This is a genomic window from Pseudomonas sp. NFX98 (assembly GCF_047784845.1).
In the GTDB taxonomy this organism is placed as follows: Bacteria; Pseudomonadota; Gammaproteobacteria; order Pseudomonadales; family Pseudomonadaceae; genus Aquipseudomonas.
In genome coordinates this window covers 1-113,229 of sequence record NZ_JBLNNF010000019.1, presented here as the reverse complement: position 1 = coordinate 113,229, position 113,229 = coordinate 1, and the positions used below count along the sequence as shown (strand labels likewise).

The following is a 113,229-nucleotide window of genomic DNA, read 5'->3' as shown; positions in this document are numbered from 1 at the left end:
TCATGGCAGGCTACGGCGAGAAGACAGGCGTGTACTTATGCCAGTCTCTGTGATATCGATCCAATGCATTAAAAGTATCCGCTGAATGCAGGAGACGCATGATGGACTTACGACAGCTTCGCCACCTCGTCGCACTGGCTGATTACCGCAGTTTTGGCCGTGCCGCCGAAGCGATCAACCTCAGCCAACCGGCCTTCAGTCGCAGCATCCAGACTCTGGAGCGGGACCTCGATTGCGCGCTGGTGGAGCGCAGCAGCCGCGAGTTCCGCCTGACCGGCCAAGGCGAATTGGTGCTGCAACACGCCCGGCGTCTGCTGGCCGGCAGTCAGGCGTTGCACAACGAACTGACCCAGTACAACGGCCTGACCGGCGGTGAATTGCAGTTCGGCAGCGGCCCGTATCCAGCGCAGCTGTTGGTGCCCGAAGCCCTGGCGCAATTCATCCAGGCGCACCCGGCGATCCGCACCTGTTTCCACCTCGGTGACTGGGAGCAACTGGCGCTGTGGTTGCGCGAGCAGCAGATCGAATTTCTGGTCGCCGATTCACGGTACTTCACCGGTGATCCGCAATACCACGTGCAACTGCTGCGACCACGGCGCGGACGGTTCTTTTGCCGCGTCGATCATCCCTTGGCCAACCGTGAAAACCTGTCGCTACGCGCCCTGCTCGACTATGCCGTGGTCGGCACGCGCATCCCGCCGATGATCCGCAAGATCCTCGCCGATGTGCAGGGCGAGCCGGACTTCAATCCCAGCGTCGAATGCGCACAATTCGATGCCATCTGCCGCGTGGTCAGACGCTCCGACGCGGTGGGCATCGCCACCATGGAAGCCCTCGCCGAACAGGTCGCTCAGGGGCTGATACAACTGCTGGATTTTGTCGACGTGCCCAGCGACGACCCCGGTTTGCTCCTGCATTACGGCATCGTCAGTCGCGTCGGTTACTCCCTGACACCGGCGGCGCTGGCGATGGTGGAAGCGATTGTGCAAGTCGATGAGCGATTGCTCACTGGGATCACTCGTTCCATGTAGGAGCTGCCGCAGGCTGCGATCTTTTGATTTTGCCCTTAAAAAACAAGATCAAGAGATCGCAGCCTGCGGCAGCTCCTACAAGAACCGTGCTTACGCGCGGCGAGCCAGCGCCTGCATCGCCCGAGGCTCACCCAATGCCCGCAACAGGCAATGCATCGCCTCTTCACGGCTACGTTCGAAGCGATAACGCGCCTCGATGTACAGCGCCAGTTTCAGCTCCACCGGCTCCTCCAGCGGCAACGGCACGTGTTGCAAGCCCAATGCGCTGGCGACCCGACTCGGCAGACTCATGCCGAACGGCTGCCGATCAGCCATCAATTTCGCCGCCAGGGTGCTTTGGGTACTCACCGCCAAAGTACGGCGCAAGCCTTTGAGGCCCAGGTGCAAGTCCACCGGGCTGAGCCCGTCGCGGCGGCTGGAAATCTGGATTTGCGGTTGTTGCAGGTATGCCTCCAGCGTGCGCGGCGGCTCCTTCAGCGCAGCGCCATAGGCGAATACGTAATGATCGGCAGGCAGCACTTGTTTATGCAATCCGGCCAACCCGGCGAGGGGTTGATCGAGGTCGATCAGGATGTCCAGTTTGCCGCTCGCCAGCTCCTGTAGAGCGTCGCGACGACGCGGCTGGAAGTAGCGCACCTGCCAGTCGGCATGGGGCGATTCGAGCAGCGCGTCGAGCAGCACCGGTTGCAGACAGTCCAGGCAACTGATGCGCAACAACGGGTTGTTCTGCCGTGCGGCGGGAATCATCCGCAAGCCGTCGCGCAACGACTCCAGGGCCGCGCGCACATAGTCGGCCAGACGATGCGCGACCAGCGTCGGCGTCACGCCCAAACGGCTTTTGATGAACAGCGGGTCGCCGCACAACTCGCGCAGGCGACGCAGGGCGTTGCTCATGGCCGGCTGCGACAGGCACATCACCTCGGCGGCACGGGTGACACTGCGCTGCTGGTAAATCGCATCGAAGGCGAGCAGCAGGTTCAGGTCGAGCTGGCGTAAATCAAGCATGGTCTTGCTCCGGCAAATCGCTTAACGTCGGGCAGCCTAACCAGTGTTCCGAAACAAGCGGTGAGCCCTACATGACAAAAAGCGATCAGCCACTGCACCATCCACCTTCCGCCAATGCGTTCTACGCGCCGACTTTGCTACCGGCCATCGAAGAGCTGCTGGCGCGCGGCGTTGACCGGGACAACATCGAAGCGCTGTTCCGGCGCAGCCTGTTCGAATTGCGCGCGCCATTCATGCGCGTGCCGCTGTTTCTGTCGCGGCGTTTCTGGGCGCTTGCCCTGGAGCAGACCGGCGACCCGTTGATCGGTCTGGCGGCCGGTCGACGCTTCGTCTCCACTGCCACCAATGGCCTGACCTACCTCTTCGATGTCGCCGCGTCGCTGGAAAGCGCCTGCGAGTATTTCGTGCGTTTCTTCCCGTTTTTCAACGGGCACTTCCAGGCCAGGATCGTGCGCCGCGAGAACACTGTCGAACTGCGTCTGCTCGACGGCGGCAGCGTCAAGGCGGTTGCACCGACCGCCGATTACATCCTCGTCAGTCTGTGCAGCATGCTGCGGCGAAAATTTCTCGCCAGTGGCCTGGTGCGCGATCCGATCCTGGGCGTGGATATGGCCGGTGTCTGCATGGCCAATCCGCAGGACTATGAACAAGCGTTCCGCGCCCCGGTGCAGTGGCGGCAGGCGCAGCACTCGATCCACCTCGACCCGCAACTGTTCGTCACCGCGCTGACACCCGGCAACCAAGGCCTGGAACAGACCTTGGTCGAGTTGCTGGAACAGACCCGGCGCAACAGCGAACCGACCCTGCTGGAGCAAGTCAGCGACCACCTGATCGCTGATCTCGCCGGTGCCAACTGGCAACAGTTCTGTGCCTCGCAGCACCTGATCGAACGCACCGCGGCGCGGCGCTTGAAAGCACTGGGCTGGAGTTTTTCCGAATTGCTGGATGAGTATCGGCGGTGTCGGGCCGAGGATTTGTTGCAGGCCGCGGAGCTTGAGCTGGTGGAGATTTCCGACCGGTTGGGGTACAGCGATGTGCAGAGTTTCAACCGCGCGTGTTTGCGGTGGTTGGGGTGTGCGCCGGGGGTTTATCGGGCCAGATGTGGGCATACTCAAAATGTGTAGTGGCTGAGCCGGCCTCATCGCGGGCAAGCCTTGCTCCTACAGAGTTCGCAATTATCTGTAGGAGCAAGGCTTGCCCGCGATGAGGCCAGACCAGACTACCAAAACCTCACTGCCCCACCGCCACACTGGCAGGCACCTCGGATGGCGTCACAATGCTGCCCAAATCAATATGCTTCCACTCCGGCTTCGCCCCCAACCGCGCATTGAATCGGTAGTTGAACGTGAACTCGTCCGCCGTCGGCACGCTCAACGGTTTTCCATACACCGCTTCCACACCCGCCAGGTCATACCCCATCAACTGCAACAAGGTCGGGAAGATGTTGTAGTGGCTGGAGCGATCCTTGTTGCCGGCCAGTTGCGCCTGCCAGTCGAGGGTCTTCAAGTCGCTGCCCTGGATCACCACCAACGGCACCAACCCTTCCTCCTCCACCGGGTCGCCACCGCAATGGGTGTTCAAGCCGGGGTTGCCCCGTTCGTGCAGATCCTGGCCGTGATCCGAGGTGTAGATCAGCAAGGCGTTGTTCAAATTGGCCTGGGCAAACACCCGTGAAAAAAACTCGCCGACGTTCCACAGCAAGGTGTTCTTGTAGGCGTTGCGGTACAGCAGCCAATCGTCCGGCTGACCATTGAAACCATTACGCTCACCGGTGTCTGCCACTTCGACAAACTGCCCGCGAGGCAGCGTCGGACGATAGGCCATGAAGCCGTCCGGATACTTGTCATGTACCGGAAAATGCGCGCCGACCTTGTTGATCACCACCAGTTGCGGCTGGTCGTCGTTGAGCAGCTCGATCAACTTCGCCGCTGCGGCCATGTCGCGGTCGCGCACGCTGGTCTGGTCGAATTGCACGAACTCGTCGATGTCCTTTTTCTCGGTCTCGGTCATCAGGTTCTGCAAGTTGCCGCCGGTGCGCTGGCCATCGATGTAGACCGTGTGCAGGCCGGCCTTTTTCGCGTACTGCCAGATCGACGGCAGCGTGCTGTTGATTCGCACGTAGTCGGTACGAGTGCCGCCATAGCGCAGGGTGACGTTGGTATCGACGCTGCAATTGGCGATCGACGCGGCGTAGCCGTAGTTGAAGATATCCACGTCGGGATGCGGTTCCTTTAGATTGCTGTGCACACCGAACGGCGCGTTGATGTCCAGGTAGTTGCCGGAAATGCTCTCGTCGATGATCAGCACGATATCGAGGTTCACCGGTTGTGCGATGCGCGCCAGGCTCACCGGCTCGCGTGGGCCGACGGTGTTGTGCAGGGACTCGTAGGCGAAAAGGTTGAGGTAGGCCAACGGCGTGTACATCTGCGGTAACCCGCGCGCGCCCTCGCCCGCCCGTACGAACAGCACCGCACTGAGCAACAACACCCCCAACACCGGCGCCGCCACCAACAACGCTCCCGGCACCGGCGTTTGTCGACGCGGCTTGAGGCCGATGCCCAACAACAACGGCAAACCACCGAGCACGCCACTGATGATCGCATCGCGGTACTGGTACAGCGCTTCTTCGATGAAACCGCCGGAATACACCAAAGAGACGAAACTGCTGTAGGTCAGGTAGTCAGCGGTGACCCGCGAATAAACATCAAAGAACACCGTCGAGCCAAACATTGCCAAGGCAAAAAAATGCCGAACAACTGTCTGGCGAATGTTAGCTGTCATGAATAAAGCAATACTCAGTACAACAAACATTCCGACAAATAATAACAACGGGAAGCCAATTCCGATCGCGCTGATACGCCCAAAGTAATAGTCGTAATGGGTAATTAAATAGACAGCAATTAATATTTCTTTGAGATATCGAATCATTAGCTTTCCGGCACTCATGCTCGCGAGCGGCCAATAGTTTGTCGGCCATTTTTTGACACTAGCACCGGGCCATCAAAGCGCAAGAAATGGCGTAAATAAGAAGAAAGCGTCAAAAAACAAACGTCTCAAATCTGACACACTCAAGTGCCTACAGCCCTTGTATTTAAAGCCTTACGACCGTTTATCGCTTTCTCGAAGATCTTCGCGACGTCTCAAAAATCGGTCAAAGCGAGCAGGGACAAGCGCTTGATGGCAATTGGCCCCCCAAAACCGGGTGTGTCTTACTCTTTTAACATGTCATTTTGCTGACACGGTTTGCCAAGGCTGGGCTATACCCCTTTTGACAGTCCCATTTCTGATCTTTCCAGCGAACTTACGAGGCACGCCAATATGGACGTGAGCGTATTTGGTACGGGCTATGTTGGCCTGATACAAGCAGCGGCACTGGCCGATGTCGGACATCGTGTCTTATGTGTCGACATTGATCCGAACAAGATCAAGCAGTTGCAACAAGCTGTTCCACCAATTAGTGAACCGGGCCTGTCCGGAACGCTGGAAGAGAACATCAAGGCCGGTCGATTGCTCTTCTCCACCCAGGCCAGCGACGCCGTCGAACACGCCGAGCTGATCTTCATCGCCGTCGGCACACCCGCCGATGAGGACGGTTCCGCTGACTTGACCCATGTGCTGAATGTGGCCCGGCAGATCGCCAGTTACATGGAGGCCGATCGCACCCTGATCATCAAGTCCACCGTGCCGGTCGGTACCGCCGACCAGGTCGCCGCCACCGCCATCAAGGAACTGCAGCGCCGGGACAAAAACGCGCTGAGGGTGCGGGTGGTGTCCAACCCCGAGTTTCTAAAGGAAGGCAGCGCCTTGGCCGACTGCATGCGGCCAGACCGGATCATTGTCGGCACCGATGATGACGAAGCCCGCAACCAGATGAGCGAGCTGTACGCGCCCTTCTGCCGCAATCATGAAAAGCTGATGTTCATGGACAACCGCAGCGCCGAGCTGACCAAGTACGCAGCGAACGCGATGCTCGCCACGCGCATCAGTTTCATGAACGAACTGGCCAACCTCACCGAGCTGCTCGGCGCCGACATCGAAGCCGTTCGCAAAGGCATCGGCTCGGACCCGCGCATTGGCTACCACTTCATCTATCCCGGTTGCGGTTTCGGCGGTTCGTGCTTCCCCAAGGATCTGCGTGCCCTGCTGCACACCGCCGAACACAACGGCATGCCGTTGCGTCTGTTGCGCAGCGTCACCGACGTCAACGACAGCCAGCGCCACATTCTATTCAGCAAGCTCAAGGCGCAATTCCCCCAAGGGCTGGCCGGCAAGTCCATCGCGATCTGGGGCCTGGCGTTCAAGCCCAACACCGATGACATGCGCGAAGCGCCGAGCCGCTACCTGATGGATGCGCTGTGGGCCGAAGGCGCCAGCGTGCAGGCCTACGACCCGGAAGCGATGTCCGAATGCCGGCGCCTCTACGGCTACCGCAATGACCTGCACCTGTGCGCCACCCGCGACGACACCCTGGAAGATGCCGATGCGCTGGTGATCTGTACCGAATGGAAGAATTTCCGCGTGGTCGACTTCGACCTGCTGGCGAGCAAATTGCGTTCACGGGTGATCATCGACGGGCGCAACCTGTACAACCCCGAACACGTGGCGGCGGCCGGCCTGCACTACAGCGGCATCGGCTTGCGTCACGTCGTACCCGAGGCGCCGCGCCCATGAAGATTCTCGTGACCGGAGCCGCCGGATTCATTGGTGCCCATTGTGTGTTGCGGCTGTTGCGCGACGGGCATCAGGTGGTCGGCCTGGATAATTTCAACGACTACTACGACCCGCAACTCAAGCACGATCGCGTGCGTTGGGTGCAGGAGCAGGTCGGCCATTTCCAGCTCGCAACGGTTGACCTGGCCGATGCCCCGGCCATTGAAAACCTGTTTGCCCGTGAACAACCCGAAGTAGTGATCAACCTCGCGGCCCAGGCCGGGGTGCGTTACTCGCTGGACAATCCCCGGGCCTACCTCGACAGCAATTTGAGTGGTTTTCTCAACATCCTCGAAAGCTGCCGTCATCGTCCGGTCAAGCATCTGATCTACGCCTCGTCCAGTTCGGTGTACGGCGCCAACCAGCACACGCCCTACTCCGTGCAGGACGGCGTTGATCACCCGCTGTCGCTGTACGCCGCGACCAAGAAAGCCAATGAGCTGATGGCCCACAGTTACAGCCATCTGTTCGGCATTCCCTGCACCGGCCTGCGTTTTTTCACGGTGTACGGTCCCTGGGGCCGGCCCGACATGTCGCCGATCCAGTTCGCCCGGGCGATTGCCGAGGGGCGGCCGCTGAAGTTGTTCAACTACGGCGAGCATCAACGGGACTTCACCTACATCGACGACATCATCGAAAGCATCGCCCGCCTGATCGACCGCGCACCGCAAGCCAACCCTGAATGGGACCGTGAACAACCGGCCCCGGCCAGCAGCATGGCGCCCTGGCAGATCTTCAACATCGGCGGCCAGCACCCGGTGGAACTCAAGGCCTACCTGGCGTTGCTGGAAAAACACCTGGGGCAAAAAGCCCTGGTCGAGTTGCTGCCACTGCAACCCGGCGATGTGCTCAACACCTGCGCCGATGCCAGCGACCTGGCCCGCGCCACCGGTTTCCAGCCACGTATCGAGCTGGATGAAGGACTCGGGCGGTTCATTGCCTGGTTCCGCGATTACTACCCACTGCCTATCGCCCATGCGCCGCTCGCGGCTGAATTACAGCGGAGGACTGCCCAATGACAGGACATGAAAAAGGTGTACCGATCCAACAGCTGCGGCGTGACAAACGCATGGACCCCGAACACCGAATGCGCCTCGACGCGGCGATTCATATGCAGGGGCGCGGCTGGGTGACGGGCCGGGACGGCGGCCGGCCATGGACGTTGTCGCGAACCAATCGCGTGCTCGCCTGCGTCGGCGCACTGATGATTCTGTTGCTGATTTCTCCGGTCCTGCTGGGCCTGGCACTGGCCATCAAACTCACCAGCCCGGGTCCGGTGATGTTCGTGCAAAAGCGCACCGGTTACCGCGGTCGCATGTTCGGCATGTACAAGTTCCGCACCATGGTCGCCAACGCCGAAGAGCTCAAGGAGTCCCTGCGGCATCTGAACAAACACGGAAAGGACGCCATCGATTTCAAGATCGACAAGGACCCGCGCATCACCGGTATCGGCGGTTTCCTGCGGCGCACCAGCCTCGACGAACTGCCGAACCTGATCAATGTGGTGACCGGCGATATGCGCCTGGTAGGGCCGCGGCCCACCTCGTTCAACGCCTATCGCTACAAGGACAATCACCTCGCGCGCCTGAGCATCTACCCCGGCATGACCGGCCTCTGGCAGATCTCCGGGCGCAGCAACATCGACTTCGACCAGCGCGTTGAGTTGGACCTCAGCTATATCGCCGAGCAGAGCCTGCTGCTTGATCTGAAGATCCTGTTGAAAACCCCCTTCAAAGTATTCAGCGGCCACGGAGCAAGCTAATGGACGGTTCAACTGCAAAGAGTCTCAGCATCGCCAACCCGAGCGAGTCCAACCTCGCCTCGACCGTGCTCGATCAGGATGTGCGCATCCTGTTCATGACCGCCGCCAACCCCGGCGCAGGCACGACCACCAGCGCCCTGGCACTGGCCAGCCAACTGGCACAAATGAGCAGCGGCCAGGTGCTGCTGGTGGACAGCAGCCAGTCCTCGACCAACCTCACCCATCAGCTCGGGCTGACCAAGGAGCGCGGTTTTCGCGACCTGCTGTTCAACACCCAGAGCCCGCCGCTGTTGCAGGACTGCGTGGTGGACGTGTCCAGCCTGCCCTTTCACGTGTTGCCGTATGGGCGTTTTTCCCGCGGCAGCGAACACCTGACCCCGGAGCGCCTGAGCCCGTTGCTCGACCAGCTCGGCAGCCGTTATCGCTTCGTGGTGATTGACGGCGACGCGGTGTATTCGGCCGCCGACACCCTGGTCATCAGTACTCAGGTGGACGGCGTGATCATGGTCGTGCGCTCCGAAGACACCCGCTGGGAAGTGGCGCAGGCCGCGGTCCAGCGCCTGACCCAGGCCGGCGCGAAACTGGTCGGCAGCGTGTTCAACCGGCGTAAGTACTACATGCCCAAGTGGCTCTACAAAAACCTGTAAGCAAACGCAAAAAGGATGACGCCATGAACGCCAAGATGCTTGTCCTGCTGTTGCTGCCGCTTGCAGGTTGCACCAGCACTTCCGAAACCCAGAACATGCCGGTGAATATCCTCACGGCCTCACCGGCCAACGCCCAGGCCACCGACATGCCCAAGGTCGAACAGACCCTGCGCCCTCAAGATGTGCTGGACGTGATCTTCCACATCAGCACCAGTGGCTCGGATGCCTATCGCATCCAGTCCGGTGACCAGGTCGGCCTGAACTTCACCGCCGCCAGCCAGCTCAACGGCAATCAACTGGTGCTGCCGGACGGCAGCATCGAACTGCCGGGCGCCAACACCTCGGTGAAAATCGCCGGGCTGACCAGCGACGAGGCACGTACCGAAATTCAGCGCGCCTACAACCGCAAAGCCTTGTTCCAGCCCAACCGCAATCAGCTGAGCGTGCAGATCATCAGTCCGCTGACCAACGAGCAAAACATGAAAAGCGCGTTGAATCACCCGGCCACCGGCATGAGCCGCGAGATCACCGTGGGCACCGACGGCTACGCGAGTTTCCCGGAAATCGGCGCCGTGCCGCTGCAAGGCATGACCGTCAATCAACTGGAAGCCTTCCTCAATAAAAAGTACGCGCAACTGCCGGGACGGATGACCGTCGACGTGCTGCTCAAATCCACCGCGGGCAACGAAATCTACGTGCTTGGCGAGGTCGGCCAACCGGGTTCCTACCCGATCCGCCGTCCGGTCTCGGTGCTCGAAGCCCTGACCCTGGCCCGTGGTTCCAACGTCAAGGCGCGCCTGGATTCAGTGGTGATCATGCGGCGCAACGGCAATCAGGTTGAAGCCCGTCGCTACGACGTGGAAAAAGCCCTGGCCGGAGATGCCTCGCAGATCGCCTACCTGCAACCGGACGACATGCTCTACGTGCCCAAGACCAAACTGGCCAGCGCCGGTGAACTCGCACGGCAACTGGCGGATGTGGTGCTGTTCCAGGGTGTGGGCTTCAGCTTCGGCTACCGCGTCGACAACAAAGACAGTGACAGCAACTAACTCTCAGGTGATCTGACATGAATCCAAAGGAAAACTACCTGCACGAGTTCTTCAGGATCTTCTTCGCCAACAAGCAGTTGGTGAAGCGCATATTCCTGATCTTTGCAGTGATCGCTCTGGTGCTGCCACTGGTGCTTAAACAAAGCTTCGACATCACCGCCCAGGTGATCGTGCAGTCGAAAAAACTCTCACAGGGCGACGCCACCACGTCGCTGAATCAGGAAAACGCGCAGTTCATTCCGCCGTCGCTGGCCGACATGGAAACCGAGAGCAATATCCTGCGCTCACCGGCGCTGATTCGGCAGACCATCAGCGAGCAGCGGGACAAGGGCGAATACAGCCCGCCTCCCGGCATGCTCAACAAACTGCTGGCGCAACCGTTCAAGAAGTACGTCAGCACACCGCTGCGTGAGAACGTGATCAACCCGATGAAATCGGCGCTGGGCATGGAAACCGATCCAGTGCGCGACACCACGCTAGATGGCTTGACCCAACAAGCCATCGACAGCCTGAAGATCGAAACGCTGCCGGGTTCCAACGTGATCTCGATCATCTACAGCTTCCCCGATCCGGCCCAGGGCACCAAGTTCGTCGCCGCGCTGCTGCAAAACTACCTGGTCAGCCGTCAGGCGCTGCAATCGATCGACTTGCCGCAGAGCTTCTACGAAACCAAGAAGATGCAGTACCAGGTGCGTCTCGATGGCCTGGAAGGCAATCGGCAGGATCTGCTGGGCGCTATCGGAGCGTCCGATCCCAAGGAAGAGATTACCTTCCGCCTGAATGCGATCAACACCGAGGAGCAAGCGCTCAACCTGTACCGTGATCGCTTGCTGCAAAGCCAACGCTGGCTCGACTACCTGAAAACCAGCCTGGCCGCCGCCAGCAATTCCAAGCTCAATGACTACACCTTCCCCTACACCTTCACCACCACCGTGGACAACGTTGCCTTCGAAGACCGCGAGATCAAACAGATGGGTGAAGCGCTGACCACACAAGTCAGCCGCTACATGAACGACCTCGCCATCTTCCAGCCAAGCAGTGAACCGATGCTGCTGACCCGCGAGCAAATCGCCCGCACCCGCCAGCAGTTCTTGAAAGTGGTGAGCAACCGGATTCAGGAGCGCACCAACGACCTGGCGATTGTCAGTTCGGTGATCGACCAGAAGACCGCGCGCATTGCCGAGTTCAAGAACCGCATCCACCAGTTGCAGGAAACCCAGAGCAAGCTGCGCCAGGTGGACACCGAGATCGACGCCTTGCACGCGGCCTTCTCCACCTACGCCCAGCGTTTTGCCGAGAGCAGCACAGCCCGTTCGCTGGACAATGACCTGTCCAACGCCCGGGTCCTGAGCCCGCCGTTCGAGCCGACCGAAGCGGCGTTTCCCAAACCGCTGCTGATCATTCCGTTCGGCTTGTTCACCGGTTTGTTGCTGGCGATTGCCTTCGTCTACGTGCGTGAGTTCTTCGATCATCGCTTCAAGCATCCTGCGCAAATCACCCACGAACTGGGCCTGCCGGTGCTGCTGGTGATCAACGATCAGAACGTGGAGCCGAGCAATCCGCACCGGAACTGGAGCGTGCCGAGCTTCGTCCATTGGGTGCGCAATTGAACGCGTCCCTGCACAGCAAGCCGTCCCTGCCGATCATTCATTTGCTCAGCAGTGGTGGCTTCTATGGGGCCGAGCGCATGTTGCTCGACCACTGCCTGGCGACGCCGGGGCAACACCAGGTGCTGTTTCTCGATGCACCGTACGAGTTGCTCGCGCGGTTTCGCGAGGCCGGGGTCGACTGTCGCGGTTGCACGGGGCTGGGGTCGTTGCTGGCGCATTTGCGCCAGCGGCGGGCCGAGCGGCCGCTGATCAACACGCACAATTTCAAGGGCCTGTTGTTCGGCTGGGTCGGCGCAACCTTGTTGCGCCTGCCGCTGGTGATCACCCAGCACGGTTTCACGCCGCGCAGTCGCAAGCAAAAGTTCTACACCTGGCTGAGCCTGCAACTGTGCCGCACCGCATCGGTCAATCGCGTGGTGTGCGTCGCCGAAAGCATTGCCGTGCTGCACCGTCAGGCCTGTGTGCGGGCGGAGAAGCTGCAAGTGATCCCCAACGGCCTGCCGGCGACCCGCGACCAGCAGCCGCAAACCGCGCAACGCCAGCGCTGGCTGGCCGGATACGTCGGGCGCCTGAGCAGTGAAAAAGGCCCCGACCTGTTTCTCGATGCGCTGATTCCGCTGTGTCAGCAATACCCGCAACTGGACGCCGTGATGCTCGGCGACGGCCCGGAACGGGACAGCCTGCTGACGCGCATCGCTGAAGCCGGTTTGCAGGAGCGCATTACCCTGCCCGGTTACCAGACCGACATGCGCCTGTGGTGGCGGCAACTCGATGCGCTGGTGATCAGCTCGCGCACCGAAGGTACGCCGATGATTCTGCTCGAAGCCATGCAGGCCGGCGTGCCGGTGGTGGCGTTTGGTGTCGGCGGGATTCCCGATGTGCTGGAAGACCGGCACAACGGCCTGCTGGCGTCACCCGCCGACAGCGCCGCCCTCGCGAGGCAGATCGGCACTCTGCTGCGTGATCCGACGCTGGCACAAGAGTTGAGCGACAACGCAAGACGTACGCAACTGGATCGTTACGACCTCAAGGCCCTGGCCGAAAGCTGGTCGCAGCTTTATATCCGTACCGCACGGGAGGCACGCGCGTGATTTTTCCGCTCTCGATCGTCAGTTTGTTTGGTGTGGTCTGCCTCGTGTTGCTGGCCAGCCCTTATCCGTTTCTGGCGCCGGGAGCGGTGCTGGGCCTGGTCGGTTTCGCCGTGCTGTATCGCAAACCGGCCTGGGGCCTGTTGGGTATTGCCGCGCTGATACCGCTGGAAGGTTTCTTCAAGGACAGCGCGTTGTCGGGCACCAAGCTGATCGGTGCTTCACTGGCGCTGATCCTGATGCTGCAACTGGCGATGCACCAGATTCCGTCCGAACGCCTGCGCAGCAATATCTGGCGCTACCTGATCGGCTTCATGGCCCTTTACCTGCTGAGCCTGCTCAACACGGATGACATGGGCATGTCGCTGGGGCATCTGCGGGAACTGAGCGTCGGCCTGATCCTGTTTGTGATCACGCTGCTGATCGGCCGTGAAATGAACCTGGATCTGTTCGCCAAACTGGTCACCCTCAGCGTCACCCTGACCTGTGCGCTTGCGATGTTTTCCAGCAAGTATCAGGACCAGGGCCGCGCCGCCGGCCTGCTGGAAGACCCGAACGCCTTTGCCATGCTGATCGCCTTCGCCGTGCCGCTGGCGTTGCTGCTGGTGATCCGCAGCCCGAACCTTCTGCATCGCCTGTTCTGGCTGGGTTGCTTTATTTTGCTGCTGGGCGGCATGACCAAGACTGAATCGCGTTCGGGGCTGGTGGTGTTGTTCCTCAGCCTGATGATCGGCGCCTGGCACTACCGCGCGCATTTGCCGCGCATTCGCCCGCGCCACTTGGGCTTTGCCATGCTCGGCTTCGCGATCATCGTGCCGCTGGCGATTTATGCGATGCCGCCCGGTTACGTCGCGCGCATCCAGTCGTTGAGCATTTTGAGTTCCGGTGCCAAGGCCCAGGACGAATCCCTCGGCCGCCGCGCTTCGTACATCGTGGTCGGCAGCCAGATGATCCAGCAGAACCCGCTGCTGGGCACCGGCCCCGGCACCTTCCCGCTGCACTACGCCACCACCGGTTACGCCAAGGCGTTTTCCGCCAACCGCAAAATCGGTGACCTGTATCGCCGCGCCCACAACACCTACCTGGAAATCTTCAGTGAACTGGGGATTCCCGCCGGGCTGTTGTTCGTCGGCATGCTTGGCCTGGGCTTGTACAACCTGATTCGCGCCCGACGGGCCTGGATACAGCGCCGCAACTGGCAACAAGCCGACCTGTTGACGCACCTGGGCATGAGCTTCCTGTCGTTGACGATGTTCCTGATGTTCCTCAGTGCACCGAACCAAAAGTACGTGTGGATCATGCTCGCCATGACCAGCGTGCTGCGTCTGAAAGCCGAAGAAAGTCCAATCCCGGAGGCCAAGGCATGAGCCGCGTCAGTATCGTCATCCCGATGTACAACGAAGCCCGGCACATCGCCCGCACCCTGCTGGCTGCACAACGGGCCGCCAATGTTGCCGGCCTGGAATGTGAGTTGATCGTGGTCGATAACGGCTCACAGGATCAGGGGCCGGAGATTGCCCGGCAATTTGGCGCGCAGGTGCTGGTCATACCCGGGGTGCTGATCGGCGCCCTGCGCAACCGGGGCACCGAGGTCGCCACCGGTGAATGGCTGGCGTTCATCGACGCCGACATCGAAATGCCTGAAGACTGGCTCACCCATCTGCTGAAGCTGGAGGATGCCGGCGTTGCCGACGTGTTCAGTCTGGACTTGCACACCCCGGCCCAGGCGCCGTGGTACGCCACCGCCTGGCAACGACGGACCCTGCGCCCTTCCCGGCATACCGTGCAAATGGTCGACTGGCTGCCCAGCGCCAACCTGCTGATGCGCCGCGCATGGTTCGACAAGGTCGGCGGTTTCAACGAAACCCTGCGCACCGGTGAGGACAAGGACTTCACCCTGCGCCAGAGCGCCAGCGGTGCGCGGCTGATGTCGATCAACGAAAACATCGCCCTGCACTGGGGTTACGAAATGAATTGGCGCGAGTGGATGGGCAAGGAAATGTGGCGCCAGGGCAGCCATCTGCAACTGTTGCGCACCCATGGCATGAGCCTGCGCCTGCTGCGCTTTCCACTGTTGTCGCTGTGTGCCTGGCTGCTCGATCTGATGGCGATTTCTGCGCTGTTCAACGGCTTTCCTCACCATGCGCTGCTCATGGTGCTGCTGACCACTGTCCCGGCGCTGGTGTTGAGCGTGCGCCAGACCGCCAAGCACCGGAATCCGTGCCTGACCGTTCAACTCTGGGGCCTGCATTGGGTGCGCCTGCACCTGGCCGGCGCCGCGTTCATCCTCAGTCTCTGTCATTGGAATGCCAGGAGGCCCGCCCGTGGCTGAATTCATTTTCTGGTTGTGCCTGTTGTTGCCTGTCTACGCCTACCTCGGCTACCCGTTGTTGCTGACCCTGCTGGCCCCGTTCTTCGCCGCGCGGCGTCACGGTCCTGCGGCACCGATGGACGTGAGCATCGTGATTGCCGCGCACAACGAGGCGCGGCACATCGAGGAGAAACTGCGCACCGTGCTGGCCCAGGATTATCAGGCGCGCACGCTGCAGATCATTCTGGCCAGCGATGGCTCAACCGATGACACCGTGGCTTGCGCGCGCAAGGTTGTCGACCCGCGCATCACCGTGCTCGACTTGCCCCGGCAGGGCAAGGCGGCGACATTGAATGCCGGTGCCGCGCTGAGTACCGGTGAAATTCTGGTGTTCACCGACGCCGACAACCAATGGTCCCATGACACCCTGGGCCATTTGCTCGCACCACTGGCTGATCCGCAAGTGGGCGCCTGCGCCGGGCACATGCTGATCCCGGTGACCGGCAAGGGCTTGAGCATCGGCGACAGCCTGTATCGGCATTACGAAGGCTGGCTGCGCTACGTGGAAAACCGCACCGGCTGCATGGTTTCCGCCGACGGCGCGCTGCTCGCCTTACGCCGCGAGTTGTTCCAGAACGTGCCGGCCGAGGTCAACGATGACTTCTTTATCAGCACCTGCGCGCCGGTGGCGTTCAAGCGGATCATCTACGTGCCTGAAGCCCGGGTGATCGACACCGGCGTGGATGAAGCCGACAAGCAATTCCGCCGTCGCCAGCGCGTGACTGTTGGGGGTCTGCAAAGCCTGGCCCAGCGTAGCGAACTGCTCAATCCGCTGAAACATGGCCTGTATGCGATTGCGCTGATCAGCCACAAGTTGATCCGACGCCTGGCACCCATCCTGTTGCTGCCGCTGCTGCTGAGCAACTTCTGGCTGTGGGACGACCACGCTTTTTATCGCCTGAGCCTGATCGCGCAACTGCTGGGTTATTCGGCGGCCATCGCCGGCCTGCTGGATTCGCAACACCGCTTGCCCAAACCCTTTCGCCTCGCCGCGTTCCTTTTGGTGACCCTCGCCGGAATGAGCATCGGTCTGTGGCAGTTCCTGCGCGGCCAGCGTTATGCGCAATGGAACCCCGAGCAAAATCGTTGAGAGGCACGTGCCATGGCGATCAAACAATTACTAAAACGCACCAGCGGCTGGCTGTACCTCAATTCCCCTGTGGGGCGCCAGCAACTGCACGGCGCCGGGGTGATCCTGATGTTGCATCGGGTGCTGCCCCACGACCACGCCGCCGAGCTGCCCCATCGCAATGAACTGTGCGTCGGACCCAAGGCTTTTGAACACCTGCTGGTCTGGCTGAAAAAGCACTTCGATTGCGTGCCGCTGATGGAGATCCTGCATCCGGGCAGCCTCAGGTCCGAGCGGCCCAGAGTGGCGTTGACCTTCGATGACGGCTGGCGCGACAACGCGGTGAACGCCTTCCCGCTGCTGCAAAAATATCAGGTGCCAGCGAGCATTTTCCTCTCCACCGATTTCATCGGCAGCCGCCAGCGTTTCTGGTGGGAAAGCATCGGCGAAACTCTGTGGAACAGCCATGGCGAAAAGGCCCGTATGCACTTGATCGAATGCTTGCAGCAACTGGGTCGACCGTTGCCGGTGCTGTGCGATGACCCGGATGTGCAACGCCGCAGTCTGGCGCTGCTGCACTTTTTGCAGAACCTGAAAACCTTGTCTGCGCACGATCTCAATCGCCTGACCGACGAGTGCCCGCAAGAGTCGTTGCCGCAAGCACTGGACTGGCATCAGGTGCGTTCGCTGGAAGCCAGCGGGTTGATCCGTTTCGGTCCCCACGGCGCCAGTCACGCGATCCTCACCGGGCTCGACGATCAAACCCTGGATGAAGAATTGAGCCGCAGTCGCCAGGCCTTGCTTAATGGCTGCAATCGCCCACTGCCGGTCTACTGCTACCCTAACGGCGACAACGACGAACGAGTGCGGCAACACGTGGCCGAGCACCATTTTCCGTTTGCCCTGGGCACCGGTACCGGCATCTATCGTGGCGCCGAAGACCCGCTGGCCCTGCCCCGCTTCGGCGTCAGCCAGCGCACCGCGCGCAATCCGGAGTTGTTGTCCTGGCGCATTTATCGCGGGGCGCGTCCATGAGTCGTAGCAACTACCTCAAGCATCTGGCCCTGAGCATGGGCACCAAACTGGCAATGATCGGCCTGCGCTTGCTGCGCAACGTGTTGCTGGCGCGGATTCTCGGGCCGAGCGAACGCGGCCTGTTTGCCTTGCTCAGCACCCTGCCCGACCTGATCAGCGCCGCCACCAGCGGCGGGCTGAATTCGGCGGTGGGTTACCAGGCGGCCAAGCAACGACCGATGGGCCTGTTGCTCAGTCAGGTGTTGGTCTTTGGTTGTCTGTTGGCGGGTTTGCTGACCTTGCTGGTGGTGGCACTGACCCGTGAGTTCGGCAGCGAACTGGACATCACCACCCAACTTGGCTTGCTCGCCTGGCTGTTGCTGCTGGCGGTGCCGTTGACCGTGCTCAAGAGCGGACTGCTGACCCTGCACAACGCTTCGGGCGGCGTTGTGGCCTTCAACGCCTTGCGCCTGATCGAATCCCTGGCACCGCTGCTGCTGTTTCTCGCCTTGTTCTGGATGTGGAAAAGCGCCGCGCTGGAAGCGGCGCTGATCAGCTGGCTGGCAGGCATCAGTCTGGTGGTGTTGGTAGGTTGGCTGTGGCTCAAGCGCAATCAACCGCTGACCCTGCAATGGGACCGCGCCAGCCAGAACGAACTGCTGCGCTTCAGTGCCCGTAGCCATCCCGATTTACTCTTCCAGCAAGTGATACTGCGCTCCGACTATTTGTTCATCGGCGCCCTGCTCGGCAGCACCGCGCTCGGTCATTACGCCATGGCCAGCGCCGCCGCCGAGTTGCTGCTGATCGTGCCGGAAGCGGTGACCACGCCGCTGATGAAACGCCTGCTGCAACAGGAAGAAGGCATTGAAAAAGTCACGCCACTGGCCCTGCGCCTGACCGCGACAGTGATGCTCGGCGCGTGCCTGACCATGGCGGTGATCGGCGAATGGCTGATCGTCACCCTGTTCGGTGTCGCCTATCAGCCGGCTTATCCGGCCTTGCTGGCGCTGCTGCCGGGGCTGCTCGGCCTGTGCTACGCGAGCATACTGCGCCTGGATTTGCTGGGCAAAGATCGCCCCGGTTCGATTTCCCTGTTGATGGGCCTCGGCGCCCTGCTCAACCTGGCGCTGAACCTGTTGCTGATCCCCGCCTACGGCATCGTCGGCGCAGCGGCGGCTTCGTCCATCGCTTATCTGGCGGTGACCATCGCGTTGTTGGTGATGTATTGCCGCTTGAGCCACGTACCGCTGTGGCAAACCCTGATCATCCTGCCCCGCGATGTGATGCCGATGCTGTACATCCTGCAACGGAAGTCGGCATGAAACATTTCGCGCTGGCAGTGAGCCTGGGTCTGTCGCTCGACGCTTATGCCGGGCCGATGCGCTGGGCCGATATCCGTGATGGCAGTCTTTACCTGCAAGCGGATCGCCCCGATACGGTGACCGTGCGTTGGGTGCCGGCGTGGCAAGCGGACGCCAACGAAGAACACCTGTACTTGCTCGACGGCCAGGGCAAATTGGCCGGCGACCGGCCGATTGCCGCCAGTGAAACCCGTGGCAGCCAGAGTTGGCCGTTGACGCCGGGCGCCAGCAGTTATCGACTGGAGATTCCCGGCTACAGTTTCCGCCGCTACAAGGTCGAGCACGACGAGCGCACGGTGGCGTTGTTCGCTCCGGCCAAGGTGCACTTCAGCGCGGAAACCCGCGACGGCGACGAACTGTTTTTCAAGGTGGCGGCTGGCGAACACGCGGTGCTGGCGGGCAAGTTCCACGGGGGCGTCGGCGCCCTGCAAGCACAACGGGTCGGCGACGGAAAACAGGTGGCGCTGGCGCTGAAACCCTACCGTGCCTATTGGCAGTTCGATCAGGTCGCCTTGCCCGTGGCCACAGCGGATCAAGTCTGGCGCATACGCCTGCAAGGCAGCGGCAAAGCGGCATTCTGGCTTGACGGCACAGCCAACCTGTTCGCGCAAAATCCGCAGCAGCTCAAACCGCTACGTGAAGACGACGGCCAGACCCGCCTGACCTTGCACGACAAAGTTCTCGGCAACACGCCGAACCTGGGCATCGCCCTGCCCTACGTGATGCCGCCACCTTCCAGTTATGCCGTGCTCGACGCGATCAAACCGCAGGCGGGCGCCTATTACAGTTTCGTCGACATCACCGCAAAACAGCCGCACTACGAAGACGCGTTCCGCCAGTTGTATCAGGATCGCTTCGGCATCACCCAGGACATCACCCTGCTCGCCGGCAGCCAGCGTCAGGCTGACCTCCGCGCCGACACCATGAGCAATGCCGGCCTCGACGCCTGGCTGGCCGCGACCCGAGCCCTTGGCGGCAAAGGAACCCATTACATCGGTTTTGCCGACGAGCCGAACCTCAACTACCCGGACTACGCCAGCTATCAAAGCATTTTCACCAGCATGGCCCGGCAGGTGCGCAGCAACCCCGACAACGCCAAGGCTGGCGTGCGCATCGCCATGCCCGCCAGCTCACGGTTCGTCAACGGCCCGCTCGCCGACAACGCCGCCGACAAGCGCGGCATCGACTGGGCCAAACGACTGCTGAAGGAATCCGGCGATCAGGTCGATGCGCTGGCCTGGCACGAGTGGATGATTCGCGATCTGCTGGCGACCCGCGTTTACCGCGACAGCGTGCGGCGCGCCGCCGACCTCGTCGGGCTCGATGCCAACGGTCGGCCACGCAAGGCCTTGCTGCTCGACCAGACCAACATGTCCAGCGGTTCGAGCCTGAGTCCTTACGATCAGGAGACCCACTTCGCCTCGTTGTGGTGGGCCTCGGTGGTCATCAATTCGTCCCAGGACGGTCTGCTGGAGATGCTCAACTGGTTCCAGGCCGCCGACGAACCCGAGTACCCCAAGGGCATGTTGCGGGTGAAGGGCAACGATCAGTTCGAACTCAAACCGGTCGGCCTGGCCCAGCAATTCATCGGCCAGCACTGGCTGCACAGCGTGATGTACCTGGAAAACGATGCCTTTGAAGTCGACGTGCTGGCCATGGCCGACGACAGCAAACGCAGCCTGCTGGGGGTCAACAAAGGCTCGCGCTTGCAGCATGTCAGCCTCAACGGCGCGGCGTGCCCATTGGCCAACGGCTCATTGCGTTATTTCGGTGCGGACAACCGCAGCCGCGACGCACCTTTGCGCTGCAACGACGGTCGCGTGAGCTTCGAGCTGCCAGGGCAAACCCTGTTCGCCCTGAGCTGGAAAGCCTCATGACCGCCGCTCGACTGCTTGGCCGCGCAGGCATTTCGCCGCGCGCTGGATTACTCCACTTGCGGGTCAACCCTTCAGGAGCCAATAACATGAGTGCATTGCAGAAGCTCAGCCAACACATCAAACAAAAAGGCCTGCGCGCCACCGTCAAAAAGGCATGGAAGCACTTCGTGTTTTCCCACCAGGAACTGCTGTGGATGGAGCGCGATCTGGTCAGCCCCATACCGCCGCATAAACTCAAGTCTTATCCACCGCTGCAAGTGGTCAGCATTACCCCGGAAAACGCCGTGGCGTTCACCCGCCATTTCGGCGACCGGGTGGAAACCATGGCCGAACTGGCCCGCGAAGGTCATACCGGGCAGATGCACCTGGACGACAAAGGCGACGCGGTGGCGTTCATCTGGGGTGCAGCGCGCGACTATCACGACCGCCATTACTACGGTTGCTGGTTCCCGGTGAAAGAAGGCGAGTTCTTCGAATTCGGTGGCGAACTGACCCGGGGCTACTGGGGCACGTCGCTGTCGATGGACCTGCAAACGGAACTGTGGAAAGCCATGCACGCCCAGGGCTGCAACAAGGTGGTGGATGTGTGCGAGTGGCACAACGTCCCGGCGCTGAAACTGCACATACGTACCGGATACAAGGAACAGGGGCGCATCATGAACGTGTATGAACTGTTTGGCCGTTGGCGCTTTTATCGTGAAACCCGCTACACCGGCTCGCGCCTGGATGCCTTGCGCAAACCGGAACGTTCACCTGCGACAGCTTCGGTGGCCTGAGCCTATGACCGTGCGATTTGAATGGCGTACTTCGCTGTGCGCCGCTGACTTTCCCGCAGCGGCCTATGAAACGCTACGTCTGCGAGTGATGGACCACACGCCGTTCAACGCACTGGCCTGGATGGTTGCCTCGCAGCAGGCATTGACGGCTGGCGAACGTTTACACGTTCTGCTCGGCTGGCAGGCTGATGAACTGGTTCTGTGCCTACCGTTGGTGGCGTCCGTCGAGCGGTTTGGCGGATTGCCGTTTCGTGTGTTGCATCACTTGGGCTATCCCCTCGCCGATCGCCTCGCGCTGCTCGCGTGCGTGGATGCCACGGACATGCGCAAGGCGTTGACCGAAGTTCGCCGTCGACTGCCTCATGCTGTGCTGCAACTCAATGAACTGGCAGGCGAGGACAGCGCATTGGCGCACTGGACCTCCCGCAGTTCGACCGCCGAGCGCCGCCTCAGTTGTCGCGTGCCGGTGCACCTGATCACCGATGCGGACCGCCAGGAAGTCTCCGGCGATCCGCGCTACAAACTGCGCCGGGCACGCAAGCGCATTGCCGCGTGTGGCGCGCAAGTCCGCCGAATCACCCCCGATGCGACGACCATGGGGCCGTTGCTCAAGGTCATCGCCGAGGTCGAAGCGGTGAGCTGGAAAGGCGATGAAGGCGTGGGCATTTTCGCCGACGAACGCCACCGCCAATGGATGGACCAAGCCTTCACCGCCCTCGCCGCCCAAGGCCTGGTGCGCGTGGTGGTACTGGAGCTGGACGGACGCTGCATCAGCTACCGCCTCGGCTTGCTGGAACAGGGACGGCTGTACGATTACAACCTGGCATTCCTGCCGCAATACGCCGACCTGGGCAGCGGTCGGGTGTTGCTCGAAGAATGGATTCGCTGGGGTCTGGACGACAACTGGCGCTGGATCGATGCGTCGCGGGTGAGCCTGGAAAACTCCAGCCATCAACTGCATGAACGCATGACCGGACACATGGAACACTGGCGCTGGAGTTTCTACTCCTGGCGCCCGAGCGGCTTGGCTCTAGGCCTGGCCCTGCGCCTCTGGCAACAGCTCAAACCCGTGATGCAGCAATGGCGGGCCAAGCGTGCGGCGGCGGTCAACTCACCTGCCCCTGCCCCTGCCCCCGTTGCGGCCCCCGTATCCAAGGCGCCCGCATCCACCGACAAACTCATGGAGGGCGAACATGCCACAGCAAGTCATAGTCAACGCTGACGACTTCGGCCTTAGCGCCTGCGAAAACGCGGTGATTCTGGGGGCTTTCCAGGCCGGGATCATCAGCTCTGCCACCGCCATGGCCAACATGCCGGCCTTCGAAGCGGCGTGTGCCCTGGCTCAACACCCATTGCTGGAGGGACGCATCGGCCTGCACTTCAACCTCACATACGGCCATCCGTTGAGCAGACGCATTCTCACGCGCCGGACCTTCTGCGACAGCGCCGGCGTGTTTGATCTCAACCTGTCGCGCACCCGCCTGTGGCTCGGTCGCCAGGATCGGCTTGCGGTGGAAGAAGAACTCGAAGCCCAATGGCAACGCTGCGTGGACAACGGCGTGCGCCCCAGTCATCTGGACTCCCATCAACACGTGCACAACATCTGGCCCATCGGCGAAATCGTCGCGCGGTTCGCGGCGCGTCAGGGTGTGCCGGTGCGATTGGCGCGCAACTTAGGGCAAAACCTGAGCCTGCCCAAGCGCTTGTTCAAACAGTTGCTCAACCATCGATTGAACAGTCTGGCCGGCGCCACCGCCGACTATGTCTGCACCCCGGTGGATTTGCGCAACGCGGCGCCGCCCAGTGACGGTTTGCTGGAAATCGTCGCCCACCCCAACCAGCTCGGCGCCGATTTTGGCGATGCCTACCTGGAACAAGGCGAGTCGTTGAGCGCCCTGCTGGAGCACCGATTGCCGGGTGTGCCGAGGGTCGCCTACAGCGTCGCCAACAATGCCATCCAAAGGCGCGCAGAGACCGTGATGGAGTAATCGTTCAGGAATGATTCAACCTGGGATTTCCCCCGCAAAAAGCCCCTCCGGATAGCCCGGAGCGCGGCTTTTTGACGCCGGAAAAACTGTGTCAATACTGAAACACAAATAGAAACAAATTGCTGGTAAAGGAGCTGCCATGCAAAGGCCATGGTGATCTATACCCAACATTACCTTCACCCAAAAGCACGGCCAATCCCGGCCAAGGAGGGCTTCATGAGCCTGATCGACAAACTCCGCGAACGAATCAAACAAAAAGGCCTGAGCCGCACGTTCAGCACACTGTGGAAACGCTATGTGTTTTTCCACTGGGAGTTGCTCTGGATGGAGCGCGACCTGGTCAGCCCGGTGCCGCCGCACAAATTGCGTCCCTACTCCGGCGTGCGTCAGGTAGTCATCACCCCGGAAAACGCCGTTGCGTTTACCAAACACTTCGGTGATCGGGTGCAAACCATGGCCGAACTGGCCGCCGAAGGTCACACCGGCCACATGTACCTGGACGAAGAGGGTCATGCGATCGGGTTCATCTGGGGCAGCGTTCGCGACTACCACGACCGTCACTACTACGGCTGCTGGTTCCCGGTCAAACCCGGCGAGTTTTTCGAGTTCGGCGGTGAAATGACCCGCGCCTACTTCGGCACCAGCCTGTCGGTGGACGTGCAGATCGCGCTGTGGGAAGCGATGGCGGCGCAAGGTTGCAACAAAGTGGTGGATGTCTGCGAAACCCACAACATCCCGGCGCTGAAACTGCACATCCGCATGGGCTACCACGAACAGGGTCGGGTCACCCATGTTTATGGCCTGTTCGGCCGCTGGCGCTTCTTCCGCGAGACCCGCTACACCGGCTCACGCCTGGACCCTCTGCGTAAACCGGGACGCCCGGTGGTGGCGGCGGCAGCGCAGGCCTGACTCAGGCCTTGGCGGCCATCGCGGTGACTTCCACGCGCATGCCTTCAACCGCCAGCGCCGCCACACCCACGGCGGCGCGCACCGGCCACGGTTTGGCGAAGAAGCGCTTGTAGACTTCATTGAACGCGGCGCGGTCGGCCATGTCGGTGAGGTAGATGGTCAGGTGCAGCACGCGGTCCATGGAACTGCCGGCACGCTCCAGCGCCACCTTGAGCGCCTGCAAAGTGCACTCGCTTTGCACGGTGATATCGCCCAGCTCCAGGCTGCCGTCTGCGCGGGTCGGAATTTGCGTAGAGACCAGCAGTCCACCGAAACCGGCAACGTCGGAGGAGATGGAATCCGCATCGGGATCGGGAGTGAACGTGATGTCTTGGTTTGCCATGGTGATCTCTTGCTTGATTAGGTAAAGGGCGCGGGGGAAGTTTACCGCATGTTTCTTGTTCGCCCATCCGCCATGTCGCCAGAGTGACTTATCCGGTGCCGCTGGATACCCTTGCGCTCATCTCCTCACGCCATCCAGACGAGCCTGTCATGAAATCCCCTGCCGGCCTGCTGTTGTCGGGCATCGATCTGGACCGGACCAGTTCCGTTCCGCTCTACCGCCAGCTCTATTTGCAGATTCGCAAACAGATATTGTCCGGACGGCTTCAAGGCGGCATGCGCCTGCCATCGACCCGGACCTTGAGCCAGGAACTCGCGCTGTCGCGGATCACCATCCTCAATGCCTTCGACCAATTGATTGCCGAAGGCTTTCTGGCCTCGCGCACAGGCGCCGGCACCTACGTCGGTGACGAGTGGGAAAACCATGGCCTCGCCGACGATGAGCAACAGCGCCAGCCACCGCGCCTGTCGGACCTGAGCCAGTCGATGCTGTCGTTGCGCAGCGAGCATTTTCGCGGTGTGTCCTATGCCGATTGGGATCCCGCGAGCCCCACCTCGTTTCTGCCCAGCCACAGCACGTACGATGCGTTCCCGCAACATATCTGGAAGCGTTTGATGAGTCGCCACCTGCACAAGCCGACCAAAGCGATGCTCGGTTATGGCGAACTGCAAGGGCTGCTGGCCTTGCGCACGGCGATTGCCGAATACGTCTTCGATGCCCGCGGCATCGACTGCACGGCCGAGCAGGTGGTGATCGTTTCCGGCGCCCAGCAAGCCTTCAACCTGCTGGGCATGTTGCTGCTCAATCCGCAGGACGGCGTCTGGATGGAAGACCCCGGGCACATCGCCGCGCGCATCGCGCTCCAGGCCCAGGGTGGCCGGGTGGTGCCGTTGCGCATCGACGATCAGGGCATCGACATCCAGCAAGGCCTCGCCGAGTGCCCTGATGCGCGACTGGTGTTTACCACGCCGGCTCGCCAGCATCCCTTGGGCGTGACCATGAGCTACGCGCGGCGCCAGGCGCTCATCGATTGGGCCGCGCAACAGCAGAGCTGGATCATCGAAGACGACTGCGACAGCGAGTTCCGGTACAGCGGCCGCCCGTTGCCCGCGCTCTATGCCATGGACCAACGGGCCCGGGTGATTTACGTCGGGACGTTCAGCAAGGTGCTTTTCCCCTCGTTGCGCCTGGGCTACGTGATATTGCCCCACGCCTTGGTCGAACCCTTTTGCACCCTGCGGGCGGTCATGGATCGCAGCCCTCCGACACTCCTGCAAGCGGTGACCGCCGACTTCATGAGTGAGGGCCACTTCCTTGGGCATATCCGCCGCATGCGTGCGCTGTATCAGGCCCGCCAGCAAGCGTTGGTCGAGCAATTGCAGCAACAGTTGGGCAATTTTTTTACAATCACCCCGGTTGAAGCCGGCATGCATCTGATCGCATGGCTGCCGGAGAATCTGGATGCCGACACCATCGCCAAGGAGCTGGCCCGGCACAATATCCACACCTATGCCCTGAGCGACTACTGCCTGCAAAACTACCTGCCGCCCGCGCTGTTGATCGGTTTTGCCGGCACGCCAGAAGATCAGGCCAAAGCACGCGTTGAAGCATTGGCACAGGCATTGGTCCGCATGGGTCATCTGCAACAGCCGCGCTGAAGGAGCAAAGTGGTCTTATCAATTAAATAGTAATGGATCTATCGAGAGTTCCTGACTGGCGCGATAAAGGCTGCGCCGGGAGACCCGGCGTCTGAACCAGGAATCACTCGAATGAACAATAAGATCCAGGAACGATTCAACGCCTTGCTCAGCCACAAGGCGACCGGGGCCGAAGCGCTCCCCGTGCTGACACAAGCACTGGCCGGTCAACTGCTTGATCGCCTCAAGCAATTGCGCTTGTTTGCCCACGCCTATCCCCTGCTGACCAACCTCACCCATGGCCGTGTCACGCCCGCCGACATGCTGGATTTTGCTTATCGCCACGAGCTGCAAGGCCTGAGCCTGCACTTGCTCGACGGTGAGGAAAACAGCCTCAGCCAAATGACTGCCGTCCAGCTTCAGGCGTTTGCCGACAAGGCCAGCGCGCTGCAACTGGACGTGCATCTGGAGATCAGCAGCACGCGCAAAAACGATGTCGATCAAGTCATCGAAATTGCGCGGGCGCTGGGCGTGCGCAACATCCGCGTTTACTCGCGCTACGAAGGCACGCTGTCGCGGGTCATGGACATCATCGAAACCGACCTGCACTACCTCGCGCAGCAGGCCGACGAACACGACCTGTACTTCGACTTCGAACAGCATGAAGAACTCAAGAGCGGCGAAATCGCCGAGCTGTTGAACCGCCTCAACCACCCTCGCCTGCACGCCTTGTTCGATTTCGGCAACATGATCAATGCCTGCGAACAACCGCTGCAAGCCCTGCAAACGCTGGCGCCGCACATCCGCCAGACCCACCTCAAGGGCGTGCGCGTGGTCCCCGAGCAAAACGGTTTCGGCCACTACGGCGTGCTGCAAGGCAGCGACGAAGATGACCTGCCCAACGCCCGCATGCTGTTCGAATTGCTGATGCTGGGTGAATCCACCCCGCAAGTGATCGCTTTCATTCTTGAGCAGGAAAACCACTACGTGGCGCCGGCGTTCCGCCAGACCGACGAGGCGGCCGACCCGTTCATTGCCTACCGGGAAATGAGCGACACGCCTCTGCCGGCGGGTTATTCGCTGGAGCGCATGCTGGCCGACGAACACCGCTGGGCGAACAACCAGGTCGCCTATGTCCGCGGCGTGCTGGCCGAGTTTCGCACCCTCGCCGAACTGACCCTGGACAACCGCAGCAACGCCTGAACCTGACGTGGAGAACAACAATGACAATCCAAAACAAGGCCAAATGGCTCAGATTCCTGATCCTCATTCTCGGTGGCGGCACCATCTACAAACTGGCGAACCTCAAGGACGCCTTCTATGTACCCATGCAGGAATTCATGGGCTTGAGCCACACTGAAATCGGCGTGCTGCTGAGCGCCAACGCGATCATCGCCACGGCGTTATTTGTTGTCGGCGGCTTGCTCGCGGACCGTTTCGACACCCGCAAACTGATCCCCATCGGCCTGCTCGGCACCGGTTGCCTGGGGCTCTATCTGGCGACCTTCCCGCAGTTCAGCAACTTGCTGATCGTGTTCAGTCTGCTGGCGGTATGTGCCGATTGCATCTTCTGGCCTTCGCTACTCAAGGCCATTCGCAACCTGGGCAATGATCAGGAACAAGGTCGCTTGTTTGGCTTGTTGGAAGGCGGACGTGGCGTCATCGATACACTGGTGGCCTTTTCCGCGCTGGGCGTATTCGTCGCCATGGGCTCCGGCGAGTCCGGTCTGAAATCGGCGATCCTGTTTTACTCGGTGATCGACATTCTCGCCGGCACCCTGACCTGGTTTCTGCTCAAGGGCGGCAACACGCAGTCGATCGCCAAGCCGAAGAACGGTTTGTCGAATCTGCTCGAAGCCATCAAGGTGCCGGGGATCTGGCTGGTCAGCCTCAACGTGTTCATGGTCTACATCGTGTATTGCGGCCTGACCTATTTCATTCCCTACCTCAAGGAAATGTACGGTTTGCCCGTGGCGCTGGTGGGTGCCTACGGCATCATCAACCAATACTTCCTGAAGATTCTCGGTGGTCCTGCCGGTGGTTTCATTGCCGACAAACAGTTCAAGAGCACCAGCCGCTACCTGAAATGGGCATTCCTGGCCCTGTTGCCGCTGATGGGCGTGATCATGCTGATCCCGAAAAGCCCCGGCTTCATCTACGCCGGCATGGCCGCCACCCTGTCCTTCGCGTTGATCGTGTTTTCGATGCGCGGTGTGTTCTGGGCGCCGATGGGCGAAGTCGGCATTGCGCCACACATCACCGGCTCGGCGTTCGGCATTGGCTGCCTGATCGGTTATGCGCCGGGCATGTTCGCCTACGTGATCTACGGTTCGATCCTCGATCATTTCCCCGGTCAGCAGGGTTACAACTACGTCTTCAGTCTGATGAGCGTGCTGGCGATTCTCGGGTTCCTGGTGTCCAGCATGCTGTATCAAACCGTGCGCAGTAAATCCACGGCAAACGGCGCCGTGGGGGCCGCACAAGCTTGATCATCGTGACGTGTGGGAGCGCGCTTGCTCCCACAGGTTTCGTGTACTGACCGTTGGCCTGAGGCCGGAGAGGATCGGCGAAAGAATTTCGTATACCCTAGCGCTATCCCACTCCGAACGACCGCCGCCGTGAACCTGACCAAACTCAACGCCCCCGACCTTGGCAACACCCCTTCAACGTCGGAAATCATTACCCGCCATCTGCGCGATGCGATCGTCGCCGGGCATTTTGCCGAGGACGAGCCGATCCGCCAGGACGATATCGCCCGCCAGTTCAACGTCAGCAAGATCCCGGTGCGTGAAGCGCTCAAGCGTCTGGAAGCCGAAGGCCTGGTGATGTTCCAGCGCAATCGCGGGGCGATGGTCACGCGGGTGTCCGATGCGGAACTGGCGCAGATGTTCGAGGTGCGCATGTTGCTGGAGGACAAGATCCTGCGGCTGGCCATCCCCAACATGACCGAGGAAACCTTCGCCCGTGCCGAGCGCATCTGCCAGGAGTTCATCGGCGAAGACGACGTGGGACGCTGGGCGGAACTCAACTGGGAGCTGCACGCCTGCCTCTACGAGCCGGCGCAACGGCCGTTTTTGGTGAGCCTGATCCGTTCGGTCAACGACAAACTGGAGCGCTACCTGCGCATGCAGATGAGCCTGTCGGCCGGCAAGGAACGCGCCGATCACGAACACCGCGAAATCATCAAGGCCTGTCGCGCCGGGGATGTCGACCGGGCGGTGACGCTTTTGGACGAGCACATCGCCGGGGTCTGCAAGACCTTGTTCGAACACCTGCCTCACGCCCACTGACGCAACAACCACTGTGCCGATTTCGTCATCGGCGCAGGCTAAATCCATCAAGCCGTCATCTCGCCGTCCGGGCCACTCTTGCGTTCACTCAACCGAATGGACGTGGCCCTCCGATGAAACGTATCTCCGTGATCGACTCCCACACCGGCGGCGAACCGACCCGCCTGGTGACCGCCGGTTTTCCCGATCTGGGTGACGGCAGCATGGCCGAACGACGCAAGATCCTCGCTGAGCAGCATGATCAATGGCGCGCCGCCTGCGTGCTGGAGCCACGGGGCAGCGATGTGCTGGTGGGTGCCCTGCTCTGCACCCCCGTGGATCCCAATGCCTGTGCCGGTGTGATTTTCTTCAACAACAGCGGTTATCTGGGCATGTGCGGCCACGGCACCATCGGCCTGGTGGCGTCATTGGCGCACCTGGGCAAGATCGGGCCCGGCGTGCACAGCATCGAGACGCCGGTTGGCACGGTGCAGGCCACTCTGCACGACGACCATTCGGTAAGCGTGCGCAATGTGCCGGCCTACCGTTATCGCAAGGCGCTGCAGTTGCAGGTGCCGGGTATCGGCCAGGTCAGCGGCGATGTGGCCTGGGGCGGCAACTGGTTTTTCCTGATCGCCGACCATGGCCTGCGGGTCGCCGGTGACAATCTTGACGCTCTGACCGCCTACACCTACGCCGTGCAGCAAGCGCTGGAAGCCCAGGGTTTTCGTGGTGAAGACGGTGGCCTGATCGACCACGTCGAGCTGTTCGCCGACGACGATAATGCCGACAGCCGCAACTTTGTGCTGTGCCCCGGCAAGGCCTATGACCGCTCGCCCTGCGGCACCGGCACCAGCGCCAAACTGGCGTGCCTGGCGGCGGACGACAAACTGCAACCGGGGCAGATCTGGCGTCAGGCCAGCGTCATCGGTAGCGAGTTCGAAGGCTCTTTCGAATGGCAGGACGAGCGCATCGTGCCGACCATTCGTGGCCGTGCCCATATTAGCGCCGAAGCCAGCCTGATCATCGAACAGGACGATCCTTTCGCCTGGGGCATCCGCCCGTGAACCAGGGCCAGGTGGCCGATGTGATCGTGATCGGCGCCGGCATCATCGGCGCCGCCTGCGCCCAGGCCCTCGCCCGACGTGGTTTGCAGGTGTTGGTGCTGGACGCCGGCCTGCACGGCGCGACGGCGGCGGGCATGGGCCACCTGCTGGTGCTCGACGACAACCCGGCGGAACTGGCCCTCAGTCAATATTCACTGCAACGTTGGCGCGAACAGTCCGCGGACTTGCCCGATGCCTGCGCCTACCGCTGCAACGGCACGCTGTGGCTGGCGGCCAACGCCGAGGAAATGGCCGTGGCCCAGAGCAAATACCTCAACCTGCAAGCGCAAGGAGTGGCGTGCGAACTGATCGGAGCCCATGCCCTGCGCCAGCGCGAACCGGAGTTGTGTGAAGGCCTGGAGGGCGGCCTGCTGATCAACGGTGACGGCATTCTGTACGCCCCGGCGACGGCCAGCTGGATGCTCGACACGCCGAACATCCGCCAGCGCCGGACACGGGTCTGCGAGGTCGACGGCAACCGCGTGCGCCTCGATGACGGTCACTGGCTGAGCGCCGCTGCAGTGGTGCTGGCCAACGGCATCCAGGCCAACGAGTTATGCCCGGAACTGCCGATCGAGCCGAAGAAAGGCCACTTGCTGATCACCGACCGCTACCCCGGCACCGTCACCCATACGCTGGTGGAACTGGGTTATGTCACCAGCGCCCACAATGCCACGGGACCGTCCACGGCGTGCAATATCCAGCCGCGTCCCACGGGGCAATTGTTCATCGGCGCCTCGCGGCAATTCGGCACCACCGACCCGCAGGTCGAAGGCTGGATGCTCGCCAAAATGCTCAAGCGCGCCGCCCGCTACATGCCGGGGTTGAGCCGGCTCAATGGCATCCGCGCCTGGACCGGCTTTCGTGCCGCCAGCCCCGACGGCCTGCCGCTGGTGGGCCAGCATCCGCAACGCCAGGGCTTGTGGCTGGCGGTCGGTCACGAAGGACTGGGCGTGACCACCGCGCCCGGCACCGCCGATCTGCTGGTCGCCCAACTGTTCAACGAAACTCCGCCACTGGCCGCACAACCCTATCTGCCCCAGCGTTTCCTCGGAGAACCCGCCCATGCCTGAATTGCTCCTGGACGGTCACGCCCTGAAAGTCGCCGAGGGCACCAGCGTCGCCGCCGCCCTGGCCCTGGGCAGCGACGGTTGTAGTCGCACCTCGGTAAGTGGCCAACGCCGTGCGCCGTTGTGCGGAATGGGTATCTGCCAGGAATGCCGGGTGACCATCGATGGCCGCCGTCGCCTGGCCTGCCAGACCCTCTGCCGTGACGGCATGCAAGTGGAGACCCGCTGATGAATCAATACGCCGATCTGCTGATCATCGGCGCCGGCCCCGCCGGCATGGCGGCCGCACTTGCCGCCGCGCCCAGCGGTGCACGCATCGTCATGCTCGACGACAACCCGCTGCCGGGCGGGCAAGTCTGGCGCGACGGTCCGCAAGCGAGCGTGCCCGATCAGGCACGACACCTGCGCGAACGCCTGGCCTCGTACAGCAACATCCACCACCATCCCGGCACCCGGGTGATCGCCAATCCCGCGCCAAAACAATTGCTGGTTGAAGACGATGAAAACGGCTGGCTGATCCGCTACGACAAACTGATCCTGTGCACCGGCGCCCGCGAATTGCTACTGCCCTTCCCTGGCTGGACCCTGCCCGGCGTGACCGGGGCCGGTGGCTTGCAGGCGCTGATCAAGGCCGGGCTGCCGGTGCAGAATGAGCGCGTGGTGATCGCCGGCAGCGGACCACTGCTGCTCGCCAGCGCCGCCACCGCGAAAAAACACGGTGCCAAGGTCATGCACATCGCCGAACAGGCATCCCTCGCGGCCGTCGCCGGTTTCGCCGCACAACTGCCACGCTGGCCTGGCAAATGGTTGCAATCGTTCAGCCTGTTCGACCGTCACTACCGCACCGATAGCCACGTGCTGGCCGCCCTCGGCAGTGACCGACTGGAAGGCGTGCGCCTGCAACACAACGGCAAGATCGTCGAACTGGAATGTGATCGCCTGGCCTGCGGTTTCGGCCTGATCCCCAATACGCAGTTGGGTCAGGCGCTGGGTTGTGCCGTTGAAAATCAGGCGCTGGCGGTGGATGCGTGGCAGGCCAGCAGCCGCGCCGATCACTTCGCCGCTGGCGAATGCACCGGGTTCGGCGGCAGTGAACTGGCTCTGGTGGAAGGCAGCATTGCTGGGCACGCAGCTGTCGGCGATCTGCAAGCGGCGCGCCGGTGGTGGCCGCAACGGGCACGCTGGCAGGGTTTCGCCAGGGTATTGAATCAGGCCTTCGCCCTCGACCCTCGACTCAAGTTGCTGGCCCGCCCCGACACCCTGGTCTGCCGATGCGAAGACGTGCCTTACGCGGCATTGGCCGGGCATGCCGACTGGCGCGAAGCCAAGCTCGCCAGCCGCTGTGGCATGGGTGCCTGTCAGGGGCGCGTGTGTGGTGGCGCGACGCAGCACCTGTTCGGCTGGCAACCCTCGGCACCGCGCCCACCGTACAGCCCGGCGCGAATCGAAACCTTGATGAGCCTCGACGACACCCCGCCAGCGTGACGTGCGCGGCGGGGGTTTCGGCGATGCAGCCAAGTCACTATGATCCCGAGGGTCACCCTCAGACCTGCGGCGCCATGTATCCCTCGCTCACTTCTTTCAAGCCTTGCGATTTGCCGACGCTGCTGAGCAGTCTGCAACCGATTGCGCCGCTGCTCGATACCCTGTCGGACGTGGTGTTTTTCATCAAGGACATTGATGCCCGCTACGCCTTCGTCAACCAGACTCTGGCCCGGCGCTGCGGTTTCAAACAGAGTGCCGAGCTGCTCGGGCGCACCGCCGAAATGGTCTTCCCGGAACGTTTCGGCCCGCTGTACACCGAGCAGGACCGACGCGTGCTGGCCAGCGGTCGGGAACTGGCCGATCAACTGGAGCTGCACCTGTATTACGGCAATCAGCCGATCTGGTGCCTGACCCACAAACTCGCCCTGCACGATGAACAAGGGCGGATCGTCGGTCTGGCCGGGATCTCTCGTGACCTGCAATCACCGCAATCGAATCATCCGGCATTTCAGAAACTGGCGGCGGTGGATGCGCATATTCGCCGTCACTTTGCCCGGCCCATCAGCCTTGCCGAACTGACGGCCATTGCCGGGTATTCCGTGGCGCAACTGGAGCGGCACTGCAAGCGGGTGTTTCAGCTCACACCACGGCAGATGATTCACAAGGCGCGGCTCGAAGAGGGATCGCGGTTGTTGTTGCATAGCGAGTTGCCGATTACCGAGATTGCGTTGCTCTGTGGGTATACCGACCATAGTGCGTTTAGCCGGCAGTTTCGGGCGTTGACCAGTGTTTCGCCTAGTGAGTATCGGGGGAATCGGGGGTAGGTTTTTTTTGTTGGAGTACATATCCGTTGCTGCGGTAACGGCGGCTTATGGTTTCGCCCTTACGGCGACTCACTTTTCCAAACGCCGAAAAGTAAGCAAAAGGCTTTGCCCCGGCGTACGGCACCTCGCTGGGGCTCGGTGTTCCCTCGCTACGGTGTCCATCAGGGGGCATCGCCTACGGTTTGCTTCGCTGCACCTCCTCTCGATGTGTGCGGCTTCGCCGCACGGCGCTACGCGCCTAACCCCCTGGTGAACACCTACGCTCGGCCTGCCGAAGGGGCAAAAGATCAAAAGCCAAAGCGAGGCGGCCTACCGGCCGGCCTGATCGTTAGTTCGTGCGCGTTTCTCTGTAGGAGCTGTCGAGTGCAACGAGGCTGCGATCTTTTGATTTTGTTGTTAGAAGCAAGATCAAAAGATCGCAGCCTGCGGCAGCTCCTACATTGGGTGCTGTATAGCCACGACATCAGGTCGGCTGTCAGGCCGCCATCGCCAGCAGGAATGCAAACCAAACAACCAGGCCGGCCGGTAGGCCGCCTCGGTTGTTTTTGATCCACCCGCCCCCTCGGCAGGCTGAGTGGAGGCGTTTATCCGGGGAGTGGCGCGCAGCGCCGTTCGACGCAGTCGAACACGCTGCATGTAGGTCGTCGCGCAGCAGACCGGAGGGCAGTGTCCCCGGATGAATGCCGGAGCGAAGGAACCCCGAGCCTTAGCGAGGGGCCGTACGTAAGGGGCGAGACTTTTTGGTTCCTTTTGTTGGCGTTTGACAAAAGGGACTCGCCGTAAGGGCGAAACCATAAGCCGCCGTTACCGCAGGAATGGATATGTACCCGGTGTTCCGAAAAGGCGCGCCCACACATCAAATGCTCCTATATGTAACACCACCGTAATAGCTGCAACACCGCCGAATACGACGATCCCCAACCCCAGTACCTCTAACTCAAGCCCCACCTCCTAAATCTTCAAAAAAACTGGAAACAGGCACACTGCTTGCTACAGTTAATATCGTATACGAAATCCTCAATACAATACCCAACAGCCACCCACCCACGAGGCATCTATGAAAAACCCAGCATTTGCCGTAGCCCTCAGCGCTGTTCTAAGCACCTCCTTCATCGCCACCGCCCAAGCCGACAAACTCGACGACATCATCGGTTCCGGCAAACTGCGCTGCGCCGTGACCCTCGACTTCCCGCCCATGGGTTTTCGCGATGGCAGCAACAGCCCGGCCGGGTTCGACGTGGACTACTGCCATGACCTGGCAAAAATCCTCGGCGTCGAAGCCGAAGTCGTGGAAACGCCGTTCCCGGACCGCATTCCGGCGCTGGTCTCCGGGCGCGCCGACGTGATTGTCGCCTCCACTTCCGACACCCTCGAACGGGCCAAGACCGTCGGCCTCACCGTGCCCTACTTCGCCTTCCAGATGGTGGTGCTGACCCGCGACAACACCGGCATCAACAACTTCAATGACCTCAAGGGCAAACCGGTGGGCAACACCAGCGGCACCTATGAAGCCATTGCCCTGGAAAAAGACGTGAAGAACTGGGGCACCGGCAGCTTCCGTGCCTATCAGTCGCAGAACGACACCCTGCTGGCAGTCGCCCAGGGCCATATCGATGCCACCGTCGTCACCAACACCGTGGCCGCCGCCACCCTCAAGTCGGGCAAGTACAAAAACCTGAAAGTTGCTGGCAACGCGCCGTATGTCATCGACTACGTGTCGCTGGGCGCCAAGCGCAGTGAGTACGGTCTGCTCAACTACCTCAACCTCTTCGTTAACCAGCAGGTGCGCACCGGTCGCTACAACGAGCTTTTCGTCAAATGGGTCGGCACCGATATCCAGCCGGCCAACCTGACCGTGCCACAGGTCTACTACTAAGGTGTCCGGCATGCCCAGGTCCATTTCTCTGAGCGGTCGCAGCCTGGTCGAGGGCGCCGCGCAAGGCGCCCTGCTGTTCGCCGATGTCGGGCTGAGCTTCTGGGGCGGGGTCGAGCCCGGCACCGGCGAGGTCATCGATCGCCACCATCCCCTCAGCGGTGAACATCTGTCCGGCCGGGTGCTGGCCATTCCCAGCGGTCGCGGCTCGTGCACCGGCAGCAGCGTGTTGATGGAGTTGATCAGCAACGGTCATGCACCGGCGGCACTGGTGCTGGCCGAACCCGACGAGATCCTGACCCTGGGCGTGCTGGTGGCGCAAACCATTTTCGAACGCTCCCTGCCGGTGCTCTGCATCGGCCGGGAGGCCTTTGCCAACTTGCGCGGACATGCCTTTGCCCGAATCGAAAACACTACGCTGAGCCTGTTCGAACAGTCGCCCGACGAAGCCTGGCAGGCGCTCGACAATCCTGTACCCGACACCGTCGCCAGCGCCTCGATCGAACTCACCGAATACGATTGCGCGCTGCTCGATGGCCGGCATGGCAAGGCAGCGCAAATGGCCATGCAGATTGTCCTGCGCATGGCCGATCTGCAAGGTGCGCGCAGTCTGGTCGATGTCACCCAGGCGCACATCGATGGCTGCATCTACACCGGCCCGGCGAGCCTGCGCTTTGCCGAACAACTGGTGCAATGGGGGGCGAAAGTCAGCGTGCCCACCACCCTCAATTCGATTTCCGTGGACCAGCGCCGCTGGCGTGAACTGGGTGTCGACCCGGCACTCGGCGAACCGGCCAGTGCCTTGGGCGATGCCTACATGGCCATGGGCGCGCAGCTGAGTTTTACCTGCGCGCCGTACCTGCTCGACAGTGCGCCAAAGGCTGGCGAGCAAATCGTCTGGGCCGAATCCAATGCCGTGGTCTACGCCAACAGCGTGCTCGGTGCCCGCACCCTGAAGTATCCGGATTACCTCGACATCTGCATCGCCCTCACCGGCCGCGCGCCACTGATCGGCTGCCACCTGGACGCACAGCGCAAGGCCCGGCTGCGGATCGAATTGCCTGCCCTCGGTGAACTGGACGATGCCTTTTACCCGCTGCTGGGTTACCACATCGGTGCACTGGCCGGCAGTCGGATTCCGCTGGTGTACGGGCTGGAAAAGTACTCACCGAACCTTGACGACCTCAAGGCCTTTGGCGCGGCCTTCGCCACGACCTCCGCCGCACCGCTGTTCCATATCGCCGGCGTCACTCCGGAGGCCATCGATCCGGTGCAGGTGTTGGAACCGGACACCTGCATCCCCGTGGAGAAAATCCGCCTCGAGGATTTATTGCTCAGTTGGCGCGAACTCAACAGTGCGCGGGACAACCGGGTGGATGTGGTCTCGCTGGGCAATCCGCACTTCTCCCTCAGTGAATTCGCAAGTTTGGCAACGCTGTGCCAGGGCCGGCGCAAGCATGCGCACGTGGTGCTGGCGATCACCTGCGGCCGTGCGGTGCTGGAGCAGGCCCGCAGCGCCGGGCATATCGCCGTGATCGAAGCCTTCGGCGCGACGCTGGTGACCGACACCTGCTGGTGCATGCTCGGCGAGCCGGTGATCCCGCCGGCCGCCAAAAACCTGATGACCAACTCGGGCAAGTTCGCCCATTACGCACCCGGCCTGGTCGGTCGCAAGGTGCACTTCGCCAGCCTCAAGGACTGCGTCGACGCCGCCTGCACCGCCACGGCCAGCGGACGTCTGCCGGTCTGGCTGCAACCCGCCGTCCCACTGGAGAGCCCCGCGCATGTTTGACTACACCTTCCAATGGCGCTCAGCCCTGCGCGCTCTGCCGGACATGCTCGCCGGCGCCCTGGTCACCTTCGAAACCGCCGCGCTGTCGATGATCTTCGGTGTGCTGATCGCCCTCGCGCTGACCGTGATGCGCGAGGCCAAACACCCGCTGCTGCGCGGTTTCGGCAATGGCTGGGTGTCGATTGCGCGTAACACGCCGTCGCTGTTCCAGATCTACATCCTCTACTTCGGCCTCGGCTCGTTGGGCCTGCACGTCAGTTCATGGTTCGCCCTGCTGGCGGGCATCACCTTCAACAATGCCGGGTACCTGGCGGAAAACTTTCGCGGCGGCCTCAAAGCTGTGCCTAACACACAGGTCCGCGCAGCGCGTTCGCTGGGCATGAGTGCCTTCCAGGCCTACCGCATGATCATCGTCCCGCAACTGCTGCGCATCGTCTTCTACCCGCTGACCAACCAGATGGTCTGGGCGGTGCTGATGACCTCGCTGGGGGTGATCGTCGGGCTGAACAATGACCTGACCGGCGTGACCCAGGAATACAACGTCAAGACGTTCCGCACCTTCGAGTACTTCGCTCTCGCTGCGGTGCTGTATTACCTGATCGCCAAGGCGATCGTCGCGGCAGCCCGGCTGATGGCCTGGCGATTGTTCCGCTACTGAGGAGCTGTCCATGTTTTCCACCGATTTTTCCTCGAATGACCTGCTGTTCCTGCTCGACGGTGCGTGGGTCACGCTGCAACTGACCTTCTGGTCGATCATTCTCGGTTCCCTCGCCGGTTTGCTGTTCGGCCTGCTGCGAGCGTTGCTGCCGCGCGCCAGTCTGCCGCTGGCCTGGGTGCTGGACGTGTTTCGCAGCGTGCCGTTGCTGATCCAGTTCGTGCTGTTCAATTCGCTCAAGAGCATCGTCGGCCTGAACATCAGCGCCTTCAGTGTCGGCTGCATCGTGCTGGGGGTGTACACCGCCGCGTACTTCACCGAGATCGTCCGTGGCGGTGTGCTGGCGGTGCCGTTCAGCGTGCGCCGGGCCAGCCGCTCGCTGGGGCTGAGCTTCTTCCAGGATCTGCGCTGGATCGTCCTGCCGATGGCCACCCGGGTGGCATTTCCCGGCTGGCTGAACCTGGTGCTCGGGGTGATGAAAGACACCGCGCTGGTGATGTGGATCGGCATCGTCGAATTACTGCGCGCCTCTCAAACCATCGTCACGCGCATTCAGGAACCGCTGCTGGTGCTGTGCATCGCGGGCCTTATCTACTACGTCATGAGCCTGGTGGTCGCACGCCTCGGCGCTCGTCTGGAAAGAAGGTGGCAAGAAAATGATTGAGATCGACAACGTACATAAATCCTTCGGCAACCTCGAAGTGGTCAAGGGCGTCAACCTGACGGTGAACAAGGGCGAAGTGGTGTCGATCATCGGCGGCTCCGGCTCCGGCAAGTCGACCCTGCTGATGTGCATCAACGGCCTGGAACCGATCCAGAAAGGCAACATCCGCGTCGACGGTGTCGAGGTCCATCACAGCGCCACCGACCTCAATCGCCTGCGGCAGAAAATCGGCATCGTATTCCAGCAATGGAACGCCTTCCCTCATCTGACGGTGCTGGAAAACGTCATGCTCGCCCCGCGCAAGGTGCTGGGTAAAAGCAAGGCCGAGGCCGAGGAACTGGCCGTACAACAACTGACCCACGTCGGCCTTGGCGACAAGCTCAAGACCTTCCCCGGCAAGCTGTCCGGTGGCCAGCAGCAACGCATGGCCATCGCTCGCGCCCTGGCCATGTCACCGGACTACATGCTGTTCGACGAAGCCACTTCAGCCCTCGATCCGCAACTGGTCGGCGAGGTACTGGACACCATGCGCATGCTCGCCGAAGACGGCATGACCATGGTCCTGGTGACCCACGAGATCCGCTTTGCCCGCGACGTCTCCGATCGCGTGGCGTTCTTTCGCAATGGGTTGGTGCATGAAATTGGTTCGCCGGATCAGGTGATTGGCAATCCGCTGCATGCGGAGACTGCGGCGTTTCTTAAATCGGTGAAATGACAACTGGCCTCATCGCTGGCAAGCCAGCTCCCACAGTGATTTGGGTTGGTCACCCATTTTGCATACACCACCAAACCTGTGGGAGCTGCTTGCCAGCGATAAGGCCCTGACAGACAACACAAGGAGCAAACCATGCGCTCATCAAAAGTCATCCACGTCGTCAGTTGCCACGCCGAAGGCGAAGTCGGCGACGTGATCGTCGGTGGTGTCGCCCCGCCGCCTGGCGCCACCGTGTGGGAACAGTCACGCTGGATCGCCAAAGACGAAACCCTGCGCAACTTCGTCCTCAACGAACCCCGCGGCGGCGTGTTCCGTCACGTCAACCTGCTGGTGCCGGCCAAGGACCCGCGGGCGCAAATGGCCTGGATCATCATGGAACCGGCCGACACTCCGCCGATGTCCGGCTCCAACTCGTTGTGCGTGGCCACCGTGCTGCTCGACAGCGGCATCCTGCCGATGACCGAGCCGCAAACCCGCCTGGTGCTGGAAGCGCCTGGCGGCTTGATCGAAGCCGTGGCCGACTGCCGCGATGGCAAGGTACAACGGGTGGAAATCAAGAACGTGCCGTCGTTCGCCGACCGTCTCGACGCCTGGATCGAAGTCGAAGGCCTCGGCTCGCTCAAGGTCGATACGGCCTACGGTGGCGACAGTTTCGTGATCGCCGATGCCAAGGGCCTGGGTTTTGCCATCCGCCCCGACGAAGCCGCCGACCTGGTGGCGACCGGGTTGAAAATCACCCGTGCCGCCAACGAGCAACTGGGCTTCGTCCATCCGCTGAATCCCGAGTGGTCGCACATTTCCTTCTGCCAGATCGCTGCGCCCCTCGTCCATGAGAACGGCATCGCCACCGGCGCCAACGCCGTGGTGATCCAGCCGGGCAAGATCGACCGCTCGCCCACCGGCACCGGTTGTTCGGCGCGCATGGCCGTGCTGCACGCAAAAGGTTTGATGCAGGTCGGCGAGCGCTTTGTCGGGCGCTCGATCATCGGTTCCGAATTCCACTGCCGCATCGATTCAGTGACCGAAGTGGCCGGCCGCGCCGCCATTTACCCGTGCATTTCCGGCCGGGCCTGGATCACCGGCACCCACCAGCTGCTGCTCGACCCGAGCGACCCGTGGCCACAAGGCTATCGCCTGTCCGACACCTGGCCCGGTGCCTGATCACCTGACCAACGGGCACAAATAACCCCCTGAAATCGAAAAAAGCACTAGCCGAACATTGTCATTTTAAATATCGTATACGAAATACAAAAAACGAACTGGAGGTAACAAATGAGCAAGCGCATTAACTGGAGTGGTGTATTCCCTGCGGTGACCACCCAATTCAACGACGACTTCACCATCAACCTGGACAAGACCCATCAGGTGATTTCCAACGTGATCCGCGATGGCGTCTCGGGCCTGGTGGTCTGCGGTTCGGTGGGTGAAAACACTTCGCTCACCGCCGAAGAAAAAATCGCCGTGACCGAAGTCGCGGTCGATGCCTCGCGTGGCCGCGTGCCGGTGATCTGTGGCGTGGCCGAGTTCACCAGCGTGCAAGCGGCCAAGGTGGCCAACGCAGTGCGCAAGGTGGGCGTGGACGGTGTGATGTTGATGCCGGCGCTGGTCTACGGCTCCAAGCCGTTCGAGACCGCCGAGCACTACCGCTACGTGGCGAAAAACGCCGACGTGCCGCTGATGGTCTATAACAACCCGCCCATCTATAAGAACGACGTCACCCCGGACATCCTGATTTCCCTGGCCGACTGCGACAACGTGGTGTGCTTCAAGGATTCTTCCGGTGACACCCGCCGCTTCATTGATGTGCGCAACGAAGTCGGCGACCGTTTCGTGCTGTTCGCAGGCCTCGACGACGTGGTGCTGGAAAGCATCGCGGTGGGCGCCGAAGGCTGGGTCTCGGGCATGTCCAACGTGTTCCCGAAAGAAGGCGAAACCATCTTCCGCCTGGCCAAGGCCGGACGTTTTGCCGAAGCCATGCCGATCTACGAATGGCTGATGCCGATCCTGCATCTGGACGCCCGCGCCGACCTGGTGCAATGCATCAAGCTGTGTGAAGCCATCGCCGGTCGCGGCAGTGCGCTGACCCGTCCACCGCGCCTGGCGCTGCCGGAAGCCGATCGCCTGTTCGTCGAGCAGATCATGGCCAAGGCCCTGGCCAACCGTCCGCAGCTGCCGGACGTCGGTCTCTGAGTGATTGCCGGGCGGACCTTTGCGGGTCCGGCCCGGCTGCCTGTTTTTTGCGCCCTTACAGGAAACGCCAGCATGTCCAATCCTCAACACAGCTCAAGCGCAACCACACCCTCGGGACTCAAGCGCGTCGTCGCCGCTGCGATGGCCGGCACCGTCGCCGAATGGTATGAATTCTTTCTCTACGGCACCGCCTCGGCACTGGTTTTCGGCAAGCTGTTCTTCCGCCAGACCGACAACCCCGTCGACGGCATCATCGCCGCCTTCGCCCTCTATGCCGTGGGCTTTCTGGCCCGTCCGCTGGGCGGCCTGGTGTTCGGTCACTACGGTGACAAATTCGGCCGCAAGCGCCTGCTGCAACTGAGCCTGGTGGTGGTCGGCATTACCACTTTCCTGATGGGCTGCCTGCCCGGCTTCGACCAGATCGGTTATGCGGCGCCGCTGTTGCTGGTGCTGCTGCGGCTGATCCAGGGGTTTGCCTTTGGCGGTGAATGGGGCGGCGCGATTTTGCTGGTATCCGAGCACTGCCCGGACAATCGCCGCGGCTTCTGGGCCAGTTGGCCACAGGCCGGCGTACCGGCCGGTAATTTGGTGGCAACGGTCGCCCTGCTGCTGTTGTCGTCGAACCTGTCGGAGGAGCAGTTCCTCGCCTGGGGCTGGCGTGTGGCGTTTTGGTTCTCGGCCGTGGTGGTGCTGATCGGCTACTGGATTCGCACCAGTGTCGATGACGCACCGATCTTCAAGGAAAGCCAGGCACGCCAGGCGCAGACCCGCCAGCAACAACTGGGCGTGGTGGAAGTGCTGCGTCATCACTGGCGCGCGGTGCTGGTGGGGATTGGTGCACGGTTCGCCGAAAACATCCTCTACTACACCGTGGTCACGTTCTCGATCACTTATCTGAAACTGGTGGTGCACAAGGACACGTCGCAGATCCTGCTGTTGATGTTCGGTGCGCACCTGCTGCACTTCTTCCTGATCCCGCTGATGGGCTATCTGTCCGACATCGTCGGGCGCAAACCGGTGTACCTGACCGGCGCGGTGCTCACCGCGTTCTGGGGTTTCATCGGCTTCCCGATGATGGACACCGGCAACAACTGGCTGATCATGGCCGCGATTACCCTGGGCCTGGCCATCGAGTCGATGACCTACGCGCCGTACTCGGCGCTGATGGCAGAGTTGTTCCCGACCCACGTGCGCTACACCGCATTGTCGCTGTGCTATCAGGTCGCGCCGATTTTCGCCGGTTCCCTCGCACCGCTGATCGCCATCACCCTGCTCAACAAATACAACAGCTCGACCCCGATCGCTTGGTACCTGGTCGGCGCCGCCCTGATCTCGATCGTGGCCGTCGGCCTGACCCGCGAGACCCGTGGCAAGTCGTTGCGTCAGGTGGATGCCGAAGCGGCGGCGCGGGTGGCGGCACTTGACCCAGCAGCAGCCAACTCACGCCGGGCGGATTCGTTGGCCTGACCCGGACCCTGTAGGAGCGAGCCTGCTCGCGATGGAGGCAAGGACGACGCGTTAATTCAGGCAGCACGCGTTATCGTTGAAGTCCATCGCGAGCAGGCTCGCTCCTACAAGGGTTCAATTCCCATTTTTCGACAGGAGCTTTTTTCATGCTCGGCCATAACTACATCGGCGGCACGCGCAGTGCCGCTGGCAGCATCGTCTTGCACAGCCACGACGCCAGCACCGGTGACGCGCTGCCCTTCTCGTTCGTTCAAGCCACCCTCGATGAGGTGGACGCCGCCGCTCAGGCTGCCGCAACCGCCTACCCGACGTTTCGCAACTTGCCGGCAACGCGCCGCGCAGAATTTCTTGAGGCGATCGCTGCACAACTGGATGCACTGGATGATGAGTTCGTCGCCCTGGTTTGCCGGGAAACCGCCCTGCCCGCCGCGCGCATTCAGGGCGAGCGCGCTCGCACCAGCGGCCAGATGCGCCTGTTCGCCCAGGTCCTGCGGCGCGGCGATTTCTACGCCGCGCGCATCGATCGTGCCCTGCCCGAGCGCCAGCCAATGCCACGGGTCGATCTGCGTCAGTACCGGATCGGCGTCGGCCCGGTAGCGGTGTTCGGCGCGAGCAATTTTCCGTTGGCGTTCTCCACGGCCGGCGGCGATACAGCCGCCGCCCTGGCCGCCGGTTGCCCGGTGGTGTTCAAGGCTCACAGCGGGCACATGGCGACCGCCGAACGGGTGGCCGATGCGATCATCCGCGCTGCCGAACAGACCGACATGCCCAAGGGTGTGTTCAACATGATCTACGGTGCCGGCGTGGGCGAAGCGCTGGTCAGGCATCCGGCGATTCAGGCGGTGGGTTTCACCGGCTCGCTCAAGGGCGGGCGCGCGTTGTGCGACATGGCCGCCGCACGGCCGCAACCGATCCCCGTGTTCGCCGAAATGAGCAGCATCAACCCGGTGCTGCTCTTGCCTGAAGCCTTGCGCGTGCGTGGTGAGAAGATCGCCGCCGAACTGCTGGCGTCGGTGGTGCAAGGCTGTGGTCAGTTCTGCACGAATCCGGGGTTGGTGATTGCCGTTCGTTCGCCTGAGTCGACGGCATTCATTGCACGACTCAGCCAGCTGATGGCCGAACAACCGGCGCAAACCATGCTCAATGCCGGCACCCTCGGCAGCTACGAAAAAGGCGTGCGGGCCTTACTCGAACATCCGGGCGTGACGCATCTGGCGGGTCAGGAACAGCACGGCACGCAAGCGCAGCCGCAACTGTTCAGGGCTGATGTCAGCCTGCTGCTCGAAGGCGATCCGCTGTTGCAGGAAGAAGTGTTTGGCCCAACCACGATCATCGTCGAAGTGGCGGACAAGGTTGAGCTGCGACAAGCGCTGGACAGTCTGCATGGTCAGCTCACCGCCACCCTGATCGGTGAGGCGCAGGACCTGCACACCCACGCCGACCTGCTGGTGTTGCTGGAACAAAAGGTCGGTCGGGTGCTATTCAACGGTTACCCCACCGGGGTCGAAGTCTGCGATGCCATGGTCCATGGCGGCCCGTATCCCGCCACCTCCGATGCGCGTGGCACGTCGGTCGGCAGCCTGGCCATCGAGCGTTTCCTGCGCCCGGTCTGCTACCAGAATTGCCCGGACGAGCTGTTGCCCGATGCGTTGAAGGATGGAAATCCGCTGGGGATTGTGCGGTTGATTGATGGCAGCAGCCTGCGCGATTCGATCTAAAAAACACTGAAGATCAACTGTGGGAGCGGGCTTGCCCGCGATGGCGTCAGGTCAGTCAGCATCTTTGCTGGGTGTGCCGCCCTCATCGCGGGCAAGCCCGCTCTCACAGGGTTAGGTGTTTCGTTTCAGATCAGCAGTGCTTTGAGGTCGTTGTACAGCGCTTCAGGAATCTGCACGCCCTCCACCAGACTCCGCACCCGCGCCGCATAACGTCGTTGTGACGGCAAGCGTGCGCCCTGCCCTTCGATGCCCTCGAACAGGGTTTCGGCCCTGGCCAGATGCTGTTCGGTGGCGTCACCCAAAAAGCGCCGAGGGTCCAGGGCGATGATCAACTCGCCATGGTACGGCGACGACTTGCTGCCGCCGTCGTAAGCCAGCGACTCGGCACTGGTCAGGTCGCCGATCAGCGGCCCGGCGATCAGCTCCACCATCGCCGCCAGTGCCGAACCCTTGTGCCCACCGAACGTCAGCATCGCGCCGCTGTCGAGCACCACGTTGGCGTCGGTGCTGGGCTGGCCCTGTGCGTCCACGCCCCAACCCTCGGGAATCGCCTTGCCGGCCCGGCGATGCAACTCGATGTCGCCACGGGCAATCGCGCTGGTGGCGAAATCGAACACAAACGGGTCGCGCCCCGCGCGTGGCCAGCCGAAAGCGATGGGATTGGTGCCGAACACCGGCACGCGGCCGCCGGCGGGCGCCACCCACGCATGGCTCGGATTGCACGCCAGCGCCACCAGCCCGGCAGCGGTCAGTTGCTCGATCTCCACCCACAGTGCAGAGAAGTGTACACAGCGGTTGATTGCCAATGCGGCAATGCCATTGTCGCGAGCCTTTTTTGCCAGTAACGGCAACCCGGCCTGGAACGCCAATTGCGAAAAACCACCGCCAGCATCCACCCGCACGATCGAAGGTGCCTGATCGATCACCTGCGGCTCGGCATCGGCCGACACCTTGCCGGCCCGCAGGGAATTCACGCTGCCCAGAATCCGATACAAACCGTGGGAGGCACAGCCGTCGCGCTCACCGGCAATCACCGTCGCCGCCACCGCTTGTGCATGGGCCGGATTGAAACCGTTGTGCAGCAGGATCGATTCGGCCAGCTCGCGGGCCTGGATCAGGGTCAATCGAATCATGGTCATCTCCTTGAACAGACCGCTCAGGGTGGTCTATCCGGGGCGAGATGGCTTGATGGCTTTGGCCGTTGGCGACGACGAAATCGGCACAGCGCGGGCGCACTAGACCTTCGGCTGATGACTGGTCACGCAGTGGATGCCGCCGCCACCGGCCGAGATGGCGTCGATGTTGAGCTGCACCACTTCGCGGTCCGGATAGAGTTGAGTGAGCAGATCAAAAGCTTTGCGGTCTGCAGCCTTGTCACCAAACTGCGGCGCAATGATCGCCCCGTTGATCACGAAGTAATTGATGTACCCGGCGGCGAAGTCCGGGTTGTTTTTGCTGAACTTGCTCTGCCGTGGATTGAGCGGCGGCGACACGGTGTGCACCTGCAACGGGCGACCATCGGCGTCGGTAGCGTTTTTCAGTATTTCCAGATGGGCGCGGGTGACCTTGTAGTCATAGGACTGGGGGTCGTTGTCGAGGTTGGCGATCACCACACCCGGCTTGACGAAACGGGCATAGAAGTCGACGTGGGCATCGGTGATGTCCTTGCCCTTGATGCCCGGCAACCAGATGATTTTGCGCAACCCCAGGCGCTCCTTCAGTTCCTGTTCGACCTCGGCCTTGCTCCAGTCGGGGTTGCGGTTTTTATTGATCCAGCTGCTTTCGGTCATGATCCCCGTACCATGACCATCCACCTCGATGCCACCGCCCTCGCCCACCAGTTCGCTGCGCAGGTATCGGGCCTCTTCGGTCTCGGCCACCAGCGCGGCTAGCTGGGCATCTTTACTGTGTCGTTGTTTGTTGCCCCAGCCGTTGAAATTGAAATCCACCGCGCCGAGTTCGCCCTTGCCGTCGACGACGAAATTGGCACCGATGTCGCGCATCCAGATGTCGTCGAGTTCGGTGATGACGTAGGTGATGTTCTTCGTGCCGCAATGCTCTTCGGCCAGCTCCCGTTCGCTGTCGCGACAGAACACGGTGACCGGCTCATAACCGACGATGGTCCGCGCGATCAGGCCCAGCGCCGCTTGCACGTCGGCGGTGAAGTCTTCCCAGATGGCGTCCTGCGCGCCAAACGCGATGAACGCCTGTTGATGCTTGTCGCCTTCATCCGGCATGTACCAACGACCCTCGCCGGCCGCGAGCACTTGCGCGGGGCTCAGGCCAAGGCCCATGAAGGCGGCTGTCACTCCGGCGGCAACCGATACCTGTTTGATGAATTCGCGACGCGTTGGCATGTGTCTGTTTCCTGAAAAGGGGCAAAGGCCGGCGTTGTGCGCCGGCCCGGAATCATTGGCTTGTGGCCGTTTTGAACTTGGTCCAGGTGCGCATGCGTGCACGCATGTCGGCCTGGGGAATGTCTTTGCCCGGGATCAATCGAGCATAGGTGGCTTCGTCGATGTAGATGTCCGGGTTGTCGCGCATCGTTGCATCGACATCCGGACGGGCCTTGGCATTGGAAGTCGGGTAACCGGTGAAGTTACTGATGGCCGCCATGTTCTGCGGACGCATGACAAAGTTGATGAACGCGTAGGCGTACTCCGGATGTTTGGCGTCGACCGGGATCGCCATGGTGTCCATCCACACCGTGGTGCCTTCGCGGGGGATGCGGTACTGGAAGTCGCTTTTCTTGCCGGCGGAATCCGCCGTCCGTTGGGCCTGGGTCATGTCGCCGCTGTAGCCGAGGGACAGGCACAGGTTGCCGTTGACCAGATCGGTCACCGGTTGCGACTGGAACTTGCGAATGTACGGTCGCAATTTCATCAGCAGTTCGCTCGCTGCCTTCAGGTCTTCCGGCTTGCCGCTGCGTGGGTCGCGGCCGAGATAGTTGAGGACCACCGCCAGCGCTTCATCCGGCGAATCGATCATCGAAATGCCGCAATCGGCAAACTTCGCCGCCAGTTCCGGTTTGAACAGCATGTCGAGGCTGTTGACCGGGGCGTCGGGCACCCGCTGCTTGATTTGCTCGGCGTTGTAAGTCAGGCCGATGGTGCCCCAGGTATAGGGCACGGTGGCCTGACTCGAATGCTCGTATTGCCTGCGCAGCTTTTGCAGGCCGGGCTCGATGTCGGCCAGCTCGGTGAGTTTCGAGCGATCCAGCGGCATCAGGCTGCCGGCGCGCACCAGGCGCTCGGCCACGGTGTCGCCGGGGAAGATCAGGTCATAGCCGCTGCCGCCCGCGAGCATCTTGGCTTCCAGGGTCTCGCTGCCATCCATCACGTCGTAGATCACCTTGATCCCGGTTTCGGCGGTGAAGCGGCTCAAGGTGTCTTCGGCGAAATAATCGGCCCAGTTGTACAGCCGCAGGGTTTTCTCCTCGGCGTGTAGCGACGGCACCGCGCAGCACAATGAAAAACCCAGGGCAGCGAGCAAGCGTTTGTGGGAAACGTGCATATCAAACTCCTTGAGTGTTCCAGCGTGAATTGATGAGGCGCCCGTCCTGACTCAACAGTGCCCCGTACATTTCCGGACGGCGGTCGCGGTAGATGCCCCAGCTCAGGCGCTCTTCGCGCATGGCCGCGAGGTCGAGGCTGTGCACCAGCAGACCGGTGCTGTCACGGTCGGCCTCGGCGAGCAATTTGCCCTTGTGGTTACAGATGAAGGACGAGCCGTAGAAACTCATCTGCAACGCTGGATCGGTGGTCGCCGCTTCCCGACCGACGCGGTTGGACGCCACCACCGGCAGGATGTTGGCCGCCGCATGACCGCGCATGGTCATTTGCCAATGGTCGCGGGAATCCAGGCTCGCACAACCCGGTTCAGAGCCGATCGCCGTGGGAAACAGCAAGACCTCGGCGCCCATCAATGCCAGGCAACGTGCCGTCTCGGGGAACCACTGATCCCAGCAGATGCCCACGCCGATGCGCCCGAACGCGGTGTCCCAGACACGGAAACCGGTGTCGCCGGGGCTGAAATATTCTTTCTCCTGATAGCCGATGGCGTTGGGGATATGGGTTTTACGGTAAACACCCAGCAGACGCCCGTCGGCATCGGCCACGCATAGAGAATTGAAATACGCGTTGCCGGCCTTCTCGAACCAGCTCAGCGGCAGCACCACGCCCAACTCCCTGGCCAGCGCGGCAAAGCGTTTGAGGACCGGGCTTTCGCGAAACTCCTCGGCCAGGGCCAGGTGCTTGTGATTTTGCTCGATGCAGAAATACGGCGTGGCAAACAGCTCTTGCAGCAGGATGACCTGGGCACCCTTGGCCGCTGCCTCGCGGACAAGCTGCTCGGCTTGGTCGAGGTTGTTTTTCAGGTCCCAGGTGCACGGCATCTGGGTGGTGGCGATTGTCAGGAGCGTCATCGCATCAACCCTCTACCGGCCAGGCAGGCTGTTGCTGGGTGATGCAGTGCACACCGCCGCCGCCATGGGCCAGATGATTGATCCGCACCGGCACCACTTCACGTCCGGGGAATGCCTGGGCGAGCGTTTCGGCCGCGACGTGGTCAGCATCGATGCCGTAGGCCGGCATGATGATCGCGCCGTTGGCGATGTAGAAATTGGTGTACGAGGCGCAGAACACTTCGGCTTCGGTGTCCACGGCGTCGCTGGCTTCATACAACTCGATCAATTCGAACTTGCGCCCTTGTGCATCGGTCGCCAGTTCCAGCGCACGACGGTTTTCACGAGCCACTTCGGCGTACACCGATTGTTTGTCGTGGGTGGCGTCGACCAGCAACACGCCGGGACGGGCGAATGCGCACACGCCATCGACGTGGCCGTCGGTCATGTCGCCGGTGACGTAGTCCGGATCGCCCGGCAGCCAGATGGTTTTCTTCACGCCGAGCAGCCGCGCAAAGATTTCCTCCATCTCGGCCTTGTTCATGCCGGGGTTGCGATTGGGGTTGAGCAACACCGACTCGGTGGTGATCAGCGTACCTTCGCCGTCGACATGGATCGCCCCGCCTTCGTTGCTCAGCGGCGTACCGAAACATTCGAAACCCAAGTGATTGAGCGCGCGGCGCGCCAGGCTTTCGTCGAGGTTGTGCGCCGACTTGCCGCCCCACGCGTTGAAGCGCCAGCTCACCCCGGCCAGGCCTTGCTGCGGATGGCAGACGAAACTCGGGCCGGAGTCGCGGCACCAGCTGTCGTTCACCGCCAACTCGATCAGTTCGATGTTCGGCCCGCACAACGCTTTGGCACTGGCGACCGCCGATGGATCGACAACCATTTTCACCGGTTCGAAACGGGCAATGGCATTGGCCACGCGGGCGAAGTCTTCTTGCACGTTGGCCAATGTCACGCGCCAGCCGGCCTCCCACAGCGCCTTATTGTGCGGCCAGACCATCCAGGTCGCCGCGTGCCGGGCCCACTCGGCGGGCATGATCCAACCGGTGTTTTTATTGTCGTTCTGCTGCATGATGCTCTCCAGGTGAAATCGGCCTTTCAGTTAAGTCATTGTGTTCAACGAAAAACGCCTTGGCGGTGTTGGCATGCATGCTACGGCTGTAAAAACGGGCAAACAAACGATGGATTTTGCGGACAACTGATTAGAGGAACTTATCGACATGCTCAAACACTGGCCGCCACTGAGCACGCTTCGCGGCTTTGAAGCCGCCGCGCGGCTGGGCAGTTTTCACAAGGCCGCCGACGAGTTGAACCTCACCCAGTCGGCCATCAGCCAGCAGATCCGCAGCCTTGAGGCGTACCTCGAACAACCGCTGTTCTTTCGCAGCGGACGCAGCGTCAGCCTGACCGATGCCGGGCATGATTTGCTCAGCACCACCCAGGCTTTGCTGCAGCAATTGGCCGTGGGCATTCGCCGCCTGGGGCAATATCAGAAGCCCAATCAACTGGTGCTCAACACCACGCCGGCCTTCGCTCGCCACTGGCTGCTGCCGCGTCTGGCCAATTTTCGCCAACAGCATCCGGAGGTCGATCTGTGGATTTTCAGCACCGACGAAGTGCCGGACATGGCGACCCAGACCATCGACATCGCGGTGCGCGACGACATCAGCTCCCAGGCGGAATGCAGCTTCAAGGTGTTGTGCGCCGACCGCCTCTATCCGGCCTGTCATCCGAACCTGCTGACGCAGCCACCTGCACAGCGCACCACCTTGCATGGCGAACGGGAAATGGACTGGAGCCATTGGGCGGTGGAGGCCGGCATCGATGTCGGCCAGCAGGATCAAGGGCTGAACTTCTCCGACCCCGGCCTGTTGCTGGACGCCGCGTGCGCGGGGCTCGGCATCGCGCTGGTCAGTCAGTTACTGAGTCGGCAAGCACGCGCCAATGGCCTGTTGCAGCCCTTGGTGGAGCAGACCATTCGTGGGCCGAACTGGGCGTTGTTGACCCATCGGGACAGTGAGAGCAATGCGCGGAGTTTCTGTGAGTGGCTGGTCGAGAACCTGCCGGGCTAGCAGACCGAGAGCGGCAATACTTCGAAATGGTGTTCGTCGGCACGCCATGATCAATTCAACCGCACCGGGCTTTTTCGTCTAGCGTGGATGGAGTGCGTTCAATTGACCCAGTCCTTTCATGAGATGGAGTTCGATGATGAAAACTTTCGCTACCTGGCTGACGATTTCACTGTTGAGTGTATTGCTTTGCGCCTGCGCTGCGGTCGATGCCGGGAGCGGTGGCGCGGGTGAAATGGAGATTCGCTCGGGCAAGATCGAGCAGATTTCGCAAGTTCAGATGCAGACCAATCACGACAGTGGCGTCGGGGCGATCCTCGGCGGTATCGGCGGTGTGGCCCTTGGCAGTTTGATCGGGCGAGGCACTGGCCGGGATGTTGCGATGGTCGCCGGCGCCCTTGCGGGTGCGGCCGGCGGTAACTATGCGGAGAAGAAACAATACGACCAGCCCAAGGATGCGCAGCAGATCATCGTTCGAACCAACAGCGGCGTACTGGTTTCGGTGACCCAACCGATCAATCCGTCACTGACCAAAGGCATGAACGTTTATGTTGAAGGTGCCGGCAGTGAGGCGCGCGTGGTGCCCCAGGGGTAGTCCGTTGTCCTGCCCGTTCAAACGGCAGGCTTTACGAAACAGGAGTCATCAAAATGCGAATCCTGAAAACAATGGTCGTGGCGTTGCTGCTATCTGCTGGCCTGACGCCTTATATCGGCATCGCCCATGCGGAAGGTGACGTTTCAAAAGACGTCAGGGATGGCATGCGTGACGTGGACAAAGATGTCGATCGCGACGGAAAAGATATCGATAAAGAAGCCAAGGAACTGGATAAGGAACGCCATAAAGAAGACAAGCATCTTGATAAGGAAGAGAAAAAACATCTTTGATGTTTTTAATATCAAGGTGCCTTTTATCTCGCAGAAAACAGCTGTGTTACTTAAATGAAACACATGCAGTTCATCGCCCGGAAGTTACGCTGGATCCAATAAACTTGCGCGCCACTTTTCCTGTTCTACACTCGAAAAGTTGCGCGTAAAAACGACTCAATACCAAATACAACGTGGCGTTTAATATTACGCGGTGACGGTTGATCACCTTCGGCAACGCACAGGCGAACTACGCCCGCTAGTTCCTCGCCAAGCCACCGAAGGTCGCGATCATGCCCAGAGCTTTCAGCGTCCGCCCCTTTGCACTTTGCGCGAGCCTGGCGGCTCTTGCCTTGAGCGGTTGTGCGACACAGCAGTCCGCTGAACCCGCCTCCCAACCTCTGCGCCAGAATCCTGAGTTCACCTACGATGCCAGCGGCGTGACCCACGCCACGCTGACGGCGGCCGAGCAGCAGGTCAACGTCGGGAATGAGCGTTACGTCTCACTGGCGTTCAACGGCGATTACGATTCGCCACTGATTCGAACCCGACCCGGCGGGACCATGGCGATCCGTCTGGACAACCGCATGGACGAGATCACCAACCTGCATTTCCACGGCATGCAGGTGTCGCCCCTGGACGAAGGCGACAATATTTTCCGCGTGACCCAGCCTCACAAGGTGGGCGAATACAACGTCAAACTGCCGCTCGCACACAGCCCCGGTGCCTACTGGTATCACAGCCATTTCCATGGCGGCTCCCAGCGTCAGGTGTCGGCCGGGATTGCCGGGCCGATACTGGTCGATGGCATGCTCGATCCGTTTCCCGAACTCAAGGGCATCAAGGAACAGGTGCTGGTCCTGCGTAACTTCCAGAAAACCCTGACCGGCAAAGTCGCCAGCGAGATCATCACCAGCGCCCCGTCGATTCGCACGATCAATGGCCAGGAAGTGCCGACCATCGACATCAAGCCCGGAGAAACCCAGCTCTGGCATTTCATCAACATTGCCGCCAACCAGTACTTCCGGATTCGTATCAACGGCCAGTCGATGCAGGTGTTGTCGCGTGACGGCAACACGGTTACGCGCAGGGTCGACGCCGATCAGGTACTGATCGGGCCGTCGGCGCGTTTCAGTGTATTGGTGGTCGGGCCTCCGGCGGGTTCCTACGAAGTCGAAACCGGTTCCGGCAACACCGGGCCGGCGGGCGATCAGTACCCGATGGCCAAGTTGGCGATCCTGCGTTCAAGCGGCCAACAGGTGGCGACCAAACAGATCACCAGCGCCTATCCACCGGCCGAGGACTTCAGCAAGATCGCGGTGAACAAAACCCGCCAGTTTGCTTTTCAGGATTCGGACACCGACCCCAATGCGTTCCTGATCAACGGCACACGCTTCGAGCTGGACCGGGTCAACACCACGGTCAAGCTCGGTGATGTCGAAGAATGGCGGCTGTTCAATCCGTCCCAGGAGTTGCACCAGTTCCATATTCACCAAGTGGATTTCCAGGTCACCGAGATCAACGGAAAACCGGTGCAGTTCAGCGGCTATCGGGACAACGTGTTCATTCCTGCGACAGGCTCGATCACCGTGCGAATCCCCTTTCGCGATCCGGTGATCCTCGGCAAGTTCGTCTACCACTGCCACATCCTCGAACACGAGGACGGCGGCATGATGCAGGCAATCCAGGTGGTCAAGCCGGAGGACTACGAGCAGGCGGTCAAGCTCGAACCCCTGGGCGGGCTGTACGGTGAAAACAACCAGTTGTGCTCCTACCTGCGCAACACCGGACAGGACCCGAAAGCGTCCAGCCCGCTGAAACCGCTGATCAACTAAGGGGGGCACGCCATGTACAACTATCGCTTGGCTGTGTTGTTGGCGGCATCGGTGTGCGCCGTTGAGTCGACGCTCGCCGATGACGGGCAATACCCCAATGTCGGCATGGATTACGACGCGACCTTTCAATATGACCACACGCATGGCGATTCGCCCCAGGGCGGCAATCGCAACACCGGGGACGCGTACCCGGACATCAACACCACGTTCTACTTTCGCTTCACCCACGATCAGCAGATTCAACTGGCCACCGAGATCAATCCCGTCGCCGGGCCTGAACCTGGGCAAAAGCGTTTCTTCGAAGACGTGGGGCTGGTGATCAACGACCTCAACTACTACCAGAACAACGCCAACTCGGCCTTTTCGGTCGGCAAATACCATGTGCCGTTCGGTCGCGCGCAGGACCAGGCGCCCGGCCTCTACACCAATGATTACGTCGCCACCTACGACCTCGACGGCATGCTCGGCGGCACAGTGGCGTACCGCTTTTTCGACCAGCAACTGGGGATGATCGAACCCAACCTGAGCGTGTACACCGCGGACAATTCGTTTCTCGGTCGGCCGTACCTGCGCCATGGCGAGAAGTTGCAGCGCAGCGATGGCGGTCCATCGAATACCGGCAAGCTCGATTCCTATGCGGTGACGGTGAACTGGATAGCGATTCCGGCGGTGCCTTATCTGGAAATGCAGGCCGGTTATATGTTCAACAAAAAGGCCGAAGACGAGACGCAGCCCGATCCGCCTGGCGAAGACGATGAAACCATCAAGATCGCCTCGGCCCGCTACATCTGGGCCTATGCGCCGAGCACCGATCTTGAGCCGACGCTGGCGGGGCGTTATTTCGATATCGTGCCCTTCATCGAATTCGCCGATGTCGACAACGAGGACGGCATCAAGGGCAACGACACCCGCTATCTGACCACGTCGCTGACCTTCGATTTCGGCGACTGGGCGCTGGGCGCGACGCGTACCGACAAGCATCGCGAATCGACCGGGGGCGCGGATCACCAGGACTACCTCAATGAGTTGAGCGTAACCTACAACATCACCGGCCAGATCAAACTTGGCTTGTCCGCCGGCACCCAGAAAGAGGACGGCCAGATGTCCGAACTGGTGGGCCTGGCGTTGACCTATTCGGGAGGGTACTGAGCCATGAAGTGGTTAATGGCGTTGCTATTGGCGGTAACGGCAGTGAGTTCGACGGCTGCGACCCGCACCGATATCGGCGGGCCGTTCCAGCTGACCAACCAGAATGGCCAACGCGTCACCGAACGCAGTTTTGGCGAGCCGGCGTTGCTGTATTTCGGCTTCATGACCTGCCCCGCCATTTGCCCGACTGACTTGGCGAAAATGGCTCGCATCAGCCGGCAACTGCAACAGCAGCAAGGCATCAGCGTGCGACCGATTTTCGTGACCATCGACCCGGAACGGGACACGCCGAAAAAACTGAAGGCCTACGTGAATTACTTCGCCAGCGACTTCGTCGGCTTGACCGGCTCGCCGCAGGAGATCACCCGCATCACCGATGCCTATCATGTGTACTACAAGAAAGTGCCGACCGGGGACAAACCCGGGGAGTACATGATGGACCACTCGACCATCCTGTTTTTAATCGACAGCCAGGGCCGTTACCTCAAGCATTTCGGTCGTGGACTGGATGAAAAGGAAATCGAGAAACAGGTGGTCACTGCATTGGCGGATGCAGCGGCTGGACGCTGATGTCTAAGCGGGCAACTCCCGATACCGGCGCCCCTTTGTAGCAGCTGGCGAAGCCTGCGAATGGCGTGCCGCAGGGCGGTTTGCGACGATCCTGCCGTGCGCTCAGTGACACGACGATGACAGGCCGATGAATTTCGCCATCACCTGTTCGTCACCACGCCGTCACACGCCCGGGCCTAGCATGGGCACTTCCAACTTCGTCGGGAGTTCTGACCATGCTGTTGACCAATGACACCCTGATGCAACGCATCCACCGCGAACTGCTCGATCACAGCGACGAAGAACTGGAGCTGGAGTTACTGGAGGACGATCACGACCTCGAAGCACTGTTCGATGATCATCTCGGCGAAAGCCCGGAAAGGCAGGAACGTCGTCGTTACTTCAGCGAGCTGTTCCGCCTGCAAGGTGAGTTGGTGAAATTGCAGAGTTGGGTGGTGAAGACCGGGCACAAGGTGGTGATCCTGTTCGAAGGGCGCGATGCGGCGGGCAAAGGCGGCGTGATCAAGCGCATCACCCAGCGGCTCAATCCTCGGGTCTGCCGGGTCGCGGCCCTGCCCGCCCCCAACGACCGCGAACGCACCCAATGGTACTTCCAGCGCTACGTCTCGCACCTGCCGGCGGCGGGCGAAATCGTGCTGTTCGACCGCAGCTGGTACAACCGCGCGGGCGTCGAGCAAGTCATGGGGTTCTGCAACGAGGACCAATACGAAGAGTTCTTCCGCACCGTGCCGGAATTCGAACGCATGCTCGCCCGCTCGGGCATTCAGTTGATCAAATACTGGTTCTCGATCTCCGACCAGGAACAGCATTTGCGCTTTCTCAGCCGCATCCACGACCCGCTCAAGCAATGGAAACTCAGCCCCATGGACCTCGAATCCCGCCGACGCTGGGAGGCCTACACCAAGGCCAAGGAAATCATGCTCGACCGCACCCACATCGCCGAAGCGCCGTGGTGGGTGGTGCAAGCCGACGACAAGAAAAAGGCCCGGCTCAACTGTATCCATCACCTGCTCGGGCAGATGCCCTATGAAGAAGTCGAATTACCGGTGATCGAACTGCCCGAACGCGTACGCCAGGAAGACTACTCGCGCAGCCCGACACCACCGGAAATCATCGTGCCGCAGGTTTACTGAGGGGGCGTCAACGATAATGGGCGCTGTCTGAATGAACGCGGTGTCTGGACGCTCTTCGCGAGCGAGCTCGCTCCTATAGGGGAATGCGGTCAACTGTGGGAGCGGGCTTGCCCGCGATGGACGTCAACGATAACGCGCCTTTTCTGAATGAACGCGGTGTTCGTCTACTAATAGATCAAGGATCCACCTGCCCCATCAACTGCGCCACCGATTCCTGGCGCTTGGCATAACGCTGCGCCAGCACCGCACAGACCATCAATTGAATCTGATGGAACAGCATCAGCGGCAGGATCAATACGCCGATGGTGCTGCCGGCGAACAACACCTGGGCCATCGGTACGCCGGTGGCCAGGCTTTTCTTCGAGCCGCAGAAGAGGATGGTGATGCGGTCTTCCTGATTGAAGCCGAAGACTTTGCCCAGCACGGTGGACGCGACGAGCACCAGGCCCAGCACTACGCAACAGACCACGACCAGACCCGCCAGATCGCGCAACGGGATCTGGTGCCAGATGCCTTCGTTCACCGCTTCGCTGAACGCGCCGTACACCACCAGCAGAATCGAACCCTGATCCACGAACTTCAGCCAACTCTTGTTGCGCCCGACCCACGCGCCGATCCAGCGCCGTGCGATCTGCCCGGCAATGAACGGCAGCAACAGTTGCACGCTGATCTTGACGATCGCATCGAGGGTCGAGCCGCCGTCGCCGTGTACATCCAGCAGCAGCGTCACCAGCAACGGCGTGAGGAAAATCCCGAACAGACTGGATGCAGCGGCGCTGCAAATCGCTGCCGGCACGTTGCCGCGCGCCAGCGAGGTAAAGGCGATTGCGGACTGCACAGTCGCGGGCAATGCACAGAGGTAGAGCATGCCCATGTACAGGTCGGCGCCGATCATCGGTGACAGCAATGGCTTGAGCGCCAGGCCGATCAGCGGGAACAGCAGGAAGGTCAGGCTGAACACCAGTAAATGCAGGCGCCAGTGGCCGGCACCAGCGATGATCGACTCGCGGGACAGCTTGGCGCCGTGCAGGAAAAACAGCAGTGCGATGGCGCAGTTGGTCAACCAGCCAAAGCCCAACGCCACTTGTCCGCTGGCGGGCAGCAAACTGGCGAGCAGCACCACGCCGATCAGGGTCAGGGTGAAATTGTCGGGTAAGAAGCGAGGGCGTGTCATCGGGGTCATCCGGGTTTGCCAGGAACGTGAGCCCGACTCTAACGCGCCTGCGGATTGCCGACTAACGCTAGTAAGCCAGTAGATAGAGCCTAACGGACAAAGTATCTGCATCCACCCTCTTTGTAGCAGCTGGCGAAGCCTGCGTTCGGCTGCGCAGCAGTCGTGAATTCAGACTCTGCGGTCTATCAGGCGAATCGCGTGCACCGGGTTTACGACTGCTTCGCAGCCGAACGCAGGCTTCGCCAGCTGCTACAGAGGCGCGCGCCGGCTGCGCTTTTCATCGCCTTCCGACCAGAAACCCGAATCAGGCTCTTGCACAACCGGTATTATGGTATACCATCATACGAACAGACACATTCCACCCTGATACGGAGCAGCTCATGAGTTTCGAAATTCGCAAGATCGTCAGCTATGTCGAAGAAACCTTCATCGAAGGCGGCAAGGCCACCGACACGCCCGTGACCATGGTCGGGCTGGCCGTGGTGATGAAAAACCCGTGGCTGGGCAACGGTTTCGTCGAAGACCTGAAACCACAGATCCGCGCCAACTGCTCCGACCTCGGCGCGCTGATGGTTGAGCGTCTGGTGGGCATCATCGGCGGTGCCGAGAAAATCGAAGCCTATGGCAAGGCTGCCGTTGTGGGTGCCGATGGCGAAATCGAACACGCCTCCGCGGTGATCCACACCCTGCGCTTCGGCAATCACTACCGCGAAGCGGTCAAGGCCAAGAGTTACCTGAGCTTCACCAACAAGCGCGGCGGCCCGGGCACGTCGATCCAGATCCCGATGATGCACAAGGACGACGAAGGCCTGCGTTCGCACTACATCACCCTGGAAATGCAGATCGAAGATGCCCCGCGTGCCGACGAAATCGTCGTGGTGCTGGGTTGCGCCGACGGCGGCCGCCTGCACCCACGCATCGGCAACCGCTACATCGACCTGGAAGAACTGGCCGCCGAAAAAGCCCAGTAAGTCGGTCGGTCACTACAACAAGAAGGTATGCAGGAGCGCTCCATGATTCGGCTCACCGCTGAACGCACCCCGGCTGGCACCAGTTACCTGGCGACCGGCCAAGGCCAGCCCGTGGTCTTGATCCACGGCGTGGGCCTGAACAAAGAAATGTGGGGCGGCCAGATCGTTGGCCTGGCCACGAAATACCGCGTCATTGCCTACGACATGCTGGGTCACGGCGCCAGCCCGCGCCCGGAAAGTGGTACGCCGCTGCTCGGCTATGCCGACCAGTTGCTGGAGCTGCTCGATCACCTGCAACTGCCCAAGGCAGCGGTGATCGGTTTTTCCATGGGCGGGTTGGTGGCGCGGGCTTTTGCCCTGCATTACCCGCAACGCCTGCAAAGTCTGGTGGTGCTCAACAGCGTGTTCAATCGCACCGCCGAACAACGTGCCGGTGTCATCGCCCGCACCAGTCAGGCTGCCGAACACGGGCCGGACGCCAATGCCGAAGCGGCGCTGTCACGCTGGTTCAGCCGCGAATATCAAGCGGCCAATCCGGCGCAGATCGCGGCGATTCGCCAGACGCTGGCCGGCAATGACCCGCAGGGTTACCTGACCACCTACGAATTGTTTGCCACTCAGGACATGTACCGCGCCGAGGACCTGGGCAACATCCAGGTGCCGACGCTGATCGCCACCGGCGAGCTGGACCCTGGCTCGACCCCGGACATGGCCGAGCAACTGGCGCAACGGATTCCCGGCGCGACGGTTGCCGTACTCGCCGAACAGCGGCATATGATGCCCGTAGAATCGCCGCGCCTGGTCAACCAGCTGTTGCTGGAGTTTCTCGACACGGCGCACGCCCGACAAAACCATATAAAGGGGATCGTTGCATGACACTCGCACGCTTCCAGATGTGCATCGGCGGTGAATGGGTCGATGCCCTGTCCGGCAGGACTTTCGAAAGCCTCAATCCGGCGCTGGCCGAACCCTGGGCCGAACTGCCCGATGCCGACGAAGCCGATGTCGAGCGCGCCGTACAAGCCGCGCAATCCGCCTTCGACAGCCCGGCCTGGCGCGGCTTGACCGCCACCGCTCGCGGCAAATTGCTGCGGCGCCTGGGCGACCTGATCGCCGAAAACAAGGAACAACTGGCGCAGCTGGAAAGTCGCGACAACGGCAAGCTGATCCGCGAAACCCGTGGTCAGGTCGGCTATTTGCCGGAGTTCTTCCACTACACCGCAGGCCTGGCGGACAAGCTCGAAGGCGGCACCCTGCCGCTGGACAAGCCGGACCTGTTTGCCTACACCGTGCACGAAGCCATGGGCGTGGTCGCCGCGATCATTCCGTGGAACAGCCCCTTGTACCTGACTGCGATCAAATTGGCACCGGCACTCGCCGCCGGCAATACCATCGTGATCAAGCCGTCGGAACACGCCTCAGCGACCATTCTCGAACTGGCCCGATTGGCACTGGAAGCCGGGATTCCGCCGGGCGTGGTCAACGTCGTCACCGGTTACGGCCCGAGCACCGGCGCTGCCCTCACCCGCCATCCGCTAATCCGCAAAATCGCCTTCACCGGCGGCGCGGCCACGGCCCGGCATGTGGTGCGCAGCAGCGCCGAAAACTTCGCAAAATTGTCCCTGGAGCTGGGTGGCAAATCGCCGAACATCATCTTCGCCGACGCCGACCTCGACAGCGCGATCAACGGTGCCATCGCCGGGATCTATGCTGCCTCCGGGCAGAGCTGCGTGTCCGGTTCGCGGCTGTTGGTGCAGGACGAAATCTACGACGAATTCGTCGGTCGCCTGGTGGAACGCGCCAAGCGCATCCGCATCGGCAACCCACAGGAAGACAGCAGCGAAATGGGCCCGATGGCCACCGCGCAGCAACTGGCCGTGGTCGAAGGTCTGGTGGCCGATGCCATCGCTGAAGGCGCAAAACTGCGCTTGGGCGGCAAGCGTCCAACCAACGTCGGTGACGGTTGGTTCTACGAACCGACGCTGTTCGAGTGCGACCACAACTCGATGAAGATCATGCAGGAAGAAGTCTTTGGCCCGGTGGCGTCGGTCATCCGGTTCAAAGACGAAGCCGAAGCGCTGGCGATTGCCAACGACTCACAGTTCGGCCTCGCTGCCGGCATCTGGACCCGCGATCTGGGCCGCGCCCATCGTCTGGCGCGGGACGTGCGTTCGGGGATCATCTGGGTCAACACCTACCGCGCGGTGTCGGCCATGGCGCCGATCGGCGGCTTCAAGAACAGTGGCTATGGACGCGAAAGCGGCATCGATTCGGTGCTGGCCTACACCGAGCTGAAAACGGTGTGGATCAACCTTTCCCAGGCGCCAATGCCTGACCCGTTTGTGATGCGCTAGGAGTCCTGCAAAATGATCGAACCCGGCATTTACAAAGACGTGATGAGCTCGTTCCCGTCCGGCGTCACGGTGGTCACCACCCTGGGCCCGGACGGCGGCATCGTCGGCATTACCGCCAGCGCCTTCAGTGCGCTGTCGATTGACCCGGCACTGGTGCTGTTCTGCCCCAACTACGGCTCCGACACTTACCCGGTGCTGCGCGACAGCAAGCAGTTCGCGATTCACTTGCTGTCCGCCGACCAGACCGCCGAAGCCTACGCCTTCGCCGGTAAAGGCAAGGACAAGGCCAACGGCATCGACTGGCACCTGAGCGAACTGGGCAACCCGATCCTTGCCAAAGCCACGGCAATCATCGAGTGCGAACTGTGGCGCGAATACGACGGCGGCGACCACGCGATCATCGTCGGCGCGGTGAAGAACCTGATCCTGCCCGAGCAACCGGTGACACCGATGATTTATCACAAGGGCAAGTTGGGCCCGCTGCCGACCCTGGCCTGACAGACTCACACAACTCCCTGTAGGAGCTGCCGCAGGCTGCGATCTTTTGATTTTGGCTTTTAAAAGATCGCAGCCTCGTTGCACTCGACAGCTCCTGCAAGGGATTTGTGGTGTGAGGAGAATTTATGAGAAACGAGAAATACGAAAAAGGCCTGAAGATCCGCACCCAGGTATTGGGCGAAGCCTATGTCCAGCGCTCCATCGACAACGCCGACGACTTCACCCGCCCGTTGCAGGAGATGGTCACCGAATACTGCTGGGGCCATGTCTGGGGCCGCGAGGGTTTGTCGCTCAAGGAACGCAGCATGATCAACCTGGCGATGATCTCGGCGCTCAACCGGCCGCATGAACTCAAGCTGCATGTGCGCGGCGCCTTGCGTAACGGCTTGAGTCGTGAGCAAATACGCGAAATTCTGCTTCAGGTCGGTATTTATTGCGGAGTGCCCGCAGCCGTGGACAGTTTCCGGCTCGCCCGTGAAGCCTTCGCCGAAGCCGACGCCGAGGCCTCCAGTTAACCCCTCGGCTGTTTTGATGCCCGTCTGGCATGGACAGCCAACTTAAAGAGCGGACCCCATGAAACGCCTGCCACTCGACGACAGCTTCAAGGTCAATCGCAACCCCGTTACCCTGCGCGAAATCGTGCTGGATAAACTGCGAAGCGCCATCATGAACTTCCAGCTTCTGCCGGGAGACCGTCTGGTCGAACGCGATCTGTGCGATCGCCTGGGCGTGAGCCGCACCTCGGTCCGCGAAGCCTTGCGTCACCTGGAATCCGAAGGGCTGGTCGAGTTCGCCGACGCCAAGGGCCCGCGCGTCGCGATCATCACACTGGCCGATGCGGTCGATATCTACGAACTGCGTTGCGTGCTCGAAGGCCTGATCGTCCAGCTGTTCACCCTGCGCGCCAAGGCCAAGGACATCAAGGCCCTGGAAAAAGCCCTGGAGGTCAACCGTCAGGCGCTCAAGGAAGGTGAACTGCAACAGGTCATCGACTCGGTGCAGGGTTTCTACGACGTATTGCTCGAAGGTTCCGGCAACCACGTCGCGGCCACCCAGTTGCGTCAATTGCAGGCGCGGATCAGCTACTTGCGCGCGACCTCGGTGTCCCAGGAAAACCGTCGTGGTGCCAGCAACCAGGAAATGGAAAAAATGGTCGAGGCGATCAAGAGCGGCGATCCGCTGGCGGCGCATCAGGCGTGCGTCGATCACGTGCGCGCCGCAGCAGCCGTCGCCCTGGATTACCTGAAGCGCAAGCAGGAAGAGACCGGGGCGATCCCCGCGATCACCCAGCCAATCGCGCTGAAAGAACCGCGCATAGGTCGCTGATCATGTTCAGCCCGAGCTTTTGTCCAAAGTGCGGCAGCGCTGACCTCGGTCAGCAAATGCCCCCGGGCGATACGCACGAGCGCCTGATGTGCCGCGGCTGCGGCTACATCCACTACGTCAATCCGAAAATCATCGCCGGCTGCATCATCGAGCAGGACGGCAAATACCTGCTGTGCCAACGCGCGATCCCGCCGCGCCCCGGCACCTGGACGCTACCGGCGGGCTTCATGGAAGCCGGTGAGACCACCGAACAGGCGGCGTTGCGCGAAGTCTGGGAAGAGAGCGGCGTACGCGCGGAAATCCTCTCGCCCTACTCGATCTTCAGCGTGCCGAAGATCAGCGAGGTGTACATCATCTTCCGCGCCATCGCGCTGGAGATCACCGGCCAGTACGGGCCGGAAACCCTCGACTACAAATTCTTCGCGCCCGAGGACATTCCCTGGGACAGCATCTATTACCCGGCGATCCGGCAGATCCTCGAGCGCTACATCGAGGAACGCCAGGCCGGGGTCTATGGCATTTACATCGGCAATGACGATAGCGGAAAGATCCATTTCATCCGCTAACAACGCAATCACCCTGTAGGAGCTGCCGAAGGCTGCGATCTTTTGATCTTTTGCGCATTGAAGGCTGCTGAAGATCAAGATCAAAAGATCGCAGCCTTCGGCAGCTCCTACGGGGTTATGCGGCGATCTTCAGGCCGGTGCCACGCCTTCGACGATGATTATTTCTGCCGAAGCCACACCTTCGCGATGCCCTCTCGCCTCCTGATACAACGCCGAGCGATAGCACGCCACTGCCTGTTCGTAGGAATCAAATTCGATCACCACGCTGCGCTGCGGCGTCGGTCGTCCTTCCATCGCTTCGCTACGCCCTCCCCGCGCCAATATCCGTCCACCGAACTCGGCAAACGCCTTCGGCGCCCGCTGGGTGTATTGGCTGTATTGATCGGGGTCGGTGATGTCCACGTGAGCAATCCAGTATGCCTTCATAAGTGACCTCGCAGTTTGTTTTGTATCATGGTATACCATAATACCGACAAAAACAGACACTGAGATTCGAGCATGGCTTTCAACAGTATTGAAGAAATCATCGAAGATTATCGCCTCGGCAAAATGGTCCTGCTGGTCGACGACGAGGACCGTGAAAACGAAGGCGATCTGCTGCTGGCCGCCGACTGCTGCACCGCCGAAGCCATTAGCTTCATGGCCCGCGAAGCCCGCGGCCTGATCTGCCTGACCTTGACCGACGACCATTGCCAGCGCCTGGGACTTGAGCAGATGGTGCCGAGCAACGGCAGCGTGTTCAGCACCGCGTTCACCGTGTCCATCGAAGCGGCCATCGGCGTCACCACCGGCATTTCCGCCGCCGACCGCGCGCGCACCGTAGCGGCCGCCGTCGCTCACGGGGCCAGTGCCGCGGATATCGTGCAACCCGGCCACATCTTCCCATTGCGCGCCCGCGAAGGCGGCGTGCTGACCCGTGCCGGGCATACCGAGGCCGGTTGCGATTTGGCCCGTCTGGCCGGCTTCACTCCGGCCTCGGTGATCGTCGAAGTCATGAACGATGACGGCACCATGGCCCGACACCCGGACCTGGAAGTGTTCGCGCGCCGGCACGGGATCAAGATCGGCACCATCGCCGACCTGATTCACTATCGCCTGAGCACCGAGCACACGGTCGAGCGCATCGGCGAACGTGAACTGCCCACTGTGCATGGCACCTTTCGTCTGATCACCTTTGAGGATCGCATCGAGGGCGGTGTCCACATGGCGATGGTCATGGGTGATCTGCGCCGCGAGGAGGCGACGCTGGTACGCGTGCATGTGATCGACCCGCTGCGCGATCTGGTGGGCGCCGAATACAGCGGCCCTTCCAACTGGACGTTGTGGGCCGCACTGCAACGCGTGGCAGAAGAAGGTCGCGGCGTGGTGGTGGTGCTGGCCAACCACGAATCGTCGCAGGCGTTGCTGGAGCGCGTGCCGCAACTGACCCAACCACCGCGGCAATTCAGCCGTTCGCAATCGCGGATCTATTCGGAAGTGGGTACCGGTGCGCAGATTCTGCAGAACCTGGGCGTGGGCAAGCTGAGGCATCTTGGCCCGCCGTTGAAGTATGCGGGCTTGACCGGGTATGACCTGGAGGTGGTTGAGAGCATTCCGTTTACCGAGCAATAGGGTGAACGCCATACCTGTAGGAGCAAGGCTTGCCCGCGATGGCGATCTTAAGGGCGCTATCGCGGGCAAGCCTTGCTCCTACGAAAATCGGTTCGCGGAAAGGCGCCCGCTCCCTCAAAAATCTCGATTCGGCTGATAGCCGGTAAGGCAAATCGCTTGCACAAAGTTTGGAATACCATAATATGATATTCCATAGACCGAACAGTCAGAACTGACTCGACGGACCTACAGCTCCCGATAGCCGGGCAGTGAAAAGCCCCGCTCATAAACACAACAATGAGGGCGTGAAGATGGTGTTGAACAAACGTGTTACCGCAGTCTTTTTTGCGGGACTGCTGGGCGTAACCAGCCAAGCGTTGATGGCCGCCGAGAGCGTCAACTTCGTCAGCTGGGGCGGTAGCACCCAGGATGCGCAGAAGCAGGCCTGGGCCGATCCGTTCAGCAAGGCCAGCGGCATCACCGTGGTTCAGGACGGCCCGACCGACTACGGCAAACTCAAAGCCATGGTCGAGAGCGGCAACGTGCAGTGGGACGTGGTCGACGTCGAAGCCGACTTCGCCTTGCGCGCCGCCGCCGAAGGCCTGCTCGAACCCCTCGACTTCAAAGTCATCGAGCGCGACAAGATCGACCCACGGTTTGTCAGCGATCACGGCGTCGGCTCGTTCTTCTTCTCCTTCGTCCTCGGCTACAACGAAAGCAAGCTCGGCGCCAACAAGCCTCAGGACTGGTCCGCGCTGTTCGACACCAAGACCTGGCCCGGCAAACGCGCCCTCTACAAATGGCCGAGCCCCGGCGTGCTGGAACTGGCGTTGCTGGCCGATGGCGTCGCCGCCGACAAGCTCTATCCGCTGGACCTGGATCGCGCCTTCAAGAAACTCGACACCATCAAGAAAGACATCGTCTGGTGGGGCGGCGGCGCGCAGTCGCAACAGCTGTTGGCCTCCGGCGAAGCGAGCATGGGCCAGTTCTGGAACGGCCGGATTCACGCACTGCAAGAAGACGGCGCCCCGGTCGGCGTGAGCTGGAAACAGAACCTGGTGATGGCCGACATCCTGGTCATCCCAAAGGGTTCGAAAAACAAGGACGCGGCGATGAAGTTCCTGGCCAATGCCAGCAGCGCCAAAGGACAGGCCGACTTCTCCAACCTGACCGCCTACGCCCCGGTCAACGTCGACAGCGTGGCGCGCCTAGATTCGGTGCTCGCCCCTAACCTGCCGACGGCCTATGCAAAGGATCAGATCACTCTTGATTTCGCGTACTGGGCCAAGAACGGTCCAGCCATCGCGACACGGTGGAACGAATGGCTGGTCAAATGAAAATGACGGCAACCGCATCCCCTCAACCTGCGCCAGTCGGGAGCGCCATTGGCGCTGCCGGCAAGGCCCCGACGCAATCCCCGACCCTGGCACAGCGATGGCGTGGTTCGAGCAACCTGATCCCGGCCCTGCTGTTCCTCGGCCTGTTCTTCCTCGCGCCATTGATCGGCCTGCTGCTGCGCGGCGTGCTGGAACCGGTGCCTGGCCTGGGCAACTACGAGCAACTGTTCGCCAACTCGGCGTATGCGCGGGTCTTGCTCAACACCTTTTCGGTGGCAGGACTGGTGACATTGTTCAGCCTGTTGCTGGGCTTCCCGCTGGCCTGGGCGATCACCCTGGTGCCGCGTGGCTGGGGCCGCTGGATCCTGAGCATCGTGCTGTTGTCGATGTGGACCAGCCTCCTCGCCCGCACTTACTCCTGGCTGGTATTGCTGCAAGCCTCCGGGGTGATCAACAAGGCGCTGATGGCGATGGGCATCATCGATCAACCGCTGGAGATGGTGCACAACCTCACCGGCGTGGTGATCGGCATGAGCTACATCATGATCCCGTTCATTGTGCTGCCGTTGCAGGCGACCATGCAGGCCATCGACCCGATGATCCTGCAGGCCGGTTCGATCTGCGGCGCCAGTCCATGGACCAACTTCTTCCGGGTGTTCCTGCCGCTGTGCCGGCCGGGGCTATTCTCCGGTGGCTTGATGGTGTTCGTGATGTCCCTCGGTTACTACGTCACCCCGGCGCTGCTCGGTGGTGCGCAGAACATGATGCTGCCCGAGTTCATCATTCAGCAGGTGCAGTCGTTCCTCAACTGGGGTCTGGCCAGTGCCGGTGCCGCGCTGCTGATCGTGATCACGCTGGTGTTGTTCTACTTCTACCTGAAGCTTCAGCCGGAATCCCCGGTTGGCGCCAGCAACGCGAGGTAAGCCGTCATGCTCCTGACCCCCAATGCCATGAGCCGGCGCATGCGCTTCGGCCTGTATTTCACCACCGGGTTGATCGGTCTGTTCCTGCTGCTGCCGATCGTGTTCATCGTGCTGCTGTCGTTCGGCTCGTCGCAATGGCTGGTGTTCCCGCCACCGGGCTGGACGCTGAAATGGTACGGCCAATTCTTCTCCAACGCCGACTGGATGAACGCGGCGATGGCCAGCCTGAAAGTCGCGGTGCTGACCACATTCTTCGCCGTCGCGTTGGGCCTGCCGACCGCGTTCGCCCTGGTGCGTGGCCGCTTCCCCGGCCGGGAAATACTCTACGGCCTGTTCACCCTGCCGATGATCGTGCCGCTGGTGATCATCGCCGTGGCGGTGTATGCGCTGTTCCTGAAACTCGGCTACACCGGGACCATGTTCGCCTTCGTCGTCAGCCATGTGATCGTCGCGTTGCCGTTCACCATCATCTCGATCATCAACTCGCTGAAGCTGTTTGATCAGTCGATCGAGGATGCCGCGGTGATCTGCGGCGCCTCGCGCCTGCAAGCGGTGTTCAAGGTGACCTTCCCGGCGATTCGTCCGGGCATGGTGGCCGGCGCCCTCTTCGCCTTCCTCGTCTCGTGGGACGAAGTGGTGCTGAGCGTGATGATGGCCAGCCCGACCCTGCAAACCCTTCCCGTGAAAATGTGGACCACTTTGCGCCAGGACCTGACGCCCGTGATCGCCGTCGCTTCGACGCTGCTGATCGGCCTCTCGGTGTTGGTCATGGTCATCGCCGCTGCCCTGCGTCGGCGCAACGAAATCAGCGCTTGAGCGCCCAGGAGTACGACATGAGTGCAGTGATCAAAGATGCCGCGCAGCAAGATGACAAACCCCTGGTCAGCCTGCGTAACCTGAACAAGCACTACGGCGACTTTGCCGCCGTGGACAACATCTCGCTGGACATCAAGGACGGCGAATTTCTGACCTTCCTCGGCTCCAGCGGCTCCGGCAAAAGCACCACGCTGTCGATGCTCGCCGGTTTCGAAACCCCGAGCAGCGGCGAGATCCTGGTCAACGGCCAGTCACTGGTCAACGTGCCGCCGCACAAGCGCGACATCGGCATGGTATTCCAGCGCTACTCGCTGTTTCCGCACCTGTCGGTGCGCGACAACATCGCGTTCCCGCTGGCCATCCGCAAACTCGCCGCCGCCGAACGCGAGCGCCGGGTCGATGCCATGCTCAAACTGGTGCAACTGGAGCAGTTCGCCCATCGTCGCCCATCGCAACTCTCCGGCGGCCAACAGCAACGGGTCGCCATTGCGCGGGCGCTGGTCTACGAGCCACGCATCCTGCTGATGGACGAACCCCTCGGCGCACTGGACAAGAAACTGCGGGAAGACTTGCAGGATGAATTGCGCCAATTGCACCGACGCCTGGGCATCACCATCGTCTACGTGACCCACGATCAGGAAGAAGCCATGCGCCTGTCCCAGCGCATCGCGATTTTCAGCCACGGCAAGATTGTCGGTTTGGGCAGCGGCTACGACTTGTACCAGAACCCGCCGAATGCCTTCGTCGCCTCGTTCCTCGGCAACTCGAACTTCCTCAAGCTCAAGGCCCAAGGCAACGCCGTGGCGACTTTTGAAGGCCAGGCGTTGTCGATTCGCCTGAGCGCCGGGTTGAAAACCGACCAGGATGTATTGCTGATGGTACGCCCGGAAAAAGCCGTCGCCCTGAGTGTGCAGCAAGCGACCCAGCAACCGCTGGCCGCCGGCTGGAACGAAGTCTCGGCCAAGGTCGTGGAAGTGTTATTCCTCGGCGAAAGCCAGACCTGCAGCGTGGTGACTTCTGGCGGTACATCGATGACCGTCAAGGCGCTCTCGGCGGCCGGCATGCCGCTCAAAACGGGTGATCCGGTGCAGGTGCGCTGGGCTACGGCGGACGCGTGTGTGTACACCGAATGGGCGGAAAGCGATTTGAACAAGGCCGCTGGCGCACATTGATTCAGGAGTCACCCTCGGGTCGCCGCAACGTCGGGTTGCGGCGGCCTTTTTTCGCTTGATGTATACGCAAAAAAAATCCCGCCCGGAAACTCCGGGCGGGATTCGTTTAATCAACCCGCATCAAGCAATCGGAATCAACGGATCCGCCGCCGCCCAAGCCGATGCACGATCTGCCGGCGGATAGATCCACACGGTGTTGATCTGCGTCTTCAGCTCCTTGCCTTCCTGCCCGGTCAGTTTCACCTGGCGATCCCAACCTTCGGTGTACACCGCACCCCACGCGCCCAGATCCAGGCAGGTGACGTATTTGGGCTGGCGATAGGGCGTCGGGTCCACGCCGAGGATATGCGCAGCCACGTTGTTGCCGGCATGCCGGCCCAACACGATGGCGTGCTGGCAGGTCATCAGCGCGTAGTTGCCGATGTCATCGCTGGCGGCGTAAGCGACGTCGCCGGTCGCGTAGATATCGTCCTGGCCGATAACCTTGAGGTGTGCATCAACGTGCAGACGGCCAAGGTGATCGCGTTCGGCCGGGATCTGCTCGGTCAGCGAACTGGCGCGCACACCGGTGGTCCAGACCACGGTCCTGGCGTCGATGCGCTGGCCATCGGACAAGTTCACACCGTTTTCGTCGACGGAGACGACCGAGGCTTTGAGGTGCCACTTCACGCCGGTTTCAACACTGGCTTCAGCGATTTTCTCGGCGATTTGCGGGCCCATGGAGCCGCCAACCTTGTCGCCGCGATCAACGATGATCACGTTGATATCTGCCCGATCACCCAGGATGGCGCGCAGACGAGTGGGCATTTCAGTCGCCGTTTCGATCCCGGTAAAGCCTCCGCCGGCCACCACGACGGTGTTGCGTGCCTGGGTTTCTGGCTGGTTGACCAGGGCTTTGAGGTGGTTTTCCAGACGTATGGCTTGTTCGATCTGGTCGACGTCGAACGCATGTTCAGACACGCCGGGAGTGTTCGGCAGTGCGAGGCGGCTACCGGTGGCCAGAACGAGTTTGTCGTAGATGCAGACTTGTTTATTGCCCGAGGCATCGATGTAGCCAACGCTTTTTTGCGCAACGTCGATGGTCTCGGCAGCGCCTTTGATGAACTTCACGCCGACGTCATCGAACAGCTTGCCGATTGGAGCGGCCAGTTGGTGGGCATTCGGCTCGTAGAAACGTGGACGAACGCGCAATTCGGCCTGAGGCGCCAGCACCGTCACGTCGTAGTCGCTGTGGCCGTGTATGTCGAACAGACGCGTGGCGCTCAAAGCGGTCCACATGCCACCGAAACCTGCGCCGATTACCAAAATGTGCTGTTTCATTTGTCACTCCAGGGGCATTGAATTTTGTTGAAGGATCAGTGCGTCGTTGCGCGCTTTTTTGTTGAAAGACGCTTTCCGCTCCAGACCTGACAACGGCGACTCTATTGATCCTAGTTAAAAGCCGCAACAGATTTTTTTCAATGGTTCGCATCGATCAAATCGATACTCATCAAGAACCCCTGTAAACCGGCGCTTCTAAAGGCCTCAGCACGAAAACGAAAAATCGGCACATTGATTGTCCAGCTAACGATCAGCTGGTAATATTTGCGACAACATTAGTCGGAGATCGATATGTCTCTTTACAGCGCAGGTGTCGAGTACGGCATCCACTGCCTGATTTTCCTGGTGGGCAATGGCGGCGACTCCCGCGAAGCCAGCGTGCGCGACCTGGCAGAGTTGCAAGGCGTGCCTCTGGACTATCTGGCGAAAATCTTCACCAAACTGGCCAAGGCAAAACTGGTGGTCGCCACCGAAGGTGTGCGCGGCGGTTTCAAGCTGGCCCGCCCTGCTGACGAAATCACCCTGCTGGATATCGTCAACGCCATCGACGGGCGCAAGGCTATTTTCGAATGCCGGGAGATTCGCGGCAGATGTGCGCTGTTCGAGGGCGAAGCCCCCGCCTGGGCGCTGGACGGCCACTGCTCGGTGCATGGCGCGATGCTGACGGCGCAGAAGCGCATGGAAGAGGCGCTGGATCAGCAAACCATTCTGGACATTGCCCGCAAGGTCGGACGCAAAGCCCCGGCGGAGTTCAGCGCAAAGGTCGACAACTGGATGAATGATCGCCGGGAAAAGAAAGGCACCGGCAGCGCCCAGACAAGCGACGATCAGCTTATCCAGGTCACCGAAATCTCCGACTGAAACCTACAGGCAGTCACGCACTGCCTGGCGCATCGCGCCCGACTTCGCCCAGGGCGGCCCCTGATAAAGCGAAACCCGGCTGCCGTCCTTGTATTTCACGATATCCAGCACTTCATCGGCCGTGATGATGCTCGGCGCGGTGATCCGGTAGCCGTTGGAAATCGATGTCTGCGTCGTCTTCGAAATCTCCTTTTGCCATGCCGGCAACACACACGCCGCTACATCCTTGGGTATCTTGTCACTCTGCTTGTTGTAATTCGGCTCGCCTGGCACCAGGGACGCTGGCAACGAGCAACCCGCCAGCAACGCCAAAACGGCTCCCCCCATCAACATCCGACTCTGCATGAAGCTTCCTTAGGTCCTGAAAAAATAAAATGTAGCCTGCTAACGCGCGGACATCCATGAACGGCATCGCACTTTAGCGACTGGCGTTGTGATCGCCGGGGTCCGTGTATGTCCGCGCGTTCAAGTAGTTCATCCATCGTTCATAGGCCTCGTGTTGCCATTGGCTGACACGCTCCCATTCCGGTCCACTGAGCTGATGCTCGGAAATGAGATTCATCATTTCGTTGGTGGCCGCATTCAGATCGGCAATCAGCTCATGGGCACGCGCCCTGAAGTCATCGGTTGTCGTCATTTTGAACTGACCCCGCCCTGCCGAAAAATCGGTACTTCACTACGACAGCGGATTTTGCCGATCGCGCAAATTTCCCGACCAAAGGAAGCGCTGCGGATTCAGAAGAACACAACGCTCCACTGCGCAAATGGGTCTAAAATTTTGAAGCACAGAGTTACAGGAGGTCCTCATGTGGCTTAACGAATCGGAACAGGAACTGCGGCGCGGTCTGCAAGGCCTGGCCTCGGATCTACGCTGGTCGGCGGTCGAGCTTTTACGCATCGCAGAACAGTTGCGCCTGACAGGCAACGATGTCGATGCAGAAGCTGTCAGGAGGCTCTGCGACTTGTTTCAGGGAGATGAGCAACGGCTGTCTGGTTATGCCGAAGAAGTGAAGGCCAAAATCATTACGCGCAATAAGGCCCAATGACCACTAACCAACCGCACTGGCACAACAAAAAGCCCCGGCATGCCGGGGCTTTAACGTAGCGTCAATGCGCTCATTGGTTGCTGGCTTGCCTGCTCGACCGCGACTTGTAGCCCGGAAGAGACGCCGCAAACGCCAGTGCTTCCTCCCGGCTGCCAAATGACCCCAGCCGGTCACCTTTGGTGCAGACCCGCCACGGGCCGTTGTTCACGCTGAGTACGTCATAACCGTTCATGTGCATTTTGTTCAGCATCGGAACACTCATGGTCACCTCCATCTCGGCAATGATATCCAAGGCTAACGCACCTACCTTACACCCACACCTCGCGAAGATGACGACCAGACGTCGTGTCAGGATTCCGGCACTTTCAGACGCCTCAACCGCTCCAAACAACCAGATACCGGTGAAACGGGAGCCGGCTCGAATATTGCAGTTTCATGACAGTTTGATGACAACCGGTATTCAGGTAACACATGAAAGTACGCGCAACCGTCATTTGCGAGCTGGACCGACACATACTGCTGGTGCGCAAGCCAAGGTCTCGCTGGACATTGCCCGGCGGCAAGGTCGAGCCCGGTGAAACCACCGCGGGCGCGGCAATGCGCGAGCTACAGGAAGAAACCGGGCTCGGCGCCGAGGACATGCTGTACCTGATGGAACTGGAAACCGGCAGTACTCTTCACCATGTCTTCGAGGCATCGGTGCCGAATGCCCATGAAGTCCGCCCGCAAAACGAGATCTTCGACTGCATCTGGTTCCCGCTTGATTCGGTGCAGAACCTCAATACCAGCGACGCCACGCTCAGGATCGTCAAAGCCTTTCAGCGTCGCCTGTAGTCCAGCACGGGATCAGCCCTGATCGCCGCCGCCCACCGGCATGATCATGCCGGTGATATACGACGCTTCATCGCTGGCCAGAAACAGAATAGCCCCGGCCTGCTCATCCAGCGTTCCGTAACGCTTCATCAAACTGCTGTCGAGGGTCTGGTCGACGATCTGCTGATACCAGATCTTTTCCTCGGCACTTTGCTCGGCCGTGTTGCGTGGCACACGGCGTGGCGGCGCTTCGGTGCCGCCAGGTGCAGTGGCATTGACCCGAACCCCGCGCCCGGCGGTTTCGAACGCCAGGCAAGCGGTCAGCGCATTCACTCCGCCCTTCGCTGCGCCGTACGGCACGCGGTTGACGCTGCGGGTGGCGATCGACGAGACGTTGACGATTGCACCGCTGCCCTGCTCCAGCATGAACGGCAATGCGGCATGACAGCACCACAACGTCGGGAACAACGAGCGACGAACTTCTGCCTCGATCTGCGACGCTTGGTAATGCTCGAACGGCTTGGCCCAGATCGTGCCGCCGACGTTATTGATCAACACATCGAGACGCCCGAAACGCTCGACAGCGGTTTGCATCACCCGGTCGCATTCCTCGTACTGCTCAAGATCGGCGGTCAGCGCCAGCACCTGGCAATCCGGTGCCAATTGCTGCTGAAGCTCGAACACCAGCTCGGAGCGATCGACCAGAATCAACTTCGCCCCTTCCGCCGCCATGCGTTCGGCAACACGCCGACCGATGCCTTGGGCGGCGCCGGTGATCAGCGCGACTTTTTCGTGGAATCTGTTCATGGACACCTCAAGATCGACTGCGCCACGCCACCCTTCTGTAGGAGCTGTCGAGTGCAACGAGGCTGCGATCTTTTGATTTTGTTCTTCAAAGATCGCAGCCTCGTTGCACTCGACAGCTCCTACATGGTGGGGCGTAGCGGCAGGGAATGGTCAGGCCGCGCTGGCGGCAAATTTTTCGTAGTAGAAGTTCGCCGGCGCGATGCCTTTTTCGCGAATGAACTGGCTGACCGCCTCGACCATCGGCGGCGGGCCGCACAGGTAGACGTCGACGTCGCCATCGTTCAAATGCTTTGGCTCGATGTGCTGGGTTACGTAGCCCTTGAGCGGGTGCTGACTGTCCGGGCTGGCGACGCAGGCGCTGTAGGTGAAATTCGGGATGCGCGCAGCGAAGGCTTCCAGGCGATCGAGTTCAACCAGGTCAAAATCGTGAGTCACGCCGTAGATCAAATGCAGCGGATGATCACTGCCCTGCTCGGCGATTTTTTCCAGCATCGCTGTGAACGGCGCCAGCCCGGTGCCGCCTGCCAGTAACAGCAAGGGGCGGCGGATATCGCGCAGATAAAAGCTGCCCAAAGGTCCGGCCAGATTCATGCTGTCGCCCGCCTTGGCCATGCCGGTAAGGAAACTGCTCATTAGACCGCCCGGCACGTTGCGAATCAGAAAACTGACCTCGCCGTCGCGCTGCAACGAACTGAACGAATAAGCGCGGGTCTGCTCGCTGCCGGGAATGCCCAGGTTCACGTATTGCCCTGGCAGGAACGCCAGTTTGCACAACGCCTCGCCCTTGATCGACAGCGCAATGGTGCTGTCGGACAACTGGCGCACGGCGCTGATGGTCGCGTCGTAACTGGCCTGACGCGTGCGGCAGACTTCCGAGGAGGTCGGCACCCGCACCACGCAATCACTCTGGGCGCGCATCTGGCAGGTCAGGACAAAACCCTGTTCGGCCTCTTCCGCGCTGAGGGCATCTTCGATGTACTCCTCGCCCAGATCGTAACGGCCGGCTTCGGCAAAACACTTGCAGGTGCCGCAGGCGCCGTCGCGGCAGTCCAGCGGAATATTGATGCCCTGGCGGTACGCAGCATCGGCCACGGTTTCGCCCACATTGGCGTCGATGAATCGGGTGACGCCGTCTTCAAAATTGAATGCAATGGAATGAGTCATGACGGCAGCCTCACAAGTGGTAAACATCGATGACCTGGCGAACGTAGTCGTTCTTCAGGATCACTTTCTTGGCCTTGATCAGCGGGTTTTCACCGCGCACGTCGAGGGTGTAGAAACTGCTGCCGAAATAGCTGTCGACGGTCTTGTAGCGAAAGCTCAGGGTGTGCCAGTTGAAGCGCACCTTGCACAGTCCGTCGGCCTGTTCCAGCAGTTCGATGTTGCTGATGTTGTGGGAGGTGCGAGTATCCGGCACGCTGGCGCTGGAACGCTCGGTCTTGATGCGGAAAATGCGGTCTTCCAGGCCGGTGCGGTTGCCGTACCAGATCAGCGAGATTTCCCGTTGCGGGTCTTCGGTCAGCTCGTCGTTGTCGTCCCAGGACGGCATCCAGTACGTCGCGTCGGGGGCGTACATTTCCAGCCATTCGTCCCACTGCCGGTCGTCGAGGTAGCGCGCTTCACGGTAGAGAAAGTCGCGCACCGCTTCATAGGAAATGCTCATTGCACGTCCTCCACGGCGATCAGCTTCGACTGCTCGGCTTCCAGCGCCTTGAGCATGGTCTGTTGCCAATATTTGTGTTGCAGCACGAACAGGCCTTCGTCTTCGGTGCGCACACCACTGAGCAGCGGATGCAGATCGATTTCCTTGGCCGCGTCGTCGGCGCCTTCGATCCAGTGTTCGGCGCCGCGGGACATGTCGTTCCACGTCGTGACGCTGCCCTGGTAACTGGTCTGGCAGGAGCGGAACTCTTCCAGATCGTCCGGCGTGGCCATGCCGCTGACGTTGAAGAAGTCTTCGTACTGACGAATCCGGCTGGAACGCGCGTGGTCGCTTTCGCCTTTGGGGGCGATGCAGTAAATGGTGATTTCGGTGCGGTTGACCGAGATCGGCCGGGCGATACGAATCTGAGAGCTGAACTGGTCCATCAGGTACACGTTCGGGTACAGGCACAGGTTGCGCGAGTTCTCGATCATCCAGTCCGCGCGAGCCTTGCCGAAATCTTGCGCCAGCTCGTCGCGACGTTCGTACAGCGGACGATCCTCAGGGTTGGACCAACGGGTCCAGAGCAGCATGTGGCCCTTGTCGAAGGAATAGAAACCACCGCCCTGCTTGGCCCAGCTACCGGCGCTCATCGTCGGGTTGGCGTCACCGGCTTCACGCTGTTTGCGCTGGTTCTGGGTGGCCGCGTAGTTCCAGTGAACGGAGCTGACGTGGTAACCGTCGGCACCATTTTCGGCGGTGAGTTTCCAGTTGCCTTCGTAGATGTAGCTGGAAGAACCGCGCAGCACTTCCAGGCCATCGGCGGACTGGTCGACGATCATGTCGATGATTTTCGCCGACTCGCCCAGGTGCTCGACCAGCGGCAAGACATCAGCCTTGAGGCTGCCAAAGAGGAATCCGCGATAGGACTCGAAACGCGCAACCCTGGTCAGGTCGTGGGAGCCTTCGCAGTTGAAACTCGAAGGATAGCCGGCGTTGGCCGGATCCTTGACCTTGAGCAGCTTGCCGGAGTTGTTGAACGTCCAGCCATGGAACGGGCAGGTGTAGGAGCTCTTGTTGCCGGACTTATGCCGGCACAGCATCGCGCCGCGGTGGCTACAGGCGTTGATGAAGGCGTTGAGCACACCGTCCTTGTTGCGCGCGACGAAGATCGACTGACGCCCCATGGTGGTGGTGTAGAAATCGTTGACGTTGGGGATCTGGCTTTCGTGGGCCAGGTACAGCCAGTTGCCTTCGAAGATGTGTTCCATCTCCAGATCGAACAACCGGGGGTCGGTGAACATCTCGCGTTTGCAGCGATAGAGGCCCTGCTCGGGATCGTCTTCAAGCAGGGAATGCACGTATTCGGGTCGCAGGGTCATGGCCGCCGCCTCCATTGTTATTGTTCAGGCAGTGCCAATGCTAGGACGGGACAATGGGGCGGACTATCCGCGGGGTGCAGACCTTTATCCGTTTTGTGCAAACAAGCCCGTAGGAGCTGCCGAAGGCTGCGATCTTTTGATTTTGCTTTTTAAGACAAGATCAAAAGATCGCAGCCTGCGGCAGCTCCTACGGGAGGGATATTGATTCAGTGCCGGCGCTTGAGGGTATCCGACGGCAACTCCCCAAACTGCTTCCGGTAGCTGTCGGAAAACCGTCCCAAATGCAGGAAGCCATAATCCATCGCCACCTCCGTAACATTGCGCACGTTGCAGGTCGGGTCGCTCAGGCAGGCGTTGATGCGTTCCAGGCGTTTTTGGCGGATGTAGTTTTTCGGCGTGACGCCGGCATTGCGTTCAAACAGGCCGTACAACGAACGCAGGCTCATGCTGGCCTGGCGCGCCAGTTCTTCGCTGTCGATCTCCTGCTTGAGATGGTTCGCGATGTAATCGGCAATCGCTTCGAAAGTAGCAGTCTGCGAGCCGAGTTCAAGGCGACTGACGTTGGTCTTCATCAGGCCGAGCATCTTGCTGGCGATGATCTGCGTGTAATGCTCCTGCACCCTGGGAATCTGCTCGGTGGACTCGGCTTCCTGGCAGATCATTGCCAGCAAATTGACGAAGCCTTCCAGTTCATTGAGCTGATAGCGGTTCTCCAGGAATCGCACGCCCTGCCCCGGATAGCGCCAGCGCTGCTCATCGCAGACGGACTCGAACAAATGGGTGGGGATTTTGAGGATGAATTTTTCGCAATCGGCGGAATAGGTCAGGTCCACCGGATCGTCGGGGTTGATCAGCAGCAGTTCACCCGGTGCGAAATAATGCTCCTGGCCGTGTCCACGCCACAGGCAGTTGCCGCGCAACAGCACTTGCAGGTGATAGATGCTCTCCAGCGCGCCAGAGGTGACTCGCACACTGGCGCCGTAGCTGATGCGGCACAGGTCGAGGCTGGCGAACTTGCGATGATCGAGGCTGGCCAGCGGGCTGCCGGCGCGAGGCATGAGAATGCAGTGGTTACCGACGTGCTGATTGACGTAGCCCGACACCGCATAAGGGTCGGCATGGTCGAATACTCTGCTGCGCTGACTCAACAGTTGAGCTTGCATCATCGGGTCACTCTCGTTGTTGTTATAGGTTGCTTCGGGCCATTCTAGGGCAGTCCTTGCAGCTGTGTATCAATGCACTGACCTGCGGGCGGTTCAGCGAACAACGCAAATCCCCTGTAGGAGCTGCCGAAGGCTGCGATCTTCTGATCTTGAAAGATCGCAGCCTTCGGCAGCTCCTACAGGGGAGCGCGGATAATCAGTCTTCCAGTGCGCGAACCCGCTCGTGACGCTGCTGCTCGTCAGGCTGGGCGGACGATTGCAGGGTGAAATCGAATTCGATTTCGGCAAAACGACCGCTGACACCATGAGCCGCCGCACGGGCCTGATCATCGCTGAAGGTGATCTTGGCAATCAGTTCGTCACGGGTGGCGTAGGCGAAATCGTCATGCAGGTACTTTTCGCCATCCAGGTTGATCTGGGTGGTCAGGTGACGATGATCCGGGGCGGAAATGAAGAAGTGTACGTGCGCCGGACGCTGACCGTGACGGCCCAGTTGATCGAGCAGTTGCTGGGTCGGACCGTCCGGCGGGCAGCCGTAACCCGACGGCACGATGCTGCGAAAACGGTAGCGGCCTTCGGCATCGGTGACGATGCGGCGACGCAGGTTGAATTCCGACTGCGAGGCATCGAAGTACGAATACGTGCCGCCAGTGTTGGCGTGCCAAACGTCCACCACGGCACCGGCCAGAGGTTCGCCAGCGGTGTTGAACACGCGGCCTTGCATGAACAGGGTCACGCCCGGATCGACGCCGTCATCGAGGCGCGCTTCGCCTTCGGACAGCGGCGCACCGGCCACGTACAGCGGGCCTTCGATGGTGCGCGGCGTACCGCCGGACTTGCCGGCCTGTTCGTCTTCGGCGTCCATCAGCAGGTCGAGGTAATGCTCCAGACCGAGCCCGGCCACCACCAGCCCGGCTTCCTGGCGCGCACCCAGCACGTTGAGGTAGTTGACCGCCTTCCAGAATTCTTCCGGGGTCACCGCGAGGTCTTCGATGATGTTCACCGAGTCACGCAGGATGCGGTAGACCAGGGCCTTGGTGCGCGGATTGCCCTGATCGTTGAGCAGGCCGCTGGCCTCTTCGAGAAATTTTTGTACTTCAGCAGTATGGGAAATCTTGACGTTCATTTTGGTGGGTTCCTCATATTGTAATTATTAGCGTAGCGAGCTGAACAGGCTGGGCTCAGCGGTCATCGTCACGGATGGAAGAAGGATGCCGGCACATCGCGTCGATTTCGATGGCCATGTACGGAAACAGCGGCAGTTGCATCAGCAGGTCATGCAGTTCCTGGACGCTGTCGACATCGAACACGCTGTAATTGGCGTAGTGCCCGGCGATGCGCCACAGGTGGCGCCACTTGCCCTGCTCTTGCAGGCGCTGGGCCAGGGCTTTTTCGTCAGCCTTCAATTTATTGGCCGCTTCAGGATTCATGTCGACCGGCAGGTTCACGGTCATTTTTACGTGGAACAGCATAATGCTCTCCTCAGGCTTGGTGAATGGCAGTGGAAGTTTTGTCGCGGCGGAAAAACGCCAGGCGCTCTTCATCCAGGCTCAGGCCCAGACCCGGGGTTTTCGGCACGTGCAGTTCAAAATCGCGATACACCAGCGGTTCGCTGAGAATGTCTTCGGTCAGCAGCAGCGGGCCGAACAACTCGGTGTCCCACGCCAGTTTGTTCAGGGTGACGAAGGCATGCGCCGAGGCCATCGTACCGAGGCCACCTTCGAGCATGGTGCCGCCGTACAGGGCGATACCGGCCGCTTCAGCGATGGAGGCGGTGCGCAACACGGCGCGCGGACCACCGTTCTTGGCGATTTTCAGGGCGAACACCGAAGCCGCGCCTTCGCGGGCCAGGTTGAACGCATCTTCCACACATTCGATGGACTCATCGGCCATGATCGGCGCCGGGCTCATGGCATTCAAGCGCGCCATGCCGGCGCGGTTGTTGCGCGAGATCGGCTGTTCGATCAGGTCGATGCCATTGGTGCCGAGAATGCGGCAGGCACGGATTGCGACGGCTTCGTCCCAGGCCTGATTGACGTCGACCCGCACGCTGGCGCGGTCGCCGAGGGCTTTCTTGATGGCGATGACGTGGGCCAGATCGCGGTTGACCTCACCGGCACCGATCTTCAGTTTGAAGATGCGATGGCGGCGCAAGTCGAGCATTTTTTCCGCTTCGGCGATGTCTTTTTCGGTGTCGCCGCTGGCCAGGGTCCAGGCCACCGGCAGCGCGTCACGAACGCGGCCGCCGAGCAATTCGCTGACTGGCAGACCCAGGCGCTTGCCCTGGGCGTCGAGCAACGCGGTTTCGATACCGGATTTGGCGAACGTGTTGCCACGGATGCTGCGCTCCAGGCGCAACATCGCCGCATTGACGTTGCCGCTGTCCTGGCCGATCAACAGCGGTGCGAAGTGCGTGTCGATGTTGGTTTTGATGCTGTCGGGGCTTTCGTTGCCGTAAGCCAGGCCACCGATGGTGGTGGACTCGCCGATGCCTTCGATGCCATCGGCGCACCGCACGCGAATGATCACCAGGGTCTGGTTCTGCATGGTGTGCATCGCCAGCTTGTGCGGGCGGATGGTCGGCAGATCGACGATGATCGTCTCGATCGATTCAATGGCAGTAGCAAGCATTTCGATACCCATCAGGTTCTTGGAGTTCTGGAATCGATTCTCGTACGGCTTTTTTCGCGACGCCAATATAGAATTGGTCTGACTTGATACCTTAAAGGTATGCAACCGACTGAAGTCTGGAGGATCCATGGAACTGCGTCACCTGCGTTATTTCCAGGTATTGGCTCAAACCCTCAACTTCACCCGCGCCGCCGAGCTGCTGCACATCGCCCAGCCGCCGCTGAGTCGGCAGATCCAGCAACTGGAAGACGAACTCGGTGTGATGCTGCTGGAACGCGGGCGCCCGCTGAAGCTGACCGACGCCGGGCGGTTTTTCCATGAACATTCCACCGCTCTGCTCGAACAACTGAACAAGGTTTGCGACAACACGCGGCGCATCGGTCTGGGGGAAAAGACCTGGCTGGGCATCGGTTTTGCACCTTCGACGTTGTACGGCGTGCTGCCCGAGCTGATTCGTCGCTTGCGCAGCGGCGAGCCGTTGGAGCTGGAGCTGGGGCTTTCGGAAATGACCACGTTGCAGCAGGTGCAGGCGTTGAAGGCTGGGCGTATCGACATCGGCTTCGGGCGTATCCGCATCGACGATCCGGCCATTGTGCAGACCGTGTTGACCGAAGACCGCCTGGTCGCCGCCCTGCCCGCCGGTCACCCGCTGCTCGCTGGCCCCATCAGCCTGCGCGATCTCGCCAAAGAACCCTTTGTGCTGTACCCCGGTAACCCGCGACCGAGCTACGCGGATCATGTCATCGCACTGTTCGAATCCTATGGAGTGAGCATTCACATCGCGCAATGGACCAACGAGCTGCAAACAGCGATTGGTCTGGTGGGGGCCGGAATCGGGGTCACGCTGGTGCCGGCCTCGGTGCAGTTGCTGCACCGCGACGACATCGGCTTCACGCCGTTACTGGAAGACAACGCGACCTCGCCGATCATTCTCAGTCGGCGGGTGGGCGATGTGTCGCCGGGGTTGAACCATTGTTTGCGAATGATTGATGAGCTGCTGCCGCAGGGCTAAACCACATTTAAGGAGCTGCCGAAGGCTGCGATCTTTTGATTTTGCACTTTTACGGCAAGATCAAAAGATCGCAGCCTTCGGCAGCTCCTACACGGGACGTTTCAACCGGCAAGTGCCCGGCGCCCTGCCCTCATTTCCTTACGCAACTCGCCGACAAAATCAGAGATTGCGCGCACGCTGGTCAGGTGCTCGGTCGAAACGTTATCGATCCGCAGTTTGACGCACCGGGGTTCGCGCTCGTAAACCTCGATACGCAACAACCCCAATGTTTCCGTGCACTCGCAAGCCAGCGGCTCAAAACCCGACTCCACAATGTTGCAAAGGACTGAAATGGGAAGCATGGCTGACGCCTCCGGCGGCAGTTGAGCGGATTGGATCCGTTTGAGCATAGATCCGCTTTGAAGATTTTGCGCCAGCAAAAATGTTAAATGCCTCTCACTTTGAACAGATTTTCAGTGGGCATTGTCCTTCCAGATCCAGTTCCAGACCCCCGGCAACTCAACCGGCTGAGCACTGTCTCGCAACGTACGCGCCATCGCCGCCCGTTGCAGTTCGGCGGTGTCGTTATAAAACGGCTGGTCGGCGGTTTTCACGCCGGTCGCCTGGGCGCTGTCGAGCAGGATTTGCAAGTACTCGCGGGTATGCCGGGCGGTGTAGCGATTGAGGTCGTGAAAGGTCACCACCACCGGGATCACCCCATCCACCACCGGCAGCTCGCCGCGGGCGATGCGCTCGCGCACCTCGGACATCGAACGCAGCATGTGCGAGCGACGGCGCGGGCTGGCGTTGAAACCCCAGATTTTTCCGTCGTTGGCGCTCAGGTCGGTTAGCACCACATGCAAGCCATGCTGTTGATAGGCGGCGAAGGTGCGCTTGTCGTAGCTCCAGAATGGCGGGCGCACCAAGGTCGGCGGCGCGCCGGTGATCGCGGCGATGTCGACACAGCCATCGGTGAGCGCCTGCTCCAGTTCTTGCGCGTCCAGCGAGCGATGATTGGTGTGCGACGGCGTGGCCGTGTGGAAGGCCAGAATGTGCCCGGCATCGCGCTCGCGATGCATGACCGCGCGGCCGATCTCACTGTTACCGGCCCGAGTGGCTCGGGTCTGCACAAAGAACACCGCTTTGATGTCCGGCTGCAGCGGGTTGATCGCCAGGCTGTCGAGCACGGTTTCGGTCGGATTCCAGAAACTTGACGCGCTGGGGCCGTCATCGAATGTCAGCAGAAAGCGGATCGGTGGTTGCGCGCGCAGCCGTTGTTCGGTCTGCGGCGTCATTGCGATGGGAGCAGCAATACAGCCCAGCAGACCGACCGCCATGGCGCACGTCAATAGAACCTTGAACACCTGTTTCATGTTTTGCCTTGGGCCAGACCGTTTTGGTCAACACGTCAAACGGCAAAATTCCTTCGCCCGTTCATCCTTCATCGACCCGCAGGAAGCTGCGGGCCGAGGTTGGATAAGGGTACACAGTGTTTGGTTCCGGGGCTCGTTTACTGCGCCAGCGACTGTTGAAATGAGCCGTCAATGATCGGCGCGGTTGCCAGTTCCGTCGGCAGTGCCTTGACCTTGAACAGGAAGTCCGCGGTGCTCTGCAAATCCTTGGCGGCCTGCGCATCCACCGGGCCGACGGTCATGTGGGCCTGACGCAACCAATGGCGGGAAACGTTCTGGTCGAGATTGGCCTTCTTCGCCCACAGGTCGGCGTATTCGTCCGTGTTGTTATCCACCCAGGCCCGAGCCTTTTTCAGGCGCCCGAGAAAGTCGGCGATGGCTTCACGCTTGCTGTCGATCGACGGCGTCGATGCGGCGATGGCACTGAGGCCTGGCATCAGGTTTTTTGCGGTGAGAATCGGCCGGGCGCCGGAGAACAGGATCTGCTGGGAAATGTACGGTTCCCACACCGGGAAGGCATCGATGCTGCCCTGAGGCAACGCGGCGGCGGCATCGATCGGCATCAGCTTGATGAAATCGACGTAGTCTTCCGGCAGGTCGGCTTTTTCCAGGGCGCGCAAGGTCAGTTGCTGGCTCCAGGCGCCGGGCCAGTAGGCGACTTTCTTGCCCTTGAGATCTGCGATGGTCTTGACCGGCGAATCCTTGGGCACCAGCAAGGCAATGGTGTCCGGGTTCTGCCGTGACACGCCGATCAGCTTGACCGGTGCCTGCTTCGCCGCGAGGAACAGAAAACCCGAATCGCCGAGAAAACCCAGGTCCAGCGCCCCGGTGTTCAACGCTTCGGCCAGCGGTGCAGCGGCCTGGAAGTGCTTCCAGTCGACGGTGTACGGCGCGTCTTTGAGCACACCCGACGCTTCGACCGAGGCGCGAACGTTGTAGTAGTTCTGGTCGCCGACATGCAGGACGACAGGCTCGGCGGCGTAGGCCATGGGCGCGGCAAACAGCGCGCTGGTTAACAGACCGCGTACGAATCGGGACAGGTTCATCGGGGACTCCTTTAGGGTGATTGCGCTAGACCATAACGCTCTTACAAAGGCTTTTTAAATTCGATTTACGCATAAGCTCATGACTCCCGACACACGCTGTTTGCCCAGCAACAGCGACTCAGCAGACTGTTTTCCGGGGTACAGCCCACCGCGCCTTCCACTTCGCTGCAAGCCTTGAAAACCCGCAAAACCGAGCACATGGCACAGAGCCTGCAATATTTCTTTTATGCAGGCCTGCCACTGGAAGTGGCCAAGCTGCAATTGTCGCGCACCGACCTGAGCAGCCCGCAACTGACTGCCAAGGATGTCATCGCCTCGAAAGCCGCCGCACCAATTCTGGTTTCCGAGGAATTGGTACGCCGTGGTGTGAACGTCGATCAGGTGATCGATCAGTTGATCGACACCGGGTTCAAGGAAACCGTTGCTCGTCAGTAATCGTAAAAGATCGCAGCCTGCGGCAGCTCCTACAGGGAAACGCATATCCCAATGTAGGAGCTGCCGCAGGCTGCGATCTTTTGATTTTGTCGAGACTGGAGTCCCTCATCACCAGCAAAAGCAAAAGCCTGAAGGCTTGGCGCTACCCGCGCTGATCCTTCTGATGCTGGAATCGTCGTGCACATCGGCTGGCTGCTGTCCTACCAAATGCCCGCCCCCAGCGAAATCGCTCTGACCCTCAAAGATCTCGCCGAAGGCGTGCTGTGGCTGGGCATCGACGAGATCTCGAAGATCGTCTTGATCGCCATTGGTGCGTTCTTTCCGGTGTACCTCAACGGCGTCGCGGCGATCCGCAACATCGGCGCAGCGGGTGGCCATCGCCCGTGGTCTCTACTCGCTGCTGGCGCAACTCAAGGCATTGTCGTTGACCGAGTTGCAACGGGCACACGTGATCTGAGGCAACTAGACTGAAAGCCTGGGCCGGAGGATTCAGTCGATGTGCGGAAGACTGTCGCAATACCGGGGTATTCACGATTTCGTGGCGGTGCTGAGCATTCCCGACGCGCTGATCAATCACGTCGGCGATCAGCCCCTGGCCCGCTACAACGCTGCACCCACCACGCAACTTGCGCTACTGCACATGGAGGATGACGGCTTGCATGCCGATTCGCAGCGCTGGGGTTGGCGACCGCACTGGGCCAAGGATCGCGCTGCACCGATCAATGCGCGGGTCGAAAAAGTTGCCCACGGCCCATTCTTCCGCGCGATCTGGCCGCACCGCGCGATCTGTCCGGTCGACAATTGGTTCGAATGGGTCGATGCCGGAGACGGTACACGGCAGCCTTGGCTGATTCGCCGGCGCGATCATGGGCCAGTGTTTTGTGCAGCGATCGGGCAATTCCCGATTGGCACCGCGCCACCCAGGGACGACGACGGTTTTGTCATCATCACCGCCGACAGCGCGGGCGGCATGGTGGACATTCACGACCGACGACCGGTGGTGTTTTCGGCAGAACTGGCGCGGGAATGGCTGGACCCGGCGACGCCCAAGGAACGCGCCGAGCAAATGGTACTTTTGCAGAGAGAGGACAGCGACGCCTTCACCTGGCACAAGGTCGGCAAAGCGATTGGCAATAGCAGAAACCAAGGGGCGGAATTAATTGTTGAAGTGAGCTGAAAGTGTCAATAACGACAGAGACACAATCACAAATAACAGTGATGCCCGGAAGATCAAGTTGCTGGCGTTACAACAGCTGTTTCAAGCAATTAACACCTGCATTGCAGTATTAACCGCCGGTCTGACCATACAGTCGCATTGCATACATTTTTTGTCGCTAACGCTAGTATTCGCGCCGCGTTTCCAGTTGCATCACCCAGTTGACCAAAGAGTCAATAACTAAGGAAATCCCATACAACAAGCCTTGCAGAGAACTAAATTGCGCGACGATTTTATAAATAATCAAGTCGTGAGTCTGGCGTGTGTTTATCTTACAAAGACAGAACACTACCAACTCGACTGCTTTATCGGGCAATACATAGAAACCCGTAACTTGCATTCAATCCCCAATATCAACGCGGTCCTGAATTCGACCCTCGAAGGCTACCCGGGCAAACACCCGGTCATGGTCAACGAGCTGAATGCCTGGATCGACAAGACGTTGGGTTTTCGGGCCGCTCATCCGGACTTCCTCAACACTCTGGATTAGTCCTGATAACGGTCGCAAACACGACAAAGCCCCGCTACGAACGGGGCTTTGTCGTGTCTGGAACCCGGTCAGGGTTTCAACGGACGCTCGATATCGCGATCCGACAGCTCGCGGCTGTCGTCATGTTTCCAGGTCTTCTCCGCTTTTCTCTGCTGCTCAATCTCTTCTTCCGTCGGTTCATCCATGTCTTCATCCGGGTCCGGACGCTTGGGGTCATTTGCCATGTTCGCCTCTCTTCCTGAAGGGATCGGTCATCAACTTTAAGCGTAGAACAGATTCGTCTGCCCGGCTTACAGCCACCAGCGCAGCAAAAAGAAAAAGCCCATGCTCAACAGCATGCTGAGCAAGGTGTTGCGGGTGTAGAGCACCAGGCCGACGGCCACCAGCGAACTGATCAGGTACGGGTTGTCCCATTGCAGGTTCAGCTGTTTCTCGGGCATGAACACGATCGGCCCGCAGATCGCGGTCAACATGCCCGGTACGGCGAAGCCGAGGAACTGTCGGGCATTACTGCTCAACCGTACTGGCAGTCGCGGCTCGAGAAAGACATAGCGGTTGAGAAACACCAACACGCCCATGCCGAAAATCACTGCCCAGACCATCATGTGCGCGTTCCCTGGAATTTATTGCAGATAAACCCGGCGGTCATCCCCGCCAACCCCGACAGCACCAGCGCCGAGCCCCATTGCCAGTAGCTGAACAGCACCGAGCAGAACAGCGAAACCGCGACGCAGACCACGGTCGGCACATTGCGCACCACCGGGGTGATCAGGGCGATGAAGGTGGCGGCGATGGAGAAATCCAGGCCCAGGTGTTCCAGGCCGGGAATGCTGCTACCGAGCACGATGCCGGCCAGGGTGAAGAGGTTCCAGGCGATGTAGAACGTCAGGCCCACGCCCAACGCGAACCAGCGGTCGAATTGTTGTTTGTCGTGCTGGCTGGTCAGGGCGAACAACTCATCGGTGAGCAGAAAACCCAGCCCTACGCGCCAGCGCCCCGGCAATGGCGAAATCACCGAACGCAGGCTCATGCCGTAAAGCAAATGCTGGGAAGTCAGCAACAACGTGGTCAGCAGGATCGAAAAAATTCCGGCGCCGCCCTTGAGCATGCCGATGGCCACCAGTTGCGCGGCACCGGCGAACACGATGCTCGACAAACCCTGGCCTTGCAGGGGCGTGAGATTGGCTTCGATGGCCATCGACCCGGCCAGCAAGCCCCAGGGCGCGGTGGCCAGGGACAGCGGCATGATCGCTGCGGCGCCGCGAAGGAACGCACTGCGCGGCAAGTGTGAGTTGGACATATCGCTCTACAACCAGGGGAAAGACCCCAGACTGTGCCAGCAGTCGCGGCCAATGGCTTGAACAATCTTGCTCAATACCGCGACCCCGTGCCATTCATCGGCTGCCCGCTTGCGCCGCCAAAGTAGTAGCAACATGATGGCGCTGCATTTTTTCCTTCAAGGTGCAGGCCCTTCATGAATCCACTCGAAACCGACAGCGACGTCTACAAAACCCTGCTTGAGTCGACCAAGGCAATTCCATGGCGAATCGACTGGAAAACCATGACGTTCAGTTACATCGGGCCGCAGATCGAAAGTCTGCTGGGCTGGAAACAGGACAGTTGGGTTGGCGTTAATGACTGGGTCGAGCGCATGCACCCGGACGATCGCGATTACGTGGTGGAGTTCTGCGTCTCGCAATCCCGAGCCGGGGTCGACCATGAAGCCGACTACCGGGCGCTGACCCACAGTGGTGAATACGTGTGGATTCGCGACGTGGTGCACGTGGTGCGCAAGGACGGCGAGGTCGAGGCGCTGGTGGGGTTCATGTTCGATATCAGCGAGCGCAAGAAAACCGAGGAACACCTGATTCGCCTGCAAAAGCAGCTCGAAGAATATTCCTACCAGGACGGCCTCACCGGCATCGCCAACCGGCGCATGTTCGACACCGTGCTGGAGCGGGAATGGGCCAGCGCCCAGCGCACGGGATCGCCGCTGTCGGTGCTGGTTCTGGATATCGATTATTTCAAGCAATACAACGACCATTACGGCCACATCAAGGGCGATGAATGCCTGCGCCACGTAGCGCGCACCTTGTCGCTGGCGGCCAATCGGCCACGGGATTTCATTGCGCGGATCGGCGGCGAAGAGTTCGTCTGGCTGCTGCCGGAGACCGATGCCGAGTCCGCCAGGTTGGTGGCGCACAAATGCCTGCACCTGATTCGCCAGCAACAAATCGCCCATGAGTTTTCCGCCGTTTCATCCGTGCTCAGCGTGAGCCTCGGCGTCGGCACCACCCACGCCTCGCAGCACGCCACGGCGCTGGAATTCGTCGAACAGGTCGACCAATTGCTCTACAGAGCCAAACACAACGGACGGATGCGCGCGGAGTTCGCCGATTTTCGTGATTGACAAACACCGCCCGGGCTTTTAAAACTGGGCGCCTCAATCAGGGTGTAAGCAAAGATGTCCGCAACCTTCAATCACAACTCTTCCGTCATTGGCTTGATTGCCAAGGCGCAAGGTTGCGTTGCGCGCACCCTCAAATCGAAGAAACAGTCGCTCATGTGACCGGGGCGCGCTGTCCCGTCAGATGAGCTGACAGGACATTGAGCGCGACGGACCACCCTCCCCTTGCTTACTTCCTTCTACGCTCCTGACGGTGACGAAATCGGTCAACCATCAGGAGAAAGTGCATGTCATCGTTTCAAGGTATCTGGGTTCCGCTCGTCACGCCGTTCCACAACGGCGCCATCGATTTCGTCGGCCTGCAGCGTCTGGTCAGCCACTTGCTGGAAAAAGGCGTCGACGGCCTGATTGTCTGTGGCACCACCGGCGAACCCGCCGCGATGGGCAAGCATGAGCAACTGGCGGTGCTCGATGCGGTGCTGGAGCAAGTCCCCGCGCACCGCGTGGTGATGGGCCTGGCCGGCAACAACCTGACTGAATTGCTGCAATTCCAGAGCGAAATCCTCAAGCGTCCGGTGGCAGGTTTGCTGGTGCCGGCGCCGTATTACATCCGCCCCTCCCAGGCCGGACTTGAGGCGTTTTTCAAGACCGTTGCCGACGCTTCAAGCGTGCCGCTGATTCTCTACGATATTCCCTACCGCACCGGCGTGGCGTTCGAACAGGCGACCTTGCTCAACATCGTCAGCCACGAGCGGATCGTCGCGATCAAGGATTGCGGCGGCAATCTGAACAACACTCTCGCGTTGCTGGCCTCTGGAAAAGTCGATGTGTTGTGCGGCGAGGACAACCAGATTTTCAATGCCTTGTGCCTCGGCGCCAAAGGCGCGATCGCGGCGTCGGCGCATGTACATCCCGAGCGTTTTGTCGCGCTGTACCAACAGGTCCGCGACAATCAATTGGCCGCCGCCCGCAGCACATTCTTCGAGTTGCTGCCGCTGATTCAAAGCCTGTTCATCGAACCCAATCCCGCCCCGGTCAAAACCGCTCTGGCCCTTGAAGGCTTGATCGACGATGAACTGCGCGCGCCGATGCTACGCAGCAGCGAAGCCATGGTGACGCACTTGAAGGCTGTTCTCGGCGCACTGAACAATCGATAGAGCGTCGGCCATTGGCCCGAGTACCATGGAGCGATTCGCCTGATGCCTGCGGGAGCCGCCATGCTCTACCGAATCGCCGCCGATGGGCTGGTGCTGTTTCACCTGACGTTCATCCTGTTCGTGTTGTTCGGCGGGTTGCTGGTGCTCAAATGGCGCCGCCTGATCTGGTGGCACTTGCCCGCTGCTGCGTGGGGTGTGGCGGTGGAGTTTTTCCACCTGCCCTGCCCGCTGACGCACTGGGAAAACCTGATGCGCCACGCCGCCGGACAAAGCGGTTATGGCGGCGGTTTCATCGAACATTATGTGTGGCCGGTGATTTATCCGGCCGGGCTGACTCCGGCGATTCAATTGTGGCTGGCCGGTTTGGTGTTGCTGGTCAATGCGGTGGTCTATTTTCGGTTCTTCAGGCAATCATCCTGACGACAAAATCAAAAGATCGCAGCCTTCGGCAGCTCCTACAATGATCGAGGGTAGGAGCTGCCGAAGGCTCGGGCCGCGTTCGGACGATCTTTTGATCTTTAACCAAAGGCTGAAACCATGCTGTCGATTGAAGACCTGGCATTGCTGGAGGCCATTCGCGAAACCGGCAGCCTGTCGCGGGCCGCAGTCAAACTGGGCAAGGCACCGTCCACGGTGTCCTATGCCGCGCGGCAACTGGAAGAGCGTTTCGATGCCTTGCTGTTTGACCGTCGTCGCTATCGCTTGCAACTGACCCCGGCCGGCGAGTTGCTGGTCAACGAAGCGTCGCGGTTGATGGAGGATGTCTCGCGCCTGACGCAACGGGTGCAGCAAGTGGCCAATGGCTGGGAGAGCCGGTTGTGGATCGTCACCGACGAATTGCTGGAGTTCGAAAACCTGATCCCGGTGATTCGCGAGTTCGATGCGCTGGGTTCCGGCGTACCGCTGCGGGTCACCCAGGAAGTGCTCAAAGGAGTCTGGGAAGCCCTGCGTGAAGGCCGCGCCGATTTGGTCATTGGTGCCACCAACGAACCACCGGCAATTCCGTCGTTGCGCTGGATGCAGTTGGGGGAAATGGAATGGGTGTTCGCCGTTTCGCCAAAGCATGCGCTGGCCAAGGCCAAGGAGCCGATTTCCAGGGCGAAGGTGACGCAACACCGGGCGATTGTCGTGGCCGACTCGTCGAGAACCACCGAGGGTCGAACCTACGGTGTTTCTGGCGGGCAACCGGTGCTGGCGGTGGCGACCATGCGCGCGAAAATCCTCGCGCAGTGCGCTGGATTGGGCGTGGGCTGGTTGCCCAGGCATCGGGTCAGTTCGTTACTCGACAACGGGACACTGGTGGAAAAGCAGATGGCCGACCCGCGCGAGCCAAACATTCTGTATGCCGGCTGGCGCGGCGATCACGACGGTCGCGCCTTGAACTGGTGGCTGGAAAAACTCAAGCAGTCGCACCTCGCCAGGCAACTGGTGCAGGGCATCGACCTGTTTGTGTAACAGGCGAACGTCAGTTGGCAATCACGCTCATATTCCGCCCGCTGGCTTTGGCCACGTACAACGCCTTGTCAGCGGCACCAATCAAGTCCTCGGTGCGGGTTTGTGACGCCGGGTCGTAGCCGCACACGCCAACGCTGACCGTGACTACGCCTTCGGGACTTTCACTGTGCAGCAGGTTCGCCGACTGCACCGCCCGACGGATTTTTTCCGCCACCAGAAACGCCCCCACGTAGTCGGTACCGGGCAGAACCACGGTAAACTCCTCGCCCCCAAAACGCGAGGCCAGGTCACCGGGGCGCTGGATATGCCCGGTGATGACGGTCGCGATCGCGCGCAAACACTCGTCACCGGCCAGGTGACCATAGCGATCGTTGAACGCCTTGAAATGATCGACATCGATCATCAGCAGCGAGAGACCCGTCAGGTTGCGCCGCGCGCGCCCCGTTTCCGCCTGAATGAACAGGTCGAACTGGCGGCGGTTGGCCAATCCGGTCAGCGCATCTTCCAGCGCCAGCAACTCCAGGTTGCGATTGAGTCCGAGCAGTTTTTCCTGGTATCCGAGCAACTCGACCTGGATGCGGTTCTGCTGCTGCATCAACTTGATCAGGCGATAGCCGAGCACGCCCAGAAAACCCAACAGCAACGAAACGATGGCCGCGCTGAGCAACGATTGCTTGCGCCAGCCGGTCAGCACTTCGTCCTTGTTCAACGCGGCAAACACAATCAGCGGATAGCCCTCGACCCGGCGATATCCCACCACCCGCTCGACACCGTCTATGGTCGATTTGAGCATCGCGGTACCCGCGCTGTCCTTGGGCAGCAACTGCGTGAACAGCGGGCTCTTGGCCAGACTGGAGCCAATGTCCGCCTCATTGAACGGCCGACGCACGACGATGGTGGCGTTGTCGGCGATCAGGTTGATCACGCCGTTATTGCCCATGTCGATGCTGTCGTAGAGCTGCAGGAAATGACTGAGATAGATCGTCGCCAGCGCCACGCCGGCAAAACTGCCATCGGCATGATTGATCCGCCGTGACACGGTCATGATCCATTCGCCGCTGGAGCGGCTCTTGATCGACGGCCCGATGTGCGGCCCGCGATCAGGGTGATCGCGGTGGAAAATAAAATATTCGCGGTCGGAATTATTGGCGACGCCGACTTCGGCGCCATTGGAGTTGGCGATCCACTGCCCGGTTTCGTCATAAACGAACAAGCCATGGACCTGGCTCAGTTCACTGCGCTGGGCACTGAGCAAGCGCTGCAAACGGTTGAGCCGGGTCTGGTCGACGCCCTCGTTTTCCAGGCGATCGACCAGGGCAAACAGCAGCGTATCCGCCTGCTTGATCGACGCCTGCGCTTGCGAGGCCAAGGTCTGCGCAAGGTTGGACATCGCCACTTCCTTGTCATGCAGGTGGTACTGGCGCGAACTCCAGGTTTCCCAGATGACAATCACCGCCATCGACAGGCACACGGCAATCAGCAGCGTCACTGCCGAATGGACCTTCAGCCGGGCGACACCGGGCCGGTCTTTTTCGATACGGTCGTAAATGGACGGATGCCCCATGAAGTTCGCTCCTTGAAGCTTGTAAAAAAACAGGCTTCCTGCCAGTCAGTCAAGCCATAACAACAATCCGTAGCAGCTGGCGAAGCCTGCGTTCGGCTGCGCAGCAGTCGTGAAACCAGAGCATGCAGTTCGTCAGTCAGGCCGCGCCAGCCGAATTACGACTGCTGCGCAGCCGAACGCAGGCTTCGCCAGCTGCTACAAGGTAAGGCATCGGAACAGGATTAGCGCTTCACCGCCTCCAGCCACGCCGGATCCAGTCGCGTCTGCTCGAGATCTAGCCCCAATGCTTGCATCTTCGCCTCGTGTTGCTGCATTTCCCGGCGCAATTGCCCATGGTCGCTGGAGTTGCCGTCCAGTTGGTGCATCTGGTTCAACCCCAGATGATAGAAGCGCAACAATTTCATCGCAGTCGGATCGCCCGCGTTCACGGCAGCCGTGACGTGGTGCATGACATTGGTCACGCTCATCAGGCTGCGCTTGAGTTGCCAACTATAGACCGCTGGCGCCATCCATTCCTGGGTCCAGAACACCTTGCGCATCAGCGCCGCCATCAGCAGCACCGCGGCAAACACGCCGCCGATGTTGAAGCGCAGATTGTCCCCGCCGGGTTCGCCGAACAACGCCACCGCCGCCGTGGACAGCGCCATCGCCAACGCCACGAAAGTCAGGGCAATGATCAGCGTGCTGCGCCGCGTCTGTTGCCGGTAGGTCTCGGCGTTCATCGGCTGGATTTCGAACATTACGTCGGGTTTCCTTGAGTCAGAGGCAAAAAGACAACGGGCCATTATCGCCTCCGCGAGGGATTTAGCTATGCTGGGGCTCCTTTTCATCTTTTCATCGTCAATCGGGGACATGGCGAGACCGCGCAGTTCGTGCCATCTTCTTTCATGGATACACACTATTCGGATGTCATTCGTTGTTCCTGCGCGAATGTCATCGTTTTAAGGATCATTGAATGACCCAACGACAAGTAATCAACGCTTCGGTCAGCCCGAAAGGCAGCCTGGAAACACTCTCTCAACGGGAAGTCCAGCAACTGAGCGAAGCCGGATCCGGCAGCACCTACGACATCTTCCGCCAATGCGCCCTGGCCATCCTCAACACCGGCGCCCACGTCGATAACGCCAAGACCATCCTCGAAGCCTACAAGGACTTCGAAATCCGCATTCACCAACAAGACCGCGGCGTACGCCTGGAACTGCTGAACGCGCCGGCCGACGCCTTCGTCGATGGCGAAATGATCGCCAGCACCCGTGAAATGCTGTTCAGCGCCCTGCGCGACATCGTCTACACCGAAAACGAACTCGACAGCCAACGCATCGACCTGAGCACTTCCCAGGGCATCAGCGACTACGTCTTCCACCTGCTGCGCAATGCCCGCACCCTACGCCCCGGCGTCGAGCCGAAAATCGTGGTGTGCTGGGGCGGTCACTCGATCAACACCGAAGAATACAAATACACCAAGAAAGTCGGCCACGAACTGGGCCTGCGCAGCCTGGACGTGTGCACCGGTTGCGGCCCCGGCGTGATGAAAGGCCCGATGAAAGGCGCGACCATCGCCCACGCCAAGCAGCGCATCCACGGCGGCCGTTACCTTGGCCTGACCGAGCCCGGGATCATTGCCGCCGAGGCACCGAACCCGATCGTCAACGAACTGGTGATCCTGCCGGACATCGAGAAACGCCTGGAAGCCTTCGTCCGCGTCGGCCACGGCATCATCATCTTTCCGGGCGGTGCCGGTACGGCCGAAGAGTTCCTGTACCTGCTCGGCATCCTGATGCACCCGGACAACGAAGGCCTGCCCTTCCCGGTCATCCTCACCGGGCCGAAACATGCCGCGCCGTACCTGGAGCAATTGGATGCCTTTGTCGGTGCCACGCTGGGTGAAGCCGCCAAGCAGCATTACCAGATCATCATCGACGATCCGGCCGAAGTTGCCCGGCAGATGACCGCGGGTCTCAAAGCGGTGAAGCAGTTCCGCCGCGAGCGCAACGACGCGTTCCACTTCAACTGGCTGCTGAAAATCGACGAAGGCTTCCAGCGCCCGTTCGACCCGACCCACGAAAACATGGCCAACCTGAAACTGAGCCGCGATCTGCCGGCCCACGAACTGGCGGCCAACCTGCGTCGCGCGTTCTCCGGCATCGTCGCCGGTAACGTCAAGGACAAGGGCATTCGCCTGATCGAACAACACGGTCCGTACCAGATCCGTGGCGATGCGGCGGTCATGCAGCCGCTGGATCAGTTGCTCAAGGCGTTCGTTGCCCAGCACCGGATGAAACTGCCTGGTGGTGCGGCGTATGTGCCGTGTTATCGGGTGGTTGCATAACCCAAGGAAAACAAGCCGAAGCGATTGCTTCGGCTTGTGACCTTATCTTCAGCGCTTGACCGCCACCCACGTAAAACACATCGGCAACTGCGCCGCCTGCTGCTGATAGCGGTCATAGAGTTCCTCGCGGTTGGAATGCGGGTACTCCTTGAAGTGGCTGATCTGCAACCCCGCCGCAATGGCAGCGCTGAAAATGTCGCCCAGGGTGTGGGCGAACCAATAGGACGGCGCAGCCTGTTGTTCGACTTTGCCTTCGTAGACGATCGGTTCGTTTTGCACGAACGGCTCACGGCGAAAATACGAACTGGCCAAGCCATAAGGGTCCGCTGCTTCGGGATCGAACATTTCCAGGAACGGGTGGGTTTCGTACACCACCAGCGCACCGCCCGGTTTCAAGGTTTTCGCCACATGGCGGAAAAATTCGCCGATGTCCGGCATCCAGCCCAATACGCCGATGGTGATCAGCGCCACATCAAAACGCTCATGCAGTTCACGGGGCAAGTGATGAATGTCGGCCTCGATGAACGTTGGCGCATGGGGTGAACGCGATGCCAGTTCCCGCGCCTGTTCGAGAAACGCCGAAGACTGATCGACACCCACCACCTGCCGGGTACCCAAGGCAAACAGGGAAAGGCTTTCACGGCCGTTGTTGCAGCCCAGTTGCACCACGTCCTTGCCGTCGACCCCGACCTCGGTCAGCACGCCGGTCAGGGTCTCATCCAGGCAGGAAAAATCCGCATGAATCACCGCGTTCCAGTGCACTTGCCATTCAGGAGAGTGTTTGTGGTGGCGGGCGGAGTCGTTCCAGGCCTCGCGATTGCTGGCGATGACGTTTTCTTTTGTCGGCAGTTCCATTGCACGCTCCAGTATCGGGTCTTTGATTGAGGCCTGTAGCAGCTGTCGAGCTCCAGCGAGGCTGCGTTCGGCGGTGGAGTAAATGTATCGCAAAACCCGACTTTTGCGAGGACTGCGTCCTCGAACGCAGGCTTCGCCAGCTGCTACAGGTCGCGTTGCGCCAAGGAACGCTATAGTTAATGGCCTTGGGGATATGCGCGAAATCCGATGCCGCAGGTGCTGCCATGAAGAAGACCGAACAAACGCTGTTGCTTGCCCTTTGCCTGACCACCGCCACCTGGGCACAGGCAGACGACAGCCTGATGCAAACCGACCAATCGACCACTGAATTCCACTATTACGGGGCCGACCAACCCTTCGCCCATCCCGCGCCGCCCTCACTGAGCACAGTGCCACCGGGGGCCTACATTTCGACATCACCCCAGACCTTTATCCCGGTTTCCAGCGAGCACGTGTTTTCCGACTCGCGGTTGCCGACGGTAGCCGATGCCACCGTTCGTGTGTTCATTCGCACCTACGATGAGGAGCGCGGCGTCTACGTGAACCAGGAGGTCATCGACCCGACGTGCATGCTGGCGTGCCTGAGCGGGCAGAGCCCGGCCCTGTAGGCAACGCTACCACTGCCGTTTGTCCGGACGCGCCAGGCCCAGTTTTTCGATCCGGTAACGCAGCATGTCGCGGCTCAGGCCCAGCAGCCTTGCGGACTTGGTGACGTTCCAGTCGGTCTTGTCGAGCATTTTGCGCACCATGTCACGCTCGACTTCCGGCAAGTTCATCGACTCGGTGCCGTTGTAGACCGGACGCGGTTCGCTGGGTGGCAGTTCGTGTTGAAACATCGCCGGCTCATCCACCAGGCTCAGGCACACATTCAACTGATGGGCCGCAATGGTGTCGCTCTGGGCCAGCAGCACGGTCTGTTCGAGCATGTTGCGCAATTCCCGCACATTGCCCGGCCAGGTGTAATTGAGCAGAAGATCTTCGGCTTGATCGCTGAAGTGCAGGTTCGGCTTGCCATAGCGCTTGCCATGACTGGCCAGAAAGTGCCGGGCCAGCAGCAGGATGTCTTCGCCCCGCGCATACAGGCGCGGCACCTTGATCGAGATGATGCGCAGGCGGAAAAACAGGTCGCGGCGGAACTTGCCCTGCTGGACCATTTGTTCGAGGTTGCAGTTGGTCGCGCTGATCACCCGCAGATCGACTTTGCGCTCCTTCACCGAACCGACCCGGCGGATGGTCCGGTCTTCCAGCAGCTTGAGCAGCTTGGCCTGCAGAATCAGATCCATTTCCCCGACTTCATCGAGAAACAGCGTACCGCCGTCAGCCGCTTCCACCAGCCCGACTCGACGATCCTTGGCGTCGGTGAAGGCGCCCTTCTCGTGGCCGAACAGCTCTGACTCCACCAGGTTGGCAGGGATCGAGGCACAGTTGAATTCAATGAATGGCCCTTTGCTGCGGGGGCCATCGAAATGCAGGGCACGGGCTACCAGTTCCTTGCCGGTGCCGGTCTCGCCTTCCACCAGCACCGGCGGCAGGTCGGAGTTGGCCATGCGGCGCTCGGCGTCGAGCAACTGGGCAATGGTGCCCTTGAGGTAGACCATCGGCGCGGAATCACCGATCAGCGCCTGAACCCCGGATTTCTGCGCTTCGCGTTCCTGATAGAACGACAGCGTGCGTTCCATGCGTTCGGTGGCCAGCGCCTTGTCCAGCAGCAACTTGAGCTCCGGCAAAGCCACCGGTTTGGTCACGTAGTGGAACGCGCCTTCCTTCATCGCCACGACCGCGTCTTCGACGTTGCCGTAGCCGGTCATCATGATCACTTTCAGATCCGGCGCGTTGATGCGCAGCTTCTGGATCAGGTCGTGACCACTCATGCCCGGCAACGAGTTATCGGTCAGCACCACGTCAGGCAAGAACGTCTTCAGTTGATCCAGTGCGTCTTCAGCCGAGTGGCAGACAGTCACCTCGAAGTCCTTGCGCTCCAGGTAAGTCTGAATATTCTCGGCGAGGAGTTCATCATCCTCGACCAGCAGTATGCTGTGCTCCATATTCCCCTCCCGTTGCTACTTTAAAGTTCAGACTTACGCGGGTTCCTTCCTGCTCCTGGCTGGTCAGTTCGACCGAACCTTCGAAACGCTCCATTATTCTTTTGACCAGGGCCAGGCCAACGCCCAACCCTCCTTGTTTGGTGGTGAAGAACGGCTTGAAGACCATTTGCTGTTGCTGCTTGGTCATGCCTTTGCCGGTGTCGTTGAGGATCATGCACACCTGTCCCGGCGCCGGTGTGTCAATCTCGATGCTCAACGTCCCGCCCTTGGGCATGGCCTCCAGGGCATTGGCAAACAGGCTATTGAGAATCTGCGTGAGCAGCACCTGTTGGCTGACGACCGGTGGAACGCTTTTGGGCGTGAAGCGCACCTCGACATTCGAGCGTTTGATCAGCGGTTCGAAAGCGCCGAGGGTGTCGTCGATGGCCAGCACCAGATCGACCTCTTCGTAGTCGTCATTGACCGGACGCAACGACACCAGCAACTCGCGGACCCAACGTGACATGCGGTCGACCTGACTGATGATGTCGCCGATGTTTTTCTGCGCGCTCTGGCTGGCGATTTCCTGGGCCAGTTCGGCGCTGGAGCGGATGTTCGCCAGCGGATTGCGCAGGCTGTGGGCAACCGCCGAGGACATTTCCCCGAGCGCGACAAAGGTTTCGTTGGCGACCAGTTGTTTTTGCTGGCTCTGCAACAGCATGGCCGCGCGCCGCACGATCCAGAACAGTCCGAGGTAAATCGCCGCGCCACCGAGCAGGGTCGCCAGCCAGATCGACTTGAACCCGCGCTGGATGCGCTCCACCAGATCGGCCGGCTCCTTGTAGATTTCCACCATGGCAATCACTTTGCTTTTGTCGGCGTTGAACATCGGGATGTAGTTTTCGATGAACAGGTACTGCGGTTCACGCAGCAAACGTTGCTCGGGACGCTCCTCATCGATTTCGTGGTAACTGGTGGACACCGGTTCCTTCATTTCGAAGGATTCGTCCAGCTCTTGGTCGTCTTCAATCTTCACGCCGATCAGTTCCGGGTTGGTCGACCACACCACTGTGCGGTCCTGCGCGTAGACCGTAGCCAGCAGAATGTCCGGCAGATGCTCCACATGATCGAGAAACTCGATGCGCGAAGACGCACGGGCTGCCGGATCGACGTCGGCGTAAGCGTTTTCATCCCGCGGGTCGAGCATCTCGGCCATGGTCCGGGTCGGCGTGATCTGGGCATGACGAATTTCGGCCTCGCCAATGGCCTGGACAAACTGCGCGGTCAGCATCGAATCGCGCTCGATACTCTCTTCAACCACAAAACGCGTGGAAATGTAGCCCAGCCCCAGCGCCACCGCGGCGATGATGAAAAAGCTCGCCAACGAGAACCAGCGCACCAGATTGAACGGCGGCCGCCAATCCTTGCCTTCTGCTGCCGGTGCACTCGGCGCAGGTTTTTTTTGTTCGTCCAGTGTCTGCATGGGACTGTCCTGGTTGCTGGTATTCAAGCCTTTTCAGCCGTGTTTCGAATCAGTGTAGGTGGCATTGATCGCAATGCCTGAGCAATGGAGGTATTTCGCCACTATTGCACCCGGGTCTGGTCAGGAGATGCGATGGCATGGTGGTGTTCGGGCTCCTCGTTGCCGGCGGTCAACGGTGTTACCGGCGGATGTTGGCGATCGGTTTCCTCTTGCAAAAACTCGATGATCGACTGTGCCGAATGCTCGTCCATGCGCAGGTTGGGCATGGGAATCTTGTCGAAGCGTTCGAACAGCTCCATGGCAATCGGGTCTTTCTCGGCAAGCATGCGGTCCGGTTCGCGAATCCAGCGGTTGAGCCACGCGGGATCGCGCTGGCGCGTCACGCCGATCAGGTCCGGGCCGATGCTGCGCAGGCCGATGCCCTGCCCGTCCAGAGGGCCAAGGCTGTGGCATGACGCACAACGGGTGCGGAACAATTCCTCGCCATTGCTCGGCGGACGAATTTCAGGAGCATTGGCGTAACTTTCCGCGATGCTCGGTTGTTTCCAGTTATGCAAAGTGTTTGCCAATTGATCGGCCAGAATCCACGGGTTCTCGAAAGGCGAGGCTTTCATCCAGCGTCCGGTTTCCTGGTTGCCGACGATCAGGCTCAGGTTGTGGTCTTTGCTGCGACCGTTGTCGACGCCTTCGATGAACAAACCGAGCTTCTGCCGCAGTTCGGTGACGTCGGCAAATTCCCCGGTGAGGAACTGCCAGCCCGGCCCGACCTGGAAGCGTTGCGCATAGGCCTTGAGCACCGCTGGGGTATCGCTCAACGGATCGATGCTGATGGAGTAGAAAAAGATGTCCTTGCCGACCCGGTCGCCGAGCAACTTTTGCACCTGGCGCAGGCGTGCGGTTTCCAGCGGACAAGAGTCGCTGCACGAGGTGAAGATGAAGTTGATCACCACCACCTTGCCCTTGATCAGGTCATCGAAAAAACGCACCTGCCGACCGTCCTGGTCGGTCAGCAGCGTGTTGGGGAAATAGTCGCCACCCCACGGGGTGGCGGATTGCGAAGCGGATGCCGTGGCAGCCGTGGATGCCGGTGCGGGGGTGGGTTCGGGTGTCGGCGGCGCCGGGTTGGCGACCAGTAGCTGGCTGGCCAGCAAACAGGTCGCCAGCACCAGTACCAGATGCATGCCCAAGGCACGTGTGCGCGGTGTATGCGGCTTCATGTCGACACCCTCCCGGTTCATTTCTTGACTGTCACTTGTGGACCCATGCCGTCGCCGGTACGGAAGGTTGGCAGTGCGGCAGAGTTCACGTAGCGCACGCCATCCCAGCTCGGCAGCGGTGTCGGCATCAACTGGAATTGCCCGGGTTTCTCAATGTCCCAACGCAGCAGCATCGAGTTGTCCTCATGCTGGGTGTTGTGACAGTGCTCCATGTAAGTCCCGGCGAACTCGCGGAAGTTGATCGCCATCTCGACGCTGTCCAGGCCATCGTTTTCCGAACCGATGCGGTACACGTCCTTGCGCGCCCATTTTTCCCATTCCGGTGGTGCCTTGCCGCCACGGCTGAGGATGATCCCTTCCTCGAAGTGCACATGCACCGGGTGGCTCCAGCCCTTGCCGCCGGCCTTGATGTTCCACACCTCCAGGGTGCCGAACCCGGCGATCCCGGCATCGGTGGGACCGCTGGCCAGTTGGGTCGAAGCGTTCAGGCGACGCGGGTCCATGTGGAAGCCGAAGCCGCCATCGGTCTTGACCGTCCACGGAGCTTCATCGGTGCCGTCGGAACGGCCGAAGGTGAAGGTGCGGTGACGGGCGTTGGCCAGCAGCGCCTTGTCGGCGGCGTTGTCGCGGTGGATCTTCAGCGGGATCATCACCAGGCCTTCAGCCTTGCCCGGTTTGGCCGGTTCATACGCCGCCGGGTCCATGGCCAGGTCCTGACCGGTGTAGGCCTTGACGTTGAGTTGCAACACCTTGCCAATCGCGGGATCACCCTTGTCCCATTGCGGTCCTTTGCTCGATTGCTTGATCACCGCCAGGTATTTTTCGGACAGCACGTCAGCCAGGGAGATCGGCTCTTTCGGGCCTTTGCCATCGTCGTGTGCCAGCAGGTTGACGAAGAACACCTTGTCCCCTGGCTTGATGCCGTTTTTCGCGAAGTTGACGATGATGTCGAAGCGCTCGGCAATGCCCTGGGTCGGCAGGATCGCGTTGTGGTTCTGCTTGTCGCCATCGGCGTCGAGGTCCATGGTGCCGTCGAATGGCACGCTGTGTTCCATGATGTTGCCGTCGTTGGCGATCATGTGGAACGGCACCCTGGCGTAGGACACGCCCGAACCTTTCGGCCCCTGGAACTCGCCACTGCTGCCCTTGATTTCCCGCACCAGCGCCAGTTTGAAGTAGCGCGACACGGAACCGTTGAGCATGCGGAAGCGATAGCTGCGGGCGCGTACGTCGAGGGTTGGTTTCCACTGCCAGTTGACCAGCACCTGGTCACCGAGGAAGCCGTCGGTGTTGAACGGGTTGAACCACAGTTGACCGTTTTGATCCCAGGCCTTGTCGGCGAACACCAGGTTGACGTCGTAGTCGCGGTTACCCCACGGCAAGGCGCTGCCGCTGGGGAAACGCAGGTTGACCCCGTCGTTCACCGACTCGTTGCCACGGTCGAGGGCGCTGTAGTAGTTCATCATCGCCGCGTTGCCCTTGTAGACGTTCTGCGCGGTGAAATCGAGCATGTGATCGTGGAACCAGTGGGTGCTCATGGTTTCGCGCCAGTCGCCACGGATCTTGATGGTGCCGTGGTCGCAGGTCTTGAGGCCGGGGCTCATGTCATTGGTCCACAGGGTTTCACCCGGCGAGCAAGGGAACGCCGCGCGTGGGTCCTGCGCTTTGGTGTTGATGCTGTCGTAACCGGCCAACTGGATCGGCCAGCGATAGTCGTAGTACTGGCCGGGGAAGAAAAACGCGTTGGCATAGCCATCGCTTTCCGCCGGTGCGTGACCGTTGTGTTCGTGGGTGCTGATGGTGTGCAGACCGAAGCCCATGTTGGCCGCCGGGTCGATGGGCAAACCGTTGTAGTGACGCATCAGCACCGGTTGGCCGTAGCGCACCATCAACAGTTTTGGCGGCAAGGTGCCGTCGAAGGTCCATACCGAATTGTGGTTCTGCACCGGCATGTTGGGGTGGAAACGCGCGTCGACACCCTTGGAAGTACCGTCCGTTGCCGGAACGCCGGCGACGTTGTGGTACAGGCCGCCGGGCCCGAACTCACCCATGGCATAGCCGTGCATCTGCCGCGCGTCACGCAAGCCGCCGTTGATCCGCGCACCGGTCTGCACGGTTTTGTAGGCGTTTTGCGGGTAGAACTCGTTCCAGCGCTGATGTGACCAACCCTTTCCTGGCGGACGCCCTTCAGCGGAAGAACCGATGTGGCGGTTGAGGAAGTACTCGATCTGCGCCTGCCACGGATTGCGGTCCACCGAGTTGGAGAACTGACTGGGGAACGGGGTCAATCCGGGCTGCTTCAGGAACGTATCGAGTGCCGGGCCTGGCGGTGCGCTGCGGGCCGCGCTGGCAGGGTCTTGCGCCGGCAAGGGGCCGATGGCCACCGGTGGAAACGGCAAGGGTGCCGCCGGTGTGGTGGGGTCGAGTTTTTCCGGCCCGAATTCTTCGAACAGCAGCAGTTGCTGAGTGAATGGCAGCGCGCCATACAACGGACTGGGCTTGCCATTGGTGGGGTAGTTGAAACTGGTCTGCTGACTGGGCGGCAGTTTGTTTTCTACCCGAGTGGTATCGCGTGAGCCTTTGACGCCATCCGGCAAATCGAAGGAATCTTCGTTGGCCTCCGGCATGGTCAAAATCGCGTTCAATGCGCCGGCCTTGTCCGCCGGTTCGTCGTAGTAAGCCGAAGGATCGGAAGGCTCTGGCTGTCGTTCATCATCGATCGGGCTGGCGCGCAACGTCCCTGTACTTAGCGTCATCGTCAAAGCGACGCTCAACGGCGTCAACAGACCAAACCATTTGAAGGGATACCGCGCTTTTATGTCCATCACCAGCCGCCTCGTATGCGTGAAGGGGGTGATGGAGGTTTTGCAAGGAACTCGCCAAATTTGTAACTGCTTTTTACAAAAGTATTAATAACCAACAAAACAATGGCTTATCAACATCAATGTGCCATGCCCTGGGAAAGCGACTGGGGAATGACACCCGCTAACGGGGAAAGTTCGCCCCCATTGTCAGGGAACCAACTTGAACGACAGACGGACACAGGTGCCCTCGCCTTCGCGGCTATCGAGGGTCACCGAGCCGCCAAAACGCTCCATGATCCGCTTGACCAGCACCAACCCGACGCCGAGGCCACCCTGCTTGGTGGTGAAGAACGGACGGAACGCCATGGCGCGCTGTTCTTCGGTCATGCCTTTGCCGGTGTCGCTGACCACCACGCACACGCCACGGGCATCGGTCGGCTCCAGGGTAATGGCCAGCGTGCCGCCTTCGTCCATCGCTTCCAGCGCATTGGCCAGCAAGCTGTTGAGGATCTGCGTGAGCTGCACCTGCTGGCTCAACACCATCGGTGTCTCTTTGGGCTCGAACACTACGTTGACCCGCCCCTTGGCAATCTGCTGCTCGAACGCCATGAGGCTGTCGTGCAACGACGCTACCAGGTTGACCGGTTCGGCGTCGTCATTGAGCGGTCGCAAGGATTGCAACAACTCGCGTACCCACTTCGACATGCGATCGACCTGACCGATGATGTCGTTGATGTTCTTGTGCGCCGGACCACTGTCGAATTCCAGTGCCAGCTCGGCGCTGGAGCGAATGGTCGCCAATGGATTGCGCAGACTGTGGGCGACCGCCGATGACATCTCGCCCAAGGCGACAAAGGTTTCGTTGGTGATCAGTTGCTTTTGCTGGGTCGCCAGCAGAATCGCCGCCCGACGCACAATCCAGTACAACCCCAGGTAAATCAGTCCGCCACCCAGAGCCGTGGCCAACCAGATCAACACCAGCCCGCGCTCCATGCGGCTGATCAGGTCCTTGGGCTCCTTGTAGATCTCGACCATTGCCGTGACGTTGTTGCCGTCGGCATCGAACAGCGGAATGTAGTTTTCGATGAAGATGTATTCCGGTGGCGTGATGAACTTCTGTTCCATGCGCGCATGGTCGACATCGTGATAACTGGCCGACACGGGCTGCTTCGAAGCGAACGCTTGATCCAGATCGTCATCGACATGAATCGTGGTGCCCATCAGGGCCGGATTGGTCGACCAGATGATCATGCGGTCGGGGGCATAGATGTTGGCGAGGATCACGTCCGGCAAGTGTTCGATGTGATCGAGGAATTCGCCCCGGGCGTTGGCGCGGGCCAGCGGGTCGACCTCGGGAAAGTCGCGGTCCTTGCGCGGATCAAGCAGCTCGCCCATGGTCCGCACGTTGGGAATCGACACGTGGCGCACCTCGGCCGAGGCGATCGCCTGGATGAACTGCGACGTCAACAGCGCATCGCGTTGCACACTTTCGGTAATCACGAATTTGGTCGACACCGAACCCAACGCCACCGCCACGGTGCCGATCACCGCCATGCTGATCAGCGAAAACCAGCGCAGCAGGTTGAACGGCTGTTTGCGCGTGCTCAAGCGAATGTCAGCCTTGTCGGTGGCCAGTGTCTTTGCAAGCGTGGTCATGGATGTTGTTCCCGGAAATCCCCTACAAGGTTTATAGCCCACTGCTGGCAGTTTGCCTGACGACGGGCTTCTTTCCCCCACCCTGCCCCATTGCCCCCATCTACCCCCAATCCTGGGGAAAGAGCCCCTTTCCCATTTCCGGGGAAACCCTTCCCCAGCGCCGGGCAAACGCCTGTGCACCGGGCCTCTCACGGCCGTTTTCTGCGGTTGGCATGGGAGTTGCCGAAGCCCTGTCAACTGACCCATATCCAAGGGGCAGGTACTCTGATAGAGGGAATACTCATGCACCCTTTACTGTCCAAAACCACGATCGCCCTGATCGTGAGCGCTCTGGCCCAAGGCGCTGCCCAGGCTGCGCTGTTTGCTGTAGATCCCGGCCCCTACGTACCAGCCACAGGTGGCTTCGCCTCTTGGTATCAGGACACCCATGGTCGAACCCTTGATCTGTGTCTGACAAAAGCTGTCAGTTCAAGGGTTCCAGGCGTCCCCGGCACGCCGTCCTACATGTGCCTTTTGGGTGCCGTTCCCGGTGTTTTCGACGATACACAACCCATCGTTTTCCCGACCAATTTTCCCGATGAAGCGTTCTGGTTTACCGGCGACGGCTCCATCGTCGATGCTGCCCGAGGCATCGACCTGACCTATGTCAGCGCCGTAGAAGCCGCCTTTGCCGCAGAAGAACCGAAAGAAGGCGATCAGGTCAGTTTTGGCCGTATCCGTATCCGGGTCGACGTGCCCACCGCCGGGGTCTACACCATCACCCACCCCTACGGCGTCGACATCTTTGACGTGCCCGCCGGGGGCCGCCGCGCGATCAACATGACCCGGGACATCGGTATCGGCACACCGAAAACCTACGATGGCGCACTCAAAAGCGACATCGGTCCGTTCCTGCGCAGCGTCAACGGCCCCTACACCGAGACCAACCCGGTCACCGGTGCAGCCGAGCAGTTCGTTGGCGATCCAAATCTGGAAGAAGCCTTCACCGGCAGCCCTTTCAACACCAACTTCATCCGCATCGAAGGGCCCAACGGACTGGACTTGCGCACCACGGTGATGGCCATTTCCGGCAAGTTGTCGACGGTAGTCCGCCCAACTCCGATCATCGCCGAACGCAGCACGTACTCGCGTAAAGCCGGTGCCAGCGCACCGGTGGCGCAACAAGACGTTTTCGTGATGGCGCCACCGCCACCGGCCATCGTGACGCTGGACAGCAACAGCCCAGTGCTGAACCTGACCGAGGCCAACACCGCCGGCCACTGGTATGCACAGTCCGCCACCAACCCGACGTTGCCGAGCACCCTGTTGGTGACCGCTGACAACCATCTGGCCATCGCGACCAGCACACCCACCTCCTTGTCCATGCCGCTGACCGACCTGGTAGTGATCTCACGAGCCGAGTACAGCCTGAGCAGCGGACAGATCACTGTCGTGGCTTCGACCAGTGATGAAACTTCGCCACCGGTCCTCACCGTCACCACCGGCACCGGGGTCGCCATCGGCGCCCTCAGCGGCGATGGCGCGGTGAAATCCCTGTCGACCGGCATCTCGCCGATTCCACCGGCCAAGGTTCACGTGGCGTCATCCAATGGCGGCGGCGACACCGAAGAAGTGGTCATCGTGCAATGAACGCTCTCATGCCCAGATCTGCATCAGGAGGCATCATGAACAAGTGGCCACGCTTCGCGCTCAACGCGCTCGGGCTGACTCTCTCGCTAACTGGCAGTGCGTTCGCGCAACTCACTGCCGTCGACCCCGGCCCCTACACCTTCGCCACGGGGAAATTCCCCATGTGGTACCAGGACAGCAGTCTGCTGAAACTGGAACTGTGTCAGTCGAAGGCAACCAGCTCGCGCTCACCCACCGCACCGGGCGCGCCCACCTACATGTGCATACTGAATCCGGAACCCGGTTTTTTCGATGACACGTTGCCGATCGTGTTCCCGGATAACTGGCCACCGGAAGCCTTCTGGTTCCTCGCCGAAACCAGCATCAACGATGTCGGTGGGTATGGCGTGGACGCCTATGTGGCCGGGATCGAAGCGGCATTCTCTGCCGAAGACCCCATCGACGGCGACCAGGCTAGCTTCGCGCGGATTCGTCTGCGGATAAACGTGCCGGTTGCAGGCACCTACACCATCACTCACCCATACGGCGTGGAAACGGTCAACGTCACCACCCCGGGCCGTCGGGCGATCAACATCACCCGCGACATCGGCATCGGCGCACCGGGCAACTTCAGCGGCGCGCTCAATGGTGACGTCGGACCGTTCCTGCAAAGTGTCAACGGCCCTTACACCGAAGTGAACCCGGAAACCGGCGCCATCGAAACCTTCGTCGGTGATCCGAACCTCACCGAGGCGGTCAAAGGCAGCCCCAACAACACCAACTTCCTGCGCATCGTGGGCCCGCCCGGGACCATCCAGACCAACCTCTTCACCGTGTCCGGCAAGATCCTCGACAGCCGCGCGCAAACCCCTGTGGAGATCGGTCGCGCGACTTACCGTCGCGTCGCTTCAGGTACCCGGGTCGAAGTGTTCGGCAAATCGGCGAACAATTCGGTCCTGTGCTTCCGCGAAAGCGTGGCCCTGGTTGCCGGACCACCACAAACGCCATGCCTGACCGGCATGCTCGGCGACAACACCGGCCAGTTCTTCGGCCATCGCCTGACCGGCAGCACCGTACCTCCGGTAGTGGTAGTCACCGCAACGGATCCGACCAGCACCAACCGGCCGACGGCGGTATCCAGCAAAGTCTCCGACGTGGTGAAAGTGCAGACCGCTCGCTACAGCTGGAGCAACCACAGCCTGCTGATCGAAGCCACCTCGTCTGACGAAGTCGTGGTACCGGACATGGTTGCCCAAGGCTACGGACGGTTGACCAAGTCCGGCACCCTGCAACGCCTGACCGTCGCCGACCTGACTCAGCCGCCAGCCACCGTGACGATCAAATCGGCCTCGGGCGGTAGCGATACCGAGCCAGTCGTAGTGGTCGGGACTGCGCCGGACACCGGTGAAAACCAGGCGCCGATCTCTGTCGCCGACAGTGGCACCACCACCGCCGGTATTCCCGTCACCCTCAACCTGGTGGCCAACGACAACGATCCGGACAACAACACGCCACTGAGCATCTCGTCGTTGACCCCAGCGGTCGGCGGCGGCTCGGTAGCATTGAGCAGCACTTCCACGGTGGTCTATACCCCGCCGGCGGTGGTCACTGCTCCGTTGACCGCGACCTTCACCTACAAGGCTCAAGACGCCAAAGGCCTCGCCTCGACCACTGCGGCGACCGTGACCGTCACCGTGAATCCGCCGCCTAACCAGGCGCCGGTGGGTGTGGCTGACAGCATCTCGACTCAGGGCACCGCCGCAGTAAACATCAACGTGTTGGCCAACGACAGCGATCCGGACGGCAACGGACCTCTGGCTATCGCCAGCGTGACGCCACCACCGGCCGGTCGCGGCACCGTGGCCATCAATGGCACAGCGGTTACCTACACGCCACCGGCGGTGATCCTCCTGCCTTTCACTACGACCTTTACCTATGTCGCACGGGACAGCCTCGGCGCCCTGTCGGCACCGGTCACCGTCACGGTGCAAGTCTCACCGCCTCTGGTGCTTGAAGTCTTCAACGTAACGGCTGCCACCGTCACCGCACGTGCCGGCAACCGCTTTACCTGGAACTTCACCGGTACGTCCTCGACGATCCTCGGCAACACCGTGACCATCCAGGTCACCACGCCGACCGGTCTGGTCACCCTGGGCACGGCCAACGTGGCGATCACCGGGCGCTGGACCTTGAACGTCACGAACGCGGTCGTCCCATCGGTCAACCCGACGGCGACCATCCGATCCACACCGGGCTCTGTACGCACCGTCAACGTCACCGTGCAGTAAGCGCTCGCCCCACCGGCCGACCCGGCTGGTGGGGCAAGCCCTCAACCAAAGGACAAGGCCATGAAAACGTCGACCGCCGCCCTGCTCTGCCTGCTTCTGCTTTGCAGCAGCGCAGGCGTACGCGCCGACGATTTGATGGAAAACGATGACCTGGCGCCCGGCGCCGATCTCGGCGAGCTGCCACCTCCGGTGGGCCAGCAAGCACTGATCGACCAGAACGGCCAGGCCAACATCGCGCTGTTGCAACAGAACGGCCAGTCGCTGCTCGGCCAGATCGTCCAGTCAGGCAGCAATCAGGAAGCCTACATCCTGCAACAAGGCAGCGACCTGATGGCATTGATCAACCAGCAGGGTTCCGGCAACGCCGCATCGATTACCCAATCGGGCAGCCACAACCGTGCGCAGATTTCCCAGAACGGCAACAACAACGACGCCAACATCGTCCAGGCCGGCACGGGTCAGCAAGCCGCTGTGACCCAGGCCGGCAATGGCATGAGCGTCTCGGTCACTCAATATCGCTAAAGCACTGCACCACTTGGAGGTTTCATCATGTTCAAACTGACGCCCATAACCGCCGCCATACTGGTCGTAATCAGTGCCCAGGCATTGGCGGATGACAGCGAGTCCATCCAGAACCAGTTCGGTACCGCCAACATCGCCGATGTGAAGCAGAGCGCCGCACCGTTCAGTACCGCCACCCAGCAGCAACTCGGCTCGGGCAACGACGCGGCCGCCGTGCAGGACCACGCGACCAGCACCATTACCCAGACCCAGGTCGGCGACTACAACGCCGGTTACGCCGAGCAACTGTACGAGGACAACAGCACCATCACCCAGACCCAGACCGGCAGCGCCAACGTCAGCCATGCCAGTCAATCGATCGGTGTCGGCGGCGGCGAAGCCCTGCAACTGCAGCAAGGCAGCGGCAACTTCTCGTTCATCTATCAGGACAGTCAGGAAAACACATCCGGCCAGACCTACCAGTACGGTGACAGCAACGAGGCCAACATCGAACAGATCCAGCTGGGCACGGCCAACAACGCCGTGATCATCCAGTACGGCACCGCCAACTACGCGACCGCCGAACAGATTGCCCAGATGGGCGGCCAGATCAACATCAACCAGGCCGGCAGCACCAACTACGCCTATGGCGACCAGCGCTACGGCGAAGGCGGCACCCTGACCATCAACCAGTATGGCGACGGCAACGGCACCGAAGTCTGGCAAGACACCCAGATCAACGCCCAGGCCACCATCAACCAGTACGGGCAGACCAACGAAGCCATCGTCGACCAGAGCTTTGGCCAGGACAACGTCGCCACCGTGCTGCAAGTCGGCGACCTCAACGCCATCTACGCCGACCAGTTCGAGTCGCTGGGTTCTACCGTCGCGCTCTATCAACAGGGCACCGGCAACGTGCACTTCACTTACCAGAGCGGCGACAGCCATGTGCTCAACGCCAACTCGGTGGGTAACGACAACAAGGTCTACGCCAGCAACTGGAAAGGCCCGCAACTGGGCGGCCAGTTCGGCAGCGGTCAGCGCGCCACCGTCAACCAGGCCGGCAATGGCAACGTCGCCAGCTTCACCCAGGACGGCATCGGCCACATCATGACCACCAACCAGACCGGTACTGGCAACAAAACCACGGTCAGCCAGACCAACTCGTTCAACGAGCTGTACTTCGACCAGAACGGCACCGACAACATCCTGATCTCCGATCAGCGCGGCACCACCAACCTGGCCCAAGGCAGCACCAACGGCACCGGCAACAGCACCGAGTTCAACCAGGAAGGCACCGGCAACCAGGCGTACACCACACAGGTGTACGGCGACGACAACATGATCACCGTCAAACAGGCTGACACCATGAACGTGGCCTATGTCACTCAGGGCGGTACTGGCAACATTGCCAGTGTTGATCAGAGCGGCAACTACCAGAACGCCAACGTGCAGCAGTTTGGTACGGCCAACCAGGCAACAGTGTTGCAGCAGTAATCGCGCGGCGTGAAAAACCGCGGCCCTTGAGGGGGGGTCGCGGTTTTTTTATTGTGGCAGGGATTGTGTTAGCTCTGCGGATCGAGGTTATCCAGTGCCCGGTTCACCGCCAGTTCGCCGAGCATGATGATCTGCGCAATGCCCAGCAGTGAGTTGCGATGAGGCGTATCCAGGAACCCCGCGAGATCACTGGCCATGACGCTGGCCGAGGCCAGGGATTCGCAAGCGTGGGCCAACAGGGACTCGGTGTTGATGTCGGGGACGATGGTGAACATCGTGCTGGGTTGGCGCGGTGATTCAGGGTCTTTTGGAGGATTGAGATGGTAATCCAACGCGCGGTCGGCGGCTTCGTGGAGCTTTTTGGAATCGGGGGAATCGTAGGGGGAAACGTTGTCGGTTTCGGGGGGGTTGGGTGTTGGCTTGGGCATGGTGGAGCTCCTTATACCTAGTGAAACCACCAAAACCTGTCGCTAAACAAGTGAGGGTGGCAGCTGTACGCAGGTTAGCGAACCGGGAGGTATAAGACCCGGCAGACCCGAAGGTCTCCCGCGCACAGCCACCATGTCGAAAATTGCAACCGCAGAACGCATGCAATTGAGACTTGGCTTGTCGCGCTTATACCTGGTCAGGTCGCTAAACCCGGTCGCTGATTGACAGCGACACGTAAACGATAAAGACCAGGGACAAGGCGCACAAGCCGGCGGATTCTGACGTAGTTGTAGGCAACGACGCAAGGTTATGTAGCTTTCAGGAAGATACGCCGACGGCTTTTAAACACGCCTCCGAGACCCATCGAAAATCCCTGTAGGAGCGAGCCCGCTCGCGATGCGGTGTGTCAGACAACATCACTGCTGAATGACACACCGCCATCGCGAGCAGGCTCGCTCCTACAGTTGAATTGGGTGCATCTGAGAGGGATTGGTTGGCTGGCAGGCCGCCATCGCTGGCAAGCCAGCTCCCACAGGGACCGGGTCAATCTTCAAGACCCAGATCGGCTGTCTGGCCGTCATCGCGGGCAAGCCTTGCTCCTACAGAGAAGAAAAGGCAAAGGCAAAGACAAAGACAAAGACAAAACGGTGTACGCCGTCGCTCTTAACCACTCAACAGGCCGAGCGTTAGCTCGCCTGCCGCTCTTGATCTTGATCCACCCGCCCCATCGGCAGGCTGAGTGGAGGCGTTCATCCGGGGGTGGGCGCGCAGCGCCGTGCGGCGAAGCCGCACACATCGAGAGGAGGTCGTCGCGAAGCAGACCGGAGGCGA

The 113,229-nt window shown here is 60.8% G+C and carries 110 protein-coding genes and 2 pseudogenes (1 of these 112 only partly in view); 74 read left to right on the top strand and 38 right to left on the bottom strand.

What is annotated here, in order from left to right:
• A protein-coding gene (locus tag ACM110_RS23705; protein WP_416129678.1) for an AraC family transcriptional regulator ligand-binding domain-containing protein crosses the window boundary here: on the bottom strand, positions 1–4 show its 5' portion. Its footprint begins 836 nt before the window's first position; the window shows 4 of its 840 coding nt (coding positions 1–4); its start codon is at positions 2–4; its stop codon lies beyond the left edge, outside the window.
• A 97-nt stretch (positions 5–101) separates the two neighbouring features.
• On the opposite strand from ACM110_RS23705, the gene ACM110_RS23700 reads away from it, so the two are divergent.
• Complete coding sequence (locus ACM110_RS23700; protein ID WP_416129677.1) at positions 102–1,031, top strand: LysR family transcriptional regulator; 930 nt, start codon at positions 102–104, stop codon at positions 1,029–1,031.
• Positions 1,032–1,121: 90 nt separating this feature from the next.
• On the opposite strand, the gene ACM110_RS23695 is transcribed toward ACM110_RS23700, so the two are convergent.
• The gene (locus ACM110_RS23695; protein ID WP_416129676.1) at positions 1,122–2,036 is read right to left on the bottom strand and encodes a LysR family transcriptional regulator; all 915 of its coding nucleotides are present in this window, start codon (positions 2,034–2,036) and stop codon (positions 1,122–1,124) included.
• Positions 2,037–2,107: 71 nt separating this feature from the next.
• On the opposite strand from ACM110_RS23695, the gene ACM110_RS23690 reads away from it, so the two are divergent.
• Entirely contained in the window at positions 2,108–3,160 is a 1,053-nt protein-coding gene (locus ACM110_RS23690; protein WP_416129675.1) for an AraC family transcriptional regulator ligand-binding domain-containing protein, read from the top strand.
• Positions 3,161–3,266: 106 nt separating this feature from the next.
• On the opposite strand, the gene ACM110_RS23685 is transcribed toward ACM110_RS23690, so the two are convergent.
• Positions 3,267–4,964, bottom strand: a complete 1,698-nt coding sequence (locus tag ACM110_RS23685) for a sulfatase-like hydrolase/transferase (protein ID WP_416129674.1) — start codon at positions 4,962–4,964, stop codon at positions 3,267–3,269.
• A 390-nt stretch (positions 4,965–5,354) separates the two neighbouring features.
• On the opposite strand from ACM110_RS23685, the gene ACM110_RS23680 reads away from it, so the two are divergent.
• From ACM110_RS23680 to ACM110_RS23600, 17 genes are all read left to right on the top strand, one after another.
• Positions 5,355–6,707 (top strand): UDP-glucose dehydrogenase family protein, encoded by a 1,353-nt coding sequence (locus ACM110_RS23680; protein ID WP_416129673.1) that lies wholly within the window; start codon positions 5,355–5,357, stop codon positions 6,705–6,707.
• Positions 6,704–7,765, top strand: a complete 1,062-nt coding sequence (locus tag ACM110_RS23675; protein WP_416129672.1) for an NAD-dependent epimerase — start codon at positions 6,704–6,706, stop codon at positions 7,763–7,765. The genes ACM110_RS23680 and ACM110_RS23675 overlap by 4 nt, the downstream gene beginning before the upstream one ends.
• A complete protein-coding gene (locus tag ACM110_RS23670) occupies positions 7,762–8,508 on the top strand; it encodes a sugar transferase (RefSeq protein ID WP_338581709.1) in 747 nt (248 codons plus the stop codon). Before ACM110_RS23675 ends, ACM110_RS23670 begins: the two co-directional genes overlap by 4 nt.
• The gene (locus ACM110_RS23665) at positions 8,508–9,155 is read left to right on the top strand and encodes a CpsD/CapB family tyrosine-protein kinase (protein ID WP_338581710.1); all 648 of its coding nucleotides are present in this window, start codon (positions 8,508–8,510) and stop codon (positions 9,153–9,155) included. Before ACM110_RS23670 ends, ACM110_RS23665 begins: the two co-directional genes overlap by 1 nt.
• A 23-nt stretch (positions 9,156–9,178) precedes the next feature.
• Positions 9,179–10,204: a polysaccharide biosynthesis/export family protein gene (locus ACM110_RS23660; protein ID WP_338581711.1), complete on the top strand. Its 1,026-nt coding sequence runs from the start codon at positions 9,179–9,181 to the stop codon at positions 10,202–10,204.
• A 17-nt stretch (positions 10,205–10,221) separates the two neighbouring features.
• Positions 10,222–11,814: a GumC family protein gene (locus ACM110_RS23655; RefSeq protein ID WP_338581712.1), complete on the top strand. Its 1,593-nt coding sequence runs from the start codon at positions 10,222–10,224 to the stop codon at positions 11,812–11,814.
• On the top strand, positions 11,799–12,905 hold the full coding sequence (locus ACM110_RS23650; RefSeq protein WP_416129671.1) for a glycosyltransferase family 4 protein: 1,107 nt from the start codon (positions 11,799–11,801) through the stop codon (positions 12,903–12,905). Before ACM110_RS23655 ends, ACM110_RS23650 begins: the two co-directional genes overlap by 16 nt.
• The gene (locus tag ACM110_RS23645; protein ID WP_416129670.1) at positions 12,902–14,269 is read left to right on the top strand and encodes an O-antigen ligase family protein; all 1,368 of its coding nucleotides are present in this window, start codon (positions 12,902–12,904) and stop codon (positions 14,267–14,269) included. Before ACM110_RS23650 ends, ACM110_RS23645 begins: the two co-directional genes overlap by 4 nt.
• Positions 14,266–15,234 carry a glycosyltransferase gene (locus ACM110_RS23640; protein ID WP_416129669.1) on the top strand — a complete coding sequence of 323 codons (969 nt, stop codon included), beginning with the start codon at positions 14,266–14,268 and terminating at the stop codon, positions 15,232–15,234. Before ACM110_RS23645 ends, ACM110_RS23640 begins: the two co-directional genes overlap by 4 nt.
• Positions 15,227–16,363: a glycosyltransferase gene (locus ACM110_RS23635; protein ID WP_416129668.1), complete on the top strand. Its 1,137-nt coding sequence runs from the start codon at positions 15,227–15,229 to the stop codon at positions 16,361–16,363. The genes ACM110_RS23640 and ACM110_RS23635 overlap by 8 nt, the downstream gene beginning before the upstream one ends.
• 12 nt (positions 16,364–16,375) lie before the next feature.
• Entirely contained in the window at positions 16,376–17,377 is a 1,002-nt protein-coding gene (locus tag ACM110_RS23630; protein WP_416129667.1) for a polysaccharide deacetylase family protein, read from the top strand.
• A complete protein-coding gene (locus ACM110_RS23625; protein ID WP_416129666.1) occupies positions 17,374–18,678 on the top strand; it encodes a lipopolysaccharide biosynthesis protein in 1,305 nt (434 codons plus the stop codon). The genes ACM110_RS23630 and ACM110_RS23625 overlap by 4 nt, the downstream gene beginning before the upstream one ends.
• Positions 18,675–20,594, top strand: a complete 1,920-nt coding sequence (locus ACM110_RS23620; protein WP_416129665.1) for a hypothetical protein — start codon at positions 18,675–18,677, stop codon at positions 20,592–20,594. Before ACM110_RS23625 ends, ACM110_RS23620 begins: the two co-directional genes overlap by 4 nt.
• An 86-nt stretch (positions 20,595–20,680) precedes the next feature.
• A complete protein-coding gene (locus ACM110_RS23615; RefSeq protein ID WP_416129664.1) occupies positions 20,681–21,370 on the top strand; it encodes an N-acetyltransferase in 690 nt (229 codons plus the stop codon).
• Between the two features lie 4 nt (positions 21,371–21,374).
• Entirely contained in the window at positions 21,375–22,592 is a 1,218-nt protein-coding gene (locus ACM110_RS23610) for a GNAT family N-acetyltransferase (RefSeq protein ID WP_416129663.1), read from the top strand.
• On the top strand, positions 22,564–23,358 hold the full coding sequence (locus ACM110_RS23605) for a ChbG/HpnK family deacetylase (RefSeq protein WP_416129662.1): 795 nt from the start codon (positions 22,564–22,566) through the stop codon (positions 23,356–23,358). Before ACM110_RS23610 ends, ACM110_RS23605 begins: the two co-directional genes overlap by 29 nt.
• 216 nt (positions 23,359–23,574) lie before the next feature.
• Positions 23,575–24,267, top strand: coding sequence for a GNAT family N-acetyltransferase (locus ACM110_RS23600; protein ID WP_416129661.1), 693 nt, complete (start codon positions 23,575–23,577; stop codon positions 24,265–24,267).
• Position 24,268: 1 nt separating this feature from the next.
• Here the strand turns inward: ACM110_RS23600 and ACM110_RS23595 are convergent, their stop codons facing one another.
• Complete coding sequence (locus ACM110_RS23595) at positions 24,269–24,649, bottom strand: RidA family protein (RefSeq protein ID WP_338581726.1); 381 nt, start codon at positions 24,647–24,649, stop codon at positions 24,269–24,271.
• A gap of 149 nt (positions 24,650–24,798) precedes the next feature.
• Between ACM110_RS23595 and ACM110_RS23590 the strand changes: the two genes are divergently transcribed.
• The 18 genes from ACM110_RS23590 to ACM110_RS23505 all read left to right on the top strand — a co-directional run bounded on the left by ACM110_RS23590 (position 24,799) and on the right by ACM110_RS23505 (position 45,114).
• A complete protein-coding gene (locus tag ACM110_RS23590; RefSeq protein WP_416129660.1) occupies positions 24,799–26,307 on the top strand; it encodes a PLP-dependent aminotransferase family protein in 1,509 nt (502 codons plus the stop codon).
• A gap of 111 nt (positions 26,308–26,418) precedes the next feature.
• Positions 26,419–27,489 carry a sugar phosphate isomerase/epimerase family protein gene (locus ACM110_RS23585; protein ID WP_416129659.1) on the top strand — a complete coding sequence of 357 codons (1,071 nt, stop codon included), beginning with the start codon at positions 26,419–26,421 and terminating at the stop codon, positions 27,487–27,489.
• A gap of 20 nt (positions 27,490–27,509) precedes the next feature.
• Positions 27,510–28,775: an MFS transporter gene (locus tag ACM110_RS23580; RefSeq protein WP_416129658.1), complete on the top strand. Its 1,266-nt coding sequence runs from the start codon at positions 27,510–27,512 to the stop codon at positions 28,773–28,775.
• Between the two features lie 129 nt (positions 28,776–28,904).
• On the top strand, positions 28,905–29,576 hold the full coding sequence (locus ACM110_RS23575; RefSeq protein WP_338581729.1) for a GntR family transcriptional regulator: 672 nt from the start codon (positions 28,905–28,907) through the stop codon (positions 29,574–29,576).
• A gap of 113 nt (positions 29,577–29,689) precedes the next feature.
• Positions 29,690–30,622, top strand: coding sequence for a 4-hydroxyproline epimerase (locus ACM110_RS23570; RefSeq protein WP_416129657.1), 933 nt, complete (start codon positions 29,690–29,692; stop codon positions 30,620–30,622).
• Positions 30,619–31,734: an NAD(P)/FAD-dependent oxidoreductase gene (locus tag ACM110_RS23565; protein WP_416129656.1), complete on the top strand. Its 1,116-nt coding sequence runs from the start codon at positions 30,619–30,621 to the stop codon at positions 31,732–31,734. Before ACM110_RS23570 ends, ACM110_RS23565 begins: the two co-directional genes overlap by 4 nt.
• Positions 31,727–31,960, top strand: coding sequence for a (2Fe-2S)-binding protein (locus tag ACM110_RS23560; protein WP_338581732.1), 234 nt, complete (start codon positions 31,727–31,729; stop codon positions 31,958–31,960). The genes ACM110_RS23565 and ACM110_RS23560 overlap by 8 nt, the downstream gene beginning before the upstream one ends.
• Positions 31,960–33,216 carry an FAD-dependent oxidoreductase gene (locus ACM110_RS23555; protein WP_416129655.1) on the top strand — a complete coding sequence of 419 codons (1,257 nt, stop codon included), beginning with the start codon at positions 31,960–31,962 and terminating at the stop codon, positions 33,214–33,216. The genes ACM110_RS23560 and ACM110_RS23555 overlap by 1 nt, the downstream gene beginning before the upstream one ends.
• A gap of 74 nt (positions 33,217–33,290) precedes the next feature.
• Entirely contained in the window at positions 33,291–34,040 is a 750-nt protein-coding gene (locus tag ACM110_RS23550) for a helix-turn-helix domain-containing protein (protein ID WP_416129654.1), read from the top strand.
• Between the two features lie 1,057 nt (positions 34,041–35,097).
• Positions 35,098–35,916: a transporter substrate-binding domain-containing protein gene (locus tag ACM110_RS23545; RefSeq protein ID WP_338581735.1), complete on the top strand. Its 819-nt coding sequence runs from the start codon at positions 35,098–35,100 to the stop codon at positions 35,914–35,916.
• A 10-nt stretch (positions 35,917–35,926) separates the two neighbouring features.
• Positions 35,927–37,705 carry an aconitase X gene (locus ACM110_RS23540; protein WP_416129653.1) on the top strand — a complete coding sequence of 593 codons (1,779 nt, stop codon included), beginning with the start codon at positions 35,927–35,929 and terminating at the stop codon, positions 37,703–37,705.
• Entirely contained in the window at positions 37,698–38,363 is a 666-nt protein-coding gene (locus ACM110_RS23535) for an amino acid ABC transporter permease (RefSeq protein ID WP_338581737.1), read from the top strand. The genes ACM110_RS23540 and ACM110_RS23535 overlap by 8 nt, the downstream gene beginning before the upstream one ends.
• Before the next feature lie 10 nt (positions 38,364–38,373).
• Positions 38,374–39,024 carry an amino acid ABC transporter permease gene (locus tag ACM110_RS23530; protein ID WP_338581738.1) on the top strand — a complete coding sequence of 217 codons (651 nt, stop codon included), beginning with the start codon at positions 38,374–38,376 and terminating at the stop codon, positions 39,022–39,024.
• A complete protein-coding gene (locus ACM110_RS23525; protein ID WP_034150206.1) occupies positions 39,017–39,739 on the top strand; it encodes an amino acid ABC transporter ATP-binding protein in 723 nt (240 codons plus the stop codon). The genes ACM110_RS23530 and ACM110_RS23525 overlap by 8 nt, the downstream gene beginning before the upstream one ends.
• 132 nt (positions 39,740–39,871) lie before the next feature.
• Positions 39,872–40,900, top strand: a complete 1,029-nt coding sequence (locus tag ACM110_RS23520; protein ID WP_416129652.1) for a trans-3-hydroxy-L-proline dehydratase — start codon at positions 39,872–39,874, stop codon at positions 40,898–40,900.
• Positions 40,901–41,011: 111 nt separating this feature from the next.
• Complete coding sequence (locus tag ACM110_RS23515; protein WP_416129651.1) at positions 41,012–41,929, top strand: dihydrodipicolinate synthase family protein; 918 nt, start codon at positions 41,012–41,014, stop codon at positions 41,927–41,929.
• A 72-nt stretch (positions 41,930–42,001) separates the two neighbouring features.
• Complete coding sequence (abaF, locus tag ACM110_RS23510) at positions 42,002–43,396, top strand: fosfomycin efflux MFS transporter AbaF (protein WP_416129650.1); 1,395 nt, start codon at positions 42,002–42,004, stop codon at positions 43,394–43,396.
• Between the two features lie 146 nt (positions 43,397–43,542).
• Positions 43,543–45,114 (top strand): aldehyde dehydrogenase (NADP(+)), encoded by a 1,572-nt coding sequence (locus tag ACM110_RS23505; protein ID WP_416129649.1) that lies wholly within the window; start codon positions 43,543–43,545, stop codon positions 45,112–45,114.
• Positions 45,115–45,239: 125 nt separating this feature from the next.
• Here ACM110_RS23505 and ACM110_RS23500 read toward each other — a convergent pair whose 3' ends face one another.
• The 5 genes from ACM110_RS23500 to ACM110_RS23480 form a co-directional block, all read right to left on the bottom strand.
• Positions 45,240–46,247: an Ldh family oxidoreductase gene (locus tag ACM110_RS23500; RefSeq protein ID WP_416129648.1), complete on the bottom strand. Its 1,008-nt coding sequence runs from the start codon at positions 46,245–46,247 to the stop codon at positions 45,240–45,242.
• Between the two features lie 102 nt (positions 46,248–46,349).
• Positions 46,350–47,471, bottom strand: coding sequence for an agmatine deiminase family protein (locus ACM110_RS23495; RefSeq protein WP_416129647.1), 1,122 nt, complete (start codon positions 47,469–47,471; stop codon positions 46,350–46,352).
• A 52-nt stretch (positions 47,472–47,523) separates the two neighbouring features.
• Positions 47,524–48,627 carry an extracellular solute-binding protein gene (locus ACM110_RS23490; protein WP_416129646.1) on the bottom strand — a complete coding sequence of 368 codons (1,104 nt, stop codon included), beginning with the start codon at positions 48,625–48,627 and terminating at the stop codon, positions 47,524–47,526.
• 1 nt (position 48,628) lies between these two features.
• The gene (aguB, locus tag ACM110_RS23485) at positions 48,629–49,537 is read right to left on the bottom strand and encodes an N-carbamoylputrescine amidase (RefSeq protein ID WP_416129645.1); all 909 of its coding nucleotides are present in this window, start codon (positions 49,535–49,537) and stop codon (positions 48,629–48,631) included.
• Between the two features lie 4 nt (positions 49,538–49,541).
• Positions 49,542–50,594: an agmatine deiminase family protein gene (locus ACM110_RS23480; protein WP_416129644.1), complete on the bottom strand. Its 1,053-nt coding sequence runs from the start codon at positions 50,592–50,594 to the stop codon at positions 49,542–49,544.
• Positions 50,595–50,742: 148 nt separating this feature from the next.
• Here ACM110_RS23480 and ACM110_RS23475 point away from each other — a divergent pair, with 148 nt between their 5' ends.
• The 7 genes from ACM110_RS23475 to ppk2 all read left to right on the top strand — a co-directional run bounded on the left by ACM110_RS23475 (position 50,743) and on the right by ppk2 (position 57,142).
• Complete coding sequence (locus tag ACM110_RS23475) at positions 50,743–51,594, top strand: LysR substrate-binding domain-containing protein (RefSeq protein WP_416129643.1); 852 nt, start codon at positions 50,743–50,745, stop codon at positions 51,592–51,594.
• 136 nt (positions 51,595–51,730) lie between these two features.
• Positions 51,731–52,186: a glycine zipper 2TM domain-containing protein gene (locus tag ACM110_RS23470; RefSeq protein ID WP_416129642.1), complete on the top strand. Its 456-nt coding sequence runs from the start codon at positions 51,731–51,733 to the stop codon at positions 52,184–52,186.
• Positions 52,187–52,239: 53 nt separating this feature from the next.
• The gene (locus tag ACM110_RS23465; RefSeq protein WP_416129641.1) at positions 52,240–52,476 is read left to right on the top strand and encodes a hypothetical protein; all 237 of its coding nucleotides are present in this window, start codon (positions 52,240–52,242) and stop codon (positions 52,474–52,476) included.
• Between the two features lie 272 nt (positions 52,477–52,748).
• On the top strand, positions 52,749–54,290 hold the full coding sequence (locus ACM110_RS23460; RefSeq protein ID WP_416129640.1) for a multicopper oxidase family protein: 1,542 nt from the start codon (positions 52,749–52,751) through the stop codon (positions 54,288–54,290).
• Between the two features lie 12 nt (positions 54,291–54,302).
• Positions 54,303–55,439: a hypothetical protein gene (locus ACM110_RS23455; protein ID WP_416129639.1), complete on the top strand. Its 1,137-nt coding sequence runs from the start codon at positions 54,303–54,305 to the stop codon at positions 55,437–55,439.
• Between the two features lie 3 nt (positions 55,440–55,442).
• Positions 55,443–56,009, top strand: coding sequence for an SCO family protein (locus tag ACM110_RS23450; RefSeq protein ID WP_416129638.1), 567 nt, complete (start codon positions 55,443–55,445; stop codon positions 56,007–56,009).
• A gap of 215 nt (positions 56,010–56,224) precedes the next feature.
• Positions 56,225–57,142, top strand: a complete 918-nt coding sequence (gene ppk2, locus ACM110_RS23445; RefSeq protein WP_416129637.1) for a polyphosphate kinase 2 — start codon at positions 56,225–56,227, stop codon at positions 57,140–57,142.
• A gap of 175 nt (positions 57,143–57,317) precedes the next feature.
• Here ppk2 and ACM110_RS23440 read toward each other — a convergent pair whose 3' ends face one another.
• Entirely contained in the window at positions 57,318–58,316 is a 999-nt protein-coding gene (locus tag ACM110_RS23440) for a bile acid:sodium symporter family protein (protein ID WP_416129636.1), read from the bottom strand.
• A gap of 380 nt (positions 58,317–58,696) precedes the next feature.
• Between ACM110_RS23440 and ACM110_RS23435 the strand changes: the two genes are divergently transcribed.
• From ACM110_RS23435 to ACM110_RS23405, 7 genes are all read left to right on the top strand, one after another.
• Complete coding sequence (locus tag ACM110_RS23435; RefSeq protein WP_218436761.1) at positions 58,697–59,287, top strand: amino acid synthesis family protein; 591 nt, start codon at positions 58,697–58,699, stop codon at positions 59,285–59,287.
• Between the two features lie 42 nt (positions 59,288–59,329).
• Positions 59,330–60,163 carry an alpha/beta fold hydrolase gene (locus ACM110_RS23430; protein ID WP_416129635.1) on the top strand — a complete coding sequence of 278 codons (834 nt, stop codon included), beginning with the start codon at positions 59,330–59,332 and terminating at the stop codon, positions 60,161–60,163.
• Positions 60,160–61,641 (top strand): aldehyde dehydrogenase, encoded by a 1,482-nt coding sequence (locus ACM110_RS23425; protein ID WP_416129634.1) that lies wholly within the window; start codon positions 60,160–60,162, stop codon positions 61,639–61,641. Before ACM110_RS23430 ends, ACM110_RS23425 begins: the two co-directional genes overlap by 4 nt.
• A gap of 12 nt (positions 61,642–61,653) precedes the next feature.
• Positions 61,654–62,139, top strand: coding sequence for a flavin reductase family protein (locus ACM110_RS23420; RefSeq protein WP_416129633.1), 486 nt, complete (start codon positions 61,654–61,656; stop codon positions 62,137–62,139).
• 125 nt (positions 62,140–62,264) lie between these two features.
• Positions 62,265–62,654 (top strand): carboxymuconolactone decarboxylase family protein, encoded by a 390-nt coding sequence (locus tag ACM110_RS23415; RefSeq protein WP_416129632.1) that lies wholly within the window; start codon positions 62,265–62,267, stop codon positions 62,652–62,654.
• A gap of 58 nt (positions 62,655–62,712) precedes the next feature.
• Complete coding sequence (locus tag ACM110_RS23410) at positions 62,713–63,465, top strand: GntR family transcriptional regulator (protein WP_338586061.1); 753 nt, start codon at positions 62,713–62,715, stop codon at positions 63,463–63,465.
• A gap of 2 nt (positions 63,466–63,467) precedes the next feature.
• The gene (locus tag ACM110_RS23405) at positions 63,468–64,031 is read left to right on the top strand and encodes an NUDIX hydrolase (RefSeq protein ID WP_416129631.1); all 564 of its coding nucleotides are present in this window, start codon (positions 63,468–63,470) and stop codon (positions 64,029–64,031) included.
• Between the two features lie 129 nt (positions 64,032–64,160).
• On the opposite strand, the gene ACM110_RS23400 is transcribed toward ACM110_RS23405, so the two are convergent.
• Positions 64,161–64,457: a DUF1330 domain-containing protein gene (locus ACM110_RS23400; RefSeq protein WP_416129630.1), complete on the bottom strand. Its 297-nt coding sequence runs from the start codon at positions 64,455–64,457 to the stop codon at positions 64,161–64,163.
• 72 nt (positions 64,458–64,529) lie between these two features.
• Between ACM110_RS23400 and ribBA the strand changes: the two genes are divergently transcribed.
• From ribBA to ACM110_RS23375, 5 genes are all read left to right on the top strand, one after another.
• Positions 64,530–65,642, top strand: a complete 1,113-nt coding sequence (ribBA, locus tag ACM110_RS23395) for a bifunctional 3,4-dihydroxy-2-butanone-4-phosphate synthase/GTP cyclohydrolase II (protein WP_416129629.1) — start codon at positions 64,530–64,532, stop codon at positions 65,640–65,642.
• Between the two features lie 290 nt (positions 65,643–65,932).
• Complete coding sequence (locus ACM110_RS23390) at positions 65,933–66,958, top strand: ABC transporter substrate-binding protein (RefSeq protein WP_416129628.1); 1,026 nt, start codon at positions 65,933–65,935, stop codon at positions 66,956–66,958.
• Positions 66,955–67,881, top strand: coding sequence for an ABC transporter permease (locus ACM110_RS23385; protein ID WP_416129627.1), 927 nt, complete (start codon positions 66,955–66,957; stop codon positions 67,879–67,881). Before ACM110_RS23390 ends, ACM110_RS23385 begins: the two co-directional genes overlap by 4 nt.
• A 6-nt stretch (positions 67,882–67,887) precedes the next feature.
• The gene (locus ACM110_RS23380; protein ID WP_416129626.1) at positions 67,888–68,697 is read left to right on the top strand and encodes an ABC transporter permease; all 810 of its coding nucleotides are present in this window, start codon (positions 67,888–67,890) and stop codon (positions 68,695–68,697) included.
• Positions 68,698–68,714: 17 nt separating this feature from the next.
• Positions 68,715–69,869, top strand: a complete 1,155-nt coding sequence (locus ACM110_RS23375; protein WP_416129625.1) for an ABC transporter ATP-binding protein — start codon at positions 68,715–68,717, stop codon at positions 69,867–69,869.
• A 120-nt stretch (positions 69,870–69,989) separates the two neighbouring features.
• Here ACM110_RS23375 and ACM110_RS23370 read toward each other — a convergent pair whose 3' ends face one another.
• Complete coding sequence (locus tag ACM110_RS23370; RefSeq protein WP_416129624.1) at positions 69,990–71,189, bottom strand: NAD(P)/FAD-dependent oxidoreductase; 1,200 nt, start codon at positions 71,187–71,189, stop codon at positions 69,990–69,992.
• A 291-nt stretch (positions 71,190–71,480) separates the two neighbouring features.
• On the opposite strand from ACM110_RS23370, the gene ACM110_RS23365 reads away from it, so the two are divergent.
• Entirely contained in the window at positions 71,481–72,050 is a 570-nt protein-coding gene (locus tag ACM110_RS23365) for an RrF2 family transcriptional regulator (RefSeq protein WP_416129623.1), read from the top strand.
• A 3-nt stretch (positions 72,051–72,053) separates the two neighbouring features.
• Here the strand turns inward: ACM110_RS23365 and ACM110_RS23360 are convergent, their stop codons facing one another.
• Together ACM110_RS23360 and ACM110_RS23355 are read right to left on the bottom strand one after the other, a co-directional pair.
• Positions 72,054–72,395 carry a hypothetical protein gene (locus ACM110_RS23360; RefSeq protein ID WP_338586051.1) on the bottom strand — a complete coding sequence of 114 codons (342 nt, stop codon included), beginning with the start codon at positions 72,393–72,395 and terminating at the stop codon, positions 72,054–72,056.
• 73 nt (positions 72,396–72,468) lie between these two features.
• Positions 72,469–72,687, bottom strand: a complete 219-nt coding sequence (locus ACM110_RS23355; RefSeq protein ID WP_416129622.1) for a hypothetical protein — start codon at positions 72,685–72,687, stop codon at positions 72,469–72,471.
• Between the two features lie 169 nt (positions 72,688–72,856).
• Between ACM110_RS23355 and ACM110_RS23350 the strand changes: the two genes are divergently transcribed.
• Positions 72,857–73,096 (top strand): hypothetical protein, encoded by a 240-nt coding sequence (locus tag ACM110_RS23350; RefSeq protein WP_416129621.1) that lies wholly within the window; start codon positions 72,857–72,859, stop codon positions 73,094–73,096.
• 70 nt (positions 73,097–73,166) lie between these two features.
• Here ACM110_RS23350 and ACM110_RS23345 read toward each other — a convergent pair whose 3' ends face one another.
• Positions 73,167–73,358, bottom strand: a complete 192-nt coding sequence (locus ACM110_RS23345; protein WP_338586048.1) for a DUF2188 domain-containing protein — start codon at positions 73,356–73,358, stop codon at positions 73,167–73,169.
• 209 nt (positions 73,359–73,567) lie between these two features.
• Between ACM110_RS23345 and ACM110_RS23340 the strand changes: the two genes are divergently transcribed.
• Entirely contained in the window at positions 73,568–73,930 is a 363-nt protein-coding gene (locus ACM110_RS23340; protein WP_416129620.1) for an NUDIX hydrolase, read from the top strand.
• 12 nt (positions 73,931–73,942) lie between these two features.
• Here ACM110_RS23340 and ACM110_RS23335 read toward each other — a convergent pair whose 3' ends face one another.
• The 8 genes from ACM110_RS23335 to ACM110_RS23300 all read right to left on the bottom strand — a co-directional run bounded on the left by ACM110_RS23335 (position 73,943) and on the right by ACM110_RS23300 (position 81,534).
• Positions 73,943–74,716, bottom strand: coding sequence for a 1,6-dihydroxycyclohexa-2,4-diene-1-carboxylate dehydrogenase (locus ACM110_RS23335; protein WP_416129619.1), 774 nt, complete (start codon positions 74,714–74,716; stop codon positions 73,943–73,945).
• Between the two features lie 150 nt (positions 74,717–74,866).
• Positions 74,867–75,880 carry a benzoate 1,2-dioxygenase electron transfer component BenC gene (gene benC, locus ACM110_RS23330; protein ID WP_416129618.1) on the bottom strand — a complete coding sequence of 338 codons (1,014 nt, stop codon included), beginning with the start codon at positions 75,878–75,880 and terminating at the stop codon, positions 74,867–74,869.
• A 10-nt stretch (positions 75,881–75,890) separates the two neighbouring features.
• Entirely contained in the window at positions 75,891–76,379 is a 489-nt protein-coding gene (benB, locus tag ACM110_RS23325; protein ID WP_095056909.1) for a benzoate 1,2-dioxygenase small subunit, read from the bottom strand.
• Positions 76,376–77,740 carry a benzoate 1,2-dioxygenase large subunit gene (gene benA, locus ACM110_RS23320; RefSeq protein WP_416129617.1) on the bottom strand — a complete coding sequence of 455 codons (1,365 nt, stop codon included), beginning with the start codon at positions 77,738–77,740 and terminating at the stop codon, positions 76,376–76,378. The genes benB and benA overlap by 4 nt, the downstream gene beginning before the upstream one ends.
• A 206-nt stretch (positions 77,741–77,946) precedes the next feature.
• On the bottom strand, positions 77,947–78,906 hold the full coding sequence (locus ACM110_RS23315) for an AraC family transcriptional regulator (protein ID WP_416129616.1): 960 nt from the start codon (positions 78,904–78,906) through the stop codon (positions 77,947–77,949).
• A 193-nt stretch (positions 78,907–79,099) separates the two neighbouring features.
• Positions 79,100–80,029, bottom strand: coding sequence for a catechol 1,2-dioxygenase (catA, locus tag ACM110_RS23310; RefSeq protein ID WP_416129615.1), 930 nt, complete (start codon positions 80,027–80,029; stop codon positions 79,100–79,102).
• 55 nt (positions 80,030–80,084) lie between these two features.
• A complete protein-coding gene (catC, locus tag ACM110_RS23305) occupies positions 80,085–80,375 on the bottom strand; it encodes a muconolactone Delta-isomerase (RefSeq protein WP_338586040.1) in 291 nt (96 codons plus the stop codon).
• 10 nt (positions 80,376–80,385) lie between these two features.
• Complete coding sequence (locus ACM110_RS23300) at positions 80,386–81,534, bottom strand: muconate cycloisomerase family protein (RefSeq protein WP_165798769.1); 1,149 nt, start codon at positions 81,532–81,534, stop codon at positions 80,386–80,388.
• A gap of 127 nt (positions 81,535–81,661) precedes the next feature.
• Between ACM110_RS23300 and ACM110_RS23295 the strand changes: the two genes are divergently transcribed.
• Positions 81,662–82,546, top strand: coding sequence for a LysR family transcriptional regulator (locus tag ACM110_RS23295; RefSeq protein ID WP_416129614.1), 885 nt, complete (start codon positions 81,662–81,664; stop codon positions 82,544–82,546).
• Between the two features lie 101 nt (positions 82,547–82,647).
• Here ACM110_RS23295 and ACM110_RS23290 read toward each other — a convergent pair whose 3' ends face one another.
• From ACM110_RS23290 to ACM110_RS23280, 3 genes are all read right to left on the bottom strand, one after another.
• Positions 82,648–82,887 (bottom strand): DUF1652 domain-containing protein, encoded by a 240-nt coding sequence (locus tag ACM110_RS23290; RefSeq protein ID WP_416129613.1) that lies wholly within the window; start codon positions 82,885–82,887, stop codon positions 82,648–82,650.
• 111 nt (positions 82,888–82,998) lie between these two features.
• Positions 82,999–83,898 (bottom strand): polysaccharide deacetylase family protein, encoded by a 900-nt coding sequence (locus ACM110_RS23285; protein WP_416129612.1) that lies wholly within the window; start codon positions 83,896–83,898, stop codon positions 82,999–83,001.
• 137 nt (positions 83,899–84,035) lie between these two features.
• Positions 84,036–84,983, bottom strand: coding sequence for an ABC transporter substrate-binding protein (locus tag ACM110_RS23280; RefSeq protein ID WP_416129611.1), 948 nt, complete (start codon positions 84,981–84,983; stop codon positions 84,036–84,038).
• A gap of 228 nt (positions 84,984–85,211) precedes the next feature.
• On the opposite strand from ACM110_RS23280, the pseudogene ACM110_RS23275 reads away from it, so the two are divergent.
• The 4 genes and pseudogenes from ACM110_RS23275 to ACM110_RS23260 form a co-directional block, all read left to right on the top strand.
• Positions 85,212–85,418, top strand: a pseudogene (locus ACM110_RS23275) (aliphatic sulfonates ABC transporter substrate-binding protein); the annotation flags it as partial.
• Between the two features lie 70 nt (positions 85,419–85,488).
• Positions 85,489–85,778 (top strand): annotated as a pseudogene (locus ACM110_RS23270) (hypothetical protein); the annotation flags it as partial.
• 136 nt (positions 85,779–85,914) lie between these two features.
• On the top strand, positions 85,915–86,595 hold the full coding sequence (locus tag ACM110_RS23265; protein ID WP_416129610.1) for an SOS response-associated peptidase family protein: 681 nt from the start codon (positions 85,915–85,917) through the stop codon (positions 86,593–86,595).
• 259 nt (positions 86,596–86,854) lie between these two features.
• Positions 86,855–87,124, top strand: a complete 270-nt coding sequence (locus ACM110_RS23260; protein WP_416129609.1) for a hypothetical protein — start codon at positions 86,855–86,857, stop codon at positions 87,122–87,124.
• 68 nt (positions 87,125–87,192) lie between these two features.
• Here ACM110_RS23260 and ACM110_RS23255 read toward each other — a convergent pair whose 3' ends face one another.
• The 3 genes from ACM110_RS23255 to ACM110_RS23245 form a co-directional block, all read right to left on the bottom strand.
• A complete protein-coding gene (locus tag ACM110_RS23255; protein WP_416129608.1) occupies positions 87,193–87,348 on the bottom strand; it encodes a hypothetical protein in 156 nt (51 codons plus the stop codon).
• Positions 87,349–87,414: 66 nt separating this feature from the next.
• Positions 87,415–87,726 (bottom strand): AzlD domain-containing protein, encoded by a 312-nt coding sequence (locus tag ACM110_RS23250; RefSeq protein WP_322618258.1) that lies wholly within the window; start codon positions 87,724–87,726, stop codon positions 87,415–87,417.
• Positions 87,726–88,424 (bottom strand): AzlC family ABC transporter permease, encoded by a 699-nt coding sequence (locus ACM110_RS23245; protein ID WP_416129607.1) that lies wholly within the window; start codon positions 88,422–88,424, stop codon positions 87,726–87,728. The genes ACM110_RS23250 and ACM110_RS23245 overlap by 1 nt, the downstream gene beginning before the upstream one ends.
• A gap of 174 nt (positions 88,425–88,598) precedes the next feature.
• Between ACM110_RS23245 and ACM110_RS23240 the strand changes: the two genes are divergently transcribed.
• From ACM110_RS23240 to ACM110_RS23225, 4 genes are all read left to right on the top strand, one after another.
• The gene (locus ACM110_RS23240; RefSeq protein ID WP_416129606.1) at positions 88,599–89,534 is read left to right on the top strand and encodes a diguanylate cyclase domain-containing protein; all 936 of its coding nucleotides are present in this window, start codon (positions 88,599–88,601) and stop codon (positions 89,532–89,534) included.
• 284 nt (positions 89,535–89,818) lie between these two features.
• Positions 89,819–90,688 carry a 4-hydroxy-tetrahydrodipicolinate synthase gene (gene dapA, locus ACM110_RS23235; RefSeq protein ID WP_416129605.1) on the top strand — a complete coding sequence of 290 codons (870 nt, stop codon included), beginning with the start codon at positions 89,819–89,821 and terminating at the stop codon, positions 90,686–90,688.
• A gap of 60 nt (positions 90,689–90,748) precedes the next feature.
• A complete protein-coding gene (locus ACM110_RS23230) occupies positions 90,749–91,108 on the top strand; it encodes a DUF2784 domain-containing protein (protein WP_416129604.1) in 360 nt (119 codons plus the stop codon).
• A 117-nt stretch (positions 91,109–91,225) separates the two neighbouring features.
• Complete coding sequence (locus ACM110_RS23225) at positions 91,226–92,143, top strand: LysR family transcriptional regulator (protein WP_416129603.1); 918 nt, start codon at positions 91,226–91,228, stop codon at positions 92,141–92,143.
• A gap of 10 nt (positions 92,144–92,153) precedes the next feature.
• Here the strand turns inward: ACM110_RS23225 and ACM110_RS23220 are convergent, their stop codons facing one another.
• Positions 92,154–93,707, bottom strand: coding sequence for a sensor domain-containing diguanylate cyclase (locus ACM110_RS23220; RefSeq protein WP_416129602.1), 1,554 nt, complete (start codon positions 93,705–93,707; stop codon positions 92,154–92,156).
• 221 nt (positions 93,708–93,928) lie between these two features.
• The gene (locus tag ACM110_RS23215) at positions 93,929–94,447 is read right to left on the bottom strand and encodes a DUF3087 domain-containing protein (protein ID WP_416129601.1); all 519 of its coding nucleotides are present in this window, start codon (positions 94,445–94,447) and stop codon (positions 93,929–93,931) included.
• Positions 94,448–94,662: 215 nt separating this feature from the next.
• On the opposite strand from ACM110_RS23215, the gene ppnN reads away from it, so the two are divergent.
• Positions 94,663–96,036, top strand: coding sequence for a nucleotide 5'-monophosphate nucleosidase PpnN (gene ppnN / locus ACM110_RS23210; protein WP_338586019.1), 1,374 nt, complete (start codon positions 94,663–94,665; stop codon positions 96,034–96,036).
• Positions 96,037–96,084: 48 nt separating this feature from the next.
• On the opposite strand, the gene ACM110_RS23205 is transcribed toward ppnN, so the two are convergent.
• Positions 96,085–96,891 (bottom strand): class I SAM-dependent methyltransferase, encoded by an 807-nt coding sequence (locus ACM110_RS23205; protein WP_416129600.1) that lies wholly within the window; start codon positions 96,889–96,891, stop codon positions 96,085–96,087.
• Between the two features lie 224 nt (positions 96,892–97,115).
• On the opposite strand from ACM110_RS23205, the gene ACM110_RS23200 reads away from it, so the two are divergent.
• Positions 97,116–97,499, top strand: coding sequence for a hypothetical protein (locus tag ACM110_RS23200; protein ID WP_338586017.1), 384 nt, complete (start codon positions 97,116–97,118; stop codon positions 97,497–97,499).
• Positions 97,500–97,505: 6 nt separating this feature from the next.
• Here ACM110_RS23200 and ACM110_RS23195 read toward each other — a convergent pair whose 3' ends face one another.
• The 5 genes from ACM110_RS23195 to ACM110_RS23175 all read right to left on the bottom strand — a co-directional run bounded on the left by ACM110_RS23195 (position 97,506) and on the right by ACM110_RS23175 (position 106,075).
• Positions 97,506–98,936: a sigma-54-dependent transcriptional regulator gene (locus ACM110_RS23195; RefSeq protein WP_416129599.1), complete on the bottom strand. Its 1,431-nt coding sequence runs from the start codon at positions 98,934–98,936 to the stop codon at positions 97,506–97,508.
• Positions 98,905–100,398, bottom strand: coding sequence for a sensor histidine kinase (locus tag ACM110_RS23190; protein ID WP_416129598.1), 1,494 nt, complete (start codon positions 100,396–100,398; stop codon positions 98,905–98,907). Before ACM110_RS23190 ends, ACM110_RS23195 begins: the two co-directional genes overlap by 32 nt.
• 101 nt (positions 100,399–100,499) lie before the next feature.
• A complete protein-coding gene (locus tag ACM110_RS23185) occupies positions 100,500–101,615 on the bottom strand; it encodes an SCO family protein (RefSeq protein ID WP_416129597.1) in 1,116 nt (371 codons plus the stop codon).
• A gap of 17 nt (positions 101,616–101,632) precedes the next feature.
• Positions 101,633–104,440 carry a multicopper oxidase domain-containing protein gene (locus tag ACM110_RS23180; protein WP_416129596.1) on the bottom strand — a complete coding sequence of 936 codons (2,808 nt, stop codon included), beginning with the start codon at positions 104,438–104,440 and terminating at the stop codon, positions 101,633–101,635.
• A 186-nt stretch (positions 104,441–104,626) separates the two neighbouring features.
• Positions 104,627–106,075 (bottom strand): sensor histidine kinase, encoded by a 1,449-nt coding sequence (locus tag ACM110_RS23175; RefSeq protein ID WP_416129595.1) that lies wholly within the window; start codon positions 106,073–106,075, stop codon positions 104,627–104,629.
• Positions 106,076–106,357: 282 nt separating this feature from the next.
• Between ACM110_RS23175 and ACM110_RS23170 the strand changes: the two genes are divergently transcribed.
• The 4 genes from ACM110_RS23170 to ACM110_RS23155 are packed head-to-tail and all read left to right on the top strand — an operon-like array spanning position 106,358 to position 111,969.
• Positions 106,358–107,704 carry a hypothetical protein gene (locus ACM110_RS23170; protein ID WP_416129594.1) on the top strand — a complete coding sequence of 449 codons (1,347 nt, stop codon included), beginning with the start codon at positions 106,358–106,360 and terminating at the stop codon, positions 107,702–107,704.
• 35 nt (positions 107,705–107,739) lie between these two features.
• Complete coding sequence (locus tag ACM110_RS23165) at positions 107,740–109,971, top strand: Ig-like domain-containing protein (protein WP_416129593.1); 2,232 nt, start codon at positions 107,740–107,742, stop codon at positions 109,969–109,971.
• Between the two features lie 60 nt (positions 109,972–110,031).
• A complete protein-coding gene (locus ACM110_RS23160) occupies positions 110,032–110,493 on the top strand; it encodes a curlin (RefSeq protein WP_338586009.1) in 462 nt (153 codons plus the stop codon).
• A gap of 27 nt (positions 110,494–110,520) precedes the next feature.
• Positions 110,521–111,969: a curlin gene (locus ACM110_RS23155; RefSeq protein ID WP_416129592.1), complete on the top strand. Its 1,449-nt coding sequence runs from the start codon at positions 110,521–110,523 to the stop codon at positions 111,967–111,969.
• Between the two features lie 68 nt (positions 111,970–112,037).
• Here ACM110_RS23155 and ACM110_RS23150 read toward each other — a convergent pair whose 3' ends face one another.
• Positions 112,038–112,397, bottom strand: coding sequence for a DUF6124 family protein (locus tag ACM110_RS23150; RefSeq protein WP_416129591.1), 360 nt, complete (start codon positions 112,395–112,397; stop codon positions 112,038–112,040).
• Positions 112,398–113,229 lie beyond the last annotated feature (832 nt).

Excerpts from the sequence above, each read along its gene's own strand:
- ACM110_RS23700 (WP_416129677.1), top strand. The coding sequence starts at position 102 with ATGGACTTACGACAGCTTCGCCACCTCGTCGCACTGGCTGATTACCGC.
- ACM110_RS23695 (WP_416129676.1), bottom strand. The coding sequence starts at position 2,036 with ATGCTTGATTTACGCCAGCTCGACCTGAACCTGCTGCTCGCCTTCGAT.
- ACM110_RS23690 (WP_416129675.1), top strand. The coding sequence starts at position 2,108 with ATGACAAAAAGCGATCAGCCACTGCACCATCCACCTTCCGCCAATGCG.
- ACM110_RS23685 (WP_416129674.1), bottom strand. The coding sequence starts at position 4,964 with ATGATTCGATATCTCAAAGAAATATTAATTGCTGTCTATTTAATTACC.
- ACM110_RS23680 (WP_416129673.1), top strand. The coding sequence starts at position 5,355 with ATGGACGTGAGCGTATTTGGTACGGGCTATGTTGGCCTGATACAAGCA.
- ACM110_RS23675 (WP_416129672.1), top strand. The coding sequence starts at position 6,704 with ATGAAGATTCTCGTGACCGGAGCCGCCGGATTCATTGGTGCCCATTGT.
- ACM110_RS23670 (WP_338581709.1), top strand. The coding sequence starts at position 7,762 with ATGACAGGACATGAAAAAGGTGTACCGATCCAACAGCTGCGGCGTGAC.
- ACM110_RS23665 (WP_338581710.1), top strand. The coding sequence starts at position 8,508 with ATGGACGGTTCAACTGCAAAGAGTCTCAGCATCGCCAACCCGAGCGAG.
- ACM110_RS23660 (WP_338581711.1), top strand. The coding sequence starts at position 9,179 with ATGAACGCCAAGATGCTTGTCCTGCTGTTGCTGCCGCTTGCAGGTTGC.
- ACM110_RS23655 (WP_338581712.1), top strand. The coding sequence starts at position 10,222 with ATGAATCCAAAGGAAAACTACCTGCACGAGTTCTTCAGGATCTTCTTC.
- ACM110_RS23640 (WP_416129669.1), top strand. The coding sequence starts at position 14,266 with ATGAGCCGCGTCAGTATCGTCATCCCGATGTACAACGAAGCCCGGCAC.
- ACM110_RS23630 (WP_416129667.1), top strand. The coding sequence starts at position 16,376 with ATGGCGATCAAACAATTACTAAAACGCACCAGCGGCTGGCTGTACCTC.
- ACM110_RS23625 (WP_416129666.1), top strand. The coding sequence starts at position 17,374 with ATGAGTCGTAGCAACTACCTCAAGCATCTGGCCCTGAGCATGGGCACC.
- ACM110_RS23620 (WP_416129665.1), top strand. The coding sequence starts at position 18,675 with ATGAAACATTTCGCGCTGGCAGTGAGCCTGGGTCTGTCGCTCGACGCT.
- ACM110_RS23615 (WP_416129664.1), top strand. The coding sequence starts at position 20,681 with ATGAGTGCATTGCAGAAGCTCAGCCAACACATCAAACAAAAAGGCCTG.
- ACM110_RS23610 (WP_416129663.1), top strand. The coding sequence starts at position 21,375 with ATGACCGTGCGATTTGAATGGCGTACTTCGCTGTGCGCCGCTGACTTT.
- ACM110_RS23605 (WP_416129662.1), top strand. The coding sequence starts at position 22,564 with ATGCCACAGCAAGTCATAGTCAACGCTGACGACTTCGGCCTTAGCGCC.
- ACM110_RS23600 (WP_416129661.1), top strand. The coding sequence starts at position 23,575 with ATGAGCCTGATCGACAAACTCCGCGAACGAATCAAACAAAAAGGCCTG.
- ACM110_RS23595 (WP_338581726.1), bottom strand. The coding sequence starts at position 24,649 with ATGGCAAACCAAGACATCACGTTCACTCCCGATCCCGATGCGGATTCC.
- ACM110_RS23590 (WP_416129660.1), top strand. The coding sequence starts at position 24,799 with ATGAAATCCCCTGCCGGCCTGCTGTTGTCGGGCATCGATCTGGACCGG.
- ACM110_RS23585 (WP_416129659.1), top strand. The coding sequence starts at position 26,419 with ATGAACAATAAGATCCAGGAACGATTCAACGCCTTGCTCAGCCACAAG.
- ACM110_RS23580 (WP_416129658.1), top strand. The coding sequence starts at position 27,510 with ATGACAATCCAAAACAAGGCCAAATGGCTCAGATTCCTGATCCTCATT.
- ACM110_RS23570 (WP_416129657.1), top strand. The coding sequence starts at position 29,690 with ATGAAACGTATCTCCGTGATCGACTCCCACACCGGCGGCGAACCGACC.
- ACM110_RS23560 (WP_338581732.1), top strand. The coding sequence starts at position 31,727 with ATGCCTGAATTGCTCCTGGACGGTCACGCCCTGAAAGTCGCCGAGGGC.
- ACM110_RS23555 (WP_416129655.1), top strand. The coding sequence starts at position 31,960 with ATGAATCAATACGCCGATCTGCTGATCATCGGCGCCGGCCCCGCCGGC.
- ACM110_RS23550 (WP_416129654.1), top strand. The coding sequence starts at position 33,291 with ATGTATCCCTCGCTCACTTCTTTCAAGCCTTGCGATTTGCCGACGCTG.
- ACM110_RS23545 (WP_338581735.1), top strand. The coding sequence starts at position 35,098 with ATGAAAAACCCAGCATTTGCCGTAGCCCTCAGCGCTGTTCTAAGCACC.
- ACM110_RS23540 (WP_416129653.1), top strand. The coding sequence starts at position 35,927 with ATGCCCAGGTCCATTTCTCTGAGCGGTCGCAGCCTGGTCGAGGGCGCC.
- ACM110_RS23535 (WP_338581737.1), top strand. The coding sequence starts at position 37,698 with ATGTTTGACTACACCTTCCAATGGCGCTCAGCCCTGCGCGCTCTGCCG.
- ACM110_RS23530 (WP_338581738.1), top strand. The coding sequence starts at position 38,374 with ATGTTTTCCACCGATTTTTCCTCGAATGACCTGCTGTTCCTGCTCGAC.
- ACM110_RS23525 (WP_034150206.1), top strand. The coding sequence starts at position 39,017 with ATGATTGAGATCGACAACGTACATAAATCCTTCGGCAACCTCGAAGTG.
- ACM110_RS23520 (WP_416129652.1), top strand. The coding sequence starts at position 39,872 with ATGCGCTCATCAAAAGTCATCCACGTCGTCAGTTGCCACGCCGAAGGC.
- ACM110_RS23515 (WP_416129651.1), top strand. The coding sequence starts at position 41,012 with ATGAGCAAGCGCATTAACTGGAGTGGTGTATTCCCTGCGGTGACCACC.
- abaF (WP_416129650.1), top strand. The coding sequence starts at position 42,002 with ATGTCCAATCCTCAACACAGCTCAAGCGCAACCACACCCTCGGGACTC.
- ACM110_RS23505 (WP_416129649.1), top strand. The coding sequence starts at position 43,543 with ATGCTCGGCCATAACTACATCGGCGGCACGCGCAGTGCCGCTGGCAGC.
- ACM110_RS23500 (WP_416129648.1), bottom strand. The coding sequence starts at position 46,247 with ATGATTCGATTGACCCTGATCCAGGCCCGCGAGCTGGCCGAATCGATC.
- ACM110_RS23495 (WP_416129647.1), bottom strand. The coding sequence starts at position 47,471 with ATGCCAACGCGTCGCGAATTCATCAAACAGGTATCGGTTGCCGCCGGA.
- ACM110_RS23490 (WP_416129646.1), bottom strand. The coding sequence starts at position 48,627 with ATGCACGTTTCCCACAAACGCTTGCTCGCTGCCCTGGGTTTTTCATTG.
- aguB (WP_416129645.1), bottom strand. The coding sequence starts at position 49,537 with ATGACGCTCCTGACAATCGCCACCACCCAGATGCCGTGCACCTGGGAC.
- ACM110_RS23480 (WP_416129644.1), bottom strand. The coding sequence starts at position 50,594 with ATGCAGCAGAACGACAATAAAAACACCGGTTGGATCATGCCCGCCGAG.
- ACM110_RS23475 (WP_416129643.1), top strand. The coding sequence starts at position 50,743 with ATGCTCAAACACTGGCCGCCACTGAGCACGCTTCGCGGCTTTGAAGCC.
- ACM110_RS23470 (WP_416129642.1), top strand. The coding sequence starts at position 51,731 with ATGAAAACTTTCGCTACCTGGCTGACGATTTCACTGTTGAGTGTATTG.
- ACM110_RS23465 (WP_416129641.1), top strand. The coding sequence starts at position 52,240 with ATGCGAATCCTGAAAACAATGGTCGTGGCGTTGCTGCTATCTGCTGGC.
- ACM110_RS23460 (WP_416129640.1), top strand. The coding sequence starts at position 52,749 with ATGCCCAGAGCTTTCAGCGTCCGCCCCTTTGCACTTTGCGCGAGCCTG.
- ACM110_RS23455 (WP_416129639.1), top strand. The coding sequence starts at position 54,303 with ATGTACAACTATCGCTTGGCTGTGTTGTTGGCGGCATCGGTGTGCGCC.
- ACM110_RS23450 (WP_416129638.1), top strand. The coding sequence starts at position 55,443 with ATGAAGTGGTTAATGGCGTTGCTATTGGCGGTAACGGCAGTGAGTTCG.
- ppk2 (WP_416129637.1), top strand. The coding sequence starts at position 56,225 with ATGCTGTTGACCAATGACACCCTGATGCAACGCATCCACCGCGAACTG.
- ACM110_RS23440 (WP_416129636.1), bottom strand. The coding sequence starts at position 58,316 with ATGACACGCCCTCGCTTCTTACCCGACAATTTCACCCTGACCCTGATC.
- ACM110_RS23435 (WP_218436761.1), top strand. The coding sequence starts at position 58,697 with ATGAGTTTCGAAATTCGCAAGATCGTCAGCTATGTCGAAGAAACCTTC.
- ACM110_RS23430 (WP_416129635.1), top strand. The coding sequence starts at position 59,330 with ATGATTCGGCTCACCGCTGAACGCACCCCGGCTGGCACCAGTTACCTG.
- ACM110_RS23425 (WP_416129634.1), top strand. The coding sequence starts at position 60,160 with ATGACACTCGCACGCTTCCAGATGTGCATCGGCGGTGAATGGGTCGAT.
- ACM110_RS23420 (WP_416129633.1), top strand. The coding sequence starts at position 61,654 with ATGATCGAACCCGGCATTTACAAAGACGTGATGAGCTCGTTCCCGTCC.
- ACM110_RS23415 (WP_416129632.1), top strand. The coding sequence starts at position 62,265 with ATGAGAAACGAGAAATACGAAAAAGGCCTGAAGATCCGCACCCAGGTA.
- ACM110_RS23410 (WP_338586061.1), top strand. The coding sequence starts at position 62,713 with ATGAAACGCCTGCCACTCGACGACAGCTTCAAGGTCAATCGCAACCCC.
- ACM110_RS23405 (WP_416129631.1), top strand. The coding sequence starts at position 63,468 with ATGTTCAGCCCGAGCTTTTGTCCAAAGTGCGGCAGCGCTGACCTCGGT.
- ACM110_RS23400 (WP_416129630.1), bottom strand. The coding sequence starts at position 64,457 with ATGAAGGCATACTGGATTGCTCACGTGGACATCACCGACCCCGATCAA.
- ribBA (WP_416129629.1), top strand. The coding sequence starts at position 64,530 with ATGGCTTTCAACAGTATTGAAGAAATCATCGAAGATTATCGCCTCGGC.
- ACM110_RS23390 (WP_416129628.1), top strand. The coding sequence starts at position 65,933 with ATGGTGTTGAACAAACGTGTTACCGCAGTCTTTTTTGCGGGACTGCTG.
- ACM110_RS23385 (WP_416129627.1), top strand. The coding sequence starts at position 66,955 with ATGAAAATGACGGCAACCGCATCCCCTCAACCTGCGCCAGTCGGGAGC.
- ACM110_RS23380 (WP_416129626.1), top strand. The coding sequence starts at position 67,888 with ATGCTCCTGACCCCCAATGCCATGAGCCGGCGCATGCGCTTCGGCCTG.
- ACM110_RS23375 (WP_416129625.1), top strand. The coding sequence starts at position 68,715 with ATGAGTGCAGTGATCAAAGATGCCGCGCAGCAAGATGACAAACCCCTG.
- ACM110_RS23370 (WP_416129624.1), bottom strand. The coding sequence starts at position 71,189 with ATGAAACAGCACATTTTGGTAATCGGCGCAGGTTTCGGTGGCATGTGG.
- ACM110_RS23365 (WP_416129623.1), top strand. The coding sequence starts at position 71,481 with ATGTCTCTTTACAGCGCAGGTGTCGAGTACGGCATCCACTGCCTGATT.
- ACM110_RS23360 (WP_338586051.1), bottom strand. The coding sequence starts at position 72,395 with ATGCAGAGTCGGATGTTGATGGGGGGAGCCGTTTTGGCGTTGCTGGCG.
- ACM110_RS23355 (WP_416129622.1), bottom strand. The coding sequence starts at position 72,687 with ATGACGACAACCGATGACTTCAGGGCGCGTGCCCATGAGCTGATTGCC.
- ACM110_RS23350 (WP_416129621.1), top strand. The coding sequence starts at position 72,857 with ATGTGGCTTAACGAATCGGAACAGGAACTGCGGCGCGGTCTGCAAGGC.
- ACM110_RS23345 (WP_338586048.1), bottom strand. The coding sequence starts at position 73,358 with ATGAGTGTTCCGATGCTGAACAAAATGCACATGAACGGTTATGACGTA.
- ACM110_RS23340 (WP_416129620.1), top strand. The coding sequence starts at position 73,568 with ATGAAAGTACGCGCAACCGTCATTTGCGAGCTGGACCGACACATACTG.
- ACM110_RS23335 (WP_416129619.1), bottom strand. The coding sequence starts at position 74,716 with ATGAACAGATTCCACGAAAAAGTCGCGCTGATCACCGGCGCCGCCCAA.
- benC (WP_416129618.1), bottom strand. The coding sequence starts at position 75,880 with ATGACTCATTCCATTGCATTCAATTTTGAAGACGGCGTCACCCGATTC.
- benB (WP_095056909.1), bottom strand. The coding sequence starts at position 76,379 with ATGAGCATTTCCTATGAAGCGGTGCGCGACTTTCTCTACCGTGAAGCG.
- benA (WP_416129617.1), bottom strand. The coding sequence starts at position 77,740 with ATGACCCTGCGACCCGAATACGTGCATTCCCTGCTTGAAGACGATCCC.
- ACM110_RS23315 (WP_416129616.1), bottom strand. The coding sequence starts at position 78,906 with ATGATGCAAGCTCAACTGTTGAGTCAGCGCAGCAGAGTATTCGACCAT.
- catA (WP_416129615.1), bottom strand. The coding sequence starts at position 80,029 with ATGAACGTCAAGATTTCCCATACTGCTGAAGTACAAAAATTTCTCGAA.
- catC (WP_338586040.1), bottom strand. The coding sequence starts at position 80,375 with ATGCTGTTCCACGTAAAAATGACCGTGAACCTGCCGGTCGACATGAAT.
- ACM110_RS23300 (WP_165798769.1), bottom strand. The coding sequence starts at position 81,534 with ATGCTTGCTACTGCCATTGAATCGATCGAGACGATCATCGTCGATCTG.
- ACM110_RS23295 (WP_416129614.1), top strand. The coding sequence starts at position 81,662 with ATGGAACTGCGTCACCTGCGTTATTTCCAGGTATTGGCTCAAACCCTC.
- ACM110_RS23290 (WP_416129613.1), bottom strand. The coding sequence starts at position 82,887 with ATGCTTCCCATTTCAGTCCTTTGCAACATTGTGGAGTCGGGTTTTGAG.
- ACM110_RS23285 (WP_416129612.1), bottom strand. The coding sequence starts at position 83,898 with ATGAAACAGGTGTTCAAGGTTCTATTGACGTGCGCCATGGCGGTCGGT.
- ACM110_RS23280 (WP_416129611.1), bottom strand. The coding sequence starts at position 84,983 with ATGAACCTGTCCCGATTCGTACGCGGTCTGTTAACCAGCGCGCTGTTT.
- ACM110_RS23265 (WP_416129610.1), top strand. The coding sequence starts at position 85,915 with ATGTGCGGAAGACTGTCGCAATACCGGGGTATTCACGATTTCGTGGCG.
- ACM110_RS23255 (WP_416129608.1), bottom strand. The coding sequence starts at position 87,348 with ATGGCAAATGACCCCAAGCGTCCGGACCCGGATGAAGACATGGATGAA.
- ACM110_RS23250 (WP_322618258.1), bottom strand. The coding sequence starts at position 87,726 with ATGGTCTGGGCAGTGATTTTCGGCATGGGCGTGTTGGTGTTTCTCAAC.
- ACM110_RS23245 (WP_416129607.1), bottom strand. The coding sequence starts at position 88,424 with ATGTCCAACTCACACTTGCCGCGCAGTGCGTTCCTTCGCGGCGCCGCA.
- ACM110_RS23240 (WP_416129606.1), top strand. The coding sequence starts at position 88,599 with ATGAATCCACTCGAAACCGACAGCGACGTCTACAAAACCCTGCTTGAG.
- dapA (WP_416129605.1), top strand. The coding sequence starts at position 89,819 with ATGTCATCGTTTCAAGGTATCTGGGTTCCGCTCGTCACGCCGTTCCAC.
- ACM110_RS23230 (WP_416129604.1), top strand. The coding sequence starts at position 90,749 with ATGCTCTACCGAATCGCCGCCGATGGGCTGGTGCTGTTTCACCTGACG.
- ACM110_RS23225 (WP_416129603.1), top strand. The coding sequence starts at position 91,226 with ATGCTGTCGATTGAAGACCTGGCATTGCTGGAGGCCATTCGCGAAACC.
- ACM110_RS23220 (WP_416129602.1), bottom strand. The coding sequence starts at position 93,707 with ATGGGGCATCCGTCCATTTACGACCGTATCGAAAAAGACCGGCCCGGT.
- ACM110_RS23215 (WP_416129601.1), bottom strand. The coding sequence starts at position 94,447 with ATGTTCGAAATCCAGCCGATGAACGCCGAGACCTACCGGCAACAGACG.
- ppnN (WP_338586019.1), top strand. The coding sequence starts at position 94,663 with ATGACCCAACGACAAGTAATCAACGCTTCGGTCAGCCCGAAAGGCAGC.
- ACM110_RS23205 (WP_416129600.1), bottom strand. The coding sequence starts at position 96,891 with ATGGAACTGCCGACAAAAGAAAACGTCATCGCCAGCAATCGCGAGGCC.
- ACM110_RS23200 (WP_338586017.1), top strand. The coding sequence starts at position 97,116 with ATGAAGAAGACCGAACAAACGCTGTTGCTTGCCCTTTGCCTGACCACC.
- ACM110_RS23195 (WP_416129599.1), bottom strand. The coding sequence starts at position 98,936 with ATGGAGCACAGCATACTGCTGGTCGAGGATGATGAACTCCTCGCCGAG.
- ACM110_RS23190 (WP_416129598.1), bottom strand. The coding sequence starts at position 100,398 with ATGCAGACACTGGACGAACAAAAAAAACCTGCGCCGAGTGCACCGGCA.
- ACM110_RS23185 (WP_416129597.1), bottom strand. The coding sequence starts at position 101,615 with ATGAAGCCGCATACACCGCGCACACGTGCCTTGGGCATGCATCTGGTA.
- ACM110_RS23180 (WP_416129596.1), bottom strand. The coding sequence starts at position 104,440 with ATGGACATAAAAGCGCGGTATCCCTTCAAATGGTTTGGTCTGTTGACG.
- ACM110_RS23175 (WP_416129595.1), bottom strand. The coding sequence starts at position 106,075 with ATGACCACGCTTGCAAAGACACTGGCCACCGACAAGGCTGACATTCGC.
- ACM110_RS23170 (WP_416129594.1), top strand. The coding sequence starts at position 106,358 with ATGCACCCTTTACTGTCCAAAACCACGATCGCCCTGATCGTGAGCGCT.
- ACM110_RS23165 (WP_416129593.1), top strand. The coding sequence starts at position 107,740 with ATGAACAAGTGGCCACGCTTCGCGCTCAACGCGCTCGGGCTGACTCTC.
- ACM110_RS23160 (WP_338586009.1), top strand. The coding sequence starts at position 110,032 with ATGAAAACGTCGACCGCCGCCCTGCTCTGCCTGCTTCTGCTTTGCAGC.
- ACM110_RS23155 (WP_416129592.1), top strand. The coding sequence starts at position 110,521 with ATGTTCAAACTGACGCCCATAACCGCCGCCATACTGGTCGTAATCAGT.
- ACM110_RS23150 (WP_416129591.1), bottom strand. The coding sequence starts at position 112,397 with ATGCCCAAGCCAACACCCAACCCCCCCGAAACCGACAACGTTTCCCCC.